At 62.9% G+C, this 114,487-nt stretch carries 95 protein-coding genes, 2 tRNA genes and 7 pseudogenes (2 of these 104 running past the window's edge); 41 read left to right on the forward strand and 63 right to left on the reverse strand.

The genetic code is table 11. The annotated features are described in order from the left end of the window. From fabZ to XANALMUS060_RS03435, 18 genes and pseudogenes are all read right to left on the reverse strand, one after another. Positions 1-269, reverse strand: partial view of a 3-hydroxyacyl-ACP dehydratase FabZ gene (gene fabZ / locus XANALMUS060_RS03350; protein WP_045737150.1) — the 5' portion only. It extends 184 nt beyond the left edge of the window; the window shows 269 of its 453 coding nt (coding positions 1-269); the start codon lies at positions 267-269; the stop codon falls past the left edge of the window. Continuing rightward, positions 266-1,288 (reverse strand): UDP-3-O-(3-hydroxymyristoyl)glucosamine N-acyltransferase, encoded by a 1,023-nt coding sequence (gene lpxD / locus XANALMUS060_RS03355; RefSeq protein WP_045737151.1) that lies wholly within the window; start codon positions 1,286-1,288, stop codon positions 266-268. The genes fabZ and lpxD overlap by 4 nt, the downstream gene beginning before the upstream one ends. A 238-nt stretch (positions 1,289-1,526) precedes the next feature. Further along, positions 1,527-3,932, reverse strand: a complete 2,406-nt coding sequence (gene bamA, locus XANALMUS060_RS03360; protein WP_045737152.1) for an outer membrane protein assembly factor BamA — start codon at positions 3,930-3,932, stop codon at positions 1,527-1,529. An 83-nt stretch (positions 3,933-4,015) separates the two neighbouring features. Further along, positions 4,016-5,374, reverse strand: coding sequence for an RIP metalloprotease RseP (rseP, locus tag XANALMUS060_RS03365; protein ID WP_045737153.1), 1,359 nt, complete (start codon positions 5,372-5,374; stop codon positions 4,016-4,018). A 26-nt stretch (positions 5,375-5,400) separates the two neighbouring features. Next, positions 5,401-6,588: a 1-deoxy-D-xylulose-5-phosphate reductoisomerase gene (gene dxr / locus XANALMUS060_RS03370; protein WP_045737154.1), complete on the reverse strand. Its 1,188-nt coding sequence runs from the start codon at positions 6,586-6,588 to the stop codon at positions 5,401-5,403. A 1-nt stretch (position 6,589) separates the two neighbouring features. After that, a complete protein-coding gene (locus XANALMUS060_RS03375) occupies positions 6,590-7,414 on the reverse strand; it encodes a phosphatidate cytidylyltransferase (RefSeq protein ID WP_045737155.1) in 825 nt (274 codons plus the stop codon). Then, a complete protein-coding gene (uppS, locus tag XANALMUS060_RS03380; protein WP_045737350.1) occupies positions 7,411-8,151 on the reverse strand; it encodes a polyprenyl diphosphate synthase in 741 nt (246 codons plus the stop codon). The genes XANALMUS060_RS03375 and uppS overlap by 4 nt, the downstream gene beginning before the upstream one ends. 39 nt (positions 8,152-8,190) lie before the next feature. After that, the gene (frr, locus tag XANALMUS060_RS03385; RefSeq protein WP_045727908.1) at positions 8,191-8,748 is read right to left on the reverse strand and encodes a ribosome recycling factor; all 558 of its coding nucleotides are present in this window, start codon (positions 8,746-8,748) and stop codon (positions 8,191-8,193) included. A gap of 183 nt (positions 8,749-8,931) precedes the next feature. Next, entirely contained in the window at positions 8,932-9,654 is a 723-nt protein-coding gene (gene pyrH / locus XANALMUS060_RS03390) for a UMP kinase (RefSeq protein WP_045737156.1), read from the reverse strand. Between the two features lie 122 nt (positions 9,655-9,776). Continuing rightward, positions 9,777-10,097: pseudogene (locus XANALMUS060_RS03395) on the reverse strand (UMP kinase); the annotation flags it as partial. A 490-nt stretch (positions 10,098-10,587) separates the two neighbouring features. Beyond that, positions 10,588-11,466, reverse strand: coding sequence for a translation elongation factor Ts (tsf, locus tag XANALMUS060_RS03400; RefSeq protein WP_045737157.1), 879 nt, complete (start codon positions 11,464-11,466; stop codon positions 10,588-10,590). Positions 11,467-11,614: 148 nt separating this feature from the next. Continuing rightward, positions 11,615-12,412, reverse strand: a complete 798-nt coding sequence (gene rpsB / locus XANALMUS060_RS03405) for a 30S ribosomal protein S2 (protein ID WP_045737158.1) — start codon at positions 12,410-12,412, stop codon at positions 11,615-11,617. 284 nt (positions 12,413-12,696) lie between these two features. After that, on the reverse strand, positions 12,697-13,419 hold the full coding sequence (locus XANALMUS060_RS03410) for a fimbria/pilus periplasmic chaperone (RefSeq protein ID WP_052688087.1): 723 nt from the start codon (positions 13,417-13,419) through the stop codon (positions 12,697-12,699). Further along, the gene (locus XANALMUS060_RS22615) at positions 13,419-13,544 is read right to left on the reverse strand and encodes a hypothetical protein (RefSeq protein ID WP_255352346.1); all 126 of its coding nucleotides are present in this window, start codon (positions 13,542-13,544) and stop codon (positions 13,419-13,421) included. Before XANALMUS060_RS22615 ends, XANALMUS060_RS03410 begins: the two co-directional genes overlap by 1 nt. A gap of 286 nt (positions 13,545-13,830) precedes the next feature. Continuing rightward, on the reverse strand, positions 13,831-14,859 hold the full coding sequence (locus tag XANALMUS060_RS03420; protein WP_045737160.1) for a spore coat U domain-containing protein: 1,029 nt from the start codon (positions 14,857-14,859) through the stop codon (positions 13,831-13,833). Further along, on the reverse strand, positions 14,856-17,222 hold the full coding sequence (locus tag XANALMUS060_RS03425; protein WP_161795373.1) for a fimbria/pilus outer membrane usher protein: 2,367 nt from the start codon (positions 17,220-17,222) through the stop codon (positions 14,856-14,858). The genes XANALMUS060_RS03420 and XANALMUS060_RS03425 overlap by 4 nt, the downstream gene beginning before the upstream one ends. Beyond that, positions 17,176-17,901 (reverse strand): molecular chaperone, encoded by a 726-nt coding sequence (locus XANALMUS060_RS03430; protein WP_045737161.1) that lies wholly within the window; start codon positions 17,899-17,901, stop codon positions 17,176-17,178. The genes XANALMUS060_RS03425 and XANALMUS060_RS03430 overlap by 47 nt, the downstream gene beginning before the upstream one ends. 49 nt (positions 17,902-17,950) lie before the next feature. Further along, positions 17,951-18,454 carry a spore coat U domain-containing protein gene (locus XANALMUS060_RS03435; protein WP_045737162.1) on the reverse strand — a complete coding sequence of 168 codons (504 nt, stop codon included), beginning with the start codon at positions 18,452-18,454 and terminating at the stop codon, positions 17,951-17,953. Positions 18,455-18,681: 227 nt separating this feature from the next. On the opposite strand from XANALMUS060_RS03435, the gene map reads away from it, so the two are divergent. From map to asnB, 7 genes and pseudogenes are all read left to right on the forward strand, one after another. Then, complete coding sequence (gene map / locus XANALMUS060_RS03440; RefSeq protein ID WP_045737354.1) at positions 18,682-19,458, forward strand: type I methionyl aminopeptidase; 777 nt, start codon at positions 18,682-18,684, stop codon at positions 19,456-19,458. A gap of 5 nt (positions 19,459-19,463) precedes the next feature. Then, complete coding sequence (locus tag XANALMUS060_RS03445; RefSeq protein ID WP_255352347.1) at positions 19,464-22,094, forward strand: [protein-PII] uridylyltransferase; 2,631 nt, start codon at positions 19,464-19,466, stop codon at positions 22,092-22,094. Positions 22,095-22,126: 32 nt separating this feature from the next. Next, positions 22,127-23,092: pseudogene (dapD, locus tag XANALMUS060_RS03450) on the forward strand (2,3,4,5-tetrahydropyridine-2,6-dicarboxylate N-succinyltransferase); the annotation flags it as partial. Between the two features lie 136 nt (positions 23,093-23,228). After that, positions 23,229-23,585 (forward strand): Spx/MgsR family RNA polymerase-binding regulatory protein, encoded by a 357-nt coding sequence (locus XANALMUS060_RS03455; RefSeq protein WP_045737164.1) that lies wholly within the window; start codon positions 23,229-23,231, stop codon positions 23,583-23,585. Positions 23,586-23,759: 174 nt separating this feature from the next. Beyond that, entirely contained in the window at positions 23,760-24,890 is a 1,131-nt protein-coding gene (gene dapE / locus XANALMUS060_RS03460; protein ID WP_045737165.1) for a succinyl-diaminopimelate desuccinylase, read from the forward strand. A gap of 380 nt (positions 24,891-25,270) precedes the next feature. Beyond that, positions 25,271-26,401 carry a succinyl-diaminopimelate desuccinylase gene (gene dapE, locus XANALMUS060_RS03465; RefSeq protein WP_045737165.1) on the forward strand — a complete coding sequence of 377 codons (1,131 nt, stop codon included), beginning with the start codon at positions 25,271-25,273 and terminating at the stop codon, positions 26,399-26,401. Between the two features lie 282 nt (positions 26,402-26,683). After that, complete coding sequence (asnB, locus tag XANALMUS060_RS03470) at positions 26,684-28,375, forward strand: asparagine synthase B (RefSeq protein ID WP_045737166.1); 1,692 nt, start codon at positions 26,684-26,686, stop codon at positions 28,373-28,375. Between the two features lie 271 nt (positions 28,376-28,646). On the opposite strand, the gene XANALMUS060_RS03475 is transcribed toward asnB, so the two are convergent. Continuing rightward, complete coding sequence (locus tag XANALMUS060_RS03475) at positions 28,647-29,705, reverse strand: right-handed parallel beta-helix repeat-containing protein (protein WP_045737167.1); 1,059 nt, start codon at positions 29,703-29,705, stop codon at positions 28,647-28,649. A 293-nt stretch (positions 29,706-29,998) separates the two neighbouring features. Between XANALMUS060_RS03475 and bfr the strand changes: the two genes are divergently transcribed. Beyond that, positions 29,999-30,484, forward strand: coding sequence for a bacterioferritin (gene bfr, locus XANALMUS060_RS03480; RefSeq protein ID WP_045737168.1), 486 nt, complete (start codon positions 29,999-30,001; stop codon positions 30,482-30,484). A 100-nt stretch (positions 30,485-30,584) separates the two neighbouring features. On the opposite strand, the gene parC is transcribed toward bfr, so the two are convergent. Together parC and XANALMUS060_RS19550 are read right to left on the reverse strand one after the other, a co-directional pair. After that, on the reverse strand, positions 30,585-32,828 hold the full coding sequence (gene parC / locus XANALMUS060_RS03485) for a DNA topoisomerase IV subunit A (protein ID WP_045737169.1): 2,244 nt from the start codon (positions 32,826-32,828) through the stop codon (positions 30,585-30,587). A 167-nt stretch (positions 32,829-32,995) separates the two neighbouring features. After that, positions 32,996-33,127: pseudogene (locus XANALMUS060_RS19550) on the reverse strand (IS5/IS1182 family transposase); the annotation flags it as partial. 312 nt (positions 33,128-33,439) lie between these two features. On the opposite strand from XANALMUS060_RS19550, the gene XANALMUS060_RS03495 reads away from it, so the two are divergent. The 5 genes from XANALMUS060_RS03495 (at position 33,440) to XANALMUS060_RS03515 (ending at position 39,844) form a co-directional block, all read left to right on the forward strand. Beyond that, entirely contained in the window at positions 33,440-33,883 is a 444-nt protein-coding gene (locus XANALMUS060_RS03495) for a MarR family transcriptional regulator (protein WP_045737170.1), read from the forward strand. Next, complete coding sequence (locus XANALMUS060_RS03500; protein ID WP_045737171.1) at positions 33,883-35,379, forward strand: efflux transporter outer membrane subunit; 1,497 nt, start codon at positions 33,883-33,885, stop codon at positions 35,377-35,379. Before XANALMUS060_RS03495 ends, XANALMUS060_RS03500 begins: the two co-directional genes overlap by 1 nt. A gap of 10 nt (positions 35,380-35,389) precedes the next feature. Then, on the forward strand, positions 35,390-36,571 hold the full coding sequence (locus tag XANALMUS060_RS03505; protein ID WP_045737172.1) for an efflux RND transporter periplasmic adaptor subunit: 1,182 nt from the start codon (positions 35,390-35,392) through the stop codon (positions 36,569-36,571). Between the two features lie 7 nt (positions 36,572-36,578). Beyond that, the gene (locus XANALMUS060_RS03510; protein ID WP_045737173.1) at positions 36,579-38,156 is read left to right on the forward strand and encodes a DHA2 family efflux MFS transporter permease subunit; all 1,578 of its coding nucleotides are present in this window, start codon (positions 36,579-36,581) and stop codon (positions 38,154-38,156) included. A 212-nt stretch (positions 38,157-38,368) separates the two neighbouring features. Continuing rightward, the gene (locus XANALMUS060_RS03515; protein ID WP_082064869.1) at positions 38,369-39,844 is read left to right on the forward strand and encodes a GDSL-type esterase/lipase family protein; all 1,476 of its coding nucleotides are present in this window, start codon (positions 38,369-38,371) and stop codon (positions 39,842-39,844) included. 181 nt (positions 39,845-40,025) lie between these two features. Here XANALMUS060_RS03515 and XANALMUS060_RS03520 read toward each other — a convergent pair whose 3' ends face one another. Next, positions 40,026-40,373 (reverse strand): helix-turn-helix transcriptional regulator, encoded by a 348-nt coding sequence (locus tag XANALMUS060_RS03520; protein ID WP_045737174.1) that lies wholly within the window; start codon positions 40,371-40,373, stop codon positions 40,026-40,028. Positions 40,374-40,623: 250 nt separating this feature from the next. Here XANALMUS060_RS03520 and XANALMUS060_RS03525 point away from each other — a divergent pair, with 250 nt between their 5' ends. Then, on the forward strand, positions 40,624-40,821 hold the full coding sequence (locus tag XANALMUS060_RS03525) for a hypothetical protein (protein WP_152624863.1): 198 nt from the start codon (positions 40,624-40,626) through the stop codon (positions 40,819-40,821). A 75-nt stretch (positions 40,822-40,896) separates the two neighbouring features. Here the strand turns inward: XANALMUS060_RS03525 and XANALMUS060_RS03530 are convergent. After that, positions 40,897-40,981, reverse strand: a tRNA-Leu gene (locus tag XANALMUS060_RS03530). Between the two features lie 89 nt (positions 40,982-41,070). Continuing rightward, positions 41,071-41,508, reverse strand: coding sequence for a VirK family protein (locus tag XANALMUS060_RS03535; RefSeq protein ID WP_082064871.1), 438 nt, complete (start codon positions 41,506-41,508; stop codon positions 41,071-41,073). A 350-nt stretch (positions 41,509-41,858) separates the two neighbouring features. Between XANALMUS060_RS03535 and XANALMUS060_RS03540 the strand changes: the two genes are divergently transcribed. The 3 genes from XANALMUS060_RS03540 to rlmB all read left to right on the forward strand — a co-directional run bounded on the left by XANALMUS060_RS03540 (position 41,859) and on the right by rlmB (position 45,715). Next, a tRNA-Leu gene (locus XANALMUS060_RS03540) sits at positions 41,859-41,943 on the forward strand. Positions 41,944-42,455: 512 nt separating this feature from the next. After that, the gene (gene rnr / locus XANALMUS060_RS03545) at positions 42,456-44,780 is read left to right on the forward strand and encodes a ribonuclease R (protein ID WP_045737176.1); all 2,325 of its coding nucleotides are present in this window, start codon (positions 42,456-42,458) and stop codon (positions 44,778-44,780) included. A 188-nt stretch (positions 44,781-44,968) separates the two neighbouring features. Further along, positions 44,969-45,715, forward strand: coding sequence for a 23S rRNA (guanosine(2251)-2'-O)-methyltransferase RlmB (rlmB, locus tag XANALMUS060_RS03550; protein WP_045727884.1), 747 nt, complete (start codon positions 44,969-44,971; stop codon positions 45,713-45,715). Positions 45,716-45,843: 128 nt separating this feature from the next. Here the strand turns inward: rlmB and rnt are convergent, their stop codons facing one another. From rnt to pstS (XANALMUS060_RS03600), 10 genes and pseudogenes are all read right to left on the reverse strand, one after another. Beyond that, on the reverse strand, positions 45,844-46,497 hold the full coding sequence (gene rnt, locus XANALMUS060_RS03555; RefSeq protein WP_045737177.1) for a ribonuclease T: 654 nt from the start codon (positions 46,495-46,497) through the stop codon (positions 45,844-45,846). Between the two features lie 64 nt (positions 46,498-46,561). Continuing rightward, positions 46,562-47,308 carry a putative DNA-binding domain-containing protein gene (locus XANALMUS060_RS03560; protein ID WP_045737178.1) on the reverse strand — a complete coding sequence of 249 codons (747 nt, stop codon included), beginning with the start codon at positions 47,306-47,308 and terminating at the stop codon, positions 46,562-46,564. Further along, the gene (locus XANALMUS060_RS03565; RefSeq protein WP_152640375.1) at positions 47,301-48,152 is read right to left on the reverse strand and encodes a DUF692 domain-containing protein; all 852 of its coding nucleotides are present in this window, start codon (positions 48,150-48,152) and stop codon (positions 47,301-47,303) included. Before XANALMUS060_RS03565 ends, XANALMUS060_RS03560 begins: the two co-directional genes overlap by 8 nt. A gap of 4 nt (positions 48,153-48,156) precedes the next feature. Beyond that, entirely contained in the window at positions 48,157-48,507 is a 351-nt protein-coding gene (locus XANALMUS060_RS03570; protein ID WP_045737180.1) for a hypothetical protein, read from the reverse strand. 171 nt (positions 48,508-48,678) lie between these two features. Beyond that, a complete protein-coding gene (gene phoU, locus XANALMUS060_RS03575; protein WP_045737181.1) occupies positions 48,679-49,389 on the reverse strand; it encodes a phosphate signaling complex protein PhoU in 711 nt (236 codons plus the stop codon). A gap of 127 nt (positions 49,390-49,516) precedes the next feature. Continuing rightward, positions 49,517-50,346: pseudogene (pstB, locus tag XANALMUS060_RS03580) on the reverse strand (phosphate ABC transporter ATP-binding protein PstB). 19 nt (positions 50,347-50,365) lie between these two features. After that, on the reverse strand, positions 50,366-51,235 hold the full coding sequence (gene pstA / locus XANALMUS060_RS03585) for a phosphate ABC transporter permease PstA (RefSeq protein WP_045737182.1): 870 nt from the start codon (positions 51,233-51,235) through the stop codon (positions 50,366-50,368). 1 nt (position 51,236) lies between these two features. Further along, a complete protein-coding gene (pstC, locus tag XANALMUS060_RS03590; RefSeq protein ID WP_045737183.1) occupies positions 51,237-52,211 on the reverse strand; it encodes a phosphate ABC transporter permease subunit PstC in 975 nt (324 codons plus the stop codon). A gap of 230 nt (positions 52,212-52,441) precedes the next feature. Next, positions 52,442-53,542 (reverse strand): phosphate ABC transporter substrate-binding protein PstS, encoded by a 1,101-nt coding sequence (pstS, locus tag XANALMUS060_RS03595; RefSeq protein WP_045737184.1) that lies wholly within the window; start codon positions 53,540-53,542, stop codon positions 52,442-52,444. Between the two features lie 246 nt (positions 53,543-53,788). Continuing rightward, on the reverse strand, positions 53,789-54,802 hold the full coding sequence (pstS, locus tag XANALMUS060_RS03600) for a phosphate ABC transporter substrate-binding protein PstS (RefSeq protein ID WP_045737185.1): 1,014 nt from the start codon (positions 54,800-54,802) through the stop codon (positions 53,789-53,791). Positions 54,803-55,089: 287 nt separating this feature from the next. On the opposite strand from pstS (XANALMUS060_RS03600), the gene XANALMUS060_RS03605 reads away from it, so the two are divergent. Beyond that, the gene (locus XANALMUS060_RS03605; protein WP_045737186.1) at positions 55,090-56,334 is read left to right on the forward strand and encodes a porin; all 1,245 of its coding nucleotides are present in this window, start codon (positions 55,090-55,092) and stop codon (positions 56,332-56,334) included. A gap of 115 nt (positions 56,335-56,449) precedes the next feature. On the opposite strand, the gene nth is transcribed toward XANALMUS060_RS03605, so the two are convergent. The 3 genes from nth to XANALMUS060_RS03620 are packed head-to-tail and all read right to left on the reverse strand — an operon-like array spanning position 56,450 to position 58,303. Then, positions 56,450-57,139 (reverse strand): endonuclease III, encoded by a 690-nt coding sequence (nth, locus tag XANALMUS060_RS03610; protein WP_045737187.1) that lies wholly within the window; start codon positions 57,137-57,139, stop codon positions 56,450-56,452. Continuing rightward, entirely contained in the window at positions 57,136-57,507 is a 372-nt protein-coding gene (locus XANALMUS060_RS03615; RefSeq protein WP_045737188.1) for a hypothetical protein, read from the reverse strand. Before XANALMUS060_RS03615 ends, nth begins: the two co-directional genes overlap by 4 nt. Before the next feature lie 13 nt (positions 57,508-57,520). After that, complete coding sequence (locus XANALMUS060_RS03620; protein WP_045737358.1) at positions 57,521-58,303, reverse strand: enoyl-CoA hydratase-related protein; 783 nt, start codon at positions 58,301-58,303, stop codon at positions 57,521-57,523. A gap of 163 nt (positions 58,304-58,466) precedes the next feature. On the opposite strand from XANALMUS060_RS03620, the gene XANALMUS060_RS03625 reads away from it, so the two are divergent. The 4 genes from XANALMUS060_RS03625 to XANALMUS060_RS03640 all read left to right on the forward strand — a co-directional run bounded on the left by XANALMUS060_RS03625 (position 58,467) and on the right by XANALMUS060_RS03640 (position 61,975). Next, the gene (locus XANALMUS060_RS03625) at positions 58,467-59,168 is read left to right on the forward strand and encodes an FKBP-type peptidyl-prolyl cis-trans isomerase (protein ID WP_045737189.1); all 702 of its coding nucleotides are present in this window, start codon (positions 58,467-58,469) and stop codon (positions 59,166-59,168) included. A gap of 116 nt (positions 59,169-59,284) precedes the next feature. Next, entirely contained in the window at positions 59,285-60,085 is an 801-nt protein-coding gene (locus XANALMUS060_RS03630; protein WP_045737359.1) for a CoA pyrophosphatase, read from the forward strand. Further along, entirely contained in the window at positions 60,082-60,963 is an 882-nt protein-coding gene (locus tag XANALMUS060_RS03635; protein WP_045737190.1) for a sulfurtransferase, read from the forward strand. Before XANALMUS060_RS03630 ends, XANALMUS060_RS03635 begins: the two co-directional genes overlap by 4 nt. A 139-nt stretch (positions 60,964-61,102) precedes the next feature. Continuing rightward, the gene (locus XANALMUS060_RS03640) at positions 61,103-61,975 is read left to right on the forward strand and encodes a DUF1684 domain-containing protein (protein WP_235430328.1); all 873 of its coding nucleotides are present in this window, start codon (positions 61,103-61,105) and stop codon (positions 61,973-61,975) included. A 78-nt stretch (positions 61,976-62,053) separates the two neighbouring features. Here XANALMUS060_RS03640 and XANALMUS060_RS03645 read toward each other — a convergent pair whose 3' ends face one another. Next, on the reverse strand, positions 62,054-62,632 hold the full coding sequence (locus XANALMUS060_RS03645) for an N-acetylmuramoyl-L-alanine amidase (protein ID WP_045737192.1): 579 nt from the start codon (positions 62,630-62,632) through the stop codon (positions 62,054-62,056). A gap of 22 nt (positions 62,633-62,654) precedes the next feature. Between XANALMUS060_RS03645 and XANALMUS060_RS03650 the strand changes: the two genes are divergently transcribed. The 4 genes from XANALMUS060_RS03650 to rlmKL all read left to right on the forward strand — a co-directional run bounded on the left by XANALMUS060_RS03650 (position 62,655) and on the right by rlmKL (position 66,921). Next, complete coding sequence (locus tag XANALMUS060_RS03650) at positions 62,655-63,146, forward strand: MOSC domain-containing protein (protein WP_045737193.1); 492 nt, start codon at positions 62,655-62,657, stop codon at positions 63,144-63,146. Next, positions 63,143-63,670 (forward strand): YqiA/YcfP family alpha/beta fold hydrolase, encoded by a 528-nt coding sequence (locus XANALMUS060_RS03655; RefSeq protein ID WP_045737194.1) that lies wholly within the window; start codon positions 63,143-63,145, stop codon positions 63,668-63,670. Before XANALMUS060_RS03650 ends, XANALMUS060_RS03655 begins: the two co-directional genes overlap by 4 nt. Then, a complete protein-coding gene (locus XANALMUS060_RS03660; RefSeq protein ID WP_045737195.1) occupies positions 63,667-64,188 on the forward strand; it encodes an N-acetyltransferase in 522 nt (173 codons plus the stop codon). The genes XANALMUS060_RS03655 and XANALMUS060_RS03660 overlap by 4 nt, the downstream gene beginning before the upstream one ends. A 552-nt stretch (positions 64,189-64,740) precedes the next feature. Continuing rightward, a complete protein-coding gene (gene rlmKL, locus XANALMUS060_RS03665) occupies positions 64,741-66,921 on the forward strand; it encodes a bifunctional 23S rRNA (guanine(2069)-N(7))-methyltransferase RlmK/23S rRNA (guanine(2445)-N(2))-methyltransferase RlmL (protein WP_045737360.1) in 2,181 nt (726 codons plus the stop codon). A gap of 24 nt (positions 66,922-66,945) precedes the next feature. Here rlmKL and XANALMUS060_RS03670 read toward each other — a convergent pair whose 3' ends face one another. The 5 genes and pseudogenes from XANALMUS060_RS03670 to XANALMUS060_RS03690 form a co-directional block, all read right to left on the reverse strand. Then, the gene (locus XANALMUS060_RS03670; RefSeq protein WP_045737196.1) at positions 66,946-67,986 is read right to left on the reverse strand and encodes an HD domain-containing phosphohydrolase; all 1,041 of its coding nucleotides are present in this window, start codon (positions 67,984-67,986) and stop codon (positions 66,946-66,948) included. A 44-nt stretch (positions 67,987-68,030) separates the two neighbouring features. Beyond that, entirely contained in the window at positions 68,031-72,146 is a 4,116-nt protein-coding gene (locus tag XANALMUS060_RS03675) for a response regulator (RefSeq protein WP_045737197.1), read from the reverse strand. 177 nt (positions 72,147-72,323) lie between these two features. After that, complete coding sequence (locus tag XANALMUS060_RS03680; protein WP_045737198.1) at positions 72,324-73,565, reverse strand: DUF445 family protein; 1,242 nt, start codon at positions 73,563-73,565, stop codon at positions 72,324-72,326. 238 nt (positions 73,566-73,803) lie between these two features. Then, positions 73,804-74,920, reverse strand: a pseudogene (gene ald / locus XANALMUS060_RS22975) (alanine dehydrogenase). Positions 74,921-74,980: 60 nt separating this feature from the next. Beyond that, positions 74,981-76,291 (reverse strand): aspartate aminotransferase family protein, encoded by a 1,311-nt coding sequence (locus XANALMUS060_RS03690; protein ID WP_235430333.1) that lies wholly within the window; start codon positions 76,289-76,291, stop codon positions 74,981-74,983. Positions 76,292-76,593: 302 nt separating this feature from the next. Between XANALMUS060_RS03690 and XANALMUS060_RS03695 the strand changes: the two genes are divergently transcribed. Beyond that, positions 76,594-77,214: a hypothetical protein gene (locus XANALMUS060_RS03695; protein WP_152640376.1), complete on the forward strand. Its 621-nt coding sequence runs from the start codon at positions 76,594-76,596 to the stop codon at positions 77,212-77,214. 140 nt (positions 77,215-77,354) lie between these two features. Beyond that, entirely contained in the window at positions 77,355-77,891 is a 537-nt protein-coding gene (locus XANALMUS060_RS03700) for a hypothetical protein (RefSeq protein ID WP_045737201.1), read from the forward strand. A 218-nt stretch (positions 77,892-78,109) separates the two neighbouring features. On the opposite strand, the gene XANALMUS060_RS20465 is transcribed toward XANALMUS060_RS03700, so the two are convergent. Then, on the reverse strand, positions 78,110-78,337 hold the full coding sequence (locus XANALMUS060_RS20465; RefSeq protein ID WP_235430335.1) for a hypothetical protein: 228 nt from the start codon (positions 78,335-78,337) through the stop codon (positions 78,110-78,112). Between the two features lie 22 nt (positions 78,338-78,359). Here XANALMUS060_RS20465 and XANALMUS060_RS21770 point away from each other — a divergent pair. Beyond that, positions 78,360-78,557, forward strand: a pseudogene (locus XANALMUS060_RS21770) (hypothetical protein); the annotation flags it as partial. Between the two features lie 954 nt (positions 78,558-79,511). Here XANALMUS060_RS21770 and XANALMUS060_RS03720 read toward each other — a convergent pair. Next, on the reverse strand, positions 79,512-79,940 hold the full coding sequence (locus XANALMUS060_RS03720) for a hypothetical protein (RefSeq protein ID WP_152640377.1): 429 nt from the start codon (positions 79,938-79,940) through the stop codon (positions 79,512-79,514). Positions 79,941-79,948: 8 nt separating this feature from the next. Continuing rightward, a complete protein-coding gene (locus tag XANALMUS060_RS20935) occupies positions 79,949-80,326 on the reverse strand; it encodes a hypothetical protein (RefSeq protein ID WP_045737206.1) in 378 nt (125 codons plus the stop codon). Between the two features lie 315 nt (positions 80,327-80,641). Between XANALMUS060_RS20935 and XANALMUS060_RS21780 the strand changes: the two genes are divergently transcribed. Further along, positions 80,642-81,073, forward strand: a complete 432-nt coding sequence (locus XANALMUS060_RS21780) for a hypothetical protein (RefSeq protein ID WP_045737208.1) — start codon at positions 80,642-80,644, stop codon at positions 81,071-81,073. Between the two features lie 345 nt (positions 81,074-81,418). On the opposite strand, the gene XANALMUS060_RS03740 is transcribed toward XANALMUS060_RS21780, so the two are convergent. The 3 genes from XANALMUS060_RS03740 to XANALMUS060_RS03750 all read right to left on the reverse strand — a co-directional run bounded on the left by XANALMUS060_RS03740 (position 81,419) and on the right by XANALMUS060_RS03750 (position 88,227). After that, on the reverse strand, positions 81,419-84,748 hold the full coding sequence (locus tag XANALMUS060_RS03740) for a TonB-dependent receptor (RefSeq protein ID WP_082064885.1): 3,330 nt from the start codon (positions 84,746-84,748) through the stop codon (positions 81,419-81,421). 142 nt (positions 84,749-84,890) lie between these two features. Next, positions 84,891-86,069, reverse strand: coding sequence for a phosphatidylinositol-specific phospholipase C1-like protein (locus tag XANALMUS060_RS03745; RefSeq protein WP_045737209.1), 1,179 nt, complete (start codon positions 86,067-86,069; stop codon positions 84,891-84,893). 211 nt (positions 86,070-86,280) lie between these two features. Then, on the reverse strand, positions 86,281-88,227 hold the full coding sequence (locus XANALMUS060_RS03750; RefSeq protein ID WP_045737210.1) for an acetyl-CoA hydrolase/transferase C-terminal domain-containing protein: 1,947 nt from the start codon (positions 88,225-88,227) through the stop codon (positions 86,281-86,283). Positions 88,228-88,336: 109 nt separating this feature from the next. Between XANALMUS060_RS03750 and XANALMUS060_RS03755 the strand changes: the two genes are divergently transcribed. The 3 genes from XANALMUS060_RS03755 to XANALMUS060_RS03765 are packed head-to-tail and all read left to right on the forward strand — an operon-like array spanning position 88,337 to position 90,760. Beyond that, entirely contained in the window at positions 88,337-88,705 is a 369-nt protein-coding gene (locus tag XANALMUS060_RS03755) for a BlaI/MecI/CopY family transcriptional regulator (protein WP_045737211.1), read from the forward strand. Then, complete coding sequence (locus tag XANALMUS060_RS03760) at positions 88,695-90,161, forward strand: TonB family protein (RefSeq protein ID WP_045737212.1); 1,467 nt, start codon at positions 88,695-88,697, stop codon at positions 90,159-90,161. The genes XANALMUS060_RS03755 and XANALMUS060_RS03760 overlap by 11 nt, the downstream gene beginning before the upstream one ends. Further along, positions 90,158-90,760: a hypothetical protein gene (locus XANALMUS060_RS03765; RefSeq protein ID WP_045737213.1), complete on the forward strand. Its 603-nt coding sequence runs from the start codon at positions 90,158-90,160 to the stop codon at positions 90,758-90,760. Before XANALMUS060_RS03760 ends, XANALMUS060_RS03765 begins: the two co-directional genes overlap by 4 nt. 17 nt (positions 90,761-90,777) lie before the next feature. Here the strand turns inward: XANALMUS060_RS03765 and XANALMUS060_RS03770 are convergent, their stop codons facing one another. The 7 genes from XANALMUS060_RS03770 to XANALMUS060_RS03800 form a co-directional block, all read right to left on the reverse strand. Then, entirely contained in the window at positions 90,778-91,395 is a 618-nt protein-coding gene (locus XANALMUS060_RS03770; RefSeq protein ID WP_045737214.1) for an ATP-binding cassette domain-containing protein, read from the reverse strand. A 28-nt stretch (positions 91,396-91,423) separates the two neighbouring features. After that, positions 91,424-92,119 carry a molybdate ABC transporter permease subunit gene (gene modB, locus XANALMUS060_RS03775; RefSeq protein WP_045737215.1) on the reverse strand — a complete coding sequence of 232 codons (696 nt, stop codon included), beginning with the start codon at positions 92,117-92,119 and terminating at the stop codon, positions 91,424-91,426. A gap of 8 nt (positions 92,120-92,127) precedes the next feature. Continuing rightward, on the reverse strand, positions 92,128-92,904 hold the full coding sequence (modA, locus tag XANALMUS060_RS03780; protein WP_082064887.1) for a molybdate ABC transporter substrate-binding protein: 777 nt from the start codon (positions 92,902-92,904) through the stop codon (positions 92,128-92,130). 134 nt (positions 92,905-93,038) lie between these two features. Continuing rightward, positions 93,039-93,869: an MBL fold metallo-hydrolase gene (locus tag XANALMUS060_RS03785; protein WP_045737217.1), complete on the reverse strand. Its 831-nt coding sequence runs from the start codon at positions 93,867-93,869 to the stop codon at positions 93,039-93,041. Then, positions 93,866-94,201 carry a metalloregulator ArsR/SmtB family transcription factor gene (locus XANALMUS060_RS03790; protein ID WP_235430337.1) on the reverse strand — a complete coding sequence of 112 codons (336 nt, stop codon included), beginning with the start codon at positions 94,199-94,201 and terminating at the stop codon, positions 93,866-93,868. Before XANALMUS060_RS03790 ends, XANALMUS060_RS03785 begins: the two co-directional genes overlap by 4 nt. A gap of 19 nt (positions 94,202-94,220) precedes the next feature. Continuing rightward, positions 94,221-94,589 (reverse strand): rhodanese-like domain-containing protein, encoded by a 369-nt coding sequence (locus XANALMUS060_RS03795; RefSeq protein ID WP_045737219.1) that lies wholly within the window; start codon positions 94,587-94,589, stop codon positions 94,221-94,223. A gap of 236 nt (positions 94,590-94,825) precedes the next feature. Beyond that, positions 94,826-95,638 carry a S1/P1 nuclease gene (locus XANALMUS060_RS03800; RefSeq protein WP_045737220.1) on the reverse strand — a complete coding sequence of 271 codons (813 nt, stop codon included), beginning with the start codon at positions 95,636-95,638 and terminating at the stop codon, positions 94,826-94,828. Positions 95,639-95,864: 226 nt separating this feature from the next. On the opposite strand from XANALMUS060_RS03800, the gene gap reads away from it, so the two are divergent. The 7 genes from gap to XANALMUS060_RS18215 all read left to right on the forward strand — a co-directional run bounded on the left by gap (position 95,865) and on the right by XANALMUS060_RS18215 (position 103,871). Continuing rightward, positions 95,865-96,866: a type I glyceraldehyde-3-phosphate dehydrogenase gene (gap, locus tag XANALMUS060_RS03805; RefSeq protein WP_045737221.1), complete on the forward strand. Its 1,002-nt coding sequence runs from the start codon at positions 95,865-95,867 to the stop codon at positions 96,864-96,866. Positions 96,867-97,213: 347 nt separating this feature from the next. Then, positions 97,214-98,389 carry a phosphoglycerate kinase gene (locus XANALMUS060_RS03810; protein ID WP_045737222.1) on the forward strand — a complete coding sequence of 392 codons (1,176 nt, stop codon included), beginning with the start codon at positions 97,214-97,216 and terminating at the stop codon, positions 98,387-98,389. A gap of 81 nt (positions 98,390-98,470) precedes the next feature. Further along, positions 98,471-100,426: a type IV secretory system conjugative DNA transfer family protein gene (locus tag XANALMUS060_RS03815; protein ID WP_343122966.1), complete on the forward strand. Its 1,956-nt coding sequence runs from the start codon at positions 98,471-98,473 to the stop codon at positions 100,424-100,426. A gap of 24 nt (positions 100,427-100,450) precedes the next feature. Further along, entirely contained in the window at positions 100,451-101,095 is a 645-nt protein-coding gene (locus XANALMUS060_RS03820) for a hypothetical protein (protein WP_045737224.1), read from the forward strand. 211 nt (positions 101,096-101,306) lie between these two features. After that, entirely contained in the window at positions 101,307-101,966 is a 660-nt protein-coding gene (locus XANALMUS060_RS18210; RefSeq protein ID WP_235430339.1) for a lysozyme inhibitor LprI family protein, read from the forward strand. 49 nt (positions 101,967-102,015) lie between these two features. Continuing rightward, the gene (locus tag XANALMUS060_RS19575; RefSeq protein WP_152640378.1) at positions 102,016-102,588 is read left to right on the forward strand and encodes a hypothetical protein; all 573 of its coding nucleotides are present in this window, start codon (positions 102,016-102,018) and stop codon (positions 102,586-102,588) included. 23 nt (positions 102,589-102,611) lie between these two features. Further along, positions 102,612-103,871, forward strand: a complete 1,260-nt coding sequence (locus tag XANALMUS060_RS18215; protein WP_082064890.1) for a peptidoglycan-binding protein — start codon at positions 102,612-102,614, stop codon at positions 103,869-103,871. A gap of 261 nt (positions 103,872-104,132) precedes the next feature. On the opposite strand, the gene XANALMUS060_RS03835 is transcribed toward XANALMUS060_RS18215, so the two are convergent. From XANALMUS060_RS03835 to XANALMUS060_RS03855, 7 genes and pseudogenes are all read right to left on the reverse strand, one after another. Continuing rightward, complete coding sequence (locus XANALMUS060_RS03835) at positions 104,133-105,389, reverse strand: multifunctional CCA addition/repair protein (protein WP_045737225.1); 1,257 nt, start codon at positions 105,387-105,389, stop codon at positions 104,133-104,135. A gap of 67 nt (positions 105,390-105,456) precedes the next feature. Beyond that, a complete protein-coding gene (locus XANALMUS060_RS03840; protein ID WP_045737226.1) occupies positions 105,457-107,415 on the reverse strand; it encodes a transglycosylase SLT domain-containing protein in 1,959 nt (652 codons plus the stop codon). Between the two features lie 218 nt (positions 107,416-107,633). After that, positions 107,634-108,173 carry an AAA family ATPase gene (locus XANALMUS060_RS18220; protein ID WP_235430340.1) on the reverse strand — a complete coding sequence of 180 codons (540 nt, stop codon included), beginning with the start codon at positions 108,171-108,173 and terminating at the stop codon, positions 107,634-107,636. 37 nt (positions 108,174-108,210) lie between these two features. Next, positions 108,211-108,870, reverse strand: a complete 660-nt coding sequence (locus XANALMUS060_RS18225; protein ID WP_082064893.1) for a 2OG-Fe(II) oxygenase — start codon at positions 108,868-108,870, stop codon at positions 108,211-108,213. Between the two features lie 25 nt (positions 108,871-108,895). Next, positions 108,896-110,081 (reverse strand): annotated as a pseudogene (locus XANALMUS060_RS03845) (aspartate aminotransferase family protein). Between the two features lie 231 nt (positions 110,082-110,312). Further along, complete coding sequence (locus tag XANALMUS060_RS03850; RefSeq protein ID WP_045737227.1) at positions 110,313-111,356, reverse strand: sulfotransferase; 1,044 nt, start codon at positions 111,354-111,356, stop codon at positions 110,313-110,315. A gap of 39 nt (positions 111,357-111,395) precedes the next feature. Then, complete coding sequence (locus XANALMUS060_RS03855; RefSeq protein ID WP_152640379.1) at positions 111,396-112,226, reverse strand: TauD/TfdA family dioxygenase; 831 nt, start codon at positions 112,224-112,226, stop codon at positions 111,396-111,398. A gap of 543 nt (positions 112,227-112,769) precedes the next feature. Here XANALMUS060_RS03855 and XANALMUS060_RS03860 point away from each other — a divergent pair. Next, positions 112,770-114,487 carry the 5' portion of a TonB-dependent receptor gene (locus tag XANALMUS060_RS03860; RefSeq protein WP_045737228.1) on the forward strand. Its footprint extends 1,168 nt past the window's final position, so the window shows 1,718 of its 2,886 coding nt (coding positions 1-1,718); it begins with the start codon at positions 112,770-112,772; its stop codon lies off the right edge, out of view.

Consider the following 114,487-nt stretch of genomic DNA (forward strand, 5'->3'; position numbering starts at 1 on the left):
TTGGTCTCAACGCCGGGACCTTCCGCCAGTTGGATCAGCAGGCCGCCGACCTGGGCGATCGCCTCGATGATCAGCACGCCCGGCATGATCGGCAGGTTCGGAAAGTGGCCTTGGAAGAATGGCTCGTTGATGGTGACGTTCTTGTGCGCGACGATTTTGCGGTTCTCGAAATCGAGCGAGATGACCTTGTCCACCATCAGGAACGGGTAGCGGTGCGGCATCAACGCCATGATCCTGTTGATGCTCGGCAGAGTGTGATCGTGGCTCATGCATTCTCCTTGCTGACAGACAGGATGCGACGGGCCAGAGCATCGAGCTGTTTGAAGCGCGCGGCGTTCTTGCGCCACGTGCGGTTGTCGGTTAAAGGGGTGCCGGACGAATACTCGCCCGGCGTGTGGATGGAATTGCGCACGACCGACCTGCCGGTGATCACGACCTTGTCGCAGATCTCCAGGTGGCCGACCACGCCGACCGAGCCGCCGAGCATGCAGTAGCGGCCGATCTTGCTGCTGCCGGCAATGCCGGTGCAGCCGGCGATGGCGCTGTGCGCGCCAATGTGCACGTTGTGTGCGATCTGCACCAGATTGTCCAGGCGGACGTCTTCTTCGAGGGTGGTGTCTTCCAGTGCGCCGCGGTCCACGCAGGTGTTGGCGCCGATCTCGCAATCGTCGCCAATGCTGACGCCACCGAGTTGCGGCACCTTGATCCAGCGGCCGGCGTCCATGGCCAGGCCAAACCCGTCGGCACCCAGGACTGCGCCAGGATGCACGCGCACGCGCTTGCCCAGGCGCACCCGCGTCACCAGGGTGACGCGGGCGATCAGTTCGCTGCCGGCGCCGACCTGGCAGTCCTCGCCGATCACGCAGCCTGGACCGATCACGCAGCCCTCGCCAACCACGCTGCGCGCGCCGATGCTGACGAAGGCGCCGATGTGCGCGCTGGGCGCGATCTGCGCGCTGGGGTCGATGCTGGCACTGGGATCGATACCAGCCGGGCGCACCGGCAGCGTCTCGAACAGCGCCGCGATCTTGGCGAAGGCCACATACGGATCGCGCGCAATCAGCGCCGTGCCGGGCGCTGCGTCGGCATCGTCGGCGCGCAGCACCACGATTGCCGCGGCGCTGTCGGCCAGTTGCGCGCGATAGCGTGGGTTGGACAGGAAGCTGAGTTGCCCGGCACCGGCCCGCGCCAGCGTGGCCACGCCGTGCACCGCAACATCGCCCTCGCCTTGCACCTGCAAGCAGAAGCGCTCGGCGAGCTGATGGGCGGTATAGGTCTGAATATTCACTTGGAGATTCTACCGTGTGCCATCGGCACGGTCATGACGCTCTTGCAGACAAGGCGCTGCCATGCAGCAGGACACTGCGTCTTGCGATCCGCCCGCGATCAAGGCATTGGAAAGCGGCTCTGTTTATTCAGAGCCGCAGCGATAGGCGTGGGAGTTGCAGTGGCCAGGTCCCAGTGCATTGGAGCCTGACAGTGAGTCCGAAGCTGCCTGAGCGACTGCGCGGGCAGCGGACAGTCTGCTAGAACTGACCGCCAAAGGTGAATTGCAGGCGCTCGATTTCGTCGTTGTCTTCCCTTTTCATTGGGATCGCATAGCTGATCGAGATCGGGCCGACCGGGGCGCGCCACAACAGCGCCACGCCGGCGGAGGCGCGTAGGGCGTTGGCCTTGAAGTTGTCCACGCCGTTGAATACGTTGCCGACGTCGACGAAGGCGGAGATGCGCGCCGATGGGCTGTCGAACAGTTTCGGGAAGTACATTTCCGCCGAACCCACGGTCTTGAACGAGCCACCCAGTGGTTGGCCACGCTGGTACGCCGAGGTCATCTCCGAGCGCGGGCCGAGGGTGTTGTCCTGGAAGCCGCGTACCGAGTTGGTGCCGCCAGCATAGAAGTTCTCATAGAACGGCAGGCCCGAGGCGGTGACGTGGCGGATCAGGTTGGTGCCATCGCACGCCTGGGGCGTATAGGTGGTGCCCTGCACGCTGCCGCAGATGTCGCGTGAGACAGCGTTGCCATAGCTGTCGCCGTAGCCGAACTCGGCGCGGGTGTTGAGCACCAGCGCCGGAATGATCGGCCAGTACTTGGAGATCTGGTAATTCAGTTTCCAGTATTCGACGGTGGAGCCGGGCAGGGTGGTCTCCAGGCCAATGCGCTGGTACATGCCGCTGGTCGGCATGAAATAGTCGTTGCGGGTGTCGCGTGCCCAGCCCAGTTCGGTACGCCAGGCGTGGAAGGTGTGCGTCCCGATGGCGTCCATGTAATTGATGATGGCCTGCGGCGTGAAGCCGGGGTAGGCGGTGATCTGGTTGCTGTCCACGCCGAACATCAGCGACACGGTGTCGGTTTCGGTGATCGGGATGCCGAAGATCGTCTGTGCCGCGCCGTTGGTGCTGTTGTACTGCGCGGTGCCGAAGTTGGAGTAATCCAGCTTGCGCCAGGACAGGTTGTAGCCCAGCGACACACCGTCGTCGGTAAAGAACGGGTTGGTGTAGGAGAACGCGTAGCGCTGCTGGTAGCTGCTGCGTGAGGCGTCCACCGCGACGCGGTTGCCGCCGCCGAGGAAGTTGTTCTGCGATACTTGCACCGAGGTGGTCACGCCGTAGGTCTGCGAATAGCCCACGCCGAAGGTGAAGCTGCCGGAGGTGGTTTCCTTGACGTTGTAGACCACGTCGACCTTATCGTTGCTCCCCGGCACCGGCGGCGTTTCCACGTTGACCGACTCGAAGTACCCCAGTCGCTGCAGGCGGATCTTGGAGCGGTCGATCGCCGCCTGCGAATACCAGGTGTCCTCGAACTGGCGCATTTCGCGGCGCATGATTTCGTCGGAGGTGCGTGTGTTGCCACGGAACACGATGCGCCGCACCAACACGCGCGGACCCGGCACCACTTGCAGGTTGATCGCCACGGTCCGCTTCTCGCGGTCGATGGTCGGGATCGGGGTGGCCTTGGCGAAGGCGTAACCGATATTGCTCAGGGTGTTGGTGATGGCGTCGGAGCTGTATTCCAGCAGCGCGCGCGAGAAGGTATCGCCGGCCTTGGGGATCACCAATTTCTCGATTTGTTCCTGCGGCAGGACGGTGTCGCCGGTGACCTTGATCTCGGAGATTTTGTACTGCTCGCCTTCGCTGATGCCGGCGGTCAGGTACATGTCGCGCTTGTTCGGGCTGATCGCGACTTGGGTGGAGTCGACGTTGAAGTCCACGTAGCCGCGGTCCAGGTACCAGGAGTTGAGTTTTTCCAGGTCGCCGGACAGCTTTTCTTTGGAGTACTGGTCGTCGCGGCGGTACCAGGATAGCCAGTTATGTTCGTGAGACTCCCAGTTTTCCAGGATGTCCTTGTTGGCGAATTTCTCGGTGCCGATCAGGTTGACGTGACGGATCTTGGCCGCTTTGCCTTCCTTGATCGCGATCGCCACATCCACGCGGTTGCGGTCCAGCGGACTCACCGTCGGGGTGATCTGGACGTTGTACTTGCCGCGGTTGTTGTACTGGCGGGTGAGTTCCTGAGTGACCCGATCCAGACTCAGCCGGTCGAAGGTGCCACCCTCGCTCAGGCCGATGTCGGAGAGTCCCTTCAGCAGTTCCTCGCTCTTGATGTCCTTGTTGCCGGTGACGGTCAGCTTATTGATCGCCGGGCGCTCCTTGACCGTGACCACCAGGATGTTGCCCTGACGATCGACGCGCACGTCCTCGAAAAAGCCGGTGCGGTACAGCGCACGGATCGCCTCGGCGACCTTCGCCTCGTTGACCGTGTCGCCACGCTCCACCGGCAGATAGGTGAAGACGGTACCGGCGGAGATGCGTTGCAGCCCGTCGACGCGGATGTCGCTGGCGGTGAAGGGCTCCGCGACCTGGGCCAGGGCCGGCAGGCTGAGGCTGGCGGCGAGTGCGAGGGCTAGCAGGCGGCGATTGGGAAAGCGCGTCATATCACGTCCGGTAGAGGTCGATAGCGTTGTTGCATGGGCGCCGGCGCAAGACGACAGCGGGTCGAGTGGAATCGGCAATCGGGTCATCGCATTACCTGGCCGAAGAGGTCGTTGTAGAACGCCAACCCCATCAACCCTGCCAGCAACGCCAGGCCCACGAATTGCCCCGCCGCCATGGCGCGCTCGCTCAGCGGGCTGCCCTTGACCAACTCGATAAGGTAATACAGCAAGTGCCCGCCGTCCAAGATGGGGATCGGCAGCAGGTTCATGATCGCTAGGCTCAGCGACAGCAATGCCAGGAAATTCAGGAACCAGTCCGGGCCCTGCTGGGCGGAAATATTGGCTGCCTTGGCGATGCTGATCGGGCCGGACACGTTGCGCAGCGATGCCTCGCCGGTGAGCATGCGGCGCAGCAGCCCGAGGGTATCGCCGGCCATCCGGCCAGTTTCGCGCAAGGCCACAGGGATGGCCTGCAACGGCCCGTAGCGCGAGATGGCATCGAAGGCGGGCCGGGGCTGTTGGCCGATCGCGATCCCCAATTTCCATGCCGTCGCATCACTGTGCGCAACCGGCTTGAGGTGCACTTGCAGGGCCATGCGCTCGCCGTCGCGTTCCACCTCGATCAGGCCGTTGCCGCCGTTGCGGCCCAGCGCCTGCACCTGCGGTGCGACCTGCTCGGCACTGATGATCGGGTTGCCGTCCACCGCCAGCACACGGTCGCCTGGGCGCAGTACACCGTCGGCTGCCGAGCCCGGCGCGACCGTGGCGATCACCGCCGGTTGCAGGGTAAAGCGCCAGGTCAGCCCGGCCAGGCTGGGGACCTGTTGCTCGTCGAAACCTTCGGGCAACTGCGATAGCGCCAGAATGTGGACGCGGCTTACCCCATGCTGAGTGTCTTCGGTCTCCACCCGAACATCTTTGTGGTCCATCGCGGCGATGGTCAGTTGCATGCTGGCCTCGCTCCAACTGGATACGTCGCGCTCGCCGATCCGGACGATGCGCTCGCCAGGCTGGAATCCGGCCTGCAGCGCAAGCCCGTCGGTGCGTCCGATGATCGGTGCGTAGTCCTGTTTGCCGATCACGAACATTGCCCACAGCAGCGCCACGCATAGCAGTAGGTTGGCGATGGGTCCGGCGGCGACGATGGCGATGCGTTGCCACACCGACTTGTTGTTGAAGGCCAGTGCCTGCTCGGCCGGGGCCACCTCGCCCTCGCGTTCGTCGAGCATCTTGACGTAGCCACCCAGCGGAATCGCGGCGATGACGAATTCGGTGCCGTGGCGGTCGTGACGTGACCACAGCGGCTTGCCGAAGCCTACCGAAAAACGCAACACCTTGACCCCGCAGCGGCGGGCGACCCAAAAGTGGCCGAACTCATGGAAAGTGACCAGGACGCCGAGGCTGACCAGCATCCACCAGACGGAGCCGAAGAAGTTACCCATGCGCGTGGCTCATGGCAGCGTGCGGATCAAGCATGGGAGTGATGGTGGGCAATGGCGAGTTCGGTGATCTTGCGCGATTGCGCGTCCGCTGCCAGTAACGCGTCCAGGGAATCGGCCGCAACCGCGGGCAGCTCGGTCAGGGCGTTCTCGACCAGCGCAGGAATCGATAGGAAACCGATACGGCCCTGAAGAAACGCTGAAACCGCGACTTCGTTGGCCGCATTCAGGATCGCCGGTGCGCTGCCCCCAGCCTGCATCGCATGCCAAGCCAGACGCAGGCAGGGGAAGGCATCCATGTCCGGTGCCTCGAAGTCCAGGCGGCCATGCGCCAGGAGGTCCAGTCCGCCGACGCCTGAAGCGATCCGCTCCGGCCACCCCAGGCCCACCGCCAGGCTGGTGCGCATGTCCGGCAGCCCCATTTGCGCCAAGGTGGAACCGTCGATGAACTCGACCAGCGAGTGGACCAGACTCTGCGGGTGCACCAGGACCTCGATGCACGAAGGCGCCAGCGCGAACAGGTGGTGCGCTTCGATGACCTCCAGGCCTTTGTTCATCAGCGTCGCCGAATCGACCGAGATCTTCGGCCCCATCGACCACTTCGGGTGTGCCACCGCCTGCGCTGGTGTCACTTTCTCCAGGCGGGCGCGGTCCCAGCCACGGAACGGGCCACCGGAAGCGGTCAGCAGCACCCGTCGCACCTCGCTGCCGGTCTGGCGCGAACGTAAGCACTGAAAGATGGCGTTGTGTTCGCTGTCGATCGGGATGATTTCGGCACCGGCTGCGGTCGCCGTGGCGGTGACCAGTTCTCCGGCCAGCACCAGGGCTTCCTTGTTGGCCAGCAGCAGGCGCTTGCCGGCGCGGGCGGCGGCAAGGGTCGAGGCCAGGCCGGCGGCACCGACGATGGCGGCGAGCACGCTGTCGCAGGCGTCGCTGGCGACCAATTGATCCAGTGCCATGGCACCGGTGTGCGCCTCCGTCTGCAAACCGGCCCTCGCCAGACCATCGCGCAGCGCGGGGTACAGGGCTGGGTCGGCGATGACCGCATGCGCTGGACGGTGTACCGCGCACAGCGCCAGCAGCCCTTCCACGTCGCGGCCAGCAGCCAGTACATTGGCGCGCAGGCGCTGCGGGTGGCGTGCGATCACGTCCAGGGCGGAGCCCCCGATCGAGCCTGTGGCGCCGAGTACGGCGATGGTACGGACCGCCTCGCTCATGTCAGAACCCGAAGATGTCCTTGCCCAGCGCGAAAATCGGCAACGCCGCCAACACGCCGTCGATACGATCTAGCACGCCGCCGTGACCGGGGATGACATGGCCCGAGTCCTTGGCCCCGACGTGACGCTTGAGCAGACTTTCGAACAGGTCACCGACCACCGAGCCCAGGATGCTGACTGCCGCCACGATCAGCAGGCCGGGCAGATGTGGCAGGGTGATTCCGGCGAGCCAGCCGAACCCCACGGCCACCGCCAGGCCGGCCAGCAACCCGCCGACCAGACCTTCCACGGTCTTGTTGGGGCTGATCCGCGGCGCCAGCTTGTGCTTGCCGAATCGGCGACCGGCGAAATAGGCGCCCGAGTCGGCAGCCCAGATGGTGGCTAGGGCGGTCAGCAGCCAAAGGTGGCCGTTCAGTTGGCTGGCGTGGATCAGGCTCAGCGCCGACCAGGCTGGGACGATCGCCAGGGTACCGGCAGCCAGCTTGAATACTCGCGCGTAGGTCGAGTGATCGGAGCCGAAGTGGAAGTAGCGCAGCCACAGCAAGGCCAGACACCACCAGCCGATGCCGATGAGGGTGGTCAGTTGGAACAGCACCAGCGACCCGGCCGAGGCCCACACCAGCAACACCATCAGCAGCAGGTTGAGCATCAGCAGGATGGTGCGCGGCAAGGTGTCGTCGATCTCGGCCAGCTTCAGCCATTCCCATAGGCCGATCAGGAAGATCAGCGCGGTCAGCGCGGCCAGCCACTGAGTCGGCAGCAAAACGATGGCGCAGATGGCCAGTGGCGCCATGATCAGCGCGGCGATGATGCGGGTACGGGTCATGCGGGAACGTTCTCCGCTGTTGCGTCGGCAACCTGCGCGCTGGTGAGGCCGAAGCGCCGCTCGCGCCGTGCGTAGTCATCCAGAGCGTGTTGCAGCACCTGCGCGTCGAACTCCGGCCAGAGGGTTTCGGTGAACCACAGTTCGGTATAGGCCATCTGCCATAGCAGGAAATTGCTGATGCGCAGGTCGCCGCCGGTGCGAATGAACAGGTCCGGCGGCGGCAGATCGGCCAGCGCCAGGCGTGCCGAGAGCGCGTTTTCGTCGATCTGCTCCGGACGCAGGCGTCCGCTGGCGACGTCTTCGGCCAGCGTGCGCGCGGCCTGGGCGATGTCCTGGCGGCCACCGTAGCTGGCGGCGATCGACAGGTGCAGTGCCTGATTGTCGCGGGTCCGCGCTTCGGCTTGGCTCATCCGCTCGCACAGCGACGGCGCAAAGCGCGCACGGTCGCCGATGAAGCGCACGCGCACGCCACGCCGCTGCAACTCATCGACCTCGCGATCGAGCGCGTGCAGAAACAGTTTCATCAGTGCGTCCACTTCGTCCTGCGGGCGCCCCCAGTTCTCGTTGGAGAAGGCGAAGAGCGTGAGCGCGGCGATACCACGTTCCAGGCAGAAGTCGATGGTGCGGTTGACCGCGCGGGCGCCGGCACGGTGGCCGATCACGCGCGGCCGACGGCGGCGCTGCGCCCAGCGACCGTTTCCATCCATGATGATGGCGAGATGGCGGGGCAGGGACATGGATGCAGAGTCGGAGGTCATGGCCGTAACGGCGCAGAATTAGACCGCCATCAGTTCCTGTTCCTTGCTCTTGACCACCTCATCCACGTCCTTGATCGCCTTGTCGGTCAGTTTTTGGATGTCTTCTTCGCTGCCGCGGGCTTCGTCCTCGGTGACCTTCTTGTCCTTGAGCAGATCCTTGATGTGCTGGTTGGCATCGCGGCGGATGTTGCGGATCGCGACCTTGGTGTCTTCGCCTTCGCCGTGCACGACCTTGGACAGTTCGCGTCGGCGCTCTTCGGTCAGGGCGGGTAGGTTGAGGCGGATGGTGGTGCCGGCGGTATTCGGGGTCAGGCCCAGGTCCGAGGCCAGGATGGCTTTCTCCACCGCGCTGACCATCTGCTTTTCCCATGGGGTAATGGTCAGCGAGCGCGCGTCGGCGACGGCGACACTGGCGACTTGGCTCAACGGCATCTCCGACCCGTAATAGTTGACTTTCAGGTGTTCCACCAGGGCGGTCGAGGCGCGTCCGGTACGCACTTTGATGAGCGTATGGCGCAGCGCGTCGATGCTTTTCGCCATGCGGGTCTGTGCGTCTTGTTTGATGTCGTTGAGCATCGCCGATGTCCGTGCTGAATCTGAATCGAACGATTATAGCCGGGAACCGGCTAGGGTCGGCACTCGGGACGTGTGGGTGACGCGCATTGCGCGTTGCAGCATCGGCTTTAGGTGCTCTGGCGCGGTCGCGCCAGCATGAGGTCAATGGTGATCTGCGGTGCGCGTTCTGCCTCGTGGCGTCGCTCAGCCCCGACCTTGCACCAGCGTCCCGATTTCCGCGCCACGCAGGATCTTCAGCAGTTCGCCGGGTTGGCTCATATTGAAAATGCGCAGGGGGAGGTCGCTGTCGCGTGCCAGAGCGAATGCGGCGGTGTCCATCACCTCGAGGTTGCGGGCGATGACTTCGTCGTAGGTCAGGCTGTCGAAGCGCACTGCATCGGCGTGTTTCTTCGGATCTTTGTCGTACACGCCGTCGACCTTGGTTGCCTTGAGCAGCAGGTCGGCGCCGATCTCGATTGCGCGCAGCGCCGCACCCGAATCAGTAGTGAAAAAGGGGTTGCCGGTGCCGGCAGCGAAGATCGCGATGCGGCCTTTCTCCAGATGGCGGATCGCGCGGCGACGGATGAAGTCCTCGCACACGTCGTTGATCTTGATCGCGCTCATCACGCGCACTTTGGCGCCGAGTTTCTCCAGCGCATCCTGCATCGCCAGCGCGTTGATGACGGTGGCGAGCATGCCCATGTGGTCGCCAGTGACCCGGTCCATGCCGCCAGCGGCCAGGCCGGCGCCGCGGAAGATGTTGCCACCGCCGATGACCAGCGCCACTTCCGCGCCGGCCTGCTGCGCTTCGATCACTTCACGCGCGAGGCGGTCGATGATCTTGGGGTCGATGCCATAGTCGCTTTCGCCCATCAATGCCTCGCCGGAAAGTTTCAATAGGATGCGGCGATAGGCGAGCTGAGACATGGCGACCTCGTTGGGTGATGACGAGAAAACCAGCGAATTCTATCCGATGCGCATGAGCACGTCTGCGCCGCAACCTCGGCTCAATCGAGGTGATCGTGCAACGAGTGCGGTAAACGGATTGTGATCTTGATCGCGCTCATCACGCGCACTTTGGCGCCGAGTTTCTCCAGCGCATCCTGCATCGCCAGCGCGTTGATGACGGTGGCGAGCATGCCCATGTGGTCGCCAGTGACCCGGTCCATGCCGCCAGCGGCCAGGCCGGCGCCGCGGAAGATGTTGCCACCGCCGATGACCAGCGCCACTTCCGCGCCGGCCTGCTGCGCTTCGATCACTTCACGCGCGAGGCGGTCGATGATCTTGGGGTCGATGCCATAGTCGCTTTCGCCCATCAATGCCTCGCCGGAAAGTTTCAATAGGATGCGGCGATAGGCGAGCTGAGACATGGCGACCTCGTTGGGTGATGACGAGAAAACCAGCGAATTCTATCCGATGCGCATGAGCACGTCTGCGCCGCAACCTCGGCTCAATCGAGGTGATCGTGCAACGAGTGCGGTAAACGGATTGCAGATGTGGTGTTGGGGGAGATAAGTGGCGCGGTTGATGCACGCGTGGACGTTGTCGATTTTATCGACATCGCTGGGGTCGATACAGGTGACCGATAGTGGTCAGTGGTGTCGTTTGGCTGACACGACTTTGTGTGGATTGCGCGGCGCATCGGTGTGCGTGGGCGGCTGGTGATCGCATCGGCCGCTGTCAATTGGGTAATGTGCGCATCGAGGATTGGGTTAGCCGCCAGTAGCGAGATGGCGCGTCGCGTCGTGGTCGGTTGCGCAGATGCAGACGATGGCAACGCTGTGCCTGGATTCATCCAGGATGCGAGCAGTAAAAAAAGCCGCGACGATGCGCGGCTTTTTCTTCCCGAATTTCGGGCGATCAGGCCAGGCCGGCCTGCTTCATCACTTCGGCAGCGTAGTCTTCCACCACCTTCTCGATCCCTTCGCCCACGGCCAGGCGCTGGAAGCCGACGACGTCGGCGCCGGCCGCCTTCACGGCTTGCTCCACAGTCTGCTCGGTGTTCAGCACGTAGGGCTGACCGTACAGCGTGAATTCGTTGACGATCTTGGCGATCTTGCCGCTGATGATCTTCTCGAGGATATCCGCCGGCTTGGCCTTGTCCTTCTCGGACATCTTGGCCAGTTCGATTTCTTTTTCCTTCGCCACGAACTCGGCCGGGACGTCGGATGCCTTCACATGCGGTGGGTTCATCGCCGCCACGTGCATGGCGATGCCGCGCGCCAGTTCGATGCCGCCGCCCTTGACCTCTACCAGGACGCCGATACGGCCGCCGTGCACGTAGGCGGCGACGTGGTTGGTGCTGTCGATGCGTGCCAGACGACGGACTTGCACGTTTTCACCGACTTTGGCAATGACGGCGGCGCGGGCTTCCTCGACGGTTTCGCCGCTGGCCAGCTTGGCGCTCTTCAGTGCTTCGGCGTCGGCTGCGTTGGAGTGCAGCGCGGCCTGAGCCACGGCGTCGGAGAAGCTCAGGAAGTTATTGTCCTTGGCCACGAAGTCGGTTTCGGAGTTGATTTCGACCAACACCGCCTTGCCGTCGGCCTGGGCCAAGGCGATGCGGCCTTCCGCCGCGACGCGGTCGGCTTTCTTGTCGGCCTTGGCCAAGCCGGATTTGCGCAGCCACTCGGCGGCGTTGTCGATGTTGCCGGCGTTCTCGGTGAGCGCCTTCTTGCACTCCATCATGCCGGCGCCGGTGCGCTCGCGCAGTTCCTTGACCAGGGAAGCAGTGATTTCCACGGGATGACCTCACGAAAGGTGGGAAAGGGCCGGCTTGTGGCCGGCCAGTAATTCTGGGAAGCGGGCGCTCGTCACGCCTGCGATCCCGGACGCGCGGTGCGTGCTGGGGAGTGGCTGCGCATGATCGCGCAGCCACATGGCGTGCCGGTTACTCGGCAGCGGTAGCGGTTTCTTCGGTCTTCTTGCCGTTCTTGCGCGGGCCACGGCCCTTGTCGTCGCTGGCCTCGGTGAACTCTTCCTCGCGCACGCTGGCGGCATGCGGCGCGGCGGCTTTGCCTTCCAGCACAGCGTCGGCGGCGGCGCGCGCGTAGAGTTGCACGGCGCGGATGGCGTCGTCGTTGCCGGGGATGGCGTAGTCCACCAGTTCCGGGTTGTAGTTGGTGTCGACCACCGCGATGACCGGAATGCCGAGCTTCTTGGCTTCCTTGATGGCGATGTCTTCATGGCCGATGTCGATGACGAACAGCGCGTCGGGCAAGCGGTTCATTTCCTTGATGCCGCCCAGCGAGGCTTCCAGCTTGTCGCGCTCGCGGCGCATGGTCAGCACTTCGTGCTTGACCAGCTTTTCGAAGGTGCCGTCGGTCTCTGCCGCTTCCAGTTCCTTCAGGCGTGCCACCGATTGCTTGACGGTGCGGAAGTTGGTCAGGGTGCCGCCCAGCCAACGCTGGGTCATGAACGGCTGGCCGCAACGCTCGGCTTCTTCCTTCACCGCATCGCGGGCGCTGCGCTTGGTGCCCAGGAACAGGATGGTGCCGCGCTTCTGCGCGATGCTGGAGATGAAGTTCATCGCATCGTTGAACAGCGGAACCGTCTTTTCCAGGTTGATGATGTGGATCTTGCCGCGTGCGCCGAAGATGTACTGCGCCATCTTGGGGTGCCAGTAACGGCACTGATGGCCGAAATGGACGCCGGCTTCCAGCATCTGACGCATGGTGACTTGGGGCATGACAGTAACTCCTGATAGGGAATCGGCCATGCGCGGGCATGTAGTGGGTGACGCACGCGCAGGAACGTGCTGGCCTTGGAGGCATGCACGACGATTCCGGGGTTGGGCCTCCCTGTCGCCTCCGTGGCCGAACTCCTTGCGGAGCACCCCGGCACGGGCAATGACGACAGGTGTGAATTCGCCGGTGCGTCCGGCGTGGACGGTTCGCGACCCTCGAATGGACGGGACGTAGCGGCGGAACTATACCCTGTGGCGACCGACAGCACAAATGCGTGGCGGGCGGGTCATTCGGCTGGGAGCGCCTGTAGTTGTGATGCGTCGCCCAGACGTGCGGCGAAGTGACCGCCCTGGGCTGCGGCCACGGCGGCTGGCAGCGGCCAGCGTTTCTGCTCCCCGGCGAGGACGTAGCCTGACAGGTTGGCATACAAGGTCAGCCGATGGCCATCGGCGCCGATGAAGCTCAGGTCGCTGAGCTTGGCGTGGACGCGGCCACGGTTACGGATCAGTAGCTCCGGCCCGCGTGCGCCTGGGGCCAGGCTGGCGCTGAGCTGGGGTGTGGCGGTGCTGTCCTGCGCACTCACGAAAATCGGAGTGGAATAGCGCAGGAGTGTGTGCGAGGGGTCTGCCGCAGACGGTGTGGTGTCGCGTTCTTCCAGTACCAGGCGATAGGCGGTCTCGGTCGCGCTGCTCGTCGCTGTGGTGCGGATCACCCGCAGCAATTGCTTGCCCTGTGCGGGAATGTTGATCCACTGTGGGCTGGGCTGGATCGCGTCGGTGTCCTGCAACTGGTCCACCCCGTCGGTTTGCACCCAACGATAGACTTGGACCTGGGCCTGCCAGGGATGATCCTGGTTATTATTGGTCAGCCAGATCTCGGTGGCCATCGTGTCCTGCGTCATCTGCACGAGTGTCGGGCTGATACGCACGCCCGCGCTGGCCGTTCCTGCCAGCACAAGCAGTACAGTGGCCAGCCAGCGGCTCGCCAGTGTGGCGCGGTAGCTGTCCACTAGAACGCGACCGTCGCGTAAGTTGCCTTGTTGCGTGGCAAGGTGGCGGTGGTGGGTAGGCTCAAGGCCAGCGCAACGTCGTTACTCGTCGCCGAGCGGCCATCGATGTTCGCCTGATAGGGCAAGGGGTGGCTGCAGGCGACCACCGGCGTTGTGCCAGGTTGGCCATTACCGTCGGCGTTTATTTCACAATTGTGCAGAATTCGGATACCAATCCGCAGTGCGGCGCCACTCGTTTGTTGTGCCGCCAGATCTCCACAGACTAGGCAAAGACTCGCGATTAGTAAGGGTCTCAGCAAGGGTAGCGCTATCATGGGGCTAGGATTCCGGGCGCGGCAAGGCATGGGGACAATGCAGATAACGGCGTTTGCCAGTCCAACTTGATCCGGGGAATATAGCCCCGTTCAGGACTCAGTAGGTCACGGTGACGGTGACCAGATCGCTGTAGTTGCCAGAGCTTGGAGTCTGCCCGCCAGGAACCTGGCCGTACAGTGTCAGCGATTGCATATTGCCGGTGCCTGTGCCGGTTTGCGTGTCGCTGTTCAGGGTGTTGCCCCAGCGTTGCGTGCGGGCAGCGTCGCGGTAGAGTTCGTAGGTCAGGTACTGGCCGTTGGTGCTGTTGTACATGCGACGGACAGTTCCACTGGCGTTCTGGCCGTTGTCCAGGCTCACCTGCCAGGCGGTGCGATAACGGCAGGTCATGTTGAGGGTTGTCGTGTAGTTCAACGCGCTGTCGATCAGCCCCGATTGGCTGCCGAAATCCAGGTCCGCGATACTGCCGATGGCGCATGTCGATGGAACCGTGATGGATGCAACGAATGGGAACTGCACCGAACTGCCGCCTCCAACGCCACCGCTGGTGCAGGACGCAGGCATAAACCCGGGATTGCCGATCAGTGGCTCGGTGTAGCGATACTGCAGGTTGGTGTACAGGCCGCTGAAATTGTTCTGGTAGTACCCGGTAGCGAGCCCAGTCTGCAGCGGTACCCGTCCGTAGAGTGTGAATGTGGCGGTGGAGCTGCCGCCCAGCAGGAGCGAGGAATACGTCAGGTCCGCTTGCAGCGGTGTGGAGCCATTGAGGGCGTTGCCCCAGATCAGAGTCCGCGCGCTATCCCGATAGAGTTGAAAATTGAGGCTGTCGTTGAGCGGGTTGAGCATGCGCCGTGTCGTGATGCCCAGGCCGCCGCCTTGTGCGCCTTCGTCGATGTTCAGGCACATGCGCACGTAAATCGTGCCCGCAATGCTGATCGCGCCGGTCTGGCAAGTGACGACGATTTGCGCGGTCGCGTCGGTCGTCGTGGTGTCGGAGATGCTGCCGAAGTTCAGGTTCGACGCCTGCGCGCTGCACACGGTGGTGGCGTCGGCGCGTTCGGGCATCAGCGCCGCGATCCCCAACAGGCCGATGCCCATGACCAGTGTGTGTGCTTCGCGCAGTGTCATGGGGTGGTTCCCGCGCTGCAGCGCAGCGGTTCCAAGTGTGTCGGTCGATGCTGCGGGGTATATGTGATGCGGACCTTGCACTGGTGGTCTGTGCTTGTCTCCACTTCCAGATCGTTGGTGCCGTGCTTGAGGCCTTCCAGATAGGCTTCGCCGTCGTAGCCCACCATCGTGTCGATGCCCTGGCCGTGGACCCGGCTGCCCACCGGTAGTGGCGTACCGTCGCTATCTTCCAGTCGCACCAGAACGCCGTCGCTGTCGCGGATCGGAAACTTCACGACCACGCCGGCGCGGTCGCGCGGAACCACGATCTGGTCGATCTTCTCCGGGCGTGCCTGCGCTGGCAAACGCATCGGATCGATCGACAGTTGGTTGTGTTGCCAGGCCAGCAACGGTGTCACCAGGAGGAAGCCGCGCGCGTCGGTGCTGCCGATCGGACGGTTTTCCAGCATCACCGGTACCCCGGCGACGCCGTCGGTGGAGACCAACGCGAAGGCTTGATCGAGATCGCGGCGCGGGAACCATCCGCCGCCGATCCAGGCAAGGCCGCCGGATGCCTCGGCATAGGTATAGATCTGGTTGTTGCTGCTGGCGATGCCGCCGGCATAGCGTGCGCTGTCGCCGCGCAAGTTTGCTTCGGCCAGACCGCCGCTGTCCTGGCCGCTGCGCGCCTGTAGCCGCCAGCCGAGGTTATCGGTTGCCGCCGAATGGCTCAGGTCGGCAGTCGCGCTCACGCGCTCGCCGGCCTGTTGCAGTGCCACTGCGGCCTGGCGGCTGTCTTCCAATGCGATCGTCCAGCCCAGGTAGATGCTGCGATCGCGGCTCTGGTCAAGATTCTGATTGACACTGAGCGTTAGCGACGACCGTCGTCCCAGGACCTTGCTCCAGAACAGGCTGCCATAGCGCGCCTGGCTGCTGCCGGGATAGGCCAGGCGCACATAACTGAGCGAGACGTTGCCGAGCGGAATCCATGAGGTGCCGAGCAGGGCGCGGTCGCTGATCCGTGCCGGTGGCGCGCCGTACTCCGAGGCGACGTCGCGGTAGCCACGCTGCGCGCGCTGCGTGTCCACCCCCACATTGAAATGCCCGTTGTTCCAGTGGTAGCTGAGCGTGTACTGGAGGCCGTCGCTGGTGGCGTCGCTGCCGTGCGCCAGAGAGGCGGCGACCACGCCGGTCCACGGCAGCAGCCAGATGACTCCCGCACCAGCGTTGCGAACCCCGGCGCCGGCTTCGGCGTGAGTTTCGGCGGTGAGATGCGGGTTGAGGCCACGCCGCCAACTGGCGCTGCCGACCGTGTCGCTGGCGTAGGCGAAATTGCTGCTGCCGTACCCTTGGCGGACGCGGCCCAATGCCACCGACCAGTCGTTCAGGCCGGTGGCGAGCAGTTGCTGCGTGGCGTAGAACGGGAAGGAGATCGAGCGAGTCTGGCCGTAGGCGTCGGTGATGACGACCTGCGCATTGCCGGCGCCATCCACGCCTGGTGCGGCCGATAACTGGAACCGACCGGCCGGCAATTGCGCGCCGTATTGACGGATGCCGTTGACGTACAGGTCCATGCTCGATGGCACGGTGACCTCGCCGAGGAATTCCGGCAGCGGTGAGGTCACGCGGTATGGCTGCAGGCCGAAGTCGCTGCCGACCCGCAGCCCTCCCAGGCGCAGGGTGCGGCTCCAGTTGGTGCTGCTGCCCAGGGTGTCGCCCACCACCACGCTGGTCATGCGATCTGGGAGCGACCATTGCCATTGCGTGTCCAGACGGATTGCTTGGCTGCGCCAGTCTTGCAGGGGGTCGTGGGTCAGCCGGCCGACGAACGATTGCCGCAACAGACCACCGCCGAGCACGCCATTGCCCAGCCCAAATGCGCGTATTTCGCCACTGGCGGTGAGATTGCTGGTATCGCCTTGGTGGCTGGCGTACAGGTCGTAATTGAGCAGCGCACCGGGGGAACTGGTCGTCGGTAGCGCCGGTGTGTTGCCTTGCGCATCGATGTGGGTCACTGGCGCGTCGAGCAAGGCTACCGGCGCGTCGATGGTCAACTGTTGCAGACCGGCATCGTAGCGGAAGCGCACCCCTTCCAGATCGCTCAAGGACAGTGTCGCCGCGTTGTCGCTGGCGTCCACGCGCAAGCCGAGTTGGCGCAGGGTGGCGGGGCTGGTACGCAATTGCGTGCCATCGCGTTGGAATTGGAACAGGCCAGGTTTGCGGGTCTGGTTCACGGTGACCTCCAGATACAGCGTCTCCTGCGCGGGTGCGGGATTGCTGGGCTGGGCCATGGCGACGTCGATGATGGCGGCGCAGGCCAACAGTGCCAGCAGTAACTCAAGGAGCCGCTGCATCCAATGGAAGCGACTGAGCAAGGGGGGCACCGTTGATCTTGGCTTGGAACGTGCCTTTCGCATGTGCGAGCGTGCTGGTTAGCGGCCAGCGTCTGTGCTGGCCCGGCAGGATGTAACCGGCCAGTCCATTGCTGATTGGGAGATGGCGGCCATCGCTGGCAACGAAATCAAGGTCTACCACTTGCGCGTGGCCGCTGCCCTGGTTGACCACTTCCAGCGACTGGGTCGCGCCATCGCGGACCAAGCGCGCATGCAACACGGGCGTGACCTTGCCGATCGGGGTGACGAAGATCGGCAGCGAATAGCGCAAGATGAATTGCAGGCCGCTGTTGCTGTTGGTTGCTTCATCCTTATCCTTCGTCGGTAATTCGTCCACCAGGATGCGATACGTTTGCTCGTTGCCGCTGGGCGCAGCATCCAGGCGGATGATGCGCACCAGTTGCCGCGAATGCGGCGCCAGTTCGAGCATTGGCGGGCTGATCGCGATTTTGTCGCTGGGGTCGAGTACGTCTTCCCCATTGTGCTGATGCCAGCGGAATGCCCGCACCTGCGCATGCAGCGGCACATCGCCGCTGTTGCTGAGCCAGATGCCTTGAGCGCTGTCCGTGGCGCTCAGCGTCACCGACGTCGGAGCGACCTGCAGGCTTGAGGCCGTGCAGGCGGCAGCCCCCGCCAGCCACAGTAAACCGATGGCTGGCAGGCGCAGCATGTCATGCGATCGCGAAAACATGCAGGCAGGTACTCCGATGAGTTTGGTGTTACCAAGTCACGGTGGCGGTGACGATGTCGCTGTACGAATCGGCAGGATAGTTCGCGCTGGCGACTTGGCCGTAGACAGTGACGGGCTGCACGTTGCCGTTGCCGGTGCCGGCTTGGGTATCCAGGCCGATGGTCGATCCCCAGTTCTGGGTCATTGCCGAGTCGCGATACAGCGAGTAGGGCACCCGTGAGGTGTTGCTGCTAGTGGCGCTGCCCATGGTGCGCGTGAGCACCGTCGCAGCGGTGCCGGTGCCGGCATTGAGCGAGATGTTGTAAGGGGTGCCGGTGGTGCAGCGCACGTTCAACGTGCCGGTGCTGGTGATCGAGGTCTGGGTCGAGTTGACGGTGCCGAAGTTGACATCGGTTGGGGCGGTCTGGATGTTGCACGCGCTGGCGATCTGGATCTTCACGTTGAAGGTGCGCGAATCGGTCTGGGCCGATGCCAGGCCGGAGGTGGTGCTGAACATGACAGCGATGGCGAGGGCGCGTTGAAAGGTTTGCATGGCACGGCTCTTTGGTGAAATGACGGATGACCGCCGGTGCCATTTGTGATGCAAAACGTGCGCCATTACGCGTATTTTTAGATGTTTATCGCGATCTAACTTTTGATGTAAGCCGCGTTTTATTCTGTTTAATTTTGTGATGGTGCGCGACCTGCCATGCGGGTGCCGAAAAACCGCCGGACTCGGGTTGTCCGTTCAGGAAGCGTCGGATGAGCGATAATGGGGGCATGACAGTCAATCTGAAATCTCCCCAGGACATCGAGAAGATGCGCGTCGCCGGCCGCCTGGCTGCCGAGGTGCTCGACCTAATCGGACCGTATGTCAAGCCGGGCGTGACCACCGCCGAGCTGGATCGGCTCTGCCACGACCACATCGTCAACGTGCAGCAGGCGGTGCCGGCCAATGTCGGCTACCGTGGCTACCCGAAGACCGTGTGCAGCTCGGTCAACAACGTGATCTGCCACGGCATTCCCAGTGACAGCAAGGTCCTGAAGGACGGAGACATCGTCAATATCGACGTGACCGTGATCAAGGACGGTTGGCACGGCGACACCAGCCGCATGTACTACGTCGGCACCCCCTCGGTGATGGCCCGGCGCCTGGTCGAGACCACCTACGAGGCGATGTGGCGCGGCATCCGCGCGGTGAAACCGGGCGCCACGCTGGGCGACGTCGGCCATGCGATCCAGCAATACGTGGAAAGCCAGCGTTTCAGTGTGGTGCGCGAATACTGCGGCCACGGTATCGGCAAGGTCTACCACGATGAGCCGCAAGTGTTGCACTACGGCCGCCCCGGCGAGGGGCTGGTGCTGAAACCGGGCATGACCTTCACCATCGAGCCGATGATCAACGAGGGCTCGCGCCATACCCGGGTGCTGCCGGACGGCTGGACCGTGGTGACCAAGGACCGCAAGCTCTCGGCGCAGTGGGAGCACATGATCGCGGTCACCGAGGATGGGGTGGATGTGCTCACCTTGTCGCCAGGCGGCCTTGGCGCGCCGTGAGCCTGTTGTCGGTCGGTGCCGATGCCGGCATGCCGGGTGCCGATGTGGACGATGCGGCGTGGGCGCTCGCGATCCGGCAATTGCTGGCGCAGGCCGATGCCCGGCTGAGCAAGCGCTTCGACCATGGCGAGGAGATCGACCGCTTGTTGGCGTTGCGCGCACGTGCGCTGGACCACGTCATCCGTGATGCCTGGCGGCGTTGCGTGCCGCCGGAGGCGGGCCTGGCCTTGTTCGCGGTCGGCGGTTACGGTCGCGGCGAGCTGTTCCCGCGTTCGGACATCGACCTGTTGGTGTTCGGCGAATGTGCGTGCCATGGGGTCCACGAACAGGCACTGGCGCGGCTGTTTCCATTGCTCTGGGATGCCGGTGTGCCGGTCAGCCATGCGGTGCGCTCGGCCGCGCAATGCACGGCGGCCTGCGCCGACCAGACCGTGCTGACCGCGCTGATCGAAGCCCGTCCCTTGCTCGCCGATGCCGCCGCGACGGCGGCGTTGGCCGCCGCGATCGCGCCGCCGCACCGCTGGCCGCCGCGTGCGTTCTTCCAGGCCAAGCGCGAAGAATTACAGGCCCGCCATCAGCGTTTCGGTGACACCGCCGACAATCTGGAACCGGATATCAAAGACGGCCCCGGTGGGTTGCGCGATCTGCACACCCTGGGTTGGATGGCGCTGCGTGCCTTCGGTGTGCGCGATCTGGAACCGCTGGTCGGGCTGGGCCATGTCGGTAGCGATGAGGCTGCGGCCTTGCGTCGCGAACGCTGCGAATTGTCGCGGCTGCGCTATGGCCTGCATCTGCAGGCCAACCGACCGGAAGAGCGCTTGCGCTTCGATTATCAGAAGGCCTTGGCGCAGCGAATGGGCTTCTCCGACGATCCCGAGAGCCTGGGAGTGGAGAAGATGATGCAGCGCTTCTATCGCAGTGCGGCGATCGTGCGCCGGATCAGCGACAGATTGCTGCAGCGCTTTGAGGAACAGTTCGATGGCGAAACGCAGCCGCAACCGCTCGGCGGTGGATTCTCGCTGCGGCGCGGTTATCTCGCCGCCGATGCCGAGAGCTGGCCGCAGGCCGATCCGGTGCAGGTGTTTGCGTTGTTCGCAACCTGGGCTGCGCATGGCGAGATACGTGGCCTGCATTCGCTGACCGCGCGTGCCCTGGCGGAGGCATTGGCGTCGCTGCCGTCCTACGACAGCGCCAGCACGCTGGCGCGCGAGCGCTTCATGGCGCTGCTGCGCGGTCCACGTGCGGTACAGACGCTGACCAGAATGGCGCGCCTGGGTGTGCTCGGGCAGTGGATCCCCGCGTTCGCGCAGGTGTCCGGACGCATGCAGTTCGATCTGTTCCATGTCTACACGGTCGATCAACACACGTTGATGGTGTTGAAGAACATCGAGACGTTCGCCAGTACGCGCGCCGACGAGCGCTTTTCGATCGCACGCGAAGTCTGGCCGCGGTTGCGCAAGCCGGAATTGCTGTTGTTGGCGGGTCTGTTCCACGACATCGCCAAGGGGCGTGGTGGCGATCACTCCGAACTGGGGGCGGTGGATGCGCGTGCGTTCTGCGCCTGTCACGGCCTCATTGCTGTCGACACCGAGCTGGTCGCCTGGTTGGTGCAGCAGCATCTGCACATGTCGGTGACCGCACAAAAGCAGGACATCACCGACGTGGAGGTGATTCATCGCTTCGCCACGCTGGTGGGCGACCGCGAGCGCCTGGATTATCTGTATCTGCTGACCTGTGCCGATATCGCTGGCACCAGCCCAAAATTATGGAATGCGTGGAAGGACCGACTGCTGGTAGACCTGTATTTCGCCGCGCGTCGCGCGTTGCGCGAAGGTCTGGAGCATCCGCTGCCCGTGGCGGAACGGCTGCAGGAAGCACGCGATGCCACGCGTGCGCTGATGCACTTCCAGGGGCACGACGATGCCATCATCTCGCGTCAGTTCTCCGGAATGCCGGACGAGAGTTTCCTGCGCTTTCGTCCCGAGCAACTGGCTTGGCAGGCCACTTCGCTGATGGAGGTGGAATTGGGCGGCACTTTGGTGAGGGTGCGTCCGGTCACGCCCGACGACGCTGCGCTGGAAGTGTTCGTCTATTCGCCCGATCGCGACGGCTTGTTCGCCGGAATCGTGATGACCCTGGGCCGGCTCGGCTATGGCATCCACCGCGCACGCGCGCTCGACGCACCGCATGGTGCGATCTTCGACACCTTCGAGGTGGTGCCGGGCGATGCGTTTGCCACGAGCGACACGGTGCAACTGGAAGCGGCGCTGCGCGAGGCGCTGGCCGGCGACCTGGCGCGTTTGCGTCCTGCGCGGCGTGCGGTGCCGCGGCAACTGCGGTATTTCCGTTTTCCACCGCGCATCGAGTTTCCCGACAGCCTGGACGAGCGCCTGACCCGTCTGAGCCTGGTCGCACCGGACCGTCCAGGCTTGCTGGCGGATGTGACCTTGGTGCTGCGCTGTCAGCGCTTGCGCGTGCATGACGCGCGTATCGCCACCTTCGGCGAGCGCGCCGAGGACATGTTCCACATTACCGACGATTACAACTTACCGTTGACCGACGCATCCCGCCAGGCGCTGCATGCCGCGTTGCAGGCATGCCTGGACCCCGATACCCCGCCTGGAGAAGTTCATTGATGGCTACCAAGAAGCCTGCCGCGAAGAAGAAGCCCGTTGTCGCCAAGAAGCCCGTTGCCACAGCTAAGCCGGCCAAGCGTGCCACTGCCGCCAAGCGTACTGCGCCCAGGTCGGCGCCGAAGTCCGCATCCAATATTGCGCAGGTCAAGCCGGCTGCCACGCCCAGTGTCGACGAACTGAAGTTCATGATCGACAGCGCCTTCGAGCGCCGCGCCATGTTGACTCTGGACGAGATCGAGGGTTCGACCCGGCCTGTGGTCAATCGTGTCATTGATGGCTTGGAAACAGGCGAATTCCGTGTTTCCGAACCGGATGGACACGGCGGCTGGAAACTCAACGAGTGGTTGAAGAAAGCCGTACTGCTGTATTTCCGGGTCAATGAGATGGCGGTCATCGAGGCGCAGCCGGCCCCGTTCTGGGACAAGGTGGAATCGCGTTTCGCCGGTTACCACGAAGCCGAATTCCGCAAGGCCGGGGTGCGTGTGGTGCCGGGTGCGGTTGCGCGACGTGGCAGTTACTTCGGCAAGGACGTGGTGCTGATGCCGAGTTTCACCAACATCGGCGCGCACGTGGGCGAGGGCACCATGGTCGATACGTGGGCGACGGTCGGTTCCTGCGCGCAGATCGGCAAACACTGCCATTTGTCCGGCGGCGCCGGCATTGGCGGTGTGCTGGAGCCGTTGCAGGCCAGCCCGACCATCATCGAGGACCACTGTTTCATCGGCGCGCGCTCGGAAGTGGTGGAGGGCGTGGTGGTCGGCCACCACAGCGTGATCGGCATGGGCGTGTTCATTGGTCAGAGTACGCGGATCTACAACCGCGCCACCGGCGAAATTTCCTATGGCTACGTCCCGCCTTACAGCGTGGTGGTGTCTGGCCAGTTGCCGGCCAAGGACGGTTCGCACTCGCTGTACTGTGCGGTGATCGTCAAGCAGGTCGATGCCAAGACGCGCAGCAAGACCAGCGTCAACGAACTGCTGCGCGGTCTGGCCGACTGACACGTTGTGTTCGCCGATGGCGCGTCGCAGTGGATGCGTGTGGCGCAGTATGCGACCCCATCGCGGCGCGTTTGTCCTGACCCGAATCCCCTGATGTGTTGCAACACGCGCGACGCGCAATTGTTGAGATTTCGAGATGACGACGATCTACGGATTGAAAAACTGCGATACCTGCAAGAAAGCGATCAAGTGGCTGGAGCGTTTCGGCATCGCCCATACGTTTGTCGATTACCGCGCCAACGCGCCCACGCCCGACACCTTGTTGGAGTGGGCGGGCAAGGTCGGCGGCTTCGACGCGCTGGTCAACAAATCCTCGACCACCTGGCGGCAACTGCCGGAAAACAAGAAGACGCCGGGTTCCGATGCCGAATGGAAGCTGCTGTTGCGCGAGTATCCGCAACTGATCCGGCGGCCGCTGGTACTGACCGCCGATGGCCGGATCAGCCAGGGCTTTTCCGACAATGCGTTCAAGCAGCGTTTTGGCGTCGATTGACGCCATGATGCGCGCGCGGTTGTAGCGTCTGAGTTGAGTCTTGGGCTCGCTGCGCCGCCTGCCTGTTCTCGTGTGTGCACAGCGCTGAGCGCGGGCGCGATGCTGCATGTTTCCCTCTATTTGCGGCTGCTAGCATAAAGCCACGCAACGCCGCTCTGATCGTGATGACCGACCATGTCCGATGTGATTGAACTTGCCTGCGACCTGATCGCCCGCCCCTCGGTGACGCCGGAGGATGCCGGCTGCCAGGAATTGATCGCACAACGCTTGGCGCGCGCAGGCTTCGTCATCGAGCGTCTGCGTTGTGGCCAGGTCGATAACCTGTGGGCGACGCATGGCGGTGGTGACGGCCCTGTCCTCATGCTGCTCGGTCATACCGACGTGGTGCCGCCTGGGCCGCGTGAGGCCTGGACCAGTGATCCATTTGCGCCGCAGATACGCGACGGCGTGCTGTACGGTCGCGGTGCCGCCGACATGAAGGGCAGCGTGGCTGCATTCGTGATCGCGTGCGAGCAGTATGTCGCGGCGCATCCACAGCACCCTGGCACGCTGGCGGTGCTGCTGACCAGCGACGAGGAAGGCCCTGCGCTCGACGGTGTGCGTCATGTGGCGCGCCTGTTCGCCGAACGTGGCGAACGCATCGACTGGTGCATCACCGGCGAACCTTCGTCCACCGAACGGCTGGGCGATCTATTGCGTGTCGGGCGTCGCGGCAGCTTGTCTGGCGCGTTGACGGTGCGCGGGGTACAGGGGCATGTGGCCTACCCACACAAGGCGCGCAATCCGATCCATCTCGCTGCGCCAGCGCTGACCGAACTAGTCGCGCGGCATTGGGACGACGGTTACGAAAGCTTCCCGCCGACGAGTCTGCAGATTTCCAACGTGCACGCCGGGACCGGCGCGAACAATGTGATTCCCGGCCAATTGCAGGTCGCCTTCAATCTGCGCTACACCCCGCACTGGGATGCGCCACGGCTGGAAGCGGAGATCGCCGCGCTGCTCGACCGCCATGGTTTGGACTACAGCGTGCAGTGGCATCGCAGCGGTGAACCGTTCTATACCCCTGAAGGCATCCTGCGCGGGATAGCGCGCGAAGTACTGGGCGCCTTCGCCGGCGCGCCGCCGGAGGAAAGCACCGGCGGCGGCACGTCCGATGCGCGTTTCATCGCGCCATTGGGTGCCCAGTGCATCGAGGTCGGCCCGGTCAACGCCAGCATCCATCAGGTGGACGAACATGTGCGTGTGGCCGATCTGCACGCATTGCCTGGGCTCTACCTGCGCCTGATCGAACGGTTGCTCTCGTAACAGTTGCGTCGGCTCGCGCACCGGGTTACGTTCGGTCAATGAACGCGCTGTCTGCCTTCCGCCCGATTCGCGCCAACGCTCGTAACCATGCGCTGGCGAATCATCCTGCGTGGCCGATGCGGGTCTGCGACTAGGCGTTACCAGCAACACCACGCCCAGCTCTCAGACAACCCGCATCGGCCGATGCGGGTTGTGGCGTCGATTGACGCCATGATGCGCGCGCGGTTGTAGCGTCTGAGTTGAGTCTTGGGCTCGCTGCGCCGCCTGCCTGTTCTCGTGTGTGCACAGCGCTGAGCGCGGGCGCGATGCTGCATGTTTCCCTCTATTTGCGGCTGCTAGCATAAAGCCACGCAACGCCGCTCTGATCGTGATGACCGACCATGTCCGATGTGATTGAACTTGCCTGCGACCTGATCGCCCGCCCCTCGGTGACGCCGGAGGATGCCGGCTGCCAGGAATTGATCGCACAACGCTTGGCGCGCGCAGGCTTCGTCATCGAGCGTCTGCGTTGTGGCCAGGTCGATAACCTGTGGGCGACGCATGGCGGTGGTGACGGCCCTGTCCTCATGCTGCTCGGTCATACCGACGTGGTGCCGCCTGGGCCGCGTGAGGCCTGGACCAGTGATCCATTTGCGCCGCAGATACGCGACGGCGTGCTGTACGGTCGCGGTGCCGCCGACATGAAGGGCAGCGTGGCTGCATTCGTGATCGCGTGCGAGCAGTATGTCGCGGCGCATCCACAGCACCCTGGCACGCTGGCGGTGCTGCTGACCAGCGACGAGGAAGGCCCTGCGCTCGACGGTGTGCGTCATGTGGCGCGCCTGTTCGCCGAACGTGGCGAACGCATCGACTGGTGCATCACCGGCGAACCTTCGTCCACCGAACGGCTGGGCGATCTATTGCGTGTCGGGCGTCGCGGCAGCTTGTCTGGCGCGTTGACGGTGCGCGGGGTACAGGGGCATGTGGCCTACCCACACAAGGCGCGCAATCCGATCCATCTCGCTGCGCCAGCGCTGACCGAACTAGTCGCGCGGCATTGGGACGACGGTTACGAAAGCTTCCCGCCGACGAGTCTGCAGATTTCCAACGTGCACGCCGGGACCGGCGCGAACAATGTGATTCCCGGCCAATTGCAGGTCGCCTTCAATCTGCGCTACACCCCGCACTGGGATGCGCCACGGCTGGAAGCGGAGATCGCCGCGCTGCTCGACCGCCATGGTTTGGACTACAGCGTGCAGTGGCATCGCAGCGGTGAACCGTTCTATACCCCTGAAGGCATCCTGCGCGGGATAGCGCGCGAAGTACTGGGCGCCTTCGCCGGCGCGCCGCCGGAGGAAAGCACCGGCGGCGGCACGTCCGATGCGCGTTTCATCGCGCCATTGGGTGCCCAGTGCATCGAGGTCGGCCCGGTCAACGCCAGCATCCATCAGGTGGACGAACATGTGCGTGTGGCCGATCTGCACGCATTGCCTGGGCTCTACCTGCGCCTGATCGAACGGTTGCTCTCGTAACAGTTGCGTCGGCTCGCGCACCGGGTTACGTTCGGTCAATGAACGCGCTGTCTGCCTTCCGCCCGATTCGCGCCAACGCTCGTAACCATGCGCTGGCGAATCATCCTGCGTGGCCGATGCGGGTCTGCGACTAGGCGTTACCAGCAACACCACGCCCAGCTCTCAGACAACCCGCATCGGCCGATGCGGGTTTTTTTGTGCGTGCGTGGGCTCCTTTTGCAATCACCCGGTGCGTCATGACCGGCGACAATCCCCACTCGGCCCCACGATCAGGAGTTTCGCATGTGTTCGATTTTCGGCATCTTCGGCCTGCAACCGGGCGACGACCTGCAGGCATTGCGTCGGCAGGCGTTGGATTGCTCGCAGCGCCAGCGCCATCGTGGCCCGGACTGGAGCGGTGTGTATGTCGATGACGGTGCGATTCTGGTACACGAGCGCCTGGCCATCGTGGATCCGGCCGGTGGCGCGCAACCCTTGCTGTCCGAGGACGGCCAGTTGGCCCTGGCGGTCAATGGGGAGATCTACAACCACCGCGAACTGAAACAGCAACTGACCCAGCCCTATGCGTTCCAGACCGGTTCGGATTGCGAAGTGATCAACGCTCTGTACCGTGAGGACGCGCCAGCCGCGCTGCTCGACCGGCTCAACGGCATCTTCGCCTTCGCGCTGTGGGACAAGGCCGCAGGCCGCGTGCTGATCGCGCGCGATCCGATGGGCGTGTGCCCGTTGTATTGGGGGCATGACGCGCAGGGACGCCTGCGCGTGGCCTCGGAAATGAAATCGCTGGCCGATAGTTGTGCCGATGTCGCCCAATTCCCGCCGGGCCACTACTACGACAGCGCCAGTGGTGCGTTGGTGCAGTACTACCGCAGGCCGTGGCGCGATTACGCCGCCGTGCAGGACGTGGAGGTGAGCAAGCAGGAACTGCGCGAGGCGTTCGAGCGCGCGGTGCATCGCCAGTTGATGACCGACGTGCCCTATGGCGTGTTGTTGTCCGGTGGCCTGGATTCTTCACTGGTGGCAGCGGTGGCCGCGCGTTTTGCGCGCAAGCGCATCGAGGAGAACGATGAGGCCGAGGCCTGGTGGCCACGCCTGCATTCTTTCGCCATTGGCCTGAAAGGATCGCCCGATCTGGCCGCCGCCGCGATTGCCGCCGAAGCGCTGGGGACCGTGCATCACGGTTTCGAATACACCTTCGAGGAAGGCCTGGATGCGCTGCCGGAGGTCATCCGCCACATCGAGACCTATGACGTCACCACCATCCGCGCTTCCACTCCGATGTTCCTGTTGGCGCGGCGGATCAAGGCGATGGGAGTGAAGATGGTGCTGTCCGGCGAGGGGAGCGACGAAATCTTCGGCGGTTATCTGTATTTCCACAAGGCGCCGAACGCGCGCGAGTTCCATGAGGAGCTGATCCGCAAACTCGATGCGTTGTACAACTACGATTGCCTGCGCGCCAACAAGTCGATGATGGCCTGGGGCGTGGAGCCGCGCGTGCCGTTTCTGGACGTGGAGTTCCTGGATGTGGCAATGCGCATGGATGCTCAGTACAAAATGGCTGGCGTCCGCGCAGATGGCCGCAAGCGCATCGAAAAGGCGGTGCTGCGCGAGGCATTCGAGGGCTATCTGCCGGAGTCGATCCTGTGGCGGCAGAAGGAGCAGTTCAGCGATGGCGTCGGGTATGGCTGGATCGATGGATTGAAAGCGCATGCGCAGACCCAGGTCAGCGACCGCGAACTGGCCGCAGCCGACAAGCGCTTCCCGGTGAATCCACCGCAGACCAAGGAAGCCTATTACTACCGCAGCCTGTTCGAACGCGCCTTCCCCACGCCGGCGGCAGCCGAGACCGTGCCAGGCGGCAAGTCGATCGCGTGCTCGTCGCCGGCGGCGATTGCCTGGGATGCGAGCTTCGCGACGATGGCCGATCCCTCCGGGCGTGCGGTGGCCGGCGTGCACGAACAGGCCTTGGCCTGATCGATGCGGCGGGGCGTGCGGCCGCATTCCCCGCCAGCCATTCGAACCGGCGATTGTGCAGACAATGCCGATCGTGTTCGGATTGGTGGCGTATCAAGCCGGAAGTGCGAATGCGCGGCCATCTACGCCCATCCATTGCCTGTGAGGTCATGTTGCCCACTGAGTCACGGCGACTCGGAGAAGCCGAGGTGTTTGGCCTGGCTCGCAGTGGGCGGGGCCTTCATTCAAGACCAAACCATGCCAGTGATTCGGTCTTGCTTCCCGCATGCGGTTATTTGAACCGCACGCAGTACCCGTAACGATCAGGCAGGATGTCCACGCCGGAGGCCGTGCCCTCGTTGTTGCGCCACAGATTCGGTTGGAAATCGCTGCCTGTGCAGTTGGCCGCGCTGTTTACGCCGACCATGTAGGTGAACGGATTGCCGCGGAAGATGTTGTGCTCGAAGGTGTTGTTCTGGCTCATGCTGTTGTCCCAGCACAGGATCTCCGGCGTGCGCTGGCGGATCGAACAGGTCAGGTACAGGCCAGCTCCCTTGTTATCGATGAACTGGTTACCGGTAAACAGGTTGCCGCGTGAATCGGACAGGTACAGGCCTTGGCTGCCATTGCGCTCTAGACGGTTATTCCGGATCTCGCTGTCTTCCAGGTGCTCGGTGGTGATGCCGGCGGCGACATTGTCATGAATCGTGTTGTCGAGCAGTTTGATCTTGGCGCTGCGGTTGAACGATACCCCGTCCCAGGTCGCGCCGGAGATGTCGTTGTGAGCGATCAGCAGGTCGTGGCTGTCGTATTCGCTGAGCAGGCAGGCGCTGCGGCACTTGTTCACCCGCAGATGGGTGAGTTGGATGTTCTGTCCGCTGCGCACCACCACCAAACTGTTGCTCAGGTACGGCAGTTCGGGCATGAATTCCTTCTGGGCGTCGCCGCCGACGATCTGCAATTGGCTGATCTGGACGTCGCTGATCGGCCGTAGCGGGCGTTCGTGCTGATAGTCGCCGAGCACGATGGTCGGTTGTTGCACGCCATCGCGCATGCGTAGCACTGTCGTATCGCCCTCGCCACGCAGGCGCAGGCCGTTGCGCTGGATCGACAGCAATTTGTTCAAGTGAAAGTCGCCGGCGCTCAGGCAGAGCGTCGCCGGTTTGCCATCGTTAGGAAGGCTGTCGATCATGGCCTGCAGGTCGTTGCCGGGTTCCGCGCGCAGACTGCAATCGGTAGCAGTAGTAGCACCAGCGGTAGCGGTCTTAGCTTGGGACGGCGCAGCATGGGCTGTGGACGCCAGGGCCGTCGCCAGTGGCAGCAGCAGTGCGAGCAGGGGGCGATGCTTCATTGGGTTCGGACTCCACGTGGGGTAGGAGAGGCGGGGTTGTCGGTGTGCGCCACGGTATCGGCATGGTGGCAAGGCGTCATTGTCGTACCCGTGAGCTTAATGTCAGCGTGTGGCGCGTGTGTCGAGGCGTGTCGTGCTTGCGTGGTGGTTGACGCAGGCTGTGCGCCTTATCACGTATGGATGCGATGGCGCGCAGGCGGGCGTGCAATCTGGATGTGAATGATTCCGATTGGAACGTGACAGCGTCGTCTCGGGCACTATGACAGCTTCAATCGACAACACAGAGCCCACCTATGAAGGGACATCCCGACGTCGTCCAATGCCTCAAGGAGTTGCTGCGTGGTGAACTGGCCGCGCGCGATCAGTATTTCATTCACTCACGGCGCTACGAAGATCAGGGTCTGCTGGCGCTGTACGAGCGGATCAATCACGAGATGGAAGAGGAGACCGAGCATGCCGATGCAATACTGCGGCGCATCCTGTTCCTGGAGGGAGATCCGGACATGCGTGCGCTCGCGTTCGAACCCGGTCGCACGGTTGAGCAGATGCTGGAAAAGGACTTGAAGGTCGAATACGAAGTGCGCGCGAATCTGGCTGCGGCCATGAAATTATGCGAACAACATGGCGACTACGTCAGTCGCGACGTGCTGTTGGCACAACTGCGCGACACCGAAGAAGACCATGCCTGGTGGCTGGAGCAGCAATTGGGGCTGATCAAACGTCTGGGCCTGGCGCTGTACCAGACTGCGCAGATCGACGCGCGCGCCAAGAACGCCTGACCGACGTCCGCGCGCGGTGCCGCCCGCGCGCGGGCGGCGATTACGCAGGTGGCGGACTGTGCCGAGCGCGGTATGCGCTCGCGCGTTCCTGCTTTCCGACTTACTCCACCGCGAGGTCGTCCACCTTCTGCCAGCCACGCGGCAACAGGCCACCACGGCTGGCGCGCGCGCCCAGGTAGGCGTCCAAGTCTTTGAACGACAGCGACATGGTGCGCTGGCCGCTCTTCACCAGCAGGGTGTTACCCGGCGTCACCGCCGCGATTGCCACGACTCGCTCGGTGCCGAGTTTGGCCTTGGGGATGTCGATGATCTTGTTGCCTTTACCCTTGTCCAGCTCGGGTAGCTCGGCGACCGGGAAGGCCAGCAGATGGCCGGCGCTGGTGACCGCGACGATGCGGTCGGTCTCTGCATTGCTCACCGTGGCCGGGGACAGCACCTTGGCGTTGGGAGTCAGGTTGAGCATGGCCTTGCCGGCCTTGTTGCGGCTGGTCAGGTTTTCAAAGCGGGTGATGAAGCCGTAGCCGTGCGAAGACGCTAATACCACACGGGTATCGTTTTCGCCCGTCGCCAGCGCCTGGAATGCCACGCCGGCCGCGGGCGAGAAGCGCCCGGTCAGCGGTTCGCCGTTGCCGCGCGCCGAGGGCAGGGTATGCACGAGGGTCGAATAGGCGCGGCCTTCCGAATCCACAAACGCCACCTGCTGGGTGCTGCGACCGCGCACCGCCGCCAGCAGGCTGTCGCCGTCGCGGTAGGCGAGCGCGGCCGGGTCCACGTCGTGGCCCTTGGCCGCTCGGATCCAGCCTTTCTCCGACATCACGATGGTCATCGGTTCGCTCGGCACCAGTTCGGTCTCGTCGATGGCCTGCGCGGCTTCGCGCCGCACCAGCGGCGAGCGTCGCGCATCGCCGAACTTCTTGGCGTCGGCGATCAGTTCGTCCTTGATCAGCTTTTTCAGTTTTGTCTTGCTGGCCAGCACGGCCTGCAACTGCTCGCGCTCCTTGGCCAGCGCGTCCTGCTCGCCGCGGATCTTCATCTCTTCCAGCCGCGCGAGCTGGCGCAGGCGGGTTTCCAGGATGTAGTCGGCCTGTTCCTCGCTGAGCGCGAAGCGCGCGATCAACGCCGGTTTCGGCTCGTCTTCGCTGCGGATGATGCGGATCACTTCGTCCAGGTTGAGGAATGCGACCAGCAGACCTTCCAGCAGGTGCAGGCGCCGTTCCACTTTCTCCAGGCGGTGATTGAGTCGGCGGACGACGGTATCGCTGCGGAAACGCAGCCATTCTTCCAGCAGGGTCTTGAGGTTCTTGACCTGTGGGCGGCCATCCAGGCCGATCACGTTGAGGTTGATGCGGTAGCTGCGCTCCAGATCGGTGGTGGCGAACAGGTGGCCCATCAGCTGGTCGGCGTCGACGCGGTTGGAACGCGGCACCAGCACCACGCGCACCGGATTGGCGTGGTCGGACTCGTCGCGGATGTCCTCCAGCCACGGCAGCTTCTTGGCGCGCATCTGCTGCGCGATCTGCTCGATCACCTTGGACGGGGAGACCTGGTAGGGCAGCGCGGTCACCACGATGTTGGTGTTTTCTTTTTGGTAGGTGGCGCGTGCGCGCACGCTGCCGTGTCCGGTTGCGTACATCGCGTGCAAGTCGGCGACCGGGGTGATGATTTCCGCGGTGCTCGGATAGTCCGGGCCGCGCACGTGTTCGCACAGCTCGGCGACGCTGGCGTCGGGGTCGTCGAGCAGGCGGATCAGTGCGCTGACGATCTCGTTGAGGTTGTGCGGTGGCACGTCGGTGGCCATGCCCACGGCGATGCCGGTGGTGCCGTTGAGCAACAGGTGCGGCAGCCGCGCCGGCATCCAGGTCGGTTCGTCCAGGGTGCCGTCGAAGTTCGGTGACCAGTCCACCGTGCCCTGGCCGAGCTCGCCGAGCAGCACTTCGGCGATGGGGGTCAGCTTGGATTCGGTATAGCGCATCGCCGCGAACGATTTCGGATCGTCGGTGGAGCCGAAGTTGCCCTGGCCTTCGATCAGCGGATAGCGGTAGGAGAACGGCTGCGCCATCAGCACCAATGCCTCGTAGCAGGCGCTGTCGCCGTGCGGGTGGTACTTGCCGATCACGTCGCCGACGGTACGTGCGGACTTCTTCGGCTTGGCCGCCGCGTTCAAGCCCAACTCGCTCATCGCATAGATGATGCGCCGCTGCACGGGCTTCAGGCCATCGCCGAGGAACGGCAGGGCGCGGTCCAGCACCACGTACATGGAGTAGTCGAGGTAGGCGCGTTCGGCGTATTCGCGCAGGGGTAGCTGCTCGAAACCATGGAAGGCGGGGCGGGCGAGATCGGTCATGCGCAGGAAACACCTCTAGGCGAAGGCGGCGAGGGACGCCGCACAGCAACTGGTCGATTATCCGGATGTGGCAGTTAATGCCAAGCCGCGCGTGCGGTTGCCGCGGGTCTTTGATGGCCAGAGCGCGTGTCGGTGCATGGCCTCACAGTGGCCGCGACGTCGCGACAAAAGCGGTAGAGCACGGCTTCGACAAACAGCCGATTGTCTTTGGCGGTGACACCGACATGGCCGGCGCGGCCGGGAAGTAGATCGCCGATGCGATCCCATTGATCGTCTCGCAGGGCGTCGCGACGTGCCATGGCAGGTCGCGACGGAAAGGGGCAACAAGCATCGCCTATCCGAGCAATTGATGACAGGCCCTAGGCGAAGGCCGCGAAGAAGGCCGCAGAGCAACTGGTCGGTTATCCCGGATGCGGCAGGGAATGCCGAGCCGTGCGTGCCGCGTGGCTGGCCGTGGACGATCCATGAAGTGGGGCGGGGCAGGCATGGCGTCTGCTCAGGTGTCCAGCTGAGGCTTTCGTGACGGGAGCATGGCCTGCCTTCATGGAACACTTAATTTCATTTTAAAATATTCGCTTGACAAATATTTTTATATAAAAATAATTGACATCATGAACACCTTCTCTTCCCCAGACCGTCCCGCGTTCGGCTTGCTTCTGCGGCAGGTGCGCGACGCGCTGATGCGGCGTTTGGATGCTGGGATGGCCGAGTTGCAGCTCGGTTTAGGCGCCAGCCATTACATCGGCATGAAGGCTCTGGCCCACATGTCGCCGTGCAGTGCCAACGCTCTGGCTCAGGCGATCGACCAGAACCCCAGCGCGGTCACCCGCCTGCTGGACAAGTTCGAGGAACTGGGATGGGTACGCCGCGAAGCGCACGCGCATGACCGGCGTGCCTTGCGTATCGTCCTCAATGACGAGGGCCGCGCCATGTGGGAGCAACTCAGGCTGCGTGGCGATGAGGTTATCGCCAGCGCTCTGAGCGATCTTTCCGCTGAGGAGCGTGAGCACCTCACTTCGCTGTTGATCCGCGTTCGCGATTCTCTCAATTCCTGATGAATACCCTCATGAAGCCATCCACCACGTCTCCTCGTCTGCGTCCGCTGGTGGTCGCTGCACTTACCCTGGCGCTGGCCGCATGCGCCAGCAGTCGTGGCCTGGAGCCGCACGGCCATCGGCTCGATGCCGATCGCCAGTTGCATCTGGATCACACCTTGCGTGACGACGTCCTGACGCCTGCGCCGTGGCCGCAGCAGGACTGGTGGAAGGCGTTGGGTGATGGGCAACTCGACGCGCTCATTGCCGAAGCCTTGCAGGGCACGCCGAGCTTGGAAGCCGCGGACGCGCGCGTGCGCCTGGCGCAGGCGCAGGCCGGTGCCGCCAATGCCGATCGTGGCGCTAAATTGTCGCTGTCGGCCGGTTACACCGGGCTGCAATTGCCCAAGAATCTGGTCGGTGACAAGATCGGCGGCCAATACCTCCACGACGAGCATGCGCTGCTGGATTTCAGCTATGGCGTCGACCTGTGGGGCGGTAAACGTGCAGCGTGGGAAGCGGCGGTGGATCAGGCGCATGCCGCGCAGGTCGATGCGCAGGCCGCGCGTCTGGATCTATCCGCCGCTGTCGCCCGCGCCTATGTGCAACTCGGTTACGCCTGGCGCTTGTACGAGCTTGCCGGCGCGGAACTGGCGCGTGCTGATCACAGCCTGAAACTGGTGCGGCAGCGTCGCGATGCCGGGATCGACAGCACCTTGCAACTGCGCCAGGCCGAGGCGCGCCTGCCCTTGGCGCGCCAGCAGCAGCAGGCCGCGCAACAGCAGATCGACGAAGCACGAATCGCGCTGGCGGCCTTGCTTGGGCGTGGTCCCGATCGCGGGTTGCAGATCCAGCGCCCGCGCTTGCTCGACCCACAGGCGGTATCGCTGCCGTCGGTGCTGCCGAGCGACCTGCTCGGCCGCCGTCCCGACGTGGTCGCCGCACGTTGGCGAGTCGAGGCCGCCGCGCAGGGGATTCATGCGGCCAAGACGCAGTTCTACCCCAGCATCAATCTCACCTTTCTGGGCGGCCTTGTCACGAGCAATCCTGGCGACTTCTTCAAGAGCGGGTCGGTGTTGGGTATTCTCAGCCCGGGGGTGAGCCTGCCGCTGTTCGATAGCGGCCGACTGCGCAGCCGGCTTGCCGAGCGCGATGCCCAGTACGACTTGGCCGTGGCCAATTACAACCAGGCGCTGGTGGCAGCACTGCGCGAAGTGGCCGATCAGGTCAGTGCGGCGCGCTCGCTCGCGCAGCAGGCCCAGCAGCAGACGCAGGCAGTGGACACCGCGCAAGCCGCTTTCGATCTGGCCCAACAGCGCTACCACGCTGGCATCGGCAACTATCTGGACGTGCTCAGCGTCCAGCAGCAATTGTTCGAGGCGCAGCAGCGTCTGGCCTTGCTACAGACAAACCAAATCCTGGTCTCGGTGCGCCTGAATGAGGCGCTGGGCGGTGGTGACGAAGCCACTTCCGCTGCCGATGCACCCACGTCTTCTACCGCTTCTTCGCATTCTTGAGATCGCTGCAATGAATCAGACATCCACTCCCGCTTCCTCCGTTGCCGCCTCCAGCCGGCGCGGCAAGCTGCTGCGCGGCTTGGCCGTCGTCGTGGTGCTGGCGCTGATCGCCTTCGCAATCTGGTATTTCTGCATTGGTCGCTGGTACGAGCAAACCGACGATGCCTACGTGCAGGGCAATCTGGTGCAGATCACGCCGATGGTGGGCGGTACCGTGGTGCGGATCGACGCCGACGATGGCATGCGCGTGGAGCGCGGTCAGCTACTGGTGAAGCTCGATCCGGCCGAAACCGAGGTGGCGCTGCAGCAGGCGCAGGCCAATCTGGCGCGCACCGTGCGTCAGGTGCGTGGCTTGTACCGCTCGGTCGACGGCGCACAGGCCGAACTGTCCGCGCAGCAGGTGATTTTGCAGCGCGCCCGTGCCGATGTCGCGCGCCGTGCCGGCCTGGTGGCCAACGGTGCGATCTCCGCCGAAGAGCTGGCGCATGCCCGCGACCAGTTGGCCGCCGCTGAAGCGGCTGTCAGCGGTTCGCGCGAAACCTTGGCGCGCAGCAGCGTGCTGATCGACGCCACCGGCGTGGATCGGCAACCCGAAGTGCAGGCCGCTGCCGCGCAGATGCGTCAGGCCTTTCTCAACAACGCCCGCACCGCCATCCTGGCGCCGGTTTCCGGCTACGTGGCGCGGCGTTCGGTGCAGGTCGGCCAGCGCGTGCAGCCTGGCACCACGTTGATGGTGGTGGTGCCGTTGAATCAGGTCTGGGTGGATGCCAATTTCAAGGAAACCCAGCTCAAGCACATGCGTCTGGGCCAGCCGGTGGACATGGAGTCGGATGTGTATGGCAGTGGGGTGGTCTACCATGGCACGGTGCAAAGTCTGGGCATCGGCACTGGCAGTGCGTTCTCGTTGCTGCCGTCGCAAAATGCCAGCGGCAATTGGATCAAGATCGTGCAGCGCGTGCCGGTGCGCATCGGCATCGATGCCAAGCAACTGGCGGAGCATCCATTGCGCATCGGCTTGTCGATGAAGACCGAGGTCGACATGCACCAGCAAAACGGCAATGTGCTGCCGATCAATCCGGCCACCGGCCCGCTGTTGGGCACCGATGTCTATGCGCAGCAGTTGCAGCAAGCCGACGCGGCAGTCGCGCAGATCATCCAAGCCAACCTGCCCGCCGTCGCCAAGGCGAATTGAGCCTGCCATGTCCAACCAAGCTGTTGCTCCTGCCGCGCCCGGTATGCCAGGCGCACCGGTCGCCGGATTTCGTCCGGCCAGCGTGGCGTTGTGCACATTCGGTTTGGCGCTGGCCTCGTTCATGCAGGTGCTCGACACCACCATCGCCAATGTGTCCTTGCCGACCATCGCCGGTAATCTCGGCGCCAGTTCGCAACAAGCGACCTGGGTCATCACCTCGTTCGCGGTGAGCAACGCGATTGCGCTGCCGTTGACCGGCTTCCTCAGTCGTCGCTTCGGCGAGACCAAGTTGTTCGTGTGGGCCACCTTGGCCTTCACCATGGCCTCGTTGCTGTGCGGTCTGGCCCAGAGCATGGGCATGCTGGTGGTGTCGCGTGCGCTGCAGGGCTTCGTCTGCGGTCCGATGTATCCGATCACCCAGAGTCTGCTGGTTTCGGTGTATCCGCGCGAAAAGCGCGGGCATGCGCTGGCGCTGCTGTCGATGATCACCGTCGTGGCGCCCATCGCCGGGCCGATTCTCGGTGGCTGGATCACCGACAACTATAGTTGGCAGTGGATTTTCTTCATCAACGTGCCGCTGGGCATCATCGCCGCCAGTGTGGTCGGCGCGCAGTTGCGCGACAGACCCGAACCGACCGAGCGTCCGCGCATGGACTACGTCGGCCTGATCACCCTGATCATTGGCGTGGGATGTCTGCAGGTGGTGCTGGATCTGGGCAACGACGAGGACTGGTTCAACTCGACCAAGATCGTCGTGCTCACGGCGATTTCGGTGGTGGCGTTGGCCACGTTCGTGATCTGGGAATTCACCGATAGCGACCCGATCGTCGACCTGCGTCTGTTCCGTCACCGGAATTTTCGCAGTGGCACCATGGCGCTGATCGTAGCCTATGCGGGATTTTTTGCCGTGTCGCTGCTGATTCCGCAGTGGCTGCAGCGCGATATGGGCTACACCGCGATCTGGGCCGGTCTTGCCACCGCGCCGATCGGCATCTTGCCGGTGATCATGACGCCGTTCGTCGGCAAGTACGCACCGCGTTTCGATCTGCGCCTGCTTGCCAGCATCGCCTTCATCGTCATGGCGATCACCAGCTTCATGCGTTCGGATTTCAATCTGCAAATCAGCTTCGAAAACGTGGCCGGTATCCAGTTGTTGATGGGGATCGGGGTGGCGCTGTTCTTCATGCCGATGTTGCAGATCCTGCTGTCGGATCTGGACGGGCGCGAGATCGCGGCCGGCTCCGGTCTGGCGACGTTCCTGCGGACCTTGGGCGGTAGCTTCGCCGCCTCGTTGACCACCTACCTGTGGGCCAAGCGCACCCAGTTGCACCACGCGCATCTGACCGAGCATCTCTCCGCGTATTCGCCCAGCACGCAGGAACGGATACAGGCGATGGGCGGCGGCAGTCTGCAAAACGGCGCGGCGCTTCTCAACAACAGCATCAATCACCAAGCATCGCAGATGGGGTTCAACGACATCTGCTATCTGTTGGGCTGGGGGTTCTTGGCGATCGTCTTCCTGGTGTGGCTGGCCAAGCCGCCGTTCGGTGGCGGTGGTGGAGCGGCGGCGGCCGGAGGTCATTGAGGGGCTGTCCCCGCTGCGGTGCGTGCTCTGCTGCGTGGCGATGACGCTGTCGTGGCGTGGCGCCATGCTTGGCTGGAGGTGGTGCATCGCTGGTCGGCGCGCAGGTGCGCTGTGGCGTGTCCAGTCGCCCTCTTGCGCGATGCTGTGCTTGCCGTTGCTGCGCGCGATGCAACAGAATGCGGCTCCCTTCGCAAACGTCGGCAGGTTCGGATATGCAGCGTTTTCTGCGCGCCTTGTGGTGTCGTTTCGAACATGTCCGGCCGTGGCGTGCCTGCGCATACGTGCTCTCGCTGGCCGTTGTCATCGCGGCCAGCGCCGGCGTATCGCAAGCATCCATCGTCGCGGCGGCCACGCCGACCGAGCGCGCGGACGCGGCTGGATGGATGCAGCGCCACCAGCAGATTCTCGCGCAGGTGCGTGCGCATGCGCAGACTCCGCTGCTGCTGATCGGCGACGCCATCTTCCGCAGCAGCGGGCCGGATGCGGCGGACACATCGGCCTGGCGGACCTTTTACGGGGTGCGCGGTGCGCTCGATCTGGGCGTGGACGGCGATGCGACCGAGCATGTGATGTGGCGCTTACAACACGGTGAACTCGACGGCATCCAGCCCAAGGTGGCGATGCTGTTGCTGCGGACCGCGGCGGATGATCACGACATGCGCAGCGCCGAGGACACCGTGCTCGGAATCGATGCGCTGGTGGCGACGCTGGAGCAACGCCTGCCGAAGACGCGCATCCTGTTGCTTGGCGTGCTGCCCGGCAGCGGGTCGGCGCAGGCGCGTGCGCGCGTGGACGCAGTCAATCGCATGCTGGCCGTGCACTATGGCGAACATCCGCGCGTGACCTATCTGGATGTCGCCGCGCTGTCCGCGTTCGCACCGCAGGGCGCGGGGTCACCGTTCGCCACGCCACAGGCACAACAACGTCTGGCCGAAGCCATCGAGCCGACCCTGGCGCGTCTGCTCGACGCACCGCCGCAGGTCCCGCTGGCGGCGATGAGCGAGCTCAATACCGCGCTGATCCCGGTGCCGTGGTTGGAGCAGGATTCCTACGACTGGTACGCGCGCCATCATGCCGCGCTTGCGCAGGGCCGGCCGTTGCAGCCGCAAATCGTGTTGCTGGGCGATTCGATCACCCATTTCTGGGGCGGGCCGCCGCTGGCGACCCGGGTCAACGGCGCGCAAGCCTGGCGGCGAACCTTCGGCAGCGCGCGGGTGCTGAACCTGGGATTTGGCTGGGACCGCACTCAGAACGTGCTGTGGCGTCTGCGTCAGGGCGAATTGGACGGGCTGGCACCGCGTTGGGTGGTGATCAATATCGGCACCAACAACCTCGCCGGCACCGATCATGCGCGCACCAACACGCCGCAGGAAACCGCCGACGGTGTTGCCGCAGTGGTGGCCGAGGTACGCCGCCGACTGCCGCACAGCAAGATTGTCCTGATGGCGATCCTGCCGCGCGGCTTTGCCGCCGATGGGCCGCTGCGTGCGCCGATCCTGGCGACCAACCGTCTGCTGGCCGCGCGCTTCGATCACGATCGGCAGGTGCGCTGGCTCGACATCGGTGCGCGTTTTCTACAGCCCGATGGTAGCTTGCCGGCGGCGCTGATGCCCGACAGCACCCATCCCAGCGAGGATGGTTATCGCATTTGGGGCGATGCCTTGCGCGCGGTCGGCGTCGGCGGCTGAGCATGCGTCGGCGCGTGCTGCATGGCGCGTGTGTCGGCTCACAGTGACCAATCAAACCTCGCCCGTCGTTGTCGGGCGGGCGCGCACAAGGCACAGCAACTGTGGCGTACAAGGTGCTGCATGAGGATTGCGAACGTTCTGCGCGTCCGTCAGGCGGCGATGCCGTCGTTGGTGGCGACTCTCAGCCTTTGTCGGGTTTGAGCAGCTCCAGCACTGCCTCGCGACGGCGAGCCGGCATGTTGCGGTAACGGGTCAACAAGGCTTGCTCGTGCGGATCGCGCGCTTGCAGTGTGTAATCGGGGGACGCTTCCTGCAGCCGCACGCTGGGAGCATGCCCGCAGATCAGGTCGTCGAGTGAGCGCTTCAGCACCACGCGCAGCATCGGCAGTAGCCGGAAGCTGGGTGTCTCACGGTCGTTTTCCCAGGCCGAAATCGACGACTTGGTGACGCCCAGGGAGAACCCCAGTTGCTCCTGGGTGAGCCCCGCAGCTTTTCTGGCTTCGCGCAACCGGTCGCCGAAGCTTTTCATCGCGGTGGGCCTTGCAGAGACGACGGGCTTACCAAGATATGGAGCATCCGCCAACTTGTCGTACAGTCACGCTTGACTCTAGGTGTTCGGTAATTCAATACTTCTGTGGTGCGGACGCGCCGATGCGCGTTGGCACGCACGACACGGATGCCTCAGGAGTGGAGATGTCGTATTTTCGTTTCATGACTGCTGTCAGGTGGCCTACGGCCACGCAGCGTGCTGTTCGCGTATGCACAATGGAGGGCGTCGCGTGACCAAATACGATCTGAAACTCAAGCCGATTGCGCAATTCAAGCCGTCTTTGCAAGTGTTGGTGCATGCTGCCAATGCCTACTTGGCCGCATCTGCGGCCGAGCGTCGCAACCCTGGCTACCGTGCCTATGTGGTGGCGATGTGGGTGGATGGCGTCCGTGTGGAGATCGGTCCGTTTCGCCCATCGCCGCCTTGAGCAAGATGGTTCGCGCGGTGCCAACAAAAAACCCGCCGCGGCGGGTTTGTTTGATCCAACGTGACCTTTCGGTCGTGGTGCCCAGGAGAGGACTCGAACCTCCACGGTTTTACCCGCTAGTACCTGAAACTAGTGCGTCTACCAATTCCGCCACCTGGGCAACTCAGAACGACAATTGTCTGTGTGGCGCAAGGGACTGTCAAGCGCTGTGGCGACGGCGGCAGCTCGCGCCGTCGCCACAGCGGCTGGTCAGTGGCTGGCGTTGAAACGCAGGCCCTGGTTGATCGCGCAGCGGTAGCCCAGCGTCTGGCCGGTTTGCTCGTAGCTGGGCAGGGCGAAGATGAACATGGTGAAGTCGATGCTGTTGTCCGGATGTACTTGGTAACGCAGGAACTGCTGGATCGGCTTGCCGTCGCGACCAACGGTCATGTGATCGTCGGCGAAAGACAGGGTGCCGTCGGGCGTCACGCGGTAAGAACCGATACGCAGGCCGCCATGGGTCTGGGTCGGCGTGGCGCCACCGGACGTGGGGGTGCACTGACTTAGATCGACGGCCACGGCGACCGAGTTGCCGCTGTCCAGGGCATGTTCGATGTCGGCAAGCGAATCCAGTGGCGCGTGAGCGGAAGCCACCGTTGCGCTGGCGAACAACGCCACGGCGAGGAGGGAAAGGTGGAGAGGTTTCATGGGATGCAAGCTCCGGAGCATGGGGGAGGGCGACGGATCGTGCATTGCACGCTAGCGTTTTGTCGGATGGAGTCAACCGACAGAAATGCGATTTCCCGGTGCCGTCACACTGTGTTCGAGGTTAGGTTGTGTTCGTCGCGCGATGTCCGAGCGGCATGCAAAACGCGGCTTTCCGCTCAAGGCAGGTGCCACTGGACGTGCCGTGCCTGGGCAGAGGCTTGCGCAGGCGCTGTTGCGACAGTGCAGCGCGGGTTTCAGCGCACGCGGCCGATGCGTTTGTCTGTGGCGTGTGCCGGCGTCAGGCGCGTTGACAAGTACGATGCCGCGCCGCAGAATGCGCGGCCTTCAGCGCCCAGGTGGCGGAATTGGTAGACGCACTAGTTTCAGGTACTAGCGGGTAAAACCGTGGAGGTTCGAGTCCTCTCCTGGGCACCACAAGCAAGCAAGATCGCGAGAGCGCTGAATTCTCGCCGCGACCGGCCCGCGACGCGGGCTTCGTTGTTTCTGGGTTCTGCCGATGTGCGCATTGCGGGGTTGCGGTTGCGTTGGTGGCGCCCGCCATGCGAGTACCATGAGCGGATGACAACTCGCAAAAGTAAGTCCGGCAAGTCCGGCAAGTCTGCGTCCAACGACGCACCCGTTAGCAAACACGCTCCCGCCACCACGCCGAAGCCATCGCGCCTGCCCGCCTGGATGCCCAGTTTGCGAGAGCGCTGAATTCTCGCCGCGACCGGCCCGCGACGCGGGCTTCGTTGTTTCTGGGTTCTGCCGATGTGCGCATTGCGGGGTTGCGGTTGCGTTGGTGGCGCCCGCCATGCGAGTACCATGAGCGGATGACAACTCGCAAAAGTAAGTCCGGCAAGTCCGGCAAGTCTGCGTCCAACGACGCACCCGTTAGCAAACACGCTCCCGCCACCACGCCGAAGCCATCGCGCCTGCCCGCCTGGATGCCCAGTTTTCTGCGTCGTGGCCCCAAACCGCCGTTGCAGCCCCTGCACCCTGAGCCGCCCGCAGCGGCCCCTTCCGCCGCTGCGACGCCGCTCCACGATCCACACGCCGCGCGTGAGGCGGAACGTTACGCTGAGCCGATCGCCAGCCGCGAGGCGATCTTGCAGTTGCTGCATCGCTGCGACGGTCCGCAGACGCTGCAGGAATTGGCCGCCCAGCTCGGCTTGACCGAGCCTTCGCGCATGGAGGCGCTGAGCAAGCGCCTCGGGGCGATGCTGCGCGAGGCGCAAGTGGTGCAGAACCGTCGTGGCGGCTATGCACCGTTGCAGCAGACCAACCTGATTGCGGGTGTGGTGATCGCCAATCCGGATGGCTTCGGCTTCCTGCGTCCGGACGAGGGCGGCGACGACCTGTTTCTGCCGCCTTACGAGATGCGCAAGGTGCTGCATGGCGACCGCGCCCTGGCCAACGTCACCGGCATCGACCGCCGTGGCCGTCGCGAAGGCAGCATCGCGCGCGTGCTCGAACGCGGCCTGAGCCGCTTGATCGGCCGTTTCAGCCTGGAGGCGGGTATCGCCTACGTGGTGCCGGACGACAAGCGTATCCAGCGCAACGTGCAGATTCCCCACGATGCCATCGGCGAGGCGCGCGACGGCCAACTGGTGGTGTGCGAACTCACCTCCACGCCGGATGCGCGACGTCCGCCGATCGGCAAGATCATCGCGGTGCTGGGCGACAAGTTGACCCCGTCGCTGCTGGTGGAAGCGGCGATCCATGGTCACGAGCTGCCCTACGCCTTTCCGCAGGAGGTGCTGGACGAGGCGGCGGCGGTGCCGTTGACGGTGGCGCCGGAGGCGATCCAGGGCCGGGTGGATCTGCGCCACACGCCCTTGGTGACCATCGACGGCGCCGACGCCAAGGACTTCGACGACGCGGTGTTCTGCGAGTCCAACGCGGAGGGTTTCCGCCTGGTGGTGGCGATTGCCGATGTCTCCCACTACGTGCGTCCGGGCACGCCGCTGGATACCGAAGCGGTCAAGCGCGCGACCTCGGTGTACTTTCCCGGGTTCGTGGTGCCGATGTTGCCGGAGACGCTGTCCAACGGCATCTGCTCGTTGAATCCGAAAGTGGACCGCATGTGCTTCGTCTGTGATATGCAGATTGATCGTCAGGGCGAGGTCGCCGGCGCGCGCTTCTACGAGGCGGTGATGAATTCGCATGCGCGGCTCACCTACGACCAGGTGTGGCAGGCGGTGGGCGAGCGCGATGCGCAGGTGCGCAGCGAGTTGGCGGCGGTGCTGCCGCACCTGGAGCGTCTGCATCAGCTCTATCAGGTGTTGGCCAAGGCGCGCGCGCGCCGTGGCGCGATTGAGTTCGAGTCTTCGGAAGTGCGTTTCGTCCTCGACAACACCGGCGAGGTCACTCAGGCCGGGATGCTGATGCGCAACGACGCGCACAAGTTGATCGAGGAATGCATGATCGCCGCCAACGTGGCGGCGGCCCGTTGTCTGTTGGATGCGCGGATTCCGGCGCCGTTCCGCGTGCACGAGCGTCCACCCGAATCCAAGTACGCCGATCTGCTGGAGTTCCTCAAGGAGTTCAAGTTGAGCCTGCCGACATGGGCCAAAGTGGTGCCGGGCGATTTCACCAAGCTGCTGAAAAAGGTGCGCGAGCGCCCGGATGCGGCGCTGTTGGAATCGGTATTGCTGCGCAGCCAGAGCATGGCGGTGTATTCGCCGGACAACGCCGGCCATTTCGGTCTGGCGCTGGAAGCGTATGCGCACTTCACCTCGCCGATCCGTCGCTATCCGGATTTGCTGGTGCATCGTGCGATCAAGTATGCGCTGACCCGTGGCGCGCCGGACAAGTACCTGTATGCGCCGCGCGCGATGGCGGCGTTGGCGCTGCAATGCTCCGAGCGCGAACGCCGTGCCGACGAGGCCGAGCGCGAAGTCGACGAGCGCTACCGCGCGGCGTGGATGGAGAAGCACGTTGGCGGCCAGTTCGATGGCGTGGTCAGTGGTGTCACCAGCTTCGGTTTGTTCGTCGAACTGGACCAGTCCAAGGTCAACGGCCTGATCCACGTGACCCAGTTGCCGCAGGACTATTATCAGTTCGACGCCAGCCGCAAGACCTTGACCGGCGAGCGTCGCGGCCGCCAATTCCGGCTTGGCGACCGGGTGCGCATCCTGGTGCTGAAGGCCAGCATGGAAGAGCGCAAGATCGATTTCCGCCTGGTCGAGGAGGGCAGCTCCTCGCACGAAGAGCTGCCACCGCCGCCCGCGCGCGGACAGCCGGCCAAGCGCAAGAAAAAGAAGTACTGATGGCGCATGGGGTGGCACGCGCATCGTGGTAATTGCTGTGCGGCGCCGCTTCTGGCCGATCGTCCAGGATGGCCGCGACGGCGAGCAGGCGTTCGTGCACACCGCCGATCGTGTCGCGTGGTCGAGCATGTGACGCGAGCGCCCGCAGCGCCTACCATGCGCGCTTTCCTTTCGTGTAGTCCGGTGGCATGAGCAAGCAGAACCAGTGGATCGTCGGCGTCAACGCCGTGGCTTCGTCGATTGAGAACGATGCCGACAACGTGCGCGAAGTGCTGGTCGAAGCCGGCAGCAAGAATCCGCGACTGCAGGAGATCGAGGAGAACGCGCGGCGCAAGGGCATCGAGGTGCGGCGGGTGAATACCCAGGCGCTGGACGGTGTCGGCGGCGCGGTGCGCCACCAGGGCGTGGCGGCGCGTTATGCGGCGGCGCGCACCTGGGCCGAGAATGAGCTGGAGGGGCTGGTAGCCGCTGCGCAAGGGCGTGCCCTGCTGTTGGTACTGGATGGGGTGCAGGATCCGCACAACCTCGGCGCCTGCCTGCGCAGCGCGGCGGCGGCGGGCGTCACGGCGGTGGTGATTCCAAAGGACAAATCCGCCCCGGTCAACGCCACCGTGCGCAAGACGTCCGCTGGTGCCGCTGACCGCCTGCCGATCGTGGCGGTGACCAACCTGGCGCGCTGCCTGCGCGAGCTGCAGAAGCAGGGGGTCTGGATCTATGGTCTGGCCGGCGAGGCCGAGACTTCGCTGTACGCGCAGGATCTGCGTGGCAATGTGGCGCTGGTGCTGGGCGGGGAATCGGACGGTCTGCGTCGGCTGACCCGCGAGCATTGCGACGGCTTGGTCCGGATTCCGATGCCCGGGGAGATCGAGAGCCTCAACGTGTCGGTGGCGGCCGGTGTCACCCTGTTCGAGGCGGTGCGCCAGCGCATGGGCTGAGTGCCGCTGTGCTGCGTGCGGGCTGCTGTAGTTCGCATTGCGTGGCCAAGCAGTAAAAAGCCGCGCGGCGGCGGGAGTACGCCGCCGGTTTTATCTGTAGAAGCGCTGCTGCCGGCCTGGCACTGGGTTCACGCGGGCGATCCGCTCTGCGCGGTGGGCCAGGCATTGGCGATCTTGCAGAACAGCCGCGCGGTCTGTTCGGTGTCGTACACGGCGCTGTGGGCGTCGGCGGCGTTCCACTCGAAGCCGGCGGCCTGCACCGCGCGTGCCAGGACGGTCTGCCCGTAGGCGATGCCGGCCAGGGTCACGGTGTCGAACACGCTGAAGGGGTGGAACGGGTTGCGCTTGTGGCCGCAGCGTGCCACGGTCGCGTTGAGAAAATTCAAGTCGAAATGCGCGTTGTGCCCGACCAGGATCGCGCGTTGGCAGCCGTATTTCTTCACCGCCGCCCGCACGGGTGCGAAGACGTGTTCCAGCGCCTCGCGTTCGGGCTTGGCGAAGCGAAACGGGTGATCCAGGACGATGCCGGTGATTTCCAGCGACTTGGGATCGATGACGGTGCCAGGGGCCGGCACCACGTGTGCGCTGGCGGTGGTGCCGGGGGACAGCATGCCGGCCGCGTCCATTTCGATCGGGATCACCGCGATTTCCAGAAGCGCGTGTCGGTTCCAGTCGAAGCCACCGGTTTCTACGTCCACGACCACTGGCAGATAGCCGCGGAAACGTCGCGACATCGGGGCAATGGCGAGAGCTTGGGAGTGCGTTTCGAGTGGATCGTTCATGCGACAAGGGTAGCAGAGCAGGGTCAAGTGCCCGTCGCGGCGATGCGCCTGGATGTGGTGTGGCTCAGCGCGGTGGGCGGGTGCCGAGCAGGCTGCCCTGCGCGCGCAGGCGCTCGAGCAGGGCGGCGCCGTCGTGCAGCATGGTGACCGGGTCGTGGTCGTGTGTGTCGGCCAGCTCCAGCAGCAGTGCGCGTCCGTTGTGCGTGCCGGACTGCAGTGCGCTCAGCATCGCATAGGTGAGCGGCGCCAGTTCGGCGAAGCGGACTTGACCGTCGGCGTCGCGTCGCGCCAGTAAGTAGGTCGGTGCGGGCGGTGCCGTGTCGGGTTGCCACGCCGGGCCGATGCGCTGCACCGGCCAGCGGTAGCGCAGCAGGCGCAGCCAGGGTGAGAGTTGCGGCACGCCATCGAGCAGGTCGCCGTGTGGATCGTGTGGCGGCAGTGCGCTGTCGTCGATCTGGACGTCCAGTTCGACAGTCTCGTAGTGGGCCAATTCCGCCAGCCATGGTCGGCGTGGATCGGCCGCGCGCTGTTCCAGGAACCGCACCAGTTCGCCGCCCAGGCGCGGGAACAGTGGGGTGTGCGCGCGATGTTCGGCGCAAAATGCGCGTAGCAGTGCATCCCAGTCGGCTGTGCCGAGCGTCGTGCGCAGCACGGGAAACTGCGTGCCGAGTAGCTGTGCGAGATTATCGAAGAACAGCGCGCGGTATACCGCCAAGCGGCGCGGTTCGATGTCCGCCGGTGGCGCGTGTCGCTGCGGATCGCGCAGATGCATGGTCAGCGCGAGTTGCTGGCTGCGCAATGTCTCAGCCATGTGCGCTGCACTGCGAGGGGAGTGCGTGTTGCTGCAGGTCGCGAATGTGTTGGATCTCGCCCAGCAGATCCGTCAGTGGCGGAAACTGGCCGTCGCGCTCCAGCAGGGTCGGACGCACGCCGTGTAGACGATAAGCGGTGGTCAGCAGATGCCAGACAGGGGCGATGACCGCTGCGGCATGGGTATCGATCTTCAGGCCGCTGGCGGCATCGTCGCGATGTCCGGCGATGTGGTACGAGGCGATCCGCGCGCTGGGCATGGCGGCGAGGAAGGCCATGGCGTCGTAATCGTGGTTATGGGCATTGACATGGACGTTGTTGACGTCCAGTAGCAGGTCGCAGTCGGCTTCGCTCAGCACCGCGTTGACGAATGCGGCTTCGCTCAGTGCCTGTCCCGGCGCGGCGTAGTAGGAGACGTTCTCCACGGCGATGCGTCGGCCGAGTGCGTCCTGAGCCTGGGCGATGCGTGCGGCCACATGGCGCACCGCCTCGTCGGTGAACGGTAACGGTAGTAGTTCGTAGAGCTGGCCGTCGTCGGCGCTGTAGCTGAGGTGTTCGCTATACAGCACGACCCGGTGCCGATCCAGAAACTGGCGTGTCTGCCGCAACAACATCGCGTCCAGTGGCGCGATGCCGCCGAGCGACAGCGACAGGCCATGGCAACTGAGTGGATGGCGCGTGCTCAGTGTCTGCAGCATTTCGCCGGGACGGCCACCGACACCGATCCAGTTGTCGGGCGCGCATTCGAGAAAATCGAAGGCGTCTGCGGGCAGGTGGAGCAGCTCCGGCAGCAGGCCGCGGCGTAGGCCGAGTCCGGCGCTCGCCGCAGCCAGGGGCCGCAGCATGGCTTCAGCCGCCGCCACCGCATTTGCCTTCGCCGCATTTGCCTTCGGTCATGGCCTTGTCGTGGTGTTTGGCGGTGGCCTTGCCTGCTTTTTTCTTGCTATCTGCGGTCGTGGGGGCATGCGCACCGCACTTGCCTTCGGCAGTCTTGGCGCTGGGCTGGTTGTGTTCGATGTGCGTGGCCGATTGTGCTGGCGTCGCGGTCGGGTCTTCTGTTTGCGGTGGTGTGCTCGTCTGGGTGCCGAGCGCGTAGCCTTGGTCGAGGTCGGTCATTGCCAGCGCGGAGGTGGACAGGCTCAGCCCGCTGAGCAGGATCGCACCGGCGAGGGTAGGGGACGGGCGTGGTGATCGGGACATGCGCAGACTCCTGGCGAAGGGATGGGCACCGACGTCGCGCCGATGCGTTGCCAAGCCTACTCGCAGTGGAGGGAGCTTGCATGCGGCGGCGTGCTGCGCGACGGAAAACTCCGCAATGCATGTCGCCGCAGAGCCACGGTCGCGGCTGCGGCCAAGCCCGGTTATCCGTTCTCAGATACCACTGGTGGAGCTGGTTTCGTCGCGTTTGTCGCGCCGCGGCAGCGGTTGGTCGCCATGCACCAGGAACCACACGTTCTCGGCGATGTTGGTGGCGTGATCGCCGATCCGTTCCAGGTTCTTGGCCATGAACAGCAAATGCGTGCATGGGGTGATGTTGCGCGGATCTTCCATCATGTAGGTCAGTAGCTCGCGAAACAATGCGGTGTACTGTGCGTCCAGTTGCGCATCGTCCTGGCGTACCTGCAGTGCCAGGGTGGCGTCGTTGTTCTGGTAGGCCATCAACGCGGCCCGGACCTGCTGCGCGGCGAGTTTGCCGAGTTGGTGCAGGCCTAGGGTCTGCGGCATCGGCGGTGACAGGTTCAGCGCGATTGAGCGCTTGGCGACATTGGCAGCGTAGTCGCCGATGCGTTCGATGTCGGAGGGAATGCGCAGGCCGGCGAGGATCTCACGTAGGTCGCGCGCCATCGGTCCGCGCAGCGCCAGGCGCATGACGTCGTGGCTGATCGATTGCTCGAGCGCGTCGATTGCCTCGTCGTTGACGACAATGCGTAGCGCGGCGTTGTCGTCGCGGCGTTCGACCACGTCCAGTGCCGCCTCCAATTGCGCCACCGCAGTTTCGCCCATGCGCACGATTTCGGCGGTGAGGCGATGCTGTTCTTCGTTGTAGCTCTTCACGATGTGCTCGTTGGGCGGAGTATTCATGGTGTAGGTCCATTTGATCCGGCGTTGTCGCCGCTATCATTGCAAACTTTGCGGCGCTGGCTTCTGTGGCTGTTGTCCGCTCTGCGGTGGGGAGGTGTCGCGGCGAGAGGGCTGCCGCAGCAGGCGCTTAGCCGAAGCGGCCAGTGATGTAGTCTCTTCGGTCTGCTGTTTGCTGGGTTGCGAGAAGATGGTTTCGGTACGGTCGTGTTCGATCAGGTCGCCCAGGTACATGAAGGCAGTGTAGTCGGACACGCGCGCGGCTTGCTGCATGTTGTGGGTGACGATGAGGATGGTGTAATCGGTCTTGAGTTCTTCGACAAGCTGCTCGATGCGGCTGGTGGAGATCGGGTCCAACGCCGAGGTGGGTTCGTCGAGCAGCAGCACGTCCGGGCGCAGCGCCACCGCACGGGCGATGCACAGGCGCTGTTGCTGGCCGCCTGACAGCCCCAGCGCACTCTGCCCGAGTTTGTCTTTGACCTCGTCCCACAGCGCGCCCTGGCGCAGCGCTTGTTCGACCCGTTCGGCCATCTCGGCCTTGGGCAACTTTTCGTGGTGGCGGATGCCGTAGGCGACGTTCTCGAAAATGGTCATCGGGAACGGCACTGGCTTCTGGAACACCATCCCGACCTTGCTGCGCAGGCGGTTCATCGGATACTTCGGCGAGAGGATGTTCTCGCCGTCCAGCAGTACTTCGCCGCGCGCTTCCAGCTTCGGATACAGCGCGTAGATGCGGTTGAAAATGCGTAGCAGGGTGGATTTGCCGCAGCCGGATGGGCCGATCAACGCGGTGACGCGCTTCTCAGGCACCTGCAAGTTGATGCTCTTCAGCGCATGGTACTTGTCGTAGTAGAAGTCCAGGCCGCGCGCGGCGATTTTGACCGGTGACGGCGCCAGCGCAGTGTGCCCGGTGGGCATGGCGATGCGATGCATCGGTGCGGCGTTGTGGTGATCGTTCATGGCCTGTTCCATAGGAAAATCAATCGTTGGAAATCTTTTTGCGCAGCAGCAGGGCGCGCGCGCCGAGGCTGACCAGCAACACGAACACGGTGAGCACCAGTGCGCCTGACCAGGCCAGCAACTGCCAGCTGGGATAGGGGCTGCCGGCGAAGGAGTTCATCACCACCGGGACGCTCGCCATCGGCTGCATGATGTTGTTGTTCCAATACTGGTTGCCGAAGGCGGTGAACAGCAGCGGCGCGGTTTCGCCGCTGATACGCGCCAGCGCGAGCAGCACGCCGGTGACGATGCCGGCCGAGGCGCTGCGATACAGCACCTGCATCGTCACCTTCCATTGCGGGATGCCCAGCGACAGCGCCGCTTCGCGCATCTGCACCGGCACCAAACGCAGCATTTCGTCGGTGGTGCGCACCACCACCGGCAGCACGATGAAAGCCAGTGACAGCGCGCCGGCCATCGCCGAGAAGCGGCCACCGGTCTGCATCACGTACAGGGTGTAGACGAACAGGCCGAGCACGATCGAGGGCGCCGATAGCAGGATGTCGTTGACGAAGCGCACCACCTGGCCGGTCTTGCGCGCATTGCCGTACTCGGCCAGCCAGGTGCCGGCGGCGACACCGATCGGGGTGCCGATCAGCAGGGCCAGGCCGCACATCACCGCGCTACCGAAGAACGCGTTGGCCAAGCCGCCTGTTTCCTCGCCAGGCGGCGGGGTCATGCGGATGAACAGATCGAGATTGATGCCCGAGATGCCTTTGCCGATCAGCGTCCACAGGATCCAGGCGAGGAATGCCAGTCCGAACAGTGCAGTCAGGCAGGACACCGTGACCGCCATTGCGTTGATTATGCGGCGGCGCTGGTACAGGCGGTGCGCGATGTCTGTGGCCATTTCAGTTGCCCTCCCTGCGCGCTAGCTGCGCCAGCATCAGCCGGGCAATCGCCAGCACGATGAAGGTCACGATGAACAGCACGAAGCCCAGCAGCAGCAGCGCGGAGCGGTAGGTGTCGGTGGCTTCGCCGAAATCGTTGGCGATCAGTGCGGCGATCGTGGTGCCGGGTTCCAACAGCGACGGCGAGAGTCGCACTGTGTTGCCGACCACGAAGGCCACCGCCATGGTTTCGCCGAGCGCGCGTCCCAGGCCCAGGAAGATGCCGCCGATCACCGCTGAACGGGTGTAGGGCAGCACGATATCCCAGCTCACTTCCCAGCGGGTGGAGCCGAGCGCGTAGGCAGATTCCTTGAGCCGGGTCGGCACAGTCAGGAACACCTCGCGCATCACCGAGGAAATGAACGGGATCACCATGATCGCCAAGACGATGCCGGCGGTGAGCAGACCGATGCCCAGTGGCGGCCCCTGGAAGATCGGCCCGATCACAGGCAGCGTGCCGAGGTGGTCGTTGAGCCAGGGGGTGACGTAGTCGGTCATCACCGGCACCAGCACGAACAGGCCCCACATGCCGTAGATGATCGAGGGGATGCCGGCCAGCAGTTCGATCGCGGTTCCGACCGGGCCGCGCAGCCAGCGTGGTGCCACCTCGGTGAGGAAGAACGCGATGCCGAAACTCACCGGCACCGCGATCAGCATCGCGATCAGCGCGGTCACCAGCGTGCCGTAGATCGGCGCCAGCGCGCCGTACTTGTTCTCGACCGGATTCCACTCGCTGGAATAGAAGAAACTCAGCCCTTGCAGTTGCAGAGCCTGGCGGCCACCCCACAGCATCGACATGGCTGCACTGGCCAGGGCAACGAGGACGAAGACGACGGTGGCGGTCAGGATCCAGCGGAACAATCGGTCGGCGCGGGCGTCATGCAGGTCGCGTCTGCGAGGCGCCGTCATTGTGTCGGGAATGGCAGGGGCATTCATGGCTCGAAACTCGCCGGGACGTGCTTGCGCACGTTCCGATGGAGGCTGCGGCGGGTGGAGTCGCGCGCGGCGGGTGGTTGCATCGTTGCTGCGCTGATCGGAACCGGGAAGTTCAGATCACAACGTGCGCAGATGACGTCGGGGGGCCTGTAATATACAGATGGGACTGCTCGGAGCGGGCGTGGCTTGGAACTTGTCGTAGGGGAACATGCCGTATGGCAGCTCTGCGCCTATTTAAATTCCTCGTTCCAGTATGCTTCGATCTGTTGCACCAATGTTGTTGGCAGCGGCACGTAGTGCAGTGCCTTGGCTTGCGGCTGACCGTTTTCGAACGCCCATTTGAAGAACTCCAGGGTCGCCTGATTGCGGGCTGGGTCTTTTGCATGCTTGGGCATCAGCATGAAATTGGTGGCCGTGATCGGCCATGCTTGCGCAGCGGTGGAGTTGGTGATGATCAGGTTGAAGTCCTTTGCGCTGGCCCAATCCGCCGAAGCCGCCGCTGCGGTGAAGCTGTCCGCATTGGGTTGTACCCAGTTGCCGGCGGCGTTCTGCAACGAGACATAGGACATTTTGTTCTGTAGTGCGTAGGCCATCTCGACGTAGCCGATCGATCCCTTGATCTGTTGAACATACGAGGCCACTCCTTCGTTGCCTTTACCGCCGACGCCGCCGGGCCACTGCACCGAAGTGCCTTCGCCGACTTTGTTCTTCCAATCCTGGCTGATCTTGGAAAGATAATTAGTGAAGTTGAAGCTGGTGCCTGAACCGTCTGAGCGGTGAACCAGGTTGATCTTGCTGTTGGGCAGGCGCAGGTCGGGGTTCAGCGCGGTGATCGCCGGGGCATTCCACGTGGTGATCTTGCCGAGAAAAATGTCGGCCAGCAGTGCGCCGGTCAGTTTCAACTTGCCCGCTTGCATGCCTTCCAGATTGACCACCGGCACCACGCCGCCGATCGCCGACGGGAATTGGCCGAGGCCAGCGGCGGCCAGTTCTGCGCTGGCCAGCGGCTTGTCCGAAGCGCCGAAGTCCACGGACCTGCTCTTGATCTGGGCGATACCCCCGCCGGAGCCGATCGACTGGTAGTTGATCTTGTTGCCGGTGGCTGCGTTGTAGTCGGCCGACCACTTTGACAACAGCGGATAGATGAAGGACGCGCCGGCACCGGAAATTTCCGTAGCACTCCTGACACCAGCGGCTGGAGCGGCGGTGGGCGTCCCGCCAGCACTATCGGCGGCACCTTGCGAGGTGTCGCCATTGCCGGGCTGGCAGGCAGAGAGGGCAAAGATCAGCGCCGAGGATAGGACGGCAACACGCGTCGGCTGCAGTTTCATCGACTCACTCCGTGGCCAAGAGCGCCGGTGCATCCGGCAGACGCGCGCTATGAAATGATAATTTTGTTACAGGGGCATGACTTGTGCATTCGCTCGTGGAGTTGGGAGCTGCTTCGAACCGCGCCCATCCGTGCTGCATGGGGAGAGCGCAGACAAAAAACGCGGACCTTACGGCCCGCGTCGGTGGGTGTTGCAGGTGTAGTCGCGTAGCCGTCGCGCGTTACGACGGCACCTGCGGTGCGCCCGTTACTTGAGGTTTTGCGCCCAATAGGCTTTGATCTGCTGGACCAGCGGCTCCGGCAGCGGCACGTAGTCCAACGCCTTTGCCTGCGCCTGGCCCTGCTCGAAGGACCACTTGAAGAACTCCAGAGCCGCCTTGGAGGAGGCCGGCTTCTTGGCTTTTTTGTACATGATCGCCCAGGTCGTGGCGGTGATCGGCCATGCGTCCTGACCCGGCGCGTTGGTCATGATCAGGTTGAAATCCTTTGCGGACTTCCAATCGGCGGTCGCGGCCGCAGCGGAGAAAGACTTGTCGTTCGGCATGATGAAGCTGCCGGCGGCATTCTTCATACCGGTGTAGCTGAGTTTGTTCTGCAGTGCATAGGCATACTCGACATAGCCGATGCCGCCACGGATCTGCTTGACGTAAGCGGCCACGCCCTCGTTGCCCTTGCCGCCGATGCCGGCAGGCCATTGCACCGCGGTGCCTTCGCCAACTTTGCTCTTCCATTCCGGGCTGACCTTGGACAGGTAGTTGGTGAAATTGAAGCTGGTGCCCGAACCGTCGGAGCGATGCACGATGGTGATCTTCATGTCCGGCAGAGCCAGGCCAGGGTTGAGCGCGGCGATCGCCGGGTCGTTCCACTTGCTGATCTTGCCCAGGAAGATGTTGGCCAGCACGGTGCCGTCCAACTTCATCGCGCCGGGCGCGACGCCAGCCACGTTCACTACTGGTACGATGCCGCCGATCACGACCGGGAACTGACCCAGGCCGAACTTGCTCAGCTCCGCAGCACTGAGCGGCTTGTCGGACGCGCCGAAATCCACCGTCGCGGCCTCGATCTGGGCGATGCCGCCGCCGGAACCGATGGACTGGTAATTGATGCGGTTACCGCTTTTTTCAGCGTAGGCCGCCGACCACTTCGACAGCACCGGGTAGACGAAGCTGGAGCCTGCGCCAGTGACATCGGTGGCTTGCGCCGCCAGCGAAAACGAAACGACCGCAGCGGCTGCCAGCAGTCGGAGCTTGAGGGAACGCATCTGGAGAACTCCTGAGAAGGTTGAGATGCCGACACCCCTGCCGACATCGGTGAAATTGCAAGACTTTTTCGTGAATGCTTGAAGAAGGATAGGTTTCATTTTGGTGACAGATTGGCGCGTCCATTTAACTTGGCCCCGACAAGGGGTTCATAGGGGTTAAATTCATTCCGACATGGTTTTGACTTAAAAGTTCCATATATTTGACGGAATCTTTACAACTGGTCAGACTGTTGCCCGCCCCCGCCGTATCACATCGTTGTCCAACCAACCACTGGAGACATCCTCAAATGCGTTCTCATCTACTCGCTTCGGCGATCCTTGTCAGCCTCGGTCTGACGTCGGCACCGCAGGCATTCGCTGCTGCGAAGACCAAGACCAGCACTCCTGCAGTGTCCGCGGCCCAGTTGCAGCAACTGCAGGCGCAGATCGAAGCATTGCAAACCCAGGTGCAGCAGTTACAAGCGCAATCGCAAGCGTTGCAGGCGCAGTCCGATGCCCAGTCGGAAGTCAATGTCACCCAGGCTCAGGCCACTGAAGCCGCGCAGGCCAGCGCAAGCAAGGTCGACAAGCTCGCCAAGCTGGTCGACAACACCAAGGTCGGTGGGCGGATGTTCTTCGATCTGAGCGACGTCGACAGGACCAGCAGCGGTGCCAAGACCGCCGCCAGCGGTTTCGGTCTGGACGTCAAGCGGTTCTATCTGACCGTTGACCATTCCTTCAACGATATCTGGTCGGCCAACCTGACCACCGATTTCCAGTACAGCTCGGCCATCTCCAGCACCGAACTGTTCGTCAAGAAGGCATACGTGCAGGGCAAATTCAACGATGCTTTCGGCTTGCGCATCGGTGCGGCCGATATGCCGTGGTTGCCGTTGATCGATAAGTATTACGGTTACCGTTACGTCGAAAACACCTTGAACGACCGGATGAAGACGGCCAACTCCTCCGACTGGGGTCTGCACGCCTTCGGTGACCTTGGCACGCAGGTCAACTATGCGGTGTCGGTGGTCAATGGCGCGGGCTACAAGTCGCTCACGCGCAGCAAGCGGATGGACGTGGAAGGCCGCGTCGCCTACACGCCGATTCCCAACCTGGCCATTGCGCTGGGTGCCTATTCGGGCAAGTTGGGCAAGGAGACCGATATCCTTGAGGCCAACCACACTTACAACCGCGCCAACGCGCTGGTGGCCTACGCGGATTCGAGATTCCGCCTGGGTGGTGAATATTTCGTCGCCAAGAATCTCAATAATGTGTTGACTGTTGCCAGCGACAAGCTCTCTGGCTGGTCGACGTGGGGCAGCGTGGTGCTGACCGACAACGGCATCAGCTTGTTCGGGCGTTACGACAAGGTCGATCTGAGCAAGACGCTTGACCCTTCGCTCTACGACAAGTACTGGAACGTCGGCGTCGAGTTCCCGGTGCTGAAGAACCTGAAGTTGGCGACGGTGTACAAATACACCCACCAGCAAGACATCAGCAAGATCGATGTGAAGACCAAGGAATTCGGCATCTGGGGCGACATGTCGTTCTGATTCGCCGATCTGCGATGTTTGTCAGTTCGGCAGGAAGGCGGCGCAGATGCGCCGCCTTTTTGTTTTCTGATGCTGGCCCAGATCATGGGCCATGCCATCGTGCCGCGAGATCGCTTCAGTGCTCGGCTGCCGGCGTCTTGTCCTTGAACCGACACAGGTCGCCGATCACGCACTGCGGACAGTCGGGTTTGCGTGCCTTGCACACATAGCGGCCATGCAGAATCAGCCAATGATGGGCGTCGTAGAGGAATTGCGCCGGTACGCGTTTGAGCAGGGCATCCTCGACCGCACGCACATCTTTCCCCGGCGCAAGCCCGGTGCGGTTGGCCACGCGGAAAATATGCGTGTCCACGGCCATGGTCGGTTCGCCGAAGGCGGTATTGAGCACCACGTTGGCGGTCTTGCGGCCGACCCCGGGCAGGGCTTGCAGCGCATCGCGTTCGCGCGGAACCTCGCCGTCGTACTGCTCGACCAGGATGCGGCAGGTGGCGATGACATTCTTGGCCTTTGCGTTGAACAGGCCGATCGTGGAGATGTAGCGCTTCAGTCCGTCTTCGCCCAGCGCCAGGATTGCGGCCGGCGTGTTCGCCACCGGGTACAGCCGGCGGGTGGCCTTGTTGACGCCGACATCGGTGGCCTGCGCCGACAGAATCACCGCGATCAGTAATTCGAACGCAGTGCTGTACTGCAATTCCGTGGTCGGGGTTGGGTTGAGCGCGGCCAGGCGCGAAAACACCTCGTGGATTTCCTCCTTGCGCAGCGTGCGTCCACGTCGTGTGGTGCTGGTGGTTGCGTTCGCACTCACGACGGGCTCCTTGCCGCTTTGGCTTTTGCGCGCGCCAGGATCGCCGCTGCGGCTGCGGGAAGTGGGGGCGCCGTGGCGGCGCTTGCCGGTGCGGCACGGCGGGCCTGGCGTGCTTGTGCGCGCAGTGCCAAGCGCGCCGCACGCGCACGGTGGCGCGCGCGTGCGGCCCAGGCGATGCGCAAGCGCTGCTGTGCATCCAGCAGTTGTGCGCGTAGCTGCGGCTGCGCTGGATCCAGGGTGTCGTCGTCGGGATCGTCGCCGACATAATCCATCAGGCCACCCTCGATTGCGGCATCGAGGTTGTCGTCGAGAATCCAGCGCAATAGTTGCAGCGGCGAGACGGTAGCGGGGGTGCAGGCGTGGGACATCTGTGGAGGGCGCTCAACGGTTTTGAAACTGCGGCGGGCGTCGCTCCAGGAACGCCCGGGTGCCTTCGCGCATGTCTGCGCTGGAGAACAGCAGGCTGAATTGCGCAGTCTCGTACTCCAGTCCCTGCTCGATCGCGGTTTCGCCGCCGACCTGGATCGCATCGAGGATGCCACGCATCGCCAGCGGAGCCGCGTCGGCCAACTGTTGCGCCATTTGCAAGGTTGTCTGGCGCAGATCGGCGGCGGCCACCACGCGGTTGACCAGGCCCAGTTGCAGCGCGCGCGCTGCGTCGATCGACGTACCGAGCAGGCATAATTCCATCGCCGCTGCGCGACCGGCCAGCCGCAGCAGGCGCTGGGTGCCGCCGAATCCGGGGATCAGCCCGAGGTTGATTTCCGGCTGGCCTAGCCGGGCGCTGTCGGCGGCCAGCCGCAGATGGCAGGCCATTGCCAATTCCAGCCCCCCGCCGAGCGCAAAGCCGTTGACCATCGCCAGTACTGGCTTGGACAGACGCTCGATGCGGCGCATGAGGCGTTGGCCGAGTTGCGAGAAATCGCGGCCTTGCATCGGTGTCAATTCGTTCATCTCTGCGATGTCGGCACCGGCCACGAAGGCTTTTTCGCCGGCGCCGGTCAACACCACCACGCGGATTTGTGGGTCGTCCTCGGCGCTGGCGAAAGCCGTATCCAACGCCAGTAATATCTGCCGATTCAATGCGTTGAGCTTGTCGGCACGGTTGACGGTGAGGATGCGGATCGCCCCCTGTGTATCGGTGAGGATCGGTGTACCGGACATGTCCATTCCTAAATGTAAAAAAATGGTGATGGGAACTCTGCGCAGTCCGCGCCTGTCTAGTGAAGCGCGTTGTCGGTAGCGGTGATGCGCCGCTGCGGCTATCCTAACGCGTCATCTCAGGCGGCACTTGCCGTCCTGTGCCACCACCCTGGAGAATTGTTTGATGAAGTTGCGTTCTATTGCGGTCGCTGTTGCGGCCCTGGCCCTGAGCGGCAATGCGTTCGCCCAGGACACATCGTCCGAAAAGTTCAAGTTGAGCTATTACTTCGGTTTCGACTTCGGCAACAACCTTGCCGAACTGTCCGGCCGTGGCGAGCAGCTTGATATCAATGCGGTGGTGAAGGGCTTGCAGGATGCCTACGCCAAGAAGCAACCGGCGGTCACTGCCGATCAGTTGAAGCCGGCTGTCGAAGCCTTCCAGAAGCGCGAGCAGGCCCGTGCCCAGCAGGCCAAGGCCGACTACGAGAAGGCCGCCGCCGAGAACAAGACCAAGAGCGAAAAGTTCATGGCCGAGAACAAGGCCAAGGCAGGCGTGCAGACGCTGCCCAGCGGCGTGCAGTACCGCGTGATCGAAGCCGGCAAGGGCGCCAAGCCGACTCAGGCGAGCACCGTGCAGTTGGAAGTGGCTGGTCCGTATCCGTTCGGTCAGCACCCGCCGCAGGCGCGTCCGGCGCAGCAGATTCCGGCGATCAAGGTCAGCGAAGTCGAGATGCAGGCCATGCGCGAGACGCTGATGCAGATGCCGGCTGGTTCCAAGTGGGAAGTGACCCTGCCGCCGGACAAGGCCTATGGTGCCGATCCGCGCACTCCGTTCCCGCCGAACGTGGCTGTGCAGTTTGAAATCAAGCTGGTCAGCGTCAAGTAAGCGCGAGGCTTCTGGTTGTACGAGGATTGCGCCGGCAGCGATGCCGGCGCAATTTTTTTGTCGGGCAAGCCACGGCGGCGCGGTGAATCGCGCTAGCCTGTAAAGTGTTCAATCCGATGGATACTCTCTCCCATGCCGTGCTCACGCCGTGTATCGGTCTGTGCCGTCTCGATGCAGATGGTTACTGCATGGGGTGCTTGCGCAGCGGCGAGGAAATCGCGCGTTGGCGCGACATGAGCGACGCCGAACGCCGCCGGTACATGGACGCTGTATTGCCTGCGCGCGGTTGGTCGCCATCGCCGGGGCAGCGTCTGGTCGAACGTGTCCAATTGCAGTGCGCGCTGCATCCTTTGCAACGACCGCCGCTTGGGCCGGGCTGGAACCAGCATGAATTACAGGATCTGCTGCCTGCCGGGGCGCCGGTGGAGGCCGCCGTGCTGGTCGGGCTGGTGCCGCGCGCTGATGGCACCCGGGTGCTGCTCACTCGGCGCACCGATCGTCTGCGCCACCACGGTGGACAGGTCAGTTTTCCCGGTGGTCGTATCGACTCCGGCGACGCCAATGCAGTGGCAGCGGCGCTGCGTGAGAGCAATGAAGAAATCGCACTGGCCACGAGTCAGGTCGAACCATTGGGTTATCTGGATCCGTTCCTCACCATCAGCGGCTTCCGGGTGATGCCGGTGGTCGCGGCAATCGACCCGGCGTTCGTGCCGCAGCCGCATCCGGATGAGGTGGCCGAGGTGTTCGAGGTGCCGCTGGCTTACCTGATGGTGCCGGAAAACCTACGTGGCATCGAGATCGATGATCGTGGGCGGTCGAGAGTTGTGCTGGAATATGTCTGGCCCGAGCAGCGGATCTGGGGCGCGACCGCCGCGATTCTGCTCAATTTGCGTCGACGACTGGAGCAAACTGCATGAGTTCACCGTTGCCCGAATGGCAGCATCTGGTGGCCGCGCCGGCGTTGGCTGTCGCGCTGGATCATCCCGACCTGCGCATTATCGATGCGCGGTTTGCGCCAGCGGCGTTGCTCGATCCGCGCGCCGCAGACGCGATGCGCCAGGCGTATGCGCAATCGCATCTGCCCGGCGCGGTTTACGCCGATCTCAATACCGATCTTTCCGATCTAGGCCGCCCCGGCCTGGGGCGGCATCCGCTACCGGAGGATGCGGCGTTCGCGCGCACCTTGGGGCAGTGGGGCATCGCGCCGCACACCCAGGTGGTGGTCTACGACGCGGCCGACGGCAGCATGGCGGCGGCACGGCTGTGGTGGATGTTGGGCCTGCTTGGTCATCGTCGCGTTGCCGTGCTCGATGGCGGACTCGCCGAATGGCGCCGGTTGGGCTTGCCGGAGACGGATGCGGTTGTATCGCCTTCCTCGCTCGCGCCGTATCCGCAGCGTTTCGATGTCGGTCGTATCGTCGCGGCCGAGGAGGTGCTCGCGCGGCTGCATGAAGCTCCGGGCTGGTTGCTGGATGCGCGCGCTGGCGAGCGCTTTCGTGGCGAGGTCGAGCCGATCGACGCAGTTGCCGGGCACGTCCCTGGTGCGGTGAACCGACCACTCGGCGAGAATCTGCGCGATGGGTGCCTGCGTTCGCCGCACGAATTGCGCGCGGAACTCGAACCGCTGTTGTGCGGGCGCGATCCGAGCGAAGTGGTGGTGATGTGCGGTTCCGGCGTGACGGCCTGCCATCTGCTATTGGCGTTGGAACATGCCGGTTTGCATGGTGCGCGCGTGTATGCCGGTTCCTGGAGTGGCTGGATTGCCGATCCGGCACGGCCGTGTGCCAGCGGATAGGGCCGATGGCGACGAAGCGTTAACGCGATTGCGGTCAACACGACAAAGGAACAGGCGAGAGTGGGGCGGAACAATGCGTTGGCGTGAAGCGTGTGTGCTAGTCATGATGTTGGCGCTGGTGGCCTGTGGTGGAGCGGACATGTCCGGCGCAATCGGTGCCGACGCCTCGCCCCGCGCGCAGGCAGTCGCCGATTACCGGGAATTGGTGCAGCAACGTCGCATGCAACGGTTGGCATTGCTGCGTGCGCCCTCCGGCTGGCTCAGCTATATCGGCTCCGGGCGCCTGGGCGACGGCGTACACCGCGTTGGCAACGCCGCCGACAACGATGTGCAGTTGCCGGGCGGTCCTGCGCACCTTGGCACGCTGAGGGTGGACCCGCAGGACGGGGTGTATTTCGAGGTGGCGGAAGATGCACAGGTGCGTGTGGGGGGGCGCCCGTTCGTTGCTGGACGCTTGAATACCGATGCGACGCACGATACGGAGACCCGCCTTAACCTGGGGACGCAGGAGTTCTATGTGGTACGTAACGGCAATTTGTTCGGTTGGCGTTTCCGCGATCCCTACGCCGCCGCGCGCTACGCGTTTCCCGGTATCGATTATTTCCCGATCGATGTGCGCTGGCGCGTGGTCGCCGAGTGGTATCCGCAGCCGACGCCGCGCGCGGTCGTGTTGCTCACCTCGATCGGAACACCGGAGCCGCTGGCCTTGGCTGGTAGCGCCGAGTTCGTGATGCAGGGGCATCGTTATCGCTTGCAGGCCTTGCGCGATGAGACCGATAAACGTCTGTTCTTTCCATTCTCTGATCGCACCAGTGGTCGCGAGAGCTATGGCGGTGCGCGTTATCTATTCGTCGAATTGCCGAAGGGTCGTCACATCGTGTTGGATTTCAATCTGGCGCAAAATCCGCCTTGTGCGTTCACGCCGCATTTGGTGTGTCCGCTGGCACCGTTCGGCAATCTTATGGGTCTGGCGGTGACCGCGGGCGAGAAAAACTATATGGGTCCACGCTGAGCCCAGGTTGTGGCCGAGCGCTGGCTCGGCCAGGCTGGCCGCGCACGGCCATTGCAGCGTGCAGACCGTGCTCGCCGATCATTGCGCAGGCGGTGTGTACGGTGTCAACGCCACTGCGGCCAGAACTTGCGCCCACGGGAAGAGCGGCCCGGGATCGCGCTTGCGTTGAACCTGCAAACGCGGGTCGTCGCTGGCGGGCTCCAGGCTCAGGTCCAGCGCTTCGTGTCCGGCGATGCGGCGCAACTGCGGCAACTCGGCGTGCAGTTGCCGCAGCAGTGCGATCAGCGCCTGGATCTGCGTCGGTGGATAAGGCTCTTCCATCGCTTGGTTGCGTGAGTCCAGCCAGTGCGGGTAGCGTCCGTGGTTGACCAGTTCGATGCCCAGTGATTGCCGGTTGTAGCCGCGCACGTGATGGGCGATGCGTTCCAGCGGCACGTAGCGATACACGCTGCCGTCGCGGTCGATGTAGAAGTGGCCGCTATTGCCGGTGCCGGAGGGATACAGCACGCGTTCGCCGTAGTCGCGTGCGCTGGCCAGATCCGGCAGTTCGGTGCAGTGGATCACCGCCAGTTCGATGGCGTCCAGCGCACGCGTTTCCAGTCGCTGGACATAGGGCAAGGGCGTATCGTGGATGGACGGTGGTGGGATCTGCGGCATGCACCGATGCTAGCATTCGTCCATGAATCTGAATTCCGAAAGCCCGCTTGCGGCACTGATGTCCACCTTCCCGCGTGCAGGACGGGTGGAATGGATCGGCCTGCGTGCGGCGCGTGACGTGCCGATGCGCGCGGTGAACGAGGTCGTGGCCAAAACGGCGGCGGGCCTGTCCGGCGACCGCTATGCCGGACGCAACGGCAAGCGTGGGGTGACCCTCATCCAGGCCGAACACCTGCCGGTGATCGCCGCACTGGCTGACCAGGCCGAGGTCGCGCCAGCGACGCTGCGGCGCAATCTGGTGGTCTCCGGCATTGCGTTGATCGCACTGAAAGGACGCCGTTTCCGCATTGGTGAGGTCGAACTGGAAGGCGTCGCGCCATGTGATCCGTGCTCGCGCATGGAGCTGGCATTGGGCGCGGGTGGGTACAACGCGATGCGCGGCCATGGCGGCTTGTGCGCGCGGATTGTCCACGGCGGCACCTTGCGCGTGGGCGATGCGGTGGTGGCGCTATGAGTCGCGGTCACTGCATCGTGTCGCATGGTTTCGAGAGCGGGCCGCAGGCGGCCAAAGCGACCGCGCTGGCCGAGGTCGCGCAGCGCATGGGCTGGAGCCACGAGCGCCCGGATTACACCGATCTGGATGCGCGCCGGGAGGTCAGCCAGCTCGGCGACGTGCCGGCGCGGCTGCAGCGTCTGCTCGAGCGGGCCCGGCATGCGGCGCAGCAAGGGCCGTTGGTGCTGGCCGGTTCCAGCCTGGGTGCTTATATCGCCGCGCAGGTATCGCTGCAGGTACCAGTGCGTGCGCTGTTCCTGATGGTGCCGCCGACGCGGATGGGGCCGCTGCCGGCGTTGGATGCGGCCGCGGTGCCGATCTCGATCGTGCATGCCTGGCGCGATGAACTGATTCCCGCCGCCGAGGTGATCGGCTGGGCGAAGGCCCGCGCGGCGCGGCTGCTGCTGGTGGACGACACGCATCGTTTGAACGATCACGTGGACACGGCGGCACAGGCGTTCGCGCAATTGCTGGCGCGTTTGTGAGCGATACGCCGGAGCTGTTGCTGCGCGCCGAGCGCGCGGCCGATACGGCGGCGATCGAGGCGCTGACCCTGATCGCGTTCTTCCGTGTCGCGCACAGCCGCCACGATGAGCAGCAGATCATCGAACGCCTGCGTGCGGACGCCGCGTTGACCGTATCGTTGGTGATCGAACACGAGGGCTACATCGTCGGCCACATTGCGGTGTCTGCGGTGACTCTGTCCGATGGCAGTCGCGATTGGTACGCACTCGGGCCACTGTCGGTGGGCCCGGGGCATCGGCGACAAGGCTTGGGTTCGCGTCTGGTCCGCGAAGCGCTGGCGCAGTTGCAGGCGCTGGGCGCGGCCGGTTGCGTGGTGCTGGGCGAACCGGCGTTCTACGCGCGCTTCGGCTTCCGCCAGGAGCCGGGATTGGTTCTGCCGGGTGTGCCAGTGGAGGCCTTCCAGGCGCTGTGCTTCGGCGATCGTTTGTTGCCGGTGGCCGAGGTGGCGTATCACCCGGCATTTGCAGTCGAAGCCTAAGCCTAAGCATGGCCTGCGCGCTGTGGCGCCGCGCTGAGCGAGGCAAGAGGGGAGTGGCCGTTGCGTTGTGCCGCTGCCGCAGCGGTTCAACTTGCACTCGCTAACAAAGCGACTGCGTCGCTGAGCGACTCGCGATGTTTTGTCAGTCACTCTTAAGCCTAGCGTCAACGCATGCCGACATCCGCCGCAGAGGACGCGGCGCTTGTCGGTCGGGCTGGTAATACGCGGCGTGATGGCCGACCATGGCGGCCTCGTTCGTCTGCACCGCTTTCCGCCGCTGTTACCGGCTGCGTGGTGATGCGTCGGGCGGGGCGACGCCGGTCGCGCCTTTCCTCTGTCCGCTGTGGTCCGCATTGCCGTGAAATTTTCCGACATCCGCCGCAGAGGACGCGGCGCTTGTCGGTCGGGCTGGTAATACGCGGCGTGATGGCCGACCATGGCGGCCTCGTTCGTCTGCACCGCTTTCCGCCGCTGTTACCGGCTGCGTGGTGATGCGTCGGGCGGGGCGACGCCGGTCGCGCCTTTCCTCTGTCCGCTGTGGTCCGCATTGCCGTGAAATTTTTCGTCTCCTGTGCCAAGGGCCTGGAATATCTGCTTGTCGATGAGCTGCTTGCCTTCGGTGTGGCGCAGGCAACGGCCACCGTGTCCGGGGTCAATGTCGAGGGTACGTTGCGCGATGCGCAGCGCGCAGTGCTGTGGTCGCGTCTGGCCAGTCGCGTGCTGTGGCCGCTGCACGCCTTCGAGTGTCCCGACGAGGCGGCGTTGTACGCCGGCGTGGCCGCTGTGCCATGGTGTGAGCACCTCACCCCCGAGCACACCTTGGCAGTGGATGCGCATGTGTCCGGTACCGGAATTACCCATGCGCGCTATGCGGCGCAGAGGGTCAAGGACGCGGTGGTGGACACGCTGCGCAATGCTGGTTTGGAGCGTCCGTCGGTGGACGTGGAGCATCCGGATCTGCGTCTGAATTTGTCGCTGCGCAAGGGCCGCGCGACCGTGTCGGTGGATTTGGGCGGTGGTTCGTTGCATCGGCGTGGTTGGCGCCAGGCACAGAACGAGGCACCGCTGAAAGAGAACCTGGCCGCCGCGTTGTTGCTGCGTGGACAGTGGCCGGCGCTGTATGCGCAGGGCGGCGGTCTACTCGATCCGATGTGCGGTAGCGGTACCTTGCTGATCGAAGGGGCGCTGATGGTGGCCGATGTCGCCCCGGGTCTGTTGCGTGTCGCGTTGGCCGCTGCGCGCCACGGCGATTCGGCGCCCACGCTGTCCAGTGTTGCGCCGAGCCGCTGGCTGGGCTTCGACCTGACGGCATGGGACCAATTGCTGGCCGAGGCGCGACAGCGCGAGGCCACCGGCCGTGCCGCGCTTCGCCCGGTGCTGTACGGTGGCGATCTCGATCCGCACGCGATTCGTGCCGCGCGCGAGAACGCACAGGCCGCCGGGGTTGCTGCGGCAATCGCGTTCGAGGTGCGCGACGTCGCCGATCTGCGTGTGCCTGCGCCGACGTTGGGCGTGGTCGTGTGCAATCCGCCCTACGACGAACGCCTGATTGCCGATGCCGCGTTGTATCGGCGCCTGGGGGATGCGTTGAAGCGCGCGATGCCGCAGTGGCGCGCCAGTGTGCTGTGCGGCAATGCCGAGCTGGCCTACGCCACCGGCCTGCGCGCGGCGAAAAAATACCAGATGTTCAACGGTGCGTTGGAGTGTCCGTTGATCGTCTGCGATCCGATCGCGGTTGCGCCGCGCGTGGGTGCCGATGCGGCGCACTCGCTCAGCGATGGAGCACAGATGGTGGCAAACCGTCTGCGCAAGAACCTGCGTAAGTTCAAAAGTTGGCGCATGCGTGAGCAGGTGACGTGCTTCCGTGCTTACGACGCCGATCTGCCCGAGTACGCGGCGGCGATCGACGTGTATCAGGAAGACGCTGGTCAGGCGCGCACGTTCTTGCATGTGCAGGAATATGCGGCGCCGGAGAATATTCCCGATGCCGACGTGCGCCGCCGTCGTAACGAACTGCTGGCCGCCGCGCGCGAGGTGTTCGCGGTGCCGGCCGAGCAAGTGGCGCTGAAGACGCGCGAGCGCGGCAAGGGCGGTAGCAAGTACGGTCGCTTCGAACAGCGCGGTGAGTTCTTGGTGGTGCGCGAACACGATGCGCTGCTGCGGGTCAACCTGTTCGATTATCTGGATACAGGACTATTCCTGGATCACCGCCCGTTGCGCGGTGCCATGGCGCAGCAGGCGCGCGGCAAGCGCTTCCTCAACCTGTTCTGCTACACCGGTGTGGCCAGCGTGCAGGCGGCGGTGGCCGGGGCCGATTCCACCACCAGCGTTGACTTGTCCGGCACCTACCTGCAGTGGTGCGCCGACAACCTGGCATTCAACGGCAAGGGGGGCGCTCAGCATCGCCTGGTGCAGGCCGATGCGCTGACCTGGCTGGAGGCGGAGAAGAACCGTTACGACGTGATTTTCTGCGATCCGCCCACCTTCTCCAACTCCGCGCGCGCGGAGGATTTCGACATTCAGCGCGAGCATGTGCGTTTATTGCGCGCGGCGGTGATGCGGCTCACGCCGGAGGGCGTGTTGTACTTCTCCAACAATTTCCGTCGCTTCAAGCTGGATGAAGATGCGCTCGCCGTGTTTGCCAGTTGCCAGGAGATCAGTGCGCACACCATCGCGCCGGATTTCGAACGCAACCGGCGTATTCACCGCGCCTGGCGTCTGCAACGGCGTTGAATCAGGCGGCGTAGCCGCGTGTCATCACAGCGTGGTCAGCGCTGCCTGTGCGACGGGCGGATGCGGGGCAGGGGCTGTGTCCGGCTTGTGTTCGTTCCAGTGCTCCTGGATTTGCAGGATCTGCGGCAGGATCGTGCCGAACAGCTCGACCAGGCGCGGCTCGAACTGGTTGCCGGAGCGCTCTTGGAACAGCGCCATCACCTTGTCCAACGACCAGGGTTGCTTGTAGGCGCGGTGCGAGGTCAGCGCATCGAAGACGTCGGCGAGTGCGACGATCCTGGCCGATTCGGGAATGCGCTCCCCGGAGAGGCCGGCCGGGTAGCCGCTGCCGTTCCAGTGTTCGTGGTGACACAAGGCGACCTCGGCGGCGAGCCGGAACAGCGGTGCTTTGCTGCGGCTGAGGATGTCGTAGCCGATCTGTGGATGTTGTTTCATCACCTCCCATTCGGCCGGATCCAGCGGTCCGGGTTTCTTCAGCACGGCATCGGGAATGCCGATCTTGCCGGTGTCGTGCATCGGTGCCGCCTGTTCGAGGAGTTCGGCATCCTCGCGCGACCACCCGGCGGCCAGTGCCAGCGCCCGCGCGTAGGCGGCCATCCGCCAGATATGGTTGCCGGTGTCCGCATCGCTGTAGTGGCCGGCCATGCCCAGCATCTTGATCGCGTCGCGGTGGCTGTTGGCCAGGCTGGCGTCGCTGACCAGTGACAGGTGCGTGCGCACGCGCGCGCGCAGGATGCTGGGCGAGAATGGCTTTGTGATGTAATCCACGCCGCCGGCCTCGAAGCCGATGCTTTCGTCGGTTTCATTGTCCTTGGCGCTGACGAAGATGATCGGGATCGACGCACTACGCGGTTCTTGCTTGAGCGTGCGGGCGATGCTGTAGCCGTCCATGTCGGGTAGCTCGACGTCCAGCAGGATCAAGGCAGGATGATGCTTGGCGACGCCACGCAGCGCGTCGGCGCCGTTCTTGGCGAAGATCAGGGTGTAGTCCTCGCGCAGGATCTGGCGGATCAGTGCCAGGTTGCTTGCCTCGTCGTCGACGCAGAGTAGGGTTGGTTTGAACATGGGGTTCCTTGGCGGCGCGCAGTGAGACCGCACCGAAGCACATCTCAGGAACTAGCATCGGCCAACCATTGCCTGACTTTAGCCTCGGCTTCACGGAAGGAAAAATTTTCTAGGAGCTGATTCAATTCTGTGGCCCTGGGCTCTGCTAACCACGGGGTCAGGCGTTGGGTCGCGCGCTCGATGCGGTCCAGGTCGTCGCTGTCCAGCGCCTGCAGCAACAACTGCCAGGCTTCCTGGGCGGCTGTCGATGTCGGAGCACTGGCGGTGGGCGGCGGCGGCACCGGCGTTACCGCTGCCGCGACTGCCGTCTCGGCGTCGATCGCGGCGACGAAGCGCTGCACTTCCGCGATGGTGGCGGCCATGGTCGTTGCCAATGCTGCGATTTCGGTATCGGCCTGTGTCGGGTCCGTGTACAGCTTTTCCTCCAGCACCGCGGTGGCTGCGGTCAGCGCTGGTAACGCTAGCGATCCGGCCGATCCGCGCAGTGTATGCACGTGGAAGATGGCCTGCTCTAACAGTTGCTCATTCAGCAATGCTTGCACGCTCGCTGCTGGATCGCTGTGTTCCTGTAGTAGTTTCAGTAGGTAGCGCTGGTAGGGCGCGTGTTCGCCCCAGAACTGCTGCGCCTGGGCGATGTCGAGCAGGGCCGGATCGGCTGCTGGCCAAGTGGCACTGGCTGTAGGTGGCGTCGGTTCGAGCGGTTGCGATGTCATGGGCGTGGGAATGGGGAGGAATTGGCGGATGGTCGCAATCAGGTTTTCCACCTGGAAAGGCTTGGCGATGAATCCGTTCATACCACTGGAGAGTGCGAGTTCCTGTTGTTGACGGTAAGCGCCAGCGGTCAGTGCGATCACCGGCAGGGCAGCCAGACGCGGGTCTGCGCGTAATTGACGGGTGGCTTCGTAGCCATCCATGTTCGGCATCTGCACGTCCATCAGGATCACTTGGAAGCGGTTGGGCTCTTGCCGCAGCCGCTGCAGCGCTTGTTCGCCATCATGGGCCAATTCCACTGTCGCGCCTTCGCCTTCCAGGATGCGTTGCGCGACTTCGCAGTTGATCTGGCTGTCGTCGACCACCAGGAGCTGTGCGCCGGCCAGGCGTAGGGTGTTGTCGCCACAGAGCAGCGGAGTGGGGCCTTCGCCGCGCCGGTGCGCCAGTAGCGTGGCAATGGTTCTGTAGAGGGTGGGGGCGGTGACGGGTTTGGTCATGAGCGCATCCACGTTCACGTCGATGGACCCCTGGTTGCGTTCTTCGATCAGACGCCGTTCGTAAGCGCTGACCATGACGATGATCGGTTGCCTGTCCGAGCTTGTCTGCGCACGGATACGTTGCGCCACGCGCAATCCGTCCAGATCGGGCATGCGCCAGTCCAACAGGATCACATCGAAATCGTGGCCCTGCGGTGCGGCGGCGAGCGCGTCAGTGCCGTTGGCGACGGCCTCCACCTGCCAGCCGAAGCCGCTGACAATGGTGGTCAGGTTGCGCCGGGCCAGATCATGGTCGTCGGCGATCAACACTCTCGGTGTTTCGGACAGTTCCGGCTCGGCGGCTGGCGCAGGCAGCATCGCGAAGGTGATGGCGAAATAAAAATCGCTGCCACGATCGGGAGTGCTCTCTACCTCGAGCTGTCCACCCATCAGTTCCACCAGGCGTCGGCTGATGGTCAGGCCCAGGCCGCTGCCGCCGTATCGACGGCTGGTTGAGGTGTCGGCCTGCAGAAACGGCGAGAAGATCAGGCTCTGTTTTTCCCGCGCAATCCCGATGCCGGTATCGCGCACCGAGAACATCAATTTGATTTTGCCCGTCTCGGGGCTGGGGAAGGCGCGCACGGAGAGCGTCACTTCGCCCTGTTCGGTGAACTTGATGGCATTGCCGACCAGATTGACCAGCACTTGGTTCAGGCGCAGCGCATCGCCGCACAGCCAACGGCAACCTGCTGGCAACGGCTCGACGATCATCTCCACCGGTTTGGTGCTGATCGCAGAGGTCATCAGGGTGGCGATGTTTTCCAACAACTGGCTCAGATCGAATGGTTCCGATTCCAGATCGATACGTCCGGATTCGATCTTGGAGAAGTCCAGGATGTCGTTGATGATGTCCAGCAATGCCCGCGCGGAGATGTCGGTCTTCTGGATCATGTCCTTGGCCGCTTGCGGCAACTCGCTGTTTTGCAGCAGGTAGAGCATGCCCAAAATCGCATTCATCGGTGTGCGGATTTCGTGACTCATATTGGCCAGGAAATCGCTTTTGGATTGATTGGCGGTCTCGGCCGCGTCGATTGCCAGACGCAGCTCGCGCTCGCGGCGCATTTGCTCGGTGAGATCGACAGCGATGCCCAGATAGCCGATCACCCGCTCGTCGTCGTCGCGCAACGTGCTCAGGGTGAGCAGCACCGGGAACGCGATGCCATCTTTGTTCACGTAGGTCCATTCGCGGGTATCGCTACGGCCCAGCGTGGACAATGCGGCGATGGATTCGAACGCTGGTTGCACCGTGATTCCGGACTGCATGGTCATACGCTCGGCACGTTCGGCCAGTTGCTCCGGATCCAGGAACAAGCCGGTGGCTTTACGTCCGATCATCGCGTGCGCCGTATAGCCGAGCAGTGTTTCGGCGGCCGGATTGAACAGGGTGATGGTGCCTTCCGGGTCGGTGGCGACGATTGCATAGCCGGCATGGGCCAGGATCGCGCGCTGTAGCGCCGAGTAGGTGACCAGTTCGCTGGTGCGCTGCGCGACCTGTTGTTCCAGTGTGGCGTTGAGTTCCAATACGCGCGCTTGGGCGCGCGCCCGCTCGGTCACATCGTGCAACAGGTGCGAGTGGCCGATCATCTTGCCCTCGGCGTCCATGATCGGCGAGCCGCTGGCCAACACGTTGACGATTTTGCCATCGCGGTGACGCAGTTCGCGCACTTGCGTGTCGCCGTCGTTGGCATCGCGCAGGTTTGGGCCGAGCAGCGTGTGCAGCGGTTGGCCGATGGCCTGCGCTGTGGTGTAACCAAAGATGCGCTCGGCGGCGGGATTCCAATGGGTTACATGGCCCTGCAGGTCTTCGGCGACGATCGCCTCGCCGGTGCCGCCGACGAGCGCGGCCAATTGGCTTTGTTCGCGCAGGAACAGGTCGCGACGGTGGCGGTTGGTCAGGGACAGATGCAGCAACGCGGCCAGCAGCAGCGAGACGCCAGCGACCAATCCACCATCGAGCAGTGGCGAGGTTTGGTTGAGCGAGCGCACGAAGCTCGGCGTGGCCTGCATACTTAATCGCCATTGACGTCCGTACACGGGCAAAGTGCGCACTGCGCGCAGGTTGGTGGCGCCCGCCACAGGGCTTGCGTGTCCGCTACCGTCGCCGCGATAGAACGGCTGGTCGGGCGACTGGCTGTCAGCCACCGTCATGTGCAGATCCGTGCCGTGATAGGGCGAGGAGGCCAGCACCTCGGCAATGTTCAATGGCGCATAGGCCCAGCCGGTGGTGGCCTGCCAGCGCTGTTGCGGAGTCTCCAGTGGCATGCCGGGGCGGTAAATCGGCAACAGCAGCAGAAATTGGCTGTTGTCGTTGCGTGTGGTTTTTGACGGGTGGATCGGCGAGGTGATGATCGCATTGCCCGAGTAAGCGGCGGCCAACGCCGCGGCACGTTGTGCCGGTTCGGACGCGATATCAAAGCCTTGTGCGAAGGTGTTTTGCCCCAGCGGTTGGCGATACAGGATGACGAAGCGGTCGCCATCGTGTGGTGCCAGTTCGCGGATCTGCAGCGCTGGCATGCCATCCTCGTGGGCTTGCCTCAGGAATGCGGTTTCCTCGGTGCGCGCGACCCGGCGGATATAACCGAAGCCATGTACACCCGGGAACTCGCGTTCATACTCGCGCGAGCCGCTGTAGCGCGCGAAACCCTCGGACGAAATGCGATCGCCACCGGCAACGATCACTGCGCCGCGCAGGCCACGCAGGCCGTGTTCGTAGATGTCCAAGTGCTGCCGCAGCTCATCGGCAACATGCGTGGCGAGTTGCTGGAACTTGGTCTGGTTCTGCTGATGGTTACGTTGCTGCACGCTTTGCGCGACCAACACCGCGGCAACTAGGCCCGCGCCAAGCACGGCCGATGTGGCAAAACGCGCTGACCGGGTAGGGCCTGCGGTGAGTGTCCAACGTTTATTCGACATGCGCTCCCCTTCCTCTGATCAACGCTGGTGCGGCGTGAGCATCGGCATCCCCGTAGTCCGTGCGCGATGGCATGCATCGTGACCGCGCAGGTCCGCACAGCATCTTCTGCCAAGCTAGCGCGAACATTGCGACCGCACCAGCCCCCATTGCTTGCGCGGGGAGCAACATTTCGACCATTACGTAAGGAGCGTGACGGTGGCGTGTAGTATCACGCCGATCAGGCCGCCGACCAGGGTGCCATTGAAACGGATGTATTGCAGGTCGCGGCCGACGCTCAATTCCAATTGATCCACCAGATGGCGCTCGTCCCATCCCTTGACGGTTTGCGCGATATGCGTGGTGACGCTGTTGCGCAGGCGCTGGGTGAGTTGTTCGGCGCCGTCGAGCAGATGCTGGTTGAGCGCCTCGCGCAGTGCGCCGTCCTGGGCCAATGACTGGCCCAGGGTGCCTAGTGCGCTGCGCAAGTGTTGCGCCATTGCGCCATCGGGACGCGATAGGTCCTCGTGCAGGCTGGCATGGATCTGGCCCCACAGCCCTTGCACATAGTCCTGCACATCGGGGTGTTCGATCAGCCGCTGCTTCAGCGCCTGGACCTTGGTGGCGATGGCCGGATCGGTGCGCAACTGCTGCACGTAGCCGCTGAGCCAGCGCTCGTAATCCTGGCGCAGTGGATGCTGCGGCTGCGAGAGCACCTCCTGCAGTTCCTCCAGCAGCGCCTGCGCCAGACGCTCGGCCAGACTATCGGCGATGCCCTCCACCGGCTTCACCCACGCGACCGTGCCGACCAGCTTGGGCCATTCGCGCCGTGCGTATTTGACGATCATCCTCGATACGCGTTGTTTGACCTGGGCATCGTTCAGGTGCTCGCCGAGCCGGTTCAATGCTTCGTCTAGCAGTCTCTGGCGGCGCCGGTCGGCGGTGAGCAGGCCGAGAATCTCGCCGACAGTGGCGGTGGCATCCCATTCGTGCAGCCGTGCCACGACGAAGCTGTGGATGCGGCGTCGCACTGCGGCTTCGTCGAGTAGATTCAGCGCTTGTAACGCCCAGCCCCGCGTCAGTTCGGCGAGTTTGCCTGCCTGCGCTGGTTCGGCCAGCCAATGGCCTAGCCGCGCCGCAGGATCGAATGCGTTGAGTTTGGCGAGCAGTGCGCCATGCTCCAGAAAGTGATCGCGGACGAACACGGCAAGGCTATCGGCAATGCGCGTCTTGCCGTGCGCGATGATGGCGGTGTGCGGAATCGGCAGGCCCAATGGATGTCGAAACAGCGCCACCACCGCAAACCAGTCGGCCAGCGCGCCGACCGTGGCGGCTTCGCAGAACGCACCGATCCAGGCCCAGGCGCCGTGCATGCCCATGGCGTGGCTGAGCAGGAAACCGCACAGCATTGCCAGTAACAGCAATACGGCCAGCCGTTTCATCCGCCGCAACTGCGTATGGCGTGGATCGGGAGGCGAGGGGAGATCGGAAGAGACGCTCATGCCGGGTTAGTGTACGCAGCGCTGGGGCAAGCGGGTTTGATTGCAGTGTTTTCATTTCCCGGCGATGCAGTCGATCCATGGGCGTGCCATGCGTTTGGCTCGGGCATTGTTCGATGTAATGGGGGAACGTGAGTGCATACGCTGTCCTTGCGAAAGGCAACAGTAGATAGATGCAGGATCAGCCCAGCGCGTCCAGCGGCCTGACGAACTCCTGGCCCAGCGCCTGCGCCACCGCACGGTGGGTGAGCTTGCCGGCGTGTACGTTGAGGCCGTTGCGCAGGTCCTGATCGTCGCGCAAGGCCTGCACGCCGTGTTCGGCGAGCAACAGCACGAACGGTAGGGTGGCGTTGGTCAGCGCGAAGGTAGAGGTCCGGGCGACCGCACCTGGCATGTTGGCCACGCAATAGTGGACGATGCCATCGACGTTGTACGTCGGCTGCTCATGGGTGGTTGCATAGCTGGTCTCGAAGCAGCCGCCCTGGTCGATCGCCACATCCACCAGCACCGAGCCTGGCCGCAGCAGCGCCAGTTGCGCGCGCGAGACCAGTTTGGGCGCGGCAGCGCCGGGGATCAGCACCGCGCCGATCACTAGATCGGCATGCGGCAGACAGTGTTCGATGGCATCGTGGGTGGAATACAGCGTGGTCAGTTGCTGGCCGTAAAGTTCGTCCAGGTATTTGAGCCGTTCCAGCGAGCGATCCAGCACCGTCACCCGCGCGTGCAGGCCCATCGCCATGCGTGCGGCATTGATTCCGACCACGCCGCCGCCGATCACCAAGACTTGCGCCGGCTTCACCCCGGGCACGCCGCCCAGCAGTACACCGGAGCCGCCCTGGGCTTTTTCCAGCGCGTGCGCGCGCGCCGGCCTGGATCGCCATGCGTCCGGCGACCTCGCTCATCGGTGCCAGTAGCGGTAAGCCGCCGTGGCCATCGGTGACGGTTTCGTAGGCGATGGCGGTGCAACCTGAGTGCACCAGCGCGGCGGCCTGCTGCGGATCCGGCGCCAAGTGCAGATAGGTGAACAGCAGTTGCCCTGGACGCAGCATCGCGCATTCTGCTGGTTGCGGTTCCTTGACCTTGACGATCATGTCGGCCTGCGCGAACACGCTGGCTGCGTCCTCGGCAAGCTGCGCGCCGGCGCGTTCGTATTCGGCATCGGTCAGGCCGATGCTCTGACCGCCGCCACGCTGGACCAAGACGTGGTGTCCGTGCAATACCAGTTCGCGGACTCCGGACGGGGTCAGCCCGATCCGATATTCATGGTTTTTAATCTCTTTCGGAATGCCGACCAGCATGAGTGGTTCTCCAAGTGGACGCAGCGCGTGGGGAGCGCGGCTGGGTGGTTGGGTGAACGGTCAGGGCGTGCTGCGGATTATCTCCGCCAGCACAGAAAACATGCGTTCGATGTGCGTGTGCTCGACGATCAACGGTGGCGACAGCGCGATGGTGTCGCCAGTGACGCGGATCAGCAAGTCGCCTTCGTGGAAGCAGCGTTCGAAGATGTCGTAGGCACGCACGCCGGGCGCGCCCTCGCGCGGGGCCAGTTCGATCGCACCGATCAAGCCGAAGTTACGGATGTCGATCACGTGCGGCAAGCCACGCAGTGCGTGGATGGCTTGTTCCCAGACCATGCCGAGTTGTATCGCCTTGTCGAACAGGTTTTCTTCCGCATACGTATCCAGTGTCGCCAATGCCGCAGCACAGGCCAGCGGATGGCCGGAGTAGGTGTAGCCGTGGAACAGGTCGATGGATCCTGCCGGACCATGCGCGAAGGCGTCGTGGATTGCGTCCGACACGAATATAGCGCCCATTGGCACGCATCCGTTGGTCAGACCCTTGGCGGTGGTGATGATGTCCGGCACCACGCCGAAGCGTTGCGCGGCGAAGGCGTTGCCGATGCGACCGTAGCCAGTGATGACCTCGTCGAAGATCAACACGATGCCGTGTTTGTCGCACAACGCGCGGATGCGTTGCAGGTAGCCTTGTGGTGGCAGTATCACGCCGGCCGAGCCGGAAATCGGTTCGATGATGAGCGCGGCGATGGTGGAGGCGTCGTGTAGTGCGATCAGACGTTCCAGGTCGTCGGCCAATTCAGCGCCGTGCGTTGGCAGGCCGCGCGCGAATGCGTTGCGCTCAATGTCCAGCGTATGTCGCAGATGATCCACGCCAGGCAGCAGCGGGCCGAACCCTTTGCGATTGTTCGGCAGCCCGCCGACCGAGATACCACCGAAACCGACTCCGTGATAGCCCTTTTCGCGACCGAGCAAGCGCGTGCGCTGGCCCTCGCCGCGTGCGCGGTGATACGCCAGTGCGATCTTCAACGCCGTATCCACCGACTCGGAGCCGGAGTTGGTGTAGAAGACATGGTTGAGTCCTGGTGGCGCCAATGCCACTAATCGCTCGGCAAGCACGAACGGCAGTGGCGAGCCCATCTGGAAGGTGGGCGCGAAATCCAGCGTGGCGATCTGCCGGGCCACCGCTTCGACGATGCGTGGCCGTGCATGACCTGCGTTGCAACACCAAAGCCCGGCGGTGCCGTCGAGAATCTGGCGTCCATCCACACTGCGGTAATACATGCCCTCGGCCGAGGCCAGTAGCCGCGGCCGTGCCTTGAACTGACGGTTGGCCGTGAATGGCATCCAGAACGCCTCTAAATCCCGTGGCATCTGTGTGGCGTCGTGGTCGCACAGCGGCTGGGGTGGAAGAGTGGACTGAGGATGCATCGCAGGCTCCACGCGAAGGACGTTGAAAAAACTTTACCTCATGCCGGTACCGCGGGAGCGCACCAATTAGAACGGCTAACGGTCCTGCGCGACTTGGCCTATCCTGCGTCAGACCATGGTCATCGCCGGGCATGGCCTCGCCGACCTCACGGACAGGTCAGGCAGTGGCGGCATCGGCCCTTTGTCGTAAGATCGCAGACGCAGTGGGGAGGCTTGCTCAAAATCAAAAGGAGAGGTCACGCGCGATGAGCCAGGACACCGACGATCACGACGATCACAGCGACAATCCCTATCGCCCGCGCACGCCGGGCATGGCCTCGCCGACCTCACGGACAGGTCAGGCAGTGGCGGCATCGGCCCTTTGTCGTAAGATCGCAGACGCAGTGGGGAGGCTTGCTCAAAATCAAAAGGAGAGGTCACGCGCGATGAGCCAGGACACCGACGATCACGACGATCACAGCGACAATCCCTATCGCCCGCGCAAACTCAACGTGCGCGATCCGCTGCACGATCTGCAGCTCCTGCGCGATATGGCCATCATCAATGCGCGGGTGCGCGCCGAGCTTGGGCCGCTGCCACCTGGCGGATTGCCGGTGGAACCCAAGCGTAAACCCACGCGGCAACAGCACCTGCCTGACGCCGCATCCGCGCCCCATCTCCCCGAGGACGACCCGATGAAACTGCAACACCTTGCCGCCACCGCCATCATGCCGCTGGCCCTGACCGCTGCGGGCTGCTCCAAAGGCATCGCGCGATCCGCTGCACGATCTGCAGCTCCTGCGCGATATGGCCATCATCAATGCGCGGGTGCGCGCCGAGCTTGGGCCGCTGCCACCTGGCGGATTGCCGGTGGAACCCAAGCGTAAACCCACGCGGCAACAGCACCTGCCTGACGCCGCATCCGCGCCCCATCTCCCCGAGGACGACCCGATGAAACTGCAACACCTTGCCGCCACCGCCATCATGCCGCTGGCCCTGACCGCTGCGGGCTGCTCCAAAGGCATCGATGTATGTCGGCAATGACGGTGCCACCGGTCACCTCAATCCACATCCGGTCAAACGCTACGAAGTGATTGCCACCTCACATGCGCCGGGGCCGTGGGATTCGATCAAGGCGTATATCGGGTATGACGTCATCAATGAGAAATGCGTGCCGCTGGCTCGGTTTCTTGGTGTGCGGCAGATGCCTAATACCGGACTCGATGTTCCCATGACACAGGTGGACGATCACACGTGGAAGGGATATTTCTACCGCGACGCCTTGCTGGACGAGGATTATTTCAAGCTTGGCGTGTGCCACTGGGATGTCACGAGTGTAGGTGTCAGCGCAAGAGTGAAAGGTGTAACGTTCGGCTGGGGCGGTATGTTGGTGGAACTCCTACATGACAGTCCTGAGACGAGTTATTTTAAGAAGAGCGTGTATGGGGATACTTCTTTCGCTCCCTATGGCGCGCCTGACTACTCTCCCCTTCGTCCTGAATACAAACAGAGCCCGAGTGATTTCTTTCCAGTCACCGTTGCTGTCAAGGAAGCCAAGCCATGAATCCTGCCGATCAAGCGCGCGCCGATGCGGCCATTGATTCCTATAGAAACCGTTCGCAGGGCGATGTCGGAAATAATAGCAAGTACGTGTTCCTTGAAGGAAAAAAACACCAAATTTTTGGCTACGCGAACGACAATATTACCGGATTCCACGCGACGGCCTATCAAAATATCGCGACTGGTGACATCATCATTGCTTACCGTGGCACCGACACGGCTTTATTTACCGGCGAGACCAAGGCGGAAAAAGCGCAGCATGCGCTCACCACCCTCCAGGACATCGCCGTCGATGCCACGATGGTGCGCGATGCCGTCAACCCGCAAAAAGCCGCCGCCGATGCGTTCACCGCGCAGATGCTCGCCAAGGCGGCCAAGCAGGGCATTCCCAAAGACCAAGTGACCGTCGCCGGTCACTTTCACCGCGCAGATGCTCGCCAAGGCGGCCAAGCAGGGCATTCCCAAAGACCAAGTGACCGTCGCCGGTCACTCCCTCGGTGGCGCACTGGCGCAGATCGAAGCGGCGGAATTCGGCCTGGCCGGCTCCACCTACAACGCCTACGGCGCGGTGAGCCTACGCCACCACGTGCCGGAAGGTGGCACGGCGGTGACCAATTACGTCCTGGCAGGTGATCCGGTGAGTGCGGCCAGTCGGCATTACGGCACGGTGGTCGGTGGCGCACTGGCGCAGATCGAAGCGGCGGAATTCGGCCTGGCCGGCTCCACCTACAACGCCTACGGCGCGGTGAGCCTACGCCACCACGTGCCGGAAGGTGGCACGGCGGTGACCAATTACGTCCTGGCAGGTGATCCGGTGAGTGCGGCCAGTCGGCATTACGGCACGGTGGTGACTCTCTCTGGCGACGCCAGAAAATGTGCAAGCGCTCAAAGACGCGCACTACCTCGACGTCAGCCACGGCGCATCGTCACCCAATCCGCTGCGGGCGATGCGTATGGGCGATCACAGCGGCACACACTTCACTGGCCCGCGGAGCGTGCTGTCCCCGGAGAGGCTGGCGCAGCTCCAAGCCAACTACGCGCACAACAAGGCCGCCTTTGACCATTTTCGCCAGGAAATACACCAGGACCGCGAGCTACTGAACATGGCCCTGAATCCTGGCGCGACTACCGCCATGGCGGCGAAGTTGGAAGCACTGGCTGTGCAGGTGCGTGCCGAACATGCCTACGCGGCCAGTGGTCCCGCTGTCGAACGCGTCATCAATGTGGCCGAACATGCTGCCGGCCAAGCTTACGAGACCGTCACCCATCCAGGGCAGTGGTTCGGTCAGAGCGCGGGCGATCACAGCGGCACACACTTCACTGGCCCGCGGAGCGTGCTGTCCCCGGAGAGGCTGGCGCAGCTCCAAGCCAACTACGCGCACAACAAGGCCGCCTTTGACCATTTTCGCCAGGAAATACACCAGGACCGCGAGCTACTGAACATGGCCCTGAATCCTGGCGCGACTACCGCCATGGCGGCGAAGTTGGAAGCACTGGCTGTGCAGGTGCGTGCCGAACATGCCTACGCGGCCAGTGGTCCCGCTGTCGAACGCGTCATCAATGTGGCCGAACATGCTGCCGGCCAAGCTTACGAGACCGTCACCCATCCAGGGCAGTGGTTCGGTCAGAGCGCGCCAGCAGCGTCCACGCCACATCCCGCCGTGGACAGGCAACAGGCGCAGCAACACCAAGCGCCGCATTTGGTGCAGTCCCCCACGCATGTACATGCACCACTTCCTCCACGCCACATCCCGCCGTGGACAGGCAACAGGCGCAGCAACACCAAGCGCCGCATTTGGTGCAGTCCCCCACGCATGTACATGCACCACTTCCACAGCACAGCACTGCTGCCCCGGAAAAATCGGTTAGCGTGGACACGCAGGAACAGGCACGCATCGCGCAATTGCAGCAGCAGGAACAGCAAGCGCAGGCAGCGCGCGAGCAGCAACATCGCCTCGCGCAGCAACACGCGCAGTTGCACCGCCAAGCCATGGGTGCGCAGCAACGCGAACACGACCAGCGCCACAGCCAAGACACCCGTTCGCATCAACACGAACAGCGTCAAGCTAGCGAGGCGATGTTGCACACCCCGCCAGTGGCGCACGCACGCACCACAGCTCCCGCTGATCGCACCACAGCTCCCGCTGATGACGGCACATCCCCTGGAGCCTGGCGACCGCAGCGTCGCCGTGCAGTCAGTCCTTGCAACAACATTTGCAGACCATCGGTGCCACCGACCACGATGGCAAGGCCATCCAGGACGACAAGCACTACGGACCCCGCACCCAACAGGCGGTGGAGAACTTCCAGCGTTGGGCTGGCCGTGAGCCGACCGGTATCGCCGACCCAGGCACGCTCGAAGCGCTGCAAACGCATGCCCAGTTCGCCGCGCGGCAGAAGACACAGGACCTTGCCACCGACCGCCATTTGGCCGATCACGCCCAGCCTGCACTCTCCCACTCGACCGATGCCGTCGCCGAGCGTCCGGCCCAGCCTCGCCCCGACAGACCATCGGTGCCACCGACCACGATGGCAAGGCCATCCAGGACGACAAGCACTACGGACCCCGCACCCAACAGGCGGTGGAGAACTTCCAGCGTTGGGCTGGCCGTGAGCCGACCGGTATCGCCGACCCAGGCACGCTCGAAGCGCTGCAAACGCATGCCCAGTTCGCCGCGCGGCAGAAGACACAGGACCTTGCCACCGACCGCCATTTGGCCGATCACGCCCAGCCTGCACTCTCCCACTCGACCGATGCCGTCGCCGAGCGTCCGGCCCAGCCTCGCCCCGACCTCCCTCGCCACTGCGCAGCAACAAGCCGCACCCAAGGCGCTGGAACCCTACAGCAGCCCCAATTCCCCGTTGCGCGCGCTCTACGCGCAGACCAAAGCCAACCTGGAAAAGAAGGGCATCTCGATGTCCGAGGAACGCCTGCACCAGGTCGTCGGCGAGATGGCGCTCTACAAAATGAGCCCAGGCGGGGATAATCATTTAGTCCCCAAGGGCGATACGCTCTATGTCTGCGATCTCAAGGTCCCCTACACGCACTTCATGGTGGACCTGCGCGAGCCGGCGCCGTCGGTGCAGTCCACGCTCCAACAGGTGCAGACCCAGCAGCAGGTACAGGAAGCAGAGTTGACGGTCATGCTGCAGCAGCCAAAATACGAGCATTCGTATGGCCGATAGCCAGACGGATGGCATGATCGCCTCTGCACGCGACACACGGAGATTGCGCCTTGTTCCATCAAGGCTCACTACTTCGAAAAGCAGCTGCTGACTGTGTTGCAGGTTCTGCGGCTCGCGCTGGGCGGCATGTCAGCGCGTGAGGTTTTCCGCACGAGGCGCGCGGAGTTCGGCCAAGGTCTGGATGTGCTGGAAGATGCGCTATCCGAGCAATAGGAGTGCACGGATTTCATGTAAGACCAGCGCATCCACGCGGTGCTGCTGTTTACGGCGACGCAGTCGCTGATGGAGTCCTTGATTGACATGCCACGCCCCCGGCGCAGCGCGCCGGAGGCATGGGGGTGGTCATCAGTAGGTGTAACTCAGGGTCAGCATGTACACGCGTCCGGTTTCCACGTAGGCACCGTCGGCGCCCGGGTCGTAGGCCATGTATCGGCTGGACTTGCCCTGGGTTTCGTAGAAGGTCGCGGAATTGAGCAGGTTCTTGGCTGCGATTCCCACATCGATACCGTGCGGCAGGTGGTAAGTCGCGGTGAAGTCCAGCGATTTGACCGGTTGCAGGTAGTAGTTCAGTCGGTCGCTGGTCAGGCCGAGCAACTGCAGGCCGGTGTAGTTGTAGCTTAGGTCGGCACGCAGGCGGCTGTCGTCGTAGAACAGATCCAGGTTGTAGATACGTTCCGGTGCGCGCGGCAGCCAGGTTTTTTCCGGTTGATCGCTGCGCTTGCTATCGGCGGCGCTGTGTTGCAGCGTGAGGTTGGCGCTGACTCCGAAATTGCTCCACATGCCCGGCAGATTCTGCAAGCGCTTGCTGCCGTTGAACTCCACACCGTACAACTTGGCCGTGCCGCCGTTCTGCGGCATGGTCACCGGCACGCCGTTCTCGAAGGTGGTGCCGGTGGGGACCAGGCCGCCGAGCGTGTTGTCGTTACTGGTGGCCGATTGCGAGGTGTAGATGAAGCCGTTGATGCGCTTGTAATACGTCGATGCGCTGAGAACGCCGCCGTTGTGATCGTAGAACTCGGCAGACAAGTCGAGGTTGTCGGCCGTGCTCGGTTGCAGATTGGGATTGGGCTTGGAAATGCCGATGACTTTCTGATTGGGGTCGATCGTATAGACGGTTTCGCCGGAGATCAGGCCGAAGGCCGGACGGCTGAGGCTGCGACGCAGCGAGGCGCGGTAGACGGTGAAGTCGTCCGGGCGATAGTTCAAATTGATTCCCGGCAGCACTTCGGCGTAGGTACGGCCAGCGCCGACGAAGCGGCCGGTGTTGCCATCGCCGTTGGATTGCCAGGAATCGGCCGAATAACGCGTGAGTTCGTAGCGCACACCGGGCACGATGCTCAGTGCGCCGAAATGCAGCGTGGCCATCGTGTAACCGGAATAGATCGCTTCGGTGCTCGATGTGGTATTGGCGTTGTAGTCGTTAGGCGTATAGGCGCCCGCGCCGGCCGGATCGTTGGCGTACTTGTAGGGCACCGCCTGCGCCAACACCCAGTCGCGGTCCAGGATCTTGAACGGACCGTGGTAGTGACCATCGAAGGCGTTGTAGGTCAGCCGTCCCGGCAGCGCGCCCAGCGGCGGACCACCCGCGTTGGGGAATACGTAGTTGGGGCCGCCGAAATACGGGCCGTTGTAGATGAGGTTGCCATCCTTGTGGAAGAACGGATGATCGTAGGCGCCACGGTCGGAGTGGTCCACGGCCAGTCCGGTCTTGACGTTGTCCAGTACGTCGCCATCCACACGGTAGGTGATGTCGGTGTGCGCATTGATGCGATTATCGTGGCTGCCGGCGTCATGCCCCTGGGTTTTCCAGAACAGCGAGGAATTCAGGTTGTAGAAAAAGTCTTTCAGGTTCTGCGGGCTTTGCTCGATGCTCGGATACGTCGTGTCGCTGAGATCGAAGGCGAAGCTGCCGGGGGTGAAGCCGTACAGGCTCGCCGATACATAGTCTGGACGGCTGCGCGTGCCGCGTCCGAACGAGGTGCCGTAGTCGAAATGCAGACGGTCCAGTGTGGTCTGTCCGCCCAGTTGCAGCGTCGCCAGCGTCTCGTCGATGTCGTGGGTATTGAAGTAGCCGCCACGCACTGCCGTGGGTTGATTGTTCACCGTTTCCAGGCGCGCGCTGGATTGATCCTGCTGCCCGGTGACGCTGTAGTTGCCGTAGATGGCGCGTGCATAGAGCGCGCTGTTTTCGCCCTGCCAGTCGAAGCCGAGATTGGCGCCGTAACGTTTGATCTGGCTGGTGTAGATGCTGTACTTGTAGCGGGTGTCGATCAGCGGGCCGACATTGCGCAGGTCGCTGGCGTTGGCTTGGCTTGGGTCCAGCGGGACATATTTGCTATTGGGCGCAGGTGCCTGCGCCATATTGTTGTTGTTGCCGTAATACGCCGAGGCATACAGGCCGAAGGCATGGTCTTCGCCGAATTTCCAGGCCAATTCCTGCTGCAGCATGCCGCCTTTGTCTTTGCCGCCGAGTTTGGACGCCAGCGCATTGAGTTGACCCTGTGCGGTGGTCTTGCCGTAGAAGTCGCCGCTGAAATCGAAGGCGCTCGGAGTGCGCATATCGATCGCCCCGCCAGTGGCGTCGCCCGGCATATCCGATGTCGGCGACTTGGACACGTTGACCGACTGGATGCCGAACGGCGCCAACATGTTCAGCGAGATCGCACGGGTGGAGGAGTCGGTTTCGGGCATGCTGAAAACGTTGAGGGAATAGGCGTTGTAGCTGGCGTCCAGGCCGCGGATGCTGACATACGCGTTCTCGCCAGTGGTGGCCTGGCCCAGGTGCATATCGCCGCCCTGCCAGTCGAAGCCGAGATTGGCGCCGTAACGTTTGATCTGGCTGGTGTAGATGCTGTACTTGTAGCGGGTGTCGATCAGCGGGCCGACATTGCGCAGGTCGCTGGCGTTGGCTTGGCTTGGGTCCAGCGGGACATATTTGCTATTGGGCGCAGGTGCCTGCGCCATATTGTTGTTGTTGCCGTAATACGCCGAGGCATACAGGCCGAAGGCATGGTCTTCGCCGAATTTCCAGGCCAATTCCTGCTGCAGCATGCCGCCTTTGTCTTTGCCGCCGAGTTTGGACGCCAGCGCATTGAGTTGACCCTGTGCGGTGGTCTTGCCGTAGAAGTCGCCGCTGAAATCGAAGGCGCTCGGAGTGCGCATATCGATCGCCCCGCCAGTGGCGTCGCCCGGCATATCCGATGTCGGCGACTTGGACACGTTGACCGACTGGATGCCGAACGGCGCCAACATGTTCAGCGAGATCGCACGGGTGGAGGAGTCGGTTTCGGGCATGCTGAAACCGTTGAGGGAATAGGCGTTGTAGCTGGCGTCCAGGCCGCGGATGCTGACATACGCGTTCTCGCCAGTGGTGGCCTGGCCCAGGTGCATATCGCTATTATAGGAGGACAAGCCGGGCAGATGTGAGACCACGTCGGCGATGCCGCCGGAGGGGATCGCGTCGATCTGTTGCTTGCTCATCACGCTGTTGACGCCGGTGGACATGCGTTGTTCGTCCAGCGATCCCGGTGCGGCGGCTTGCGCGGCCTGCACGTTGACCGAGTCCAGCGTCGTCGTGTTGCGGTCGCTGACTTCGTCCGCATAGGCTGGTACGGAAAGCGCCAGCGCGGTGGCGATGGCGCAGGTCAAACGACCGAGATGCTGCATCTGTTGCATGTTGAAGACTCGTGGGGTTGGAAAAGAAACGTCTGCGTCCGCCTGCGCGCACACGGCGACAGACGCGCAATCGCTCAAGCTTTCCATCGCTTTATTGAGGATGCGCGCTGTCTTCGCTGTGCTGTTGCGTGGCTGATGTCGATCAGTGGCTCAGATCGACGCCTTGGCAGTGGGTGTTCGGCAGTTGCGGATTGCAGCGCGCGACCATGTGCTCGCCGAAGCGCACCACATAACCGGAAGCGGCGGGCTCGTGATCGGGAAAGTCGGTGCTGAGCAGTTGCGCGCCGCTGGCTAACATGGCGTCGCGACGCGCGGTGTCCCCGTGCTCGGCTTCTTTCAGGTCCGCATCGGTCCGGGTGCGGACCAGATAACCGGCTTTGACCAGGCGTGCGATCTCTTCGGCACTGCCATCATTACGCTCGATAAAGGCCGCATCGGCCTCGCCGGGCACCGCATTGGTGAAGCACATCCGGCCGCGCAACACCGGATGGCCGGACAGATAATCGTGGCCGACGCTGCTTTGGTCGAACAGGAACACGACCTTGCCGCGCGCATCGTCCAACGACGGCCAGCCGTGGGCCAGGATCGCGGCATTGAGCGTGGGCGCCTTGCCACGTACCTGATCGGGGCTGATGTATTCGCCGGGCTTGAAGACCGAGCGCAATTCGCGATCCAGCGCATCCAGCGCGGCGGTATTGAACGGTTCCGGCTGGACCGTCGGGAACGCCAGTTGCATGGGCGATTCCTTGGTTTCCAGCAGGATGAAGATCGGCACATGCCCAGGATGCTGTTTCGACCAGGCACGCACTTCGCGCAGGCAGGCCACGAGGGGTTGGCAGGTGCTGCGTTGGTCGAGGTCCTGGATGTGCAGCACCTTGAAACCCGGACGTTCCATCACCCCTGGCGGAGCGAAGGCCGGCGCCGGCGGCAGCCCGGCCTTGGCGATCTGTTGGATGAGCGCCGGGTGCGCGTAGCGCCCGCCCTTGGCGTCGGCATAAATGTCCAGTTCGAGCTGCCGCACACCGTCGTCCAGTTGCTGGGTCAACGGTGGATGACGGTAGTTGAGTGTCGCAAACATCGCCGGATCCATGCGCTGCAACAGCGTGGCTTCGCTAGGCGCGAATCCGGCGTGGTAGCTGTTGTGGCTGCCGATGTATTGCAATTCGTTGAGTTTTGGCGCCGCCTGCAACGCCATCGGCGCGGCGGCGGCGAGCAACGCGATCAGCATGCGGGTCAGCGCTGTGCGCTGCGGGCGTGGCGTGGCGGAGGCGGTGCGATCGGACAACGGCGACAACGATGTAAAAGAACAATGAGCGTGCATGCAGCAATACAAGATAAAAATTCATTAACATCATCACAATCTTGCTTGACGCTATTCTTTCTCCATTGTTTCAGTGTTGTGTAACGCGGGCCGCGTTCGTCGGTACGGTTTGGCATCGCCGGTCATGATGGTCGCGCCTGGACCACCTTGCAGAACCGCCGCGTGACGCCGACCTGCAAGGTTTTCCGGCTTGTCGATGCAGTCCAGCGGATCAGGGCGAGGAGGTTTGTTTCAATGCAAATGCCAGTAACCGTGCCTGAATACGTTCGCCGGTCGTGCGTGGGCTGTCCAGCGCCATGCGCTGCAGGCAGGCGAGATCTGCGTCTTGGTGCGTCAGCAATGCCCGCGCCAGCATCAGTACTTTCGCCCCGGTGCTGGCGGTGCGTTCTTGCAGCCAGCTCAGCGCACGCAACAGGCGTTGTTCCACCTCGGTGAAGTCGCTGCCCAGTGGATAGTCGGGCAAGGTGCCGTCGGCGCGGAATGGCGCTAGCGCCTCGCGCACGCGCGCGGCACGCTGGCGCTGCCAGTGCGGCGGCGCCACGAAGTCGGCCGGCAGTTTGCCGTGACGCTTGGCCGCGGCCAGCAGCGCCGGTTGCGCTTGCGCGTCGGTGATCCCCAGCATCGCGGCGATGCAGTCCTCGTCGGTCGATCCGCGCAGGTCGGCGATACCGTACTCATTGACGTAGAGATCGCGCAGATGGCGCGCGATGGTGGTGTGGCCGTAGTTCCAGCGCACATTGGAATGCGTCGCGCCGCCGTCGCGGCGGGTGGCGCGGAACATCAGCACGCTGCGCGCATCCTCCAGTGCATGCGCCATGGCGACGAAGTTGTACTGACCACCGACGCCGGACACCACGCGGCCGTCGTCCAGCCCATCGGACACCGCCGCGCCGAGTGCGGTGACCATCATGCAGGAGTTGAAGAAGCGCGCCTGCCGTCGCTGCAAACGACGCAGCGCTTCATTGCCATAGAGCTGGTTGATCTCGCTGATGCGGTGCATGCCGATTCCCGCGCGTGCTTGCCGGTCCATGTCGCGCAGCCAGGCGTAGAAGGCGGGTGAGCCAAGATAGAACGCACCTTGCAGGTATTGACCGTCGCGTTGCAGCCGCTGTAGATCCTGCGCATCGGCGCTGCCGTCGGCCACGCGTTGCATCAGTGCGGTGTCGTCGAGCACCTTGCGGCGGATCACCCCGCATTGGACCAATTGTCGGAAGCCTTCGTTGAGCATCTCGCTGCACCCGAACAGGCCAACCGAGAACGGTGCCAACCCGCCGCAGGCGCGGACCGTCGGATGCTGTTCCAGTGCGGGATCCAGCGCTGCCAGCACTTGTCGATAGCGTGCGTTGTCGGTATGTCGCAGCACCAGCGCGTGGCATAGCGCATCGGCCAGCGTGCCGATGCCGATCTGCAACGTGCCGCCGTCGCGCACCAGGGTGCTGGCATACAGGCCGATGGCGTAGTCGGTATCGGCCACGGGATGTCGCGGCAGCCCGAACAGCGCCGGGTATGGCGCTGGCGGCGTCAGCACCAGATCGAAGAACGCAGGGTCCACCGCGGCGCTGCCGCCGATCCACGGCAATTGCGGATCGACCTCGGCCACCAGCAGCGGCCGTGGCAAGCCGCGCCGTTGCAGTGCGTCCAGCGTGTCCTGGGTGATGTCGGTATTGCAGGAGAACGACAGGTTATTGCCGTCGGGTGCACGCGCGACCTTCTGCACGATCAGGTTCGGTGCGCGTTGCGCCACCGCGTCGGCGGCGTGGGTGTAGTTGAGGCTGGTGTAGCGGCGTTGTGCCTGGGTCGAGCGCAGCAACGCGCCGGACTGCATGTAGAACTCTTCCACTTGAATATGCGCCGGCAGCGCGTCGCGGCGCAGTGCTTCCACGTACTTGAGTCTGGGGAAATCCTCGCCGAAATGGCGTTGCAGGAATGGCCGTGCGAAGCGCCCCTGCAGGCCGCCTCCGGGTGCTGGCGGATGCAACGACAGCGCGGTGTAGAGCTGCATGGGCCGCGTGGCATCGGCCTGGATCCGCGTGTATAGCGCGTTGAGCAGGCGGTGCGGTTTGCCCAGGCCCAGCGGCGCGCCGATCCGCAGCGGGCCGGGGATGCGTTGCAGGATCAGCTCGACAGCGGCGCCGAGATCGTCGAGGTGGTCGGTCATCGCGATAGCTTAGGCGAGGGTCGCTGAGCGTGCCCGCATCGGATGACGAAAGTGCTTGACAATAGATCCGTTTACTCATGTAATCGATAAAAATTACAGGCGTAAATGTATGTCGATCAGCGAGGCGGAAGCCGTGGTCATGGAAGTGCTGTGGGAGCGGCACCCGCTCAGTGCCGAGGAGGTGTTCGCGGCGTTGTCGGGGCATGGTGGTTGGGCCGAACCCACGGTCAAGACCCTGCTCAACCGATTGCTCAACAAGGGTGCGATCCGTGCCGACAAAAAAGGCCGGCGTTATTTGTACACGCCGCTCTTGCAGCGCGCGCAATGGGTGCAGCAACAGAGCGAAGGTTTGCTCGAGCGCCTGTTCGGTGGCCGCATCGCGCCGCTGGTGGCGCACTTCAGCGAACGCGGCAAGCTCAGCGATGCCGATGTCGCCGAACTCAAACGACTGATCCAGGAGCTGGACGATGAGCATTGAAGCAATCGTGACAAGCATTGCCACGACGGCGTTAGCCGGCAGTGGGGCGATCGTGGCGGTCCTGGCATTGCGCGCACCAATGCGGCGTGTCTTCGGTGCCGGCATCGCCTATGCGTTGTGGATCGCGGTGCCGCTGGCCTCGCTCGCCACGCTGGTGCCGGGCCGGTGGCATCTCTGGCTGCCGACGGCTGTGGCCGTGGCGATGCCGACCGTGCGGGTGGGCACTCCGCACGCCGTGGCGGATGCGTCCGCCGCCGCCGCATCGCTGGCGACGGGAGCCGGCGCGGTCTGGTTGGTGACGCTCTGGACGTTGGGCATGATGGCGATGGCGGCGCTGCTGTGGCGGCAACAGCGCCGTTATCGCCGCAGCCTGGGTCGTTTGCAGCCGAGCGAGCCGGGCGTGTCGATCGCGCAACATGCGCTGCATGGTCCGCTGGTGCTGGGTGCGTGGCGACCGCAGGTGGTGCTGCCGGCGAACTTTGCCGAGCGCTATCGGCCACAGCAGGCGCAGTTGGTGCTGGCGCACGAACGCATGCACATCGCCCGTGGCGATACGCGCTGCAATCTGTTGTTGGCGGTATTGCGTTGCGTGTATTGGTTCAATCCGTTGTTGCATTGGGCGGCAACGTGCTTCCGCGTCGATCAGGAACTGGCCTGCGATGCGGCGGTGCTGGCGCGATATCCGTCCTCGCGCCGCAGCTATGCCGAGGCGATGCTGCAGACACAGTTGGATGCGGCCGCGTTGCCGGTCGGTTGCCATTGGCAGGCGGGCGCGCTGCTGCGGCAACGTATCGTGTTGTTGCAGCGGCCAGCCGTGCGCGGCTGCCGGCGCGGTGTCGGCATTGCGGTGGTCGCGGTGCTGGCGCTGGGTGGTTGCGTCATGGCGCTGGTGTTGCCCTCCAGTGTGCCTGCCACCGCCATGGCCCGCGATGTGCCGCTCGTTGGCGTGGTGAAAGACACGCTGGATCGGCCTGCGCCGCTTGCGGCGCAAGGTCAGGCGGTGGCGGACGCCATCAAATGGTTTCCCTCGGCGCGCTTCATGCCCCCGCCGCACTATCCTGAAGCGGCCATCCGCGCTGGGATTTCCGGCAAGGTGATGTTGCTACTCAAGGTGGATGCGATCGGTAAAGTCCGCGCTGTGCACGTGCTCGACCACGGCAGCGGTAGCCAGGCGCTGGATGATGCCGCAGCCACCGCAGCTTGGAAGTGGCGTTTCAACCCGGCCATGGCGCATGGTCAGGCGCTCGCTGCCATGTTGCGGGTTCCCGTCACTTTCGAGCTCGACATGGATCCGGTGCCCGCGCCGGCCAGTGTTGCCAATGCCGGGGATTATCGCTGGTATCGGTTGGGCGAAGATGCCGGCAAGCAGGTGGCGGATTTGTGCGACAAGTTGACGCCAGACACGCGCGCTCGCGCGGCGTTGCCGCTGTGCGGCATGACCAGGGCGCAGCGATGAGCGCGCCGTGGCTGCTGCTGCCGTTGCTGACGTTGTGCCTGGTTGGATGTGCCAGCCATGTTCCGCGCGCGCCGGTGCAACCGTCGCAACGCCTGGCCTCGGTGGAGCAGCAGATGCTGGACAGCCGCGTGCCCGCTGCTGCCGGTGCGGCGCAGGTGCTGCGCTATCAGATGCAGTCGCAGCAGGTCTTCCGCATGCCTCAGCCGCTGCGCACGCCGACGCCGCAGTTGCCTGCCGATTCGCCACGCCGCAGTCTGGCGCCGACCATGCTGTGCGTGCGGGTGATCTTGTCCGCACAAGGTGCGGTAGAGCGCAGCGAGCCGCTGAATGATCGTCCAGAGTGCAGCGCGGGGGCGCAGGCGGAGATGGCCGATCTACAGCAGGCGGTGCGCGAGGCGGTCGCTGCTTGGCGCTTCGTGCCGGCGGCGATCTGCACCTATGCCGATCCGGCGCAGCAGCCGGCAGTGGAAGGACGTTGCGACGATGCCGCGTCGGTGAAGGAAGTGCCGGTAACGCTGGCGTATGCGTTCACGTTCGCGGTGCGCGAAGGCAAGGCTACGGTGCGCAGCGGGCGCATGCAGCGCGCTGGCGCACATTGAACGCGCACGCGCTGCGGCTAATCCAGCCGATGCAGCGCATTGGCGATGCGCGCCACATCCTCGCTCTGGTGGCTGACGTACAACAGTGGCAGGCGCATGTCGTCGCGCACGCGTTGCAGGTAGGCAATCAGTGCGTTGCGGCGTTCGGCGTCCAGCGCGCAGAGTGGTTCGTCCAGCAGCAGGATCGCCGGCTGCGCCAGCAAGGCGCGCCCGATGGCCACGCGCTGCGCTTCGCCGCCGGACAAGCTGTCCGGTCGCCGTGCCAGCAACGCGCCGATGCCGAGCAGATCCACGACGCTGTCCAGCATGAAGCGCGGCGCCTGCGCGCGGTGGTGGCGTCCATAGTCGAGATTGCGGCGCACGTCCATGTGCGGGAACAGGCGCGCGTCCTGGAAGACGTAGCCGATGCGGCGTCGGTGCGCGGGCAGGTCGATGCCGTTGGCGCTGTCGTAGAGCACGCGTCCATCCAGGACGATGCGCCCGCTGCGTGGACGCAGTACGCCGGCAATCGCGTTCAATACGCTGGTCTTGCCGGCGCCGGATGGGCCGATCAACGCGATGGCGCGTGCCTGTTCTTCGATGCGCACGTGTCGCTCGAAGTGCCCGCGTTGCAGGTGCAGGTGCAGGCTCAGCATCGCGCTTGGCGTTCGTTGCGAAGACGACTCATGCGTCCTGCTCCGGTGCACGTTGGCGCTGCACCAGCCATTCGGATACCAGCAGCGCGGCCAGCGAGATCGCCAGTGCCACCATCGCCAGCCGCCAGATGCCGGTCTCGCCACCGGGGACCTGCAATAGGCCGTAGATCGCCGAGGCAAGGGTCTGGGTTTGCCCGGGAATATTGGCGACGAAGGTAATGGTGGCGCCGAATTCGCCCAATGCCTTGGCGAAGCCGAGCACGCTGCCGGCGACCACGCCCGGCCACGCCAGCGGCAGGGTGATGCTGAAAAACACTCGCCACGGTCCGGCACCGAGTGTGGCGGCGGCCGCTTCCAGGTGTCGGTCAGTGGATGAGAACGCCAGGCGGATGGCGCGCACCATCAGTGGAAAGCCCATCACCGCGCTGGCCAGCGCCGCGCCGGTCCAACGGAACGCGAACTGCACGCCCAGGTGCGCGAACAGCCAGGCGCCGACGGGTCCATGCAGACCGAACACGTTCAGCAGCGCATAACCGGTGAGGACCGGTGGCATCACCAGTGGCAGATGCAGCAGCGCATCCAGCAGCGCTTTGCCGGGAAAACGGCGACGCGCCAGTAGCCAGCCGCAGGCTACGGCGAAGGGCAGGCTCGCCAAGGCCGCGACCAGTGCGACCTTCACGCTCAGTGCGATGGCGGCCAGTTCTTGCGTAGTGAACGCGAACAAGGGCGGACTCAGTGCGCCAGGGTGAAGCCATGGCGGCGGAAGATCGCCTGCGCCGGTGGCGTGCTCATCCAGCGCACGAACGCGCTGGCGGCCGGCTGCTGCGTGCTGGCGCGCAGCGGTGCCACCGGATACACGATCGGCGCGTGGCTCTCGGCGGGGAATGTCGCCACCACCCGCACCGTTGGTTCGGCCTGCGCATCGGAGCCGTACACGATGCCCAGCGGCGCCTCGCCGTGCGCGACCAGCATCAGCGCACTGCGCACGTTGTCGGTTTCGGCCAGACGCGCGTGCACGCTATCCCACTGGCCGAGTGCGCGTAGCGCGGCGCGTGCGTACTTGCCCGCCGGCACGCTCTCGGTCTGGCCCACCGCCAGACGTCCCTGCGCGCCGAGCGCGGTGGCGATGGCGCCGGGCTTGCGCAGGTCGATCTTGACCGCACTGCCCAATGGCGACACCAGCACCAGGGTGTTGCCGAGCAAATTGCGGCGTTGCGTCGGATCGATCAGCCGGTGTTGCTGCAGCTCGTCCATCCATGCCTGATCGGCGGAAACGAACACATCCGCTGGCGCGCCTTGTTCCACCTGCCGCGCCAGCGTCGAACTGGCTGCATAGGCGACCTGCACCGGGATGCCGGTGGCGTGCTCGTAGGCGGTGGCGACCTCGTCCATGGATTCCTTCAAGCTGGATGCGGCGAACACGGTCAACGGGGTTTGCGCCGACACGGGCGCGATGGCGCGCGTGATCGCGATGAGCGCGCACAGACACAGTAGGTGGCGTCGCGTCATGGGCACGGGAAACATGCCGATGGTGTCGCGGCGGTCACGTCAGCCAGTGGCCGGTGCGCGCCTGCGCGCAGGCGGCGAATCGCGTGGTGGCTGAGGGCAGGGCAGGAGCGGCGCATGCCGGCATCCTAGCGCCTTCATCCCGCCGTTGGGGCGAGGCCGTCGGTGCGACCGGCCTGGATATTGGCGCGGATCGACGGCTGCATCAGTCGCGGTTCGGCCAACGTCGCATCGCGTGCCTGACGTAGCGCGATGAACTGCGCTTCGCTGATCCCGTCGCGGACATGGATGTTGTCGCGACGCTGCGCACCGATGCTGGTTTCGCAGGCGACCGCGCGACCGCCGGGGCCGTAGTCGTGGCACACGAACACGCGCGTGCTGTCCGGTAGCGCGTATAAGGCGCGGATCGAGCGGTACAGCGTCGCGGCATCGCCGCCGGGGAAATCGCAGCGGGCGGTGCCGCTATCGGGCATGAACAGCGAGTCGCCGGGAAACAGTGCATCGCCGATCAGATAGGCAACGCTGTCGCTGGTATGGCCGGGGACCGCGATCACCTGCGCCTGCAGGTGGCCGATCGCGAAACGTTCGCCGTCAGCGAACAGATGGTCGAAGCCGCAGCGTGTGTCGGCGTCTTCGGCCAGTCCGAACTGCGGCGCGAAGTGCGCACGCACCTGACGGATGCCATCGCCCATCGCCAGCGTCGCCTGCGGCCAGTGCTGCTTGAACCACTGCGCGGCGGAGACGTGGTCGGCATGCGCGTGGGTTTCCAGGATCCAGTGCAGGTGCAGCGCGCGTTCGGTGAGGCAGTCGGCGAGGGCGTGTGCCGGTCCGTCGTGCGCGGTGCCGGTGGCTGGATCGAACTCCAGCACCGGGTCGATCACCGCCGCTGCATGGCCGTCCTCGACCACATAGCTCCAGGTGCCGGATCCGGCATGGTGGAACGCATGGACGCGCGGGTGTTGGCTCATGGGCTGATCCTGCTGGCGGTAGGAAGAGCGGCGCCGCAGTAGATGCCGTGCAGCACCTCAAGGATGCGCCGCGCCGGACCGGGCACCAGCGAATAGTAAATCGTCTGTCCGTCGCGGCGTGTCTGCACCAGACCGTCCTCGCGCAGCAATGCCAGGTGTTGCGATAGCGCCGACTGGCTCAGTTGCACCCGTGTATTGAGTTCGCCGACCGATTGTTCGCGATCCAGCAGCAGGCACAGCAGCAATAGCCGTTTCTCGTTACCGAGTGCCTTCAGCAGGTGTGCGGCCTCGCTGGCGTGCGCACCCATCGCGAGTGGATCCAGCAGGGGCATCGCATGGCCCGCCATCGGCTCAGAAATCGACCGGCCTGCCGGCGGCGGTCCAGCCGAGAAAGCCACCGGGCAGTGCGCGCACCGCGCGGTAGCCCCGTTGCCGCAGGCTCAGTGCCGCCAGGGTGGCGTGGCCGCCACTGGCGCAGTACAGCAGGATCGGCTGATCGTGCCGGGGCAGCGCCGGATCGCTGTCAAGACGGAATGCGAGGATGTCGCGCGGGATGTTGATCGCCTCGGGAATGTGGCCGATGGCGAACGCGCCGGGTTCGCGCACGTCGATGATCCATTCGCCGGGCAGCGGCGTGGCGGCGGGATCGGCATGGAGGGGGAGGTCGTGGACCTGCGCGCACGCGCGGTCTACCAGGGCCTGGGCGGAGGAGGCGGGCATGGGTGGGGGCTTGGATGGGAGAAGAGACGAGCTATGGATTATATCAGTCGTTTCTAATGTAAGAAATTCTGAATCTATCGCGCAGCCAGGCGCTGTGATGCCATGCCTTCGCTCAGGCATGGGGCGCGCGATGGAGCAACGGATTCTTCGCTGTTGTCGGTGCCATGGGCGATGCCTGGAGTGTCGCGTTCGACACCGCAGTGCGCCGGGGGTGTACGGCGCTTGCAGAACTGTGCTTATTCGCCCAGTGCAGCGTTCAAGAGCGCGGCCAGATTGGCACCGGCCTGGCGCAACTGGGCCTCGGCGACCGGACGCCAGGTTGTCACGTAGTCCGCTGGCAGGGTCGCGCTGGGCGGGTAGAAGCCTGGGCGTTGCATGATCCGGCACGAGGCTTCGGCCCAGGTTGCGGCTGCTGGCGGTAACACGGGGGCGGTGGGCGATGGTGGCGGCAGCGGCTGTGCTTCCAATTGTTTCAGATAGGCCGCTTCGTTCAGGCCGCGCCTGTCCAGCAAGCCGCTGTCCCATAGCGCGTGCAGATTGGTGCCTTTGCCGTTGAACTGGATTTGCACGGTGTTGGCACCTTTGTCGTGGGCATAGCCGGCGTGCAACGGTTGCTGTACGTCGCCGGCCAAATGCACCACGAACTTCAGTGCCTGCGCGCGTGCTGCCGGTGTTTGGCTGCGGTCGGCGAGGATCGCGCTCTGGCGGCGCAGTGCTTCGACTACGCAGTTGCCATCTGCACAATCGCGGGTTTGCACGTAGTGGCAATCGTGCTCGCCCAGGTTGACGTAGTGCCAGCGCGCGCTGCGTTTGCCCAGGTCCGGATCCTGTTCGCGGATCTGGTCGGCCCAATTGGCGACACCGGCCAGCGTTGGCTCGGCTTCGCCTTGCAGCAGGGTGCGGATGCGCGCGCGGGTCTGCGCAGTGAGTTGGGTCTGGGCGAGGTCGGCGACCAGGCGGTGGCCCAGTGGTCCCCAAGCGAAGGCGGACGCGGGTATCAAGGCGAGTGCCGCGGCGAGCGCGGTCCGAAAAAACGCGTGTGACGTCATGATGCGCAGTCTAGTCGGTGAGGATGCCCTTGCCATGCTGCGTCGCGTTGTCGTTGCGTTGCCGCTCAGTCGCCACCACAACGGCAGTGATGGCGATGTCGGTGCCCGCAAGCTAGAGCGCCTTCCCAAACCCGTGTGTCCGGCGTGCTGCGGCGGGCCTGCTAGAATGCGCTCCCTCTCTCTTTCTTTCACCCGCCGCGGCAGACGCGGCCGCAGGAGCTCTGAAATGGCAATCAAGGTCGGTATCAACGGTTTCGGTCGCATCGGACGCAATGTGCTGCGCTCGGCTGTACAGAATTTCGGCAGCGACATCGAGATCGTCGCCATCAACGACCTGCTCGAACCGGATTACCTCGCCTATATGCTGCAGTACGATTCGGTGCATGGCCGTTTCGCGGGCCAGGTCGCGGTCGAGGGCAATTATCTGCTGGTCAACGGCAAGAAAATCCGTCTGACCCAGGAGCGCGATCCGGCCGCGCTGAAGTGGGGCGAGGTCGGTGCCGAGGTGGTGATCGAATCCACCGGCCTGTTCCTGACCAAAGAGACCGCGCAGAAACACCTGGACGCCGGCGCCAAGAAGGTGATCCTGTCGGCGCCGTCCAAGGACGATACGCCGATGTTCGTGTTCGGCGTGAACCACAACAGCTACGCCGGTCAGGCCATTGTCTCCAACGCCAGTTGCACCACCAACTGCCTGGCGCCGCTGGCCAAGGTGATCAACGACAAATGGGGCATCAAGCGCGGCCTGATGACCACCGTGCATGCCGCCACCGCCACGCAGAAGACCGTCGATGGCCCCAGCAACAAGGATTGGCGCGGTGGCCGTGGCATTTTGGAGAACATCATTCCGTCCAGCACCGGCGCGGCCAAGGCGGTCGGCGTGGTGATTCCGGAGTTGAACAAGAAGCTCACCGGCATGAGCTTCCGCGTGCCGACCTCGGATGTGTCGGTGGTCGATCTCACGGTCGAACTGGAAAAGCCTGCCACCTACGCCGAGATCTGCGCCGAGGTGAAGGCGCAGAGCGAAGGCGCGTTCAAGGGCATTCTCGGTTACACCGAGGACAAGGTCGTGGCGACGGATTTCCGTGGCGACGCGCGCACCTCGATCTTCGACGCCGACGCGGGCATCGCCCTGGATTCCACCTTCGTCAAGCTGGTGTCGTGGTACGACAACGAGTGGGGTTATTCCAACAAGTGCCTGGAAATGGTCAAGGTCGTGGCGAAGTAACGCGCCCGGCAAGTCGCATACAAAAGAAGCGCCGTTCGGCGCTTTTTTTGTGGCTGTCGCGATGCGTCGGGAGGTTGGGTGGGCGATGGTGCCGTGGCGGTGAATCCTCGCGCGGGCGGTGGAGCGCGACAGCGACGTGTGGACGTGCTGCAAACCCATGGCCTGCGCACGTCGGCCGATCCCCGGCGGCGCGCCGATTTGCCGCTGCGCAGCCGACACCTGACAATATGGCGATTGCCTCGTCACCGCGCGGCCATTGATGCAGCGTCCCGCAACGGGCGTCCCGCCGTCTTGCTGCGTCAATGGCACGCTTTTCCCCTTGCAACCTCACGATAGCGAGTAACCATATGTCCATCCTGCGAATGACCGATCTGGATCTGTCCGGCAAGCGCGTGCTGATCCGGCAAGATCTGAACGTGCCGATCGACAACGGCCAGATCACCTCCGAACAACGCATCCTGGCCTCGGTGCCGACCCTCAAGCACGCGCTGGAACAGGGCGCGGCGGTGATGGTGACCTCGCACCTGGGCAGGCCCAAGGAAGGCGTGTGGACCCAGGACGATTCGCTGGAGCCTGTCGCCACGCGTCTGGCCGCGCTGCTGGGCGTGGATGTGCCGCTGCTGCGCGATTGGGTCGATGGCGTGGACGTGCGGCCGGGGCAGATCGTATTGCTGGAGAATTGCCGCATGAACGTCGGCGAAGGCAAGGACGACCCCGCGCTGGCGAAGAAATACGCGGCGCTGTGCGACGTGTTCGTGATGGATGCCTTCGGTACCGCGCATCGCGCGCAAGCCTCGACCCATGGCGTGATCCAGTTCGCCCCGGTCGCGGCGGGTGGTCCGCTGTTGATGGCCGAGTTGGACGCCTTGGCCAAGGCGTTGCAGCATCCGGCCAAACCGCTGCTGGCGATTGTCGCCGGCAGTAAAGTCTCGACCAAGTTGGAATTGCTCTCGAACCTGGTGAACAAGGTCGATCAACTGATCGTCGGCGGCGGCATCGCCAACACCTTCATTGCCGCCGCCGGACACTCGGTGGGCAAATCGTTGTGCGAGCCGGACCTGCTCGACACCGCGCGCAAGATCGTCGCCGACGCCAACGCACGCGGCGCAGCGATCCCGTTGCCCAGCGACGTGGTGGTCGCCAAGCAATTCATGCCGGATGCTCCGGCCACGGTGAAGGCCGTCACCGACGTCGCCGACGACGACCTGATCCTGGACATCGGCCCGCAGACGGCCGCGCATTACGCCGAATTGATCGCCAAGGCCGGTACCGTGGTCTGGAACGGTCCGGTCGGCGTGTTCGAGTTCGACGCGTTCGGCAAGGGGACGCAGACCCTGGCGCACGCCATCGCCACCTCGCGTGCCTTCTCCATCGCCGGCGGTGGCGACACCCTGGCCGCGGTCGACAAGTACGGCATTGCCGAGCAGGTGAGCTACATCTCCACCGGTGGTGGCGCATTCCTGGAGTTTTTGGAAGGCAAGACCCTGCCCGCGGTTGCCGCGTTGCAGGCGCGTGGCGGTTGAGCGGCATCGGTACAGCGGTCTCAAGAATCAAGTGCAACACCTCGGAGAGCGATTTGACGCCATACATTCCACAAAAAAACAATGCAAGGCATTGATCTGCAAATGCTTGAGATGTGGTGGCAATGTGCGGAAACGTCGGTTTGCAAGGGGTGGGGCACTTGGAACTTGAGTCGGCCCAGCGTTGACATCAGCCACGCTGGCTTGCAGCATCAGGGCTCATCGGATGAATTGGATGGTGTCAGGATGCCAGTGAAATCGCTTTTCGTAACGATCTTGCTGGTTGCGGGCTTTGCAGGGGGCTTGCACTTCGCTGACTGGCTGGTTCTGAAACTGTTGCATGTCCAGGCACCGCTGGCCTGGGGCACCTGGTGGCAATACGTCAAAGTATTGCGTCTCCCACAATATGCGCCTTATGCCGGCAAGGTGAAAATGGCGGGCGTCATCGGTTTTGGCGTGCCGCTCTTTGTCTGGCTCATCGTGCTGATTCGGTTGTTCAAGCCGAAGCCCGAATCGTTGCACGGCGACGCCAGCTTCGCCAAGTTGAGTGATCTGAAAAAAGCCGGCCTGTTGGAACGGACTGCGCAGAGCATCCTGATCGGCAAGTACAAGGGGCGCCTGTTGTGGCTGAACGGTGCCCTGCATCTCATCATGATCGCCGCGACCCGAACCGGCAAGACCACCAGCGTCGCCATCCCGACCTTGCTGACGTATCAGCAGTCTGTGGTCGTTTCAGATCTGAAAGGCGAGCTGCGTAAGCTCACCAGCGGCCAGCGTGTGGCAATGGGGCAGCGCGTCTACGTGTGGGCACCCTACGATGTCGAAGGCCGCACCCACCGCTTCAACCCTCTCAGCTTGTTGGCCAATCGCGATGCGCGCACGCGGATTGGCGAAATCCAGACGATTGCCGCCATTCTGTATCCGGACGAACAGGGCAAGGATCCTTTCTGGACATCGCAGAGTCGAGCCGCGTTCACCGCCTTCGCGTCCTATATGTTCGAGCGATGGGATCACAACCTGAAAGCATCGCAGGAGCGCAATTTGCCTGTGGATTTGTGGCCCCAACCGAACACCTCGGAGAACTTTCCCAGCTTCGAGCGCATTTTGCGGTGGTCGTCGGGTGAAGGCAGCACGAACACCAAAACGATGCTGCTGGCAATCGCCAGCGATCCTGACAAGCGCTATGCCTACGTCAGCCCGCAGACCCGCGCCGTCTTCAATAATCTTTCCGGTATGGCCGAGCAGACGTTTTCCAGTGTACTGGCCGTCATGCAGGCGCCGCTTCAGCAGTTCCTGAATCCTACGCTGGCGGCAGCCACCAATGCGACCGATTTTGACATCACCACAATCCGCAAACGGCCCACGACAGTCTATGTGGATATTCCAACCAATAAGCTGGACGAAAGCAGTAAATTGCTCAACATATTTTATAGCACCGTGATCGGCCACAATCTGGACAAGCAACTGGGCGATGAGCCGGACCTGAAATACCAAATGCTCATGCTCCTGGACGAATTCACCGCCATGGGCAGGTTGGACGTATGGGCCAAGCGCATTTCCATTTCAGCTAGTTACGGCGTGCGCAGTCTGGTGATCGTGCAAAGCCGCGCCCAGTTGTGCGGCACCTACGGCGATCATGATGCGCAGAATCTGATTACCAACCACGGCTGTCAGATCGTGTTGACACCGCGCGAGCAGAGCGACGCCAACGCATACAGCGAGATGATGGGTTACAAGACCATCCGCAGACAAAACCGTAGCCAGAGCAGTGGAGGCGCTGGCGGTCGTCAGGTATCGATCAACTACACCGAGGAAAGGCGCGCCTTGATGTTGCCGCAGGAGATCAAAGAGTTGCCGCAGGACGACGAACTGATCTTCAAGGAGGGCTGTAAAGTGATACGGGCCAAGAAGAACTGGTTCTTCAAGGACAAGCAGCTCAAACAGTTGACACAGTTACCACCGGTGGTGATGGAGCCGCTGGAAAAGCGACTGGCAGCGGCACGGAATGGGAAGCCGAAGAGGGTTTTTGTGTTCAACTGAACATTCAACAGGAGATGGCGGCACATGCGCAGTTTGATTGTGATGGGTGTTGCCGTAGCGGCGGGCTTCACGTCGCTGACCTGTGTGGCAGAGAATAAATCGGTGCCAGCGCTCGATGCGTCTGTGTATGTTGAAGGGTCGCTGTGTAAAAAGCTGGATCAGATTGTTTTTTCGTGTCCTTTGGCCCAGGTTAAGAAGACCGTTTCGATTTGTGCAGCAGGAAATGCCGCGCCGCATCGATTTTACTATGTGTTCGGTAAGCCGCAGAGGATTGAACTGACTTATCCTGTCGGAAAGGATTCGGAGGTTAATCGTTTAAGTGTTGCAAAGTTATCATTTGCCAGTAGTTGGAGTGCGGTGTATTCGTTTTTGATTCAGGGCAAAAAATACATTGTCAGCGCAGTCGAGGGGATGGCTTTTACTGGAAAAAGTGGTGAGCAGGGATTCAGGGCAAAAAATACATTGTCAGCGCAGTCGAGGGGATGGCTTTTACTGGAAAAAGTGGTGAGCAGGGTTTTAGGAGTCCATATCATGGTGGGTCCGTACTTGTTCAAAAAGTGGGTGAGGATAGGGCCTTTCTTGAATTGGATTGCGTTGAGAATAAAGTTCGCTATAGCGGAAAGCTTGTTGAAGAATCGTTGCATGAACTTAAACAGGATTCCGACCTGAAAGAGGGTTTGTCTTACTGAATAGGGACGCTAAGGGAGGAGTCTGAGTAAGATCATGCCCCCATTTGGAGATTCTGATTTTGTGCGTGGAAATATCAGCAATAATATATAGTGGTGCAGTTATTTATTAATCTTAGTGTTGGGCCAAAGTGTGTGGATCTATGAGGGCTTACTCAATGTATTCGATGAGGTTTATTTTTTTACTATCTCTGATGGCAAAGTTGAGTCACGTTTTTGCCGCCAGCTTCGATTGCGGGAAGGTAGTTGGTGTTACGGAAAAGATGATTTGTAACGATGCAAAGACATCTGCGCTGGACGAAAAATTACAGCAAGCCTACCGTACAGCAATGGCCTCCGTTTCAGAGCCTGTCGATAAAAAGGCATTGGCTAAAGAGCAGCGAAATTGGATTCAATATACGCGTGCGAATTGCCAGAGTGCAGCTTGCCTGCAAAAAATATATGCCGCACGCATTGCCATGTTGGAGCGAAATGAAAGAAATATTCAAAACAATGAATCCTACTGTGTAACACCCAGTGGAGATAAGGCTGATGTCCATGATTGTAGTATCAGTGCACAGGATTACAGGGATCCTAACGACCATGTTCAGTCGTTCAATCAGTCTCTCGTAGAGAAAAGGAAGAGCGGAAGAATTATCGAGTGTGGACGATTGGTAAGCCTGTCAAATGGCAATCACATTGGCCCAGGAGTTGGTGAGCAGACATTTGGTGGCTACTGTGTATTGCAAGTTGCAAAGCAACGTCAAGATGTGGTCGTTTGTAAGGATGATATGGTTGGGGATTTTCATATTAAATCAGTAAAGCCACAGGGCATGTCCGAAAAAAATCTGATCCAATTTTCTAGTAAGTGTTGAGAAAAGGGTCGTTGTATTCAAATAAACAATAAATAGGAGGTCGCGGCGCATGAGTAGTTTGATTGTGAAGGGTTTTGTCATAGCGGCTGGCTTCACGTCGCTGGCCTGTGTGGCAGAGAATAAATCGGTGCCAGTGCTCGATGCGTCTGTGTATGTTGAAGGGTCGCTGTGTAAAAAGCCGGATCAGATTGTTTTTTCGTGTCCTTTGGTCAATAGCAAAAAGATTGTCTCGATGTGTGCATCAGGAAGTGTCGCGCCTCACCGGTTCTACTATGCGTTCGGCAAGCCGCAGAAAATTGAAATGAATTATTTGTCAAATTCATCAAGTCCGGGCGGTGGTTTTATGCGCTCATTTCTTGGCTACCCGGGCGGCACTGGGGGGTATACTTATTCTTTTGTTAGTAATAATTTTAAATATATTGTTTATTCGGTTTCCGGTAGGTATGGATTTAATATTGGCGGCGTGCTTGTTCAAAAAATTGGAGATATTCGCGCCGTTGTTGATATGAAGTGTGCAAAAGGAGGTGTTAAGGATTCTTTGAGTGATTCTTTGTTAAAAGAAACTTTGGGGTGGGAATTTGATGGGGATATAAACGGACACGCCTTGCCGAGAGTAAATTAAATAATTCTTTCCGGAGAGCCAAGATGACATCTAAGGAAAATGCAGACTTCTTAATGGAGTATGCGCAATCTCAAGGAATTACTGATAAGAGGGAATTGGCCAATTTTATGGGTCAAATGCAGGTCGAGTCTCGAAATTTCAATAGCTTCCAGGAGTCGCTGCATTATTCTGGGGAGAGGTTGTATGAGGTATTTCCTGGTAGGAATGGGCTTGATTCTGTCGCCAAGGCGAATGAAATAGTGAAAGGAGGGTCGGAGAAAATAGCAGAAGCAGTTTACGGAGGGCAGTGGGGTGAAAAAGCACTTGGGAATACTGAAGCTGGTGATGGTTGGCGATTTCATGGGCGCGGATACATCCAGCTCACAGGGCGGAATCAATATGAGGTCGTTGGAAGGGAGATTGGGCTTGATTTAGTTGGAAATCCAGATTCTGTGGCTATGAGAGAAGTTGCTGCCAAGGTTGCCGTACAATACTGGAAAGACAATGTTGTTCGTTTTGGTCACCAAAAAGATGTTGATAAAGCAACCTACGATATTAATAGGGCAGGTGAAGGATTAAAAGAACGCCGCGCAGCCGCAGCTGAGTGGGAACACAAGCTAGAACACGGTTATGTGCCTGGGGCTCCAGAGCCAGCACAGCCCCATACCCTCAAACAGGGCATGCACGGCGACGACGTCAAGCACGTCCAGCAAAAACTGCACGACCTCGGCTATCTGAAGGCTGAGCCGGATGGCCGTTTCGGTTCTGCAACCAAAGCCGCTGCCGAGGACTTTCAGCGCGCCCAGGGGCTGGTGGTGGACGGCAAACTAGGGCCTGACACGCAGCAGCATCTGGATGCGGCCGTGCGTGACCAGCGCATGCCGGGTTTGGCTCACGATCGCGGTGCCCTCTTGCGCGACTTCAGCGACCCCAGCCATCCGCAGAACCCGCTTTACAACACACTCAAGGACGGGTTTCCGCCGGGGACGTCCCCCGAGTTGCTGACACAGGCGACGGCGGCCTGTTATATGTCGGGCATCAAGCAGCCCGCTGATCTGGGCAATGTCGTTGGTAGTGGTGGCAGCATCTTGTTCCAGACCAACGCGATACACGCCGATAACGCCACGCTCAATACCAATCAACCTGCGCCCAGCGTGCAACACACCATGCAGCAGGTGCAGCAGTTCGAACAGCAACAGGCGCAGATCAACGCGCAGCTTCAAGCACAGAACGCACAGATCAACGCACAAGCCGCGCAGCAGGGGGCGGTCATGGGCGGACCGCCGATGCCAGGTGGGCGATAACCCATGGCGCTCTTCGCTTCCAGGAACGCGCGTCGGATCGCGCAACTGGACGTTTTGCTATCACAGCGAGTGGGTATCACAGCGAGACTTTTGCCGAAACGACTTGCCGACGATGCAGTGTTGCCAGGCCGAGTTAGCGCATGGCGTGTCGCAGTGGCAGTTCGCCAAGCATAGTGCGACACGTGGTGGCAACCATAGCACTCGCACACGGCACGATGGAGGAGGGTGAGGACGGTCGTGGTGTATGCGCGCGGTTGTAGGTCATCTCTGGCTGGCCGCTGAGGAGGCACGCATGCTGATCCGCGCGGCGGCGATCGCCGCGATCCGCGCTTTGGCCAGCGCCTGGCCGATCTGCGGGCCACTCAGGCCCTGTGCGGCAAGATCGCGCGCGTTGACCGCCAATGCGGCCGCATGCAGACACTGCAGGTCGCGTCCTTGCGGATAGTCGGCATCTTCGCTGCCGAGACGGCCACGCTTGTCGGCCTCGCACACCAGCGCCAGTTGCGCGATGCGCTCGGGCTTGCGGAAACCGTCGCAGCGTTGCAGTAGTTCGTGCACGGTACGGTCGCGCAGTTCGGCCAGACGGTGCACGTTCAAATGCTCGCGACAGGCGATTTCGGCCAGTTGCCGATGTTCCTGCGGGATCTTCAGTCGCTTGCACAGTGCGTGCAGTGGCGCCAACCCGCGTTGTTCGTGCATGAGGTGGCGTGGCCATTCGGCCGGTGGTGTCAGCGCCTTGCCCAGGTCGTGCGTCAGCGCGGCGAATCCGATCAGCGCATCGCCCGGCGCGAGCCGCGCGGCCATGTCGCTGACGAGTTCCTGGTGGCGGCCAGTATCGATTTCCGGATGGTATTCGGCACGCTGCGGCACGCCGTAGAGTGCGTCCAGTTCCGGTAGCACGCAGCGCAACGCTGCGGCTTCGTGCAGGGTACGCAGAAAGGCGGAAGGTTGCGCCGAGGCGAGGCTGCGTCGCAATTCCTGCCATACCCGTTCGGGTACCAGCGCTTCCAGTTCGCCGCTGGCCGCCATCGCGCGCATCAGCGCCATGGTGTCCGGGGCGATCTGGAAACCGAGCGGCGCCAGCCGCGCCATGAACCGTGCCGCGCGCAGCACGCGCAGCGGGTCTTCGCCGAAGGCTGGGCCGACGTGGCGCAGCACGCGGCGTTCGAGATCGCGCACGCCGCCATACGGATCGAGCAGACGTCCGTCTTCTTCGTCGCGGGCGATGGCGTTGATGGTGAAGTCGCGCCGTTGCAGGTCCTCTTCCAGGGTCACCGATGGATCGGCCTGGACCACGAAGCCGTGGTAGCCGCGTCCGGATTTGCGCTCTGTACGCGCCAGTGCGTATTCCTCGCCACTGTGCGGATGCAGGAAGACCGGGAAATCACGACCGACCTGTTTGTAACCCATACCCAGGAGCTGGTCCGGGGTGGCGCCGACCACCACCCAGTCGCGGTCGCCGGACGGCAGTCCGAGCAGGGCGTCGCGCACCGCGCCGCCGACGAGATAGGTCTTCATGTTGTGCGATGTGCGAGGTGCGGTCCGGGATAGGTGGAATCAGCGGTCGATGCGAGGTCGCCTGGATTCATTGGTGATTGCCGGCGTTTGCGCAGACGAATGCCTTGCGCGGTGCGTCGAACTTGCCCAGCATGCGCTCGCTAACGGGCAGCGCATTGCCGTTGAGGCGCCAGTCGTAGATCACACTGAAGGCGAGGACACGCGCCACGTATTCGCGAGTTTCTTTATAGCTGATTGTCTCGATCCAGAAGTCGGCATCGTAACCGGGACGCTGGGTTTGCCAGCGTGTAGCGGGGCCGGTGCCGGCGTTGTAAGCGGCGATGGTCAGGTAGGGTTGGCCGTAGCTGTCCAGCAACTGACGCAGATAAGCGGTGCCGATGGCGATGTTGATGTCCGGATCGTACAGACTGGCGGCACCGCTGTAGCCTGTCAGGCCGATGGCGCGGGCGATGTTGGCGCCGGTGGCGGGCAGTAACTGCATCAGCCCGATTGCGTTGGCCGATGAGCGTGCATTCGGGTTGAAGATGCTTTCGGCACGGATCTCGGCGGCGATCCATGTCGGATCGATTGCGTTCTTGCTGGCCTCACGGCGGAGACTGGCGTCGTGGTCCAGCGGGAAGCGCAGCAGGTACAGGCGTTGTTCTTCCGGATGTTTGCCCAGCGAGAACACCGCGCGGTCGAACCAACCCGTGTGGCTCGCCACTTCCACCGCTAGCCGCCGTTGCGTGTCGTCGAAACGGCTCAGCGCATCGTTCCATTCGGCGGTTGCCCAGCCGATGCGGTCGATCTTGAAGAGTTCCAGCGCTCGGATCATGGCCGGATCGCGTGCCACGGCGACCTGCGCCTGCGCGTTGTCGTTGGGTTCCCACGGACATAGCGTGTAGGCTTGCTTGAGTCGGTCGGCGGCCATGAAGCCGTGGAAGGTGCTGGACGTTGCGGCCGCGTGGTACAGCCGCTGTGCCTCGGCGGTGTTGCCGGTTTTTTCAGCGAGCCGTGCCTCGAAATATTGCCAGCGCGAATCGTTGCGCTGCGCCGCCGGCATCTTGCGGATCGCGACCAGTGCCGCTGGCCAGTCGCCACGCGCCATCGCTTCGCGTGCGCGCCATTCGTACAGGCGCTCGTCGTAGGCCGATTCCGGCACCGCATTGAGCCGGCGCGCCGAATCGGGGCCGTAGGAGGCCACCGTCCACAGCGCGATCTGGTACAGCACCGCGCCACGTTGCGCCTCGTTGAACTGGAGCGCCTGGGCGAACGAGGGCAGTTGCTGCTCGGCGGCATCCGGATCGGTCTTGGCCAGTTTCTCCAGCCCGTCCACGGCGACCTTGCGGCTACGCTCGGTCTTGGGCCAGTTCAGTGCGCGCGGGTGCACGGCATCCAGAAAAGCGGCGTAATCGTTGGCCAGGCTCAGTTCGGCAGCGGGCAGGCCATGTGCGGCGGCGCGCATGACCGCAGGCTGTTGCGCGTCCGCCGCGGCTTCCACTCGTTCCCAACGCAGTGCATCGCTGATGCCAGCGTGCGCCTGCAGTGTGTCGAAGACCGTATCGCAGCCATCGGTCGATGACGATTTGATGTTGCTGCGCCACAACCCCTGCGCTTCCTGGACCCATTGCGCATCGGCATGACCGGTGGCCTGGCGCGCGTTGAGTTGCGCACAGCGCAAGCCGAGATTATCGGTGGGCTTCCAGTTTGCCAGCAGCGTTGACCAATCCTGGCGCCGCGCCAGCGCCGCCAGCCATAGCGCTCGGAAACTCTCTGCGACCGGCTGACCCGCGTAGCGCTTGAGAAAATCCTGCGCCTGTGCATCGGGTACCTGGTCGATTGTGCGGCGCAAGTTGGCGTATTCCAGCCAGCCGTACAGTGGATGCTGTTTGAACGCGGCGGCCTGGGCGGGATCGAAGTGCCCTTGCTCTGCATCCTCGATTGCCGCGCGTAGTGCCGGACGCTGGGCATCGAGCGATTGGGCGAGAGCGGGCGTGCTACCGCACAGTGCGGCAGTCAATAGCAGGAGAGAGGTGCGCAGGATCATGAGCAAGACTATACCGGACGCCGATGAATGGACGTGCCAATGGTGGGCGACACGATGACCGGCGAGTCGGCAACCGATGCCGCAAATGTCGCGTCAGCATCGACCCGATCTATCGAGAATGACGATAGTGTGTGATGTATTGCGAATTTCAAACGAGTTTCCCTGGTATATCGGTGCCGAAAGATGCAGGCAGGGTGTCGTCTGCACTGGGCTTGGCCTCACCCGTTTGAGGGTGTCAAGTCGGTCCATTTTGCCACTGCAATAGCCGCGTCATCTGGCAAGAGATTCGATGTATCGATGCAGAGATGGTTGTCCGCACGGATCGGGACTCTATATGGGCACTGTTGCAGAATCGCAGCAAGCTGTTCGCAATGATTGACCTTTCCGAATGCGCGTCGATCGGGATTCTCTACTCTGTCGATGAGCTGGTCGTGACGTGCCTTTAGTTGCACAAAATAAGGTGTTGTCAAATATTTTGTGCAGAGAAATTTGAGTGCATCGACATACCAGTCATCATTGGGGCCTTCATAACAAAACGTGGTGACGATGTTGCGATGCTCGGATTCGAGCAATAAAGAAATCGCATCGAGTCTCAATCGGCATGCGAACCGCCGGCGAATTTCGAAGCTGCTATCTGCGCCTAGTAAGGCGGTGGCGAGATCGTAAGTCAGATGATTGTGAAAAAGAGTTGCGGAGAGACGCTTGGCTACTTCCTTGCCGACAGTTAATTTTCCAACGGCGGGTGGGCCGTAAAGCATGACGAGTTTTTTCCTGTGGCAAAGACTCATCGTTGTCTCACTGGGCTGTTTCTTTCGTCCCTGGTTCATAGTAAGTGACATTGAGGGTGTTGCGCGTGAGTCCGCCTGTTGGGGATAAGCGTGTCACTTCATGCCAAGTATCTTGGTAACATCCATCGCGAATTATCACGGTAGCGTTTCCGATCACGGGAACCACGGTGTAGTGAACTTCATGGTGGTCTTGAGGATTGAGAATACGAAGCAATCCACCCCAGTCGAGTTCCCAGCGGGAATTGAAATAGATAATCAGGCGGAAACCTCGGCGCAACGAAGCATCCACATGTGGCAGGTAGTGCGTGTCTTGGCCTCCACGAAACGCAACGGCCTCCATCGGGAATTTCGTCAGGTCTGTTCCGCAGAAATCGGCCATGGACGACCTGAATGCGTCTGACACGAGTTCTTTGCACATTGCGCGCCATGTATCGGACAATGTCGCAGGTTCGTCTACGTCGAGCGAACCAAGCGGAACCACGGTGCGTCGATAAAAATGTCCGCCGTTGCGTTCGCGGAAGTTGAATCCTTCTGTCGGAAACTCACTTGCCAGTCTGTATGCTAGCGCGTCGCTATGCCATATTGCCTGCAACTCTCCCCAGTTGAATGGCGTGGCATGGAGTGTTCCTCCCGCAATTTGATCAAGTGCGAAATATTCAGAGGTCATGTGTTGCCTCGTGTTGAATAAAGAGTCAATGGCACGACGCGTTACTTATCGCGCATGTAAGGTGCTGTGTCAGCTCGTCGATCTCAGTGTCATTGATGGTGAAGGGTGGCGCAAGCTTCAGATTTCGATCCGCAGCTCCGATGATCAATCCCTGTCGGCGCGCTTCGTGTTGTACACGGCCGCATGTTTCTGGTGAGTCGAAAGTGATCGATAGCATCAGGCCTTTTCCTTGTGCGCTCACCACCGTGCCTGTTATCGGTAAATTTTTGCGAATTTCCTGTAATAAACGCGCTCCCTTCATCCTGACTTTTTCATAAAATTCTTGTGTGTGCAGGTGATCGAGAATGAATAAGGCGGCACGGCAGCCTAATAGGTTGCCGGATTGTGTATGTCCATGCCGAAAAAGCGGAAAAGGTTGTGATGCGAAGCTTTCGGCAATTTGGGTTGTTGCCATGACGGCGGTGATCGGGAAGCCACCTCCGAGATTCTTACTGAAAATGACGATATCCGGACTAGCCCCCTGAGAGGCCGACTCGCACAAAACGCCGGTTCTTCCGATGCCACAATAGACTTCGTCGCAAATCAAGGGGATGTCGTGTGCTCTGGCGAGCGAGGATAGCGCTCGCAAAAAAAAAGCCGTGTGGAAATTGCCGTGTTCCCGCCATCGCCATCACCGGCTCGATGATGAGTGCCGCCACGGTCGATCCGTGTTCGGCAAGCAGCGCCTCCCATGCCGATAAGTCGTCTAGGCTCTGTGGTAGAGGCATCGTCATCGAACAGGTCGAGACAAATGGTAGTGCGCCTGCGTTGATGAAGGCGCGTCGCGTGGCGACCATCGCCCCGAGCGTGCAGCCATGATAAGCGCCATCAATCGCCACGACTCGCGTCCGCTGCGGCTGGTTGCGACTGATTTGATAGTGCCATGCCATTTTCAGTGCGGTTTCGACCCCCTCGCTACCACCGCTTACAAGGAATGTATGTGCAAGTCCCGATGGTGCCAATGCATCGCCGAGTCGTTCCGCGAGTGCCTCTGGCAGTAATGTGCTTGAGCCGATATTGCACGCGTGGACCAGTGTATCTATCTGCTGTTTGACCACCTCGATCAGGGCCGGGTGAGAGTGACCAAGGCAATGATTATAACTGCCCGATATGCCGTCGTCTAGATAGCGCATGCCCGTCTCGTCGTAGAGATAACTCCCCTGGCCGCGCACGATTCTAGGTCGGTGATCCTCCGTATTCATGGGCGTATACGGCGGCCAATAGCGGCGAGGTCTAGAGATAGCGCTCATATTGTGTTCCCTGAAGTTCCAGCTTCAATTGCTCGTTGTTTTAGATAGCGCATGCCCGTCTCGTCGTAGAGATAACTCCCCTGGCCGCGCACGATTCTAGGTCGGTGATCCTCCGTATTCATGGGCGTATACGGCGGCCAATAGCGGCGAGGTCTAGAGATAGCGCTCATATTGTGTTCCCTGAAGTTCCAGCTTCAATTGCTCGTTGTTTTCGATCGTCGACCAGACCGAGGATGTCTCCTTTTTTCCTGTTCCTGGTTCGAGTCTTGCCGCTGAGACATGAAGGAAGGAAAGTAATTTTTCGTGTACAGATTCGGGTTTGGCGAGTAGGTCTTCGTATTCGATTGACAAGATCTCGTGACAAGCAAAGCGAGCATGAAAATTGGCTAGATTGGCAAGGTCATGGTCGATAAACTCTACGAGTTCCCCATGCGGAATGGTCAGTTTGATCTGTTTCCGGAATCTCTGATCGTCACGACCGACGTACCAGACCTGGTCGAGCAGACTTTTCTTGAGCGACACCAGTCGTTCGAGACGGTTGCGTCGATCCAGCAGGATGATTTTTAGATCCCGCAACCCAGCCAGTGTCTCCCAGATATCTGCACCTGCCCACTCTGTGTCGAGATCGCGAAAGAGCACGAAGCCAACAGCTTCCACATATTCGAAATACGGTCGAAATAGATGTCGCTCAAGAATGCGCTCTGCGCTGGTGTCCTGTACGGAATATGGAAGCAAGTGCTGGCCGAACCGATTGAATGCTTCGCCGTGCATCTCGATACATGGATGTGAGCCGAGCAGCGTGCGCAAGAGGTGTGTGCCGGAGCGTGGTGTCGATACGATGGCGAACTTGGTGTACCGCTTCTGTGCGCAGGCGACCTCTTCGCGCAGGCTGCCGCCCAGCCATTTGTTGTGCTCGGCCTGCGCGACCTGTGCGCGCAGGAGTTCCAGCATCGTGGGCGCGCGATCTGCCAGGCCGAGCATGGGTGCCAATACTTCGTCGCCTCGCAGCCCCTGCCGGCTCCAGTTTCTTCCGCCAGCGCGATATTCATGTACGAATTCGGCGATGGCAGAAACCAGATCGTCGTCAATCGCGTGTTTTGCAAGGTCGCTCTGAATGCGCGTGGCGAACTCGCGTTCGCTGTAAGACATCCATGCGGACCATTGGGATGTGAGTATCGGTGCTGTCGTATCCGTCATTTGTGCCGGGTTCGATGTAATGACGTGGAAGCCGAAGCGCTAGGAAACTTTCCCTGCATGGCGTGCGCATGGAGCTGACAGGAATAGACCTCGCAGTAGAATGCGCGGATTGAAAGGATCGTCGACATAGGCCTTCCGCCCGTGTGAAAGCTGATCGTTGCGTATGATCAATGCCTGCCCTCTTCGCAGGGTAAAGCTCAGCGTATACCCGCTATCCGGCTCGGCAAGGCGGGTCAGGTAAGCCACAGCATCGAGCACTCGAGGTTCCACGCGGCGCGAATAGTCCCAGTCCGCAGTCACGTCGATGGTGAAGCCGCCAACGATTCCACCGTCTTCTGCGCTGAGAAATACCGGCCCGATGTGCTCATATTGTCTGTCAAGGCGCGAATCGGTCGATCTGCGTCGGAACACCTTGGGCGCTAGCAGGCACTGAGCGAGTTCTGGGTGATGTCTGGAAAGCGCATGAAATGCCGCCAGGCTATCGAACAGCGTCGATTCGCCACCGCCAAGCGCATGCTGCTTGCAGAGCAGGATCGACGTCTTGATCGTACCAATAGGCAAGTAGGAACCATCGGTATGCAAGGCCGCCCCCGTGGTGCCGTTGAAGACATCGTGTTGACCGCTGGTTAAACCGCCGACCTGGTTGATGCCAGACGTCGACATGCCTTCCATGTGCATGCGGCGGTTGAAATCGGACTGATACATCGGCCCGAGATGATAGAGCGTCGCCATCCGTTCGAAGTCTGATGCATCGAATCGCCATTCGTCCTGGACGATAGCGAACCCATACTTGTCGATATCGCGCATGACGGCCTGTGTGTCGCTCGCATCGAGCACCTGCGCGGACCAACCGTGGAAACGGCTTTGCATGCTCTACCTCTGGCGAAGTAAAATTTTAATCCTGAAATTTTCTGGGAAACGCATGCGACAGAGTTTCATAGGAAAGCCAGGCGATCATCGCCTTTTGACTTCGCAGAACGCATAAAATCTTGCGTTTTTACATCAATAATAATAAAAATGAAATTTTTTTCGTGCAAAAAATTTTCAGTGATTCAGATCAGCAAATTATGGTTGATTGATTTCTCTGTGTTCGACACGAAGAGCGCGATTACACTTTCAGATCGTCGTATTTTGCCAATGAAGCAATGGCTCTTTAGCTTGCACGCACCCTCTATCATGTACGTAAAGAAATCAGCATGCCGTGATGTTCTCCCCATTCCGGTTTGCAGTCCAATTTTCGCGTAAAAATGACGATGGCACCGTTGCTTTTGCTACGGGATGCGGGGTCTTCTCGTTAGGTGGGGGCCGTGTGTTGGTGCTTGCGTGTCGTTCATGATTTGATTACAACGCATCTATGCCCGCGCGGTACAGGGGGCGCAACGACTGGCCCACATCCTTTCCGGAGAGAGACGGATGAATGTCCTGCACCGTCATCGTTTGGTTTTCGTAGTTTCTTCGACCTTGCTCGCGGGTGCCCCAGCGTTGGCCGGGGCACAGCAGGGCACGGCGGCCGCTTCCGCGACGACCTCCACGCTGGATGGCGTTCAGGTCACCGGAACGCGCATCCGCCGCGCCGAAGTGGAGGGCCAGGTGCCCGTGCAGCGTTTGAGTCGCGCCGATATCGAGCGCACCGGCCTGACTTCCATCGGCGACGTGCTGCAGCAACTCACCGCCTCCGGCTCGGCGTTGAATGCCAAGTTCAACTCCTCCGGCAATCAGGGCTTTCCGCCCGATGGCAGTGGCGTCGGTGCTGGTTCGGCGCAGGTGGACCTGCGCCATCTCGGTGCCAAGCGCGTGCTGGTGCTGGTCGATGGCATGCGTTGGGTCAACGAGTCCTCCGCATCCGGAGTGGGCGCGGCGACCGATCTCAATACCATTCCGCTGGCGCTCGTCGAGCGCATCGAGGTGCTGGAGGATGGCGCTTCCTCGCTGTACGGCTCCGACGCGATTGCCGGTGTGGTCAACATCATCACTCGGCGCGATTTCGAGGGTGGGCAGGTGACGCTGAGCGATGGTCTGTACGACAAGGGCGATGGCGCCAACAAGGGCGTGGATCTGGCGTGGGGCCACAGTAACGAACGCGCCAGTGTGTTCCTCGGTGCCAGCGACACCAAGCAGGATCCGATCTATGCACGTGATCGCACGCAGTCCTCGTATCCGGTTCCCGGCACCGGGGTGAGCTTCGGCAGCTCGGCCACACCCGATGGGCGTTTCATCTTCATCGATCCCAATACCGGCGCTCAGCAGGATCTGACGCCCAATCATGGTGTCGCCTTGCCCCGTTACGATGGCAGTCCAGGCTGCGGGCGTCGCGACGATTATCATTGTTTCAGCACCGCCGACCGCTACAACTTCGCTCCGTCCAACCTGCTGCTGACCCCGTCCGAGCGCAAGGGCGTATATGGACAGTTGCGTTTCTTCTTTAACGATCAAGTGCAGGGGTATCTGAAACTGCTAGGCAATCGGCGGACATCGATCAATCAGGCCGCGCCGGAGCCGATGTTTCTGGGGCCAGGCGCCGGCACCGGCAATCCGCTGGCCGATAATGTGTTCGTTTCCGCCGCCAATCCATATAACCCGTTTGGCTTCGCTCTGGACCCGGCGCGCAATCTGATCATGATCGCGCGTCGGCCGGTGGAGGGCGGCATGCGCGTGTTCGAGCAGCGCGTGGACACGCATTACATCGGGACCGGCCTGATCGGTAGTTTTCAAGGCGCTGACCGTACCTGGTTCTGGGATGTCAACGGCACCTACAGCAAGAATCACGCCGAGCAGACCAACCATGGCAGTTACAACATCTACAACATCAACGTGGCGTTGGGCGATCCGGCTGCATGCGTGGCGGTGCCCGGTTGTGTGCCGCTGAATCTCTTCGGCGGTGCTGGCAGTATCACGCCAAGTATGTTGCGCTGGATTCAGCCGGTACTGCACGATCGCAGCCAGAACGTACTGACCCAGTTCACCAGCAACCTCAGTAGCGATCTGTTCCGACTCCCCGCAGGTGCGTTGTCCTTCGCCACCGGGATCGAATATCGCAGATACGAGGGGTGGTATCAGCCCGATCCATTGACCGTGATCGGCCATTACAACGGGGTGCCGTCGTTGCCGACCCAGGGCAGTTACGATGTCAA

This window comes from Xanthomonas sp. MUS 060, from assembly GCF_000963215.1.
Taxonomy (GTDB): Bacteria; Pseudomonadota; Gammaproteobacteria; order Xanthomonadales; family Xanthomonadaceae; genus Xanthomonas_A.

Excerpts from the sequence above, each read along its gene's own strand:
- bamA (WP_045737152.1), bottom strand. The coding sequence starts at position 3,932 with ATGACGCGCTTTCCCAATCGCCGCCTGCTAGCCCTCGCACTCGCCGCC.
- rseP (WP_045737153.1), bottom strand. The coding sequence starts at position 5,374 with ATGGGTAACTTCTTCGGCTCCGTCTGGTGGATGCTGGTCAGCCTCGGC.
- dxr (WP_045737154.1), bottom strand. The coding sequence starts at position 6,588 with ATGAGCGAGGCGGTCCGTACCATCGCCGTACTCGGCGCCACAGGCTCG.
- XANALMUS060_RS03375 (WP_045737155.1), bottom strand. The coding sequence starts at position 7,414 with ATGACCCGTACCCGCATCATCGCCGCGCTGATCATGGCGCCACTGGCC.
- uppS (WP_045737350.1), bottom strand. The coding sequence starts at position 8,151 with ATGTCCCTGCCCCGCCATCTCGCCATCATCATGGATGGAAACGGTCGC.
- frr (WP_045727908.1), bottom strand. The coding sequence starts at position 8,748 with ATGCTCAACGACATCAAACAAGACGCACAGACCCGCATGGCGAAAAGC.
- pyrH (WP_045737156.1), bottom strand. The coding sequence starts at position 9,654 with ATGTCTCAGCTCGCCTATCGCCGCATCCTATTGAAACTTTCCGGCGAG.
- rpsB (WP_045737158.1), bottom strand. The coding sequence starts at position 12,412 with ATGCCCCAAGTCACCATGCGTCAGATGCTGGAAGCCGGCGTCCATTTC.
- XANALMUS060_RS03420 (WP_045737160.1), bottom strand. The coding sequence starts at position 14,859 with ATGACACTGCGCGAAGCACACACACTGGTCATGGGCATCGGCCTGTTG.
- XANALMUS060_RS03430 (WP_045737161.1), bottom strand. The coding sequence starts at position 17,901 with ATGCTGCGCCTGCCAGCCATCGGTTTACTGTGGCTGGCGGGGGCTGCC.
- XANALMUS060_RS03435 (WP_045737162.1), bottom strand. The coding sequence starts at position 18,454 with ATGCAAACCTTTCAACGCGCCCTCGCCATCGCTGTCATGTTCAGCACC.
- map (WP_045737354.1), top strand. The coding sequence starts at position 18,682 with ATGACAGTCAATCTGAAATCTCCCCAGGACATCGAGAAGATGCGCGTC.
- XANALMUS060_RS03455 (WP_045737164.1), top strand. The coding sequence starts at position 23,229 with ATGACGACGATCTACGGATTGAAAAACTGCGATACCTGCAAGAAAGCG.
- dapE (WP_045737165.1), top strand. The coding sequence starts at position 23,760 with ATGTCCGATGTGATTGAACTTGCCTGCGACCTGATCGCCCGCCCCTCG.
- dapE (WP_045737165.1), top strand. The coding sequence starts at position 25,271 with ATGTCCGATGTGATTGAACTTGCCTGCGACCTGATCGCCCGCCCCTCG.
- asnB (WP_045737166.1), top strand. The coding sequence starts at position 26,684 with ATGTGTTCGATTTTCGGCATCTTCGGCCTGCAACCGGGCGACGACCTG.
- XANALMUS060_RS03475 (WP_045737167.1), bottom strand. The coding sequence starts at position 29,705 with ATGAAGCATCGCCCCCTGCTCGCACTGCTGCTGCCACTGGCGACGGCC.
- bfr (WP_045737168.1), top strand. The coding sequence starts at position 29,999 with ATGAAGGGACATCCCGACGTCGTCCAATGCCTCAAGGAGTTGCTGCGT.
- parC (WP_045737169.1), bottom strand. The coding sequence starts at position 32,828 with ATGACCGATCTCGCCCGCCCCGCCTTCCATGGTTTCGAGCAGCTACCC.
- XANALMUS060_RS03495 (WP_045737170.1), top strand. The coding sequence starts at position 33,440 with ATGAACACCTTCTCTTCCCCAGACCGTCCCGCGTTCGGCTTGCTTCTG.
- XANALMUS060_RS03500 (WP_045737171.1), top strand. The coding sequence starts at position 33,883 with ATGAATACCCTCATGAAGCCATCCACCACGTCTCCTCGTCTGCGTCCG.
- XANALMUS060_RS03505 (WP_045737172.1), top strand. The coding sequence starts at position 35,390 with ATGAATCAGACATCCACTCCCGCTTCCTCCGTTGCCGCCTCCAGCCGG.
- XANALMUS060_RS03510 (WP_045737173.1), top strand. The coding sequence starts at position 36,579 with ATGTCCAACCAAGCTGTTGCTCCTGCCGCGCCCGGTATGCCAGGCGCA.
- XANALMUS060_RS03515 (WP_082064869.1), top strand. The coding sequence starts at position 38,369 with ATGCAGCGTTTTCTGCGCGCCTTGTGGTGTCGTTTCGAACATGTCCGG.
- XANALMUS060_RS03520 (WP_045737174.1), bottom strand. The coding sequence starts at position 40,373 with ATGAAAAGCTTCGGCGACCGGTTGCGCGAAGCCAGAAAAGCTGCGGGG.
- XANALMUS060_RS03535 (WP_082064871.1), bottom strand. The coding sequence starts at position 41,508 with ATGAAACCTCTCCACCTTTCCCTCCTCGCCGTGGCGTTGTTCGCCAGC.
- rnr (WP_045737176.1), top strand. The coding sequence starts at position 42,456 with ATGCCCAGTTTTCTGCGTCGTGGCCCCAAACCGCCGTTGCAGCCCCTG.
- rlmB (WP_045727884.1), top strand. The coding sequence starts at position 44,969 with ATGAGCAAGCAGAACCAGTGGATCGTCGGCGTCAACGCCGTGGCTTCG.
- rnt (WP_045737177.1), bottom strand. The coding sequence starts at position 46,497 with ATGAACGATCCACTCGAAACGCACTCCCAAGCTCTCGCCATTGCCCCG.
- XANALMUS060_RS03560 (WP_045737178.1), bottom strand. The coding sequence starts at position 47,308 with ATGGCTGAGACATTGCGCAGCCAGCAACTCGCGCTGACCATGCATCTG.
- XANALMUS060_RS03565 (WP_152640375.1), bottom strand. The coding sequence starts at position 48,152 with ATGCTGCGGCCCCTGGCTGCGGCGAGCGCCGGACTCGGCCTACGCCGC.
- XANALMUS060_RS03570 (WP_045737180.1), bottom strand. The coding sequence starts at position 48,507 with ATGTCCCGATCACCACGCCCGTCCCCTACCCTCGCCGGTGCGATCCTG.
- phoU (WP_045737181.1), bottom strand. The coding sequence starts at position 49,389 with ATGAATACTCCGCCCAACGAGCACATCGTGAAGAGCTACAACGAAGAA.
- pstA (WP_045737182.1), bottom strand. The coding sequence starts at position 51,235 with ATGGCCACAGACATCGCGCACCGCCTGTACCAGCGCCGCCGCATAATC.
- pstC (WP_045737183.1), bottom strand. The coding sequence starts at position 52,211 with ATGAATGCCCCTGCCATTCCCGACACAATGACGGCGCCTCGCAGACGC.
- pstS (WP_045737184.1), bottom strand. The coding sequence starts at position 53,542 with ATGAAACTGCAGCCGACGCGTGTTGCCGTCCTATCCTCGGCGCTGATC.
- pstS (WP_045737185.1), bottom strand. The coding sequence starts at position 54,802 with ATGCGTTCCCTCAAGCTCCGACTGCTGGCAGCCGCTGCGGTCGTTTCG.
- XANALMUS060_RS03605 (WP_045737186.1), top strand. The coding sequence starts at position 55,090 with ATGCGTTCTCATCTACTCGCTTCGGCGATCCTTGTCAGCCTCGGTCTG.
- XANALMUS060_RS03615 (WP_045737188.1), bottom strand. The coding sequence starts at position 57,507 with ATGTCCCACGCCTGCACCCCCGCTACCGTCTCGCCGCTGCAACTATTG.
- XANALMUS060_RS03620 (WP_045737358.1), bottom strand. The coding sequence starts at position 58,303 with ATGTCCGGTACACCGATCCTCACCGATACACAGGGGGCGATCCGCATC.
- XANALMUS060_RS03625 (WP_045737189.1), top strand. The coding sequence starts at position 58,467 with ATGAAGTTGCGTTCTATTGCGGTCGCTGTTGCGGCCCTGGCCCTGAGC.
- XANALMUS060_RS03630 (WP_045737359.1), top strand. The coding sequence starts at position 59,285 with ATGGATACTCTCTCCCATGCCGTGCTCACGCCGTGTATCGGTCTGTGC.
- XANALMUS060_RS03635 (WP_045737190.1), top strand. The coding sequence starts at position 60,082 with ATGAGTTCACCGTTGCCCGAATGGCAGCATCTGGTGGCCGCGCCGGCG.
- XANALMUS060_RS03640 (WP_235430328.1), top strand. The coding sequence starts at position 61,103 with ATGTCCGGCGCAATCGGTGCCGACGCCTCGCCCCGCGCGCAGGCAGTC.
- XANALMUS060_RS03645 (WP_045737192.1), bottom strand. The coding sequence starts at position 62,632 with ATGCCGCAGATCCCACCACCGTCCATCCACGATACGCCCTTGCCCTAT.
- XANALMUS060_RS03650 (WP_045737193.1), top strand. The coding sequence starts at position 62,655 with ATGAATCTGAATTCCGAAAGCCCGCTTGCGGCACTGATGTCCACCTTC.
- XANALMUS060_RS03655 (WP_045737194.1), top strand. The coding sequence starts at position 63,143 with ATGAGTCGCGGTCACTGCATCGTGTCGCATGGTTTCGAGAGCGGGCCG.
- XANALMUS060_RS03670 (WP_045737196.1), bottom strand. The coding sequence starts at position 67,986 with ATGTTCAAACCAACCCTACTCTGCGTCGACGACGAGGCAAGCAACCTG.
- XANALMUS060_RS03675 (WP_045737197.1), bottom strand. The coding sequence starts at position 72,146 with ATGTCGAATAAACGTTGGACACTCACCGCAGGCCCTACCCGGTCAGCG.
- XANALMUS060_RS03680 (WP_045737198.1), bottom strand. The coding sequence starts at position 73,565 with ATGAAACGGCTGGCCGTATTGCTGTTACTGGCAATGCTGTGCGGTTTC.
- XANALMUS060_RS03690 (WP_235430333.1), bottom strand. The coding sequence starts at position 76,291 with ATGCCACGGGATTTAGAGGCGTTCTGGATGCCATTCACGGCCAACCGT.
- XANALMUS060_RS03695 (WP_152640376.1), top strand. The coding sequence starts at position 76,594 with ATGAGCCAGGACACCGACGATCACGACGATCACAGCGACAATCCCTAT.
- XANALMUS060_RS03700 (WP_045737201.1), top strand. The coding sequence starts at position 77,355 with ATGTATGTCGGCAATGACGGTGCCACCGGTCACCTCAATCCACATCCG.
- XANALMUS060_RS21780 (WP_045737208.1), top strand. The coding sequence starts at position 80,642 with ATGCCGTCGCCGAGCGTCCGGCCCAGCCTCGCCCCGACCTCCCTCGCC.
- XANALMUS060_RS03740 (WP_082064885.1), bottom strand. The coding sequence starts at position 84,748 with ATGCAACAGATGCAGCATCTCGGTCGTTTGACCTGCGCCATCGCCACC.
- XANALMUS060_RS03745 (WP_045737209.1), bottom strand. The coding sequence starts at position 86,069 with ATGCACGCTCATTGTTCTTTTACATCGTTGTCGCCGTTGTCCGATCGC.
- XANALMUS060_RS03750 (WP_045737210.1), bottom strand. The coding sequence starts at position 88,227 with ATGACCGACCACCTCGACGATCTCGGCGCCGCTGTCGAGCTGATCCTG.
- XANALMUS060_RS03755 (WP_045737211.1), top strand. The coding sequence starts at position 88,337 with ATGTCGATCAGCGAGGCGGAAGCCGTGGTCATGGAAGTGCTGTGGGAG.
- XANALMUS060_RS03760 (WP_045737212.1), top strand. The coding sequence starts at position 88,695 with ATGAGCATTGAAGCAATCGTGACAAGCATTGCCACGACGGCGTTAGCC.
- XANALMUS060_RS03765 (WP_045737213.1), top strand. The coding sequence starts at position 90,158 with ATGAGCGCGCCGTGGCTGCTGCTGCCGTTGCTGACGTTGTGCCTGGTT.
- XANALMUS060_RS03770 (WP_045737214.1), bottom strand. The coding sequence starts at position 91,395 with ATGCTGAGCCTGCACCTGCACCTGCAACGCGGGCACTTCGAGCGACAC.
- modA (WP_082064887.1), bottom strand. The coding sequence starts at position 92,904 with ATGACGCGACGCCACCTACTGTGTCTGTGCGCGCTCATCGCGATCACG.
- XANALMUS060_RS03785 (WP_045737217.1), bottom strand. The coding sequence starts at position 93,869 with ATGAGCCAACACCCGCGCGTCCATGCGTTCCACCATGCCGGATCCGGC.
- XANALMUS060_RS03790 (WP_235430337.1), bottom strand. The coding sequence starts at position 94,201 with ATGCCCCTGCTGGATCCACTCGCGATGGGTGCGCACGCCAGCGAGGCC.
- XANALMUS060_RS03795 (WP_045737219.1), bottom strand. The coding sequence starts at position 94,589 with ATGCCCGCCTCCTCCGCCCAGGCCCTGGTAGACCGCGCGTGCGCGCAG.
- XANALMUS060_RS03800 (WP_045737220.1), bottom strand. The coding sequence starts at position 95,638 with ATGACGTCACACGCGTTTTTTCGGACCGCGCTCGCCGCGGCACTCGCC.
- gap (WP_045737221.1), top strand. The coding sequence starts at position 95,865 with ATGGCAATCAAGGTCGGTATCAACGGTTTCGGTCGCATCGGACGCAAT.
- XANALMUS060_RS03810 (WP_045737222.1), top strand. The coding sequence starts at position 97,214 with ATGTCCATCCTGCGAATGACCGATCTGGATCTGTCCGGCAAGCGCGTG.
- XANALMUS060_RS03815 (WP_343122966.1), top strand. The coding sequence starts at position 98,471 with ATGCAAGGCATTGATCTGCAAATGCTTGAGATGTGGTGGCAATGTGCG.
- XANALMUS060_RS03820 (WP_045737224.1), top strand. The coding sequence starts at position 100,451 with ATGCGCAGTTTGATTGTGATGGGTGTTGCCGTAGCGGCGGGCTTCACG.
- XANALMUS060_RS18210 (WP_235430339.1), top strand. The coding sequence starts at position 101,307 with ATGGCAAAGTTGAGTCACGTTTTTGCCGCCAGCTTCGATTGCGGGAAG.
- XANALMUS060_RS19575 (WP_152640378.1), top strand. The coding sequence starts at position 102,016 with ATGAGTAGTTTGATTGTGAAGGGTTTTGTCATAGCGGCTGGCTTCACG.
- XANALMUS060_RS18215 (WP_082064890.1), top strand. The coding sequence starts at position 102,612 with ATGACATCTAAGGAAAATGCAGACTTCTTAATGGAGTATGCGCAATCT.
- XANALMUS060_RS03835 (WP_045737225.1), bottom strand. The coding sequence starts at position 105,389 with ATGAAGACCTATCTCGTCGGCGGCGCGGTGCGCGACGCCCTGCTCGGA.
- XANALMUS060_RS03840 (WP_045737226.1), bottom strand. The coding sequence starts at position 107,415 with ATGATCCTGCGCACCTCTCTCCTGCTATTGACTGCCGCACTGTGCGGT.
- XANALMUS060_RS18220 (WP_235430340.1), bottom strand. The coding sequence starts at position 108,173 with ATGCTTTACGGCCCACCCGCCGTTGGAAAATTAACTGTCGGCAAGGAA.
- XANALMUS060_RS18225 (WP_082064893.1), bottom strand. The coding sequence starts at position 108,870 with ATGACCTCTGAATATTTCGCACTTGATCAAATTGCGGGAGGAACACTC.
- XANALMUS060_RS03850 (WP_045737227.1), bottom strand. The coding sequence starts at position 111,356 with ATGACGGATACGACAGCACCGATACTCACATCCCAATGGTCCGCATGG.
- XANALMUS060_RS03855 (WP_152640379.1), bottom strand. The coding sequence starts at position 112,226 with ATGCAAAGCCGTTTCCACGGTTGGTCCGCGCAGGTGCTCGATGCGAGC.